This window comes from Kitasatospora sp. NPDC001132 (genome assembly GCF_053598415.1).
Window position 1 is genome coordinate 224591 of sequence record NZ_JBSFKF010000003.1, and the last position, 107225, is coordinate 331815.

A 107225-nucleotide genomic window follows, 5' to 3' on the forward strand; every position below is an offset into this window, starting at 1 on the left:
GCGGGCGGAGAGGCCAGCGGGCTCATCCCGAAGAACCGGCTGAGCAGGTCGGAGAACGGATCGTTCGATCCGAACGGGGGCATGGTCACGGCGATTCACCTCTCCCAAGCGGTTTGCAGCCACACAAACACAGGCCGCACCCGCTCGCCTGTCGAGCCGCCCGGCGCCGTCACCCGGCGTGCCCGGGCCACGCCCGCGCCCGGTCGGCAGGCCGGGGGAGCACGGTCACCCGGCGACCTGCTCCAGCAGCACACCGCCGCTGTACGTCACCGCCATCGCCAACAACCCGCCCATGACGTTGCGCAGGACCGCCCGACCCGGGCCGGCACCCCCCAGCCGGGCGCTCGCCCAGCCCGACAGGGTCAGCGCCACCACCACCGCCGCCACCGTCACCTGCAGCCGCCACGACTCCGGCGGCAGCAGCACCGCCAGCAGCGGCACCAGCGCGCCCAGCGTGAACGCCGCCGCACTGGCCAGCGCCGCCTCCCAGGGGTTGGTCAACACGTCCGGGTCGATGCCGAGTTCGGTCTGCGCGTGGGCGGCCAGCGCATCCCGCTCGGTCAGCGCCATCGCCACCTCCCGGGCCAGCCCGTCCGCCAGCCCGCTCCCCCGGTAGTAGTCGGTCAGCTCGTCGAGCTCCCCCTCCGGATCCTCCGCGAGCTCCCGCCGCTCCTGCGCCAACGCGGCCCGCTCGGTGTCCCGTTGGGTGCTGACCGACACGTACTCGCCGGCCGCCATCGACATCGCCCCCGCCAACAGCCCGGCCACCCCGGCCGCGAGCAGCGCCGTCCGCGAACCCGCCGCCCCCGCCACACCGGTCACCAGACCGGCCGTCGACACCACGCCGTCATTGGCCCCCAGCACGGCCGCCCGCAGCCAGTTCAGGCGCGAGGACAGCTCCGCCCGCGACTCCCCGACCTGCTCAGCCATCCGCCCACCACTCTCATGGGTCCGCCCGGTCCCCCCGATCCTCACCCCCCACCCCGTCCCCCGCACCCGCACGCCGTCCAGCGGTTCGTCCGACAGGCCCGCCAGGATCACGCGGCGCCCGCACCACCCACTTCCCCGACTCCCCCGGCACCCGTCACCTCACCGGACAGGCCCTCCGCCTCAACGGCGGCTCCCCCACCACGCGTTGTCCAGCACCGGCGCCAGGGCCCGCCGCAGGTCCTCCGGCCCTCGGTAGCGCACCCCGGTCATGCCCATCGCCACCGCCGCGTCCACGTTCTCCTGCCGGTCGTCCACGAACAGGCACCGCCCCGGCGCCACGCCCGCCCGCTCGACGGCGATCTCGTAGATCCGCCGGTCCGGCTTGGCGCTGCCCACCCGGGAGCTGTTCACCACCTCGTCCGCCAGGTCCGTCAGCCCCAGCAGCGCCAGGTCCTCGTCCAGCCACACCGTCGCATTGGTCACCAGCACCACCCGGCAGTGCTCCCGCACCCGCCGCAGCAGGCCCACCACCACCTCGTCCGCCCGGAACGGCGAGTCCGCGAACGCCTCCGCCAGCCCACGCGCCCGCGCCCGCGTCACCCGGCCGGACAGCCCCCGCGCGATCGAGTCCACCCACTCCGCCTTCCCGATCCGCCCGAGCAGCAACGGCAGATCGTTCTCCGGCGCGAACCCGACCGCCGCCGTACTCCCCTCCTCCAGCCCCGCCGCCCGCTCCAACGCCGCCACCCGGTCCCCGTCGAAGAACCGGATCACCCCGTCCACGTCGCACAGCACCGCATCGAACGCCCTGGTCACCATCCCCCCTCCCTACCACCGGCCCGTTCCCGGCCCGCGGCCGGGCCCAGTACGACCGACGGGGACCAGCAGGTGCGACGGATCGGCAGGACACCGGGAACGATCAAGGGCCGGTCCGGGAGGTGTACACCTCCCGGGCCGGCCCTCGTGTCGGTGGGCGCGGACGGTTTCGAACCGCCGACATCTGCTTTGTAAGAATAGCGCTCTTAGCGCATCTACCTGCTGTGATGGTTCTTTTGAAGATCCATTAGGGGAGATTTGGGAGATCAACTCGTTTCCCAGACCCGGTCCCACCCGAGCGCCGCCATCCCGCGCTGGTAGATCCGCTGCAGTCCGTCCAGCCGCTCCTGCCGCATCTCGGGAGTCGCGTGCTGGTACGTACCCTTGATACCAGGATACCGATGCCCGGCCTGCTCGTAAGCGAGCACCGGCTTCACCCCGATCTCGGCCTGGTAGGTGTCGTGGGTGTGCCGGAGCGCCCGCATGGTCAGGCCCGGCATGATCGGCTCCCACGCCGGCCGAGGGGCATGCCCCTTCGACGCGGCCAGCGCCGCCCGTCCGTCGGCGGCCGGCCGGACCACCTGCCGACCGAAGTTCGACCTCCGCCAGTGCAGGCCGTCCTTCGTCATGAACGCGAAGGGATGCTTGACCGCGTCGAGGTGGGCAGCCAGGAGCTCGGCAAGGAAAGGTGGCACGTCGATGTCGCGGATGCTGTGCTCGTTCTTCAGTGGCTCGATGTCCAACTGCATGGGCCCCTTCGAGCCGTCAGCCCCGCGGGTCTGGTACTCGGCGATCTCCTGGTGGACTCGCAGGATCGGGCAGCTCCACCATTGCCCGTCGTGCTGCAGCCGGCGCTCCTGCAGGACGTCGTCCCGGTGCAGCCCCAGGCTCTCGCCCCAGCGCAGTCCACTGAACGCCACCGTGAGGATGTGCATGCCGTCGCGCGGGCCTACCCGGCGGGCCATCCGCAGCACAACTTCCGGCGTCGCCCAGAGCTCGGCATCGTCGCGCTTCTGCGTTACGGCCTTGGCGGCGGCCGACCTGCTCCGTCGACGCCCATACAGCGGGTTCACCTGCAGATGGTTGGCGTCGACCGCGCCCGTCAGGATCTGCGACATGAGCGTCAGGCAGTGTGTCGCGGTGACGTCGTGGCACTCCAGCCCGTTCGCCCAGTTCTCAGCGTCGAACCACGTGATCGCGTTCAGCGGCGTGTTCTCCCACCGCGGCAGGATGTGGGCATCCAGGCGGGCCCAACGGGTGGTTCGCGTGTGCCCGCGGGGTTCCTTTGCCGCCATCCACTCGCGGGCCCACTTGCCGAAGGGCTTCCGCGCGAGGTTGGGGTCCACCCATCGGCCGGCACGAATCGCTGCTTCTTGCGCGTCGCCCCATTCCTCGGCCGTGCGCTTCGTTGGGAAACCTGGCTCGCTACCGAGGTTGCCATCGGGCAACTTGTAGCGGCAGCGCCACGTGTACTGCTTGGTCGGCTTGCCGTTCTTGACCTTGAACACTTTTTCGGCGTACGCCAAGTGGCACCCCTCTGGTCCTGGCAGGCGGGGCCTGCCTTCCGCGAGACCCCGCCGTGCCAAGGTGTGCCACTACACGTCGGCGTTGCAGATCGTCCGCAGGAGGTCCGGGTCCTCGCGGAGCCACTGGTCGAGCCTGGCTGCCTGGTCCTCGGTGAGGAGGTTGGCGTTCAGCTCGACCACCAGCGTGCCGGCCTTTCGACGAACGACCACTAGGCCGTCGTGGGGGACGAAGTCCGTCACGCGCTCGATCCGCATCCGCATGGGGCGGTCCCCCTCTACCTGTGTTGGGTGACCCCCCTCACTCAGGTAGCGGAATCTTTGCACACGTTTGGCATATGCGCAGGGGTTTCGCGGCGTTTCGTGTGATTGTCGACTTACTGCGTGTCGTCCTCAGAGAAGATCTCGTGGGCGGCCCGCTGGAGCCGACTCCACTTCTTCTCCAGCTCGCGCCGCTCTTCGGGCGTGAGGTCCCGCGCCTCGCCCTCCTTCCAGATGATCACCACGTCACCGTCGTCAGGCGAGCTGAGCGTGACCGCCGTGGCGTCAGCAACCCGACCGCCGAGCAAGGCTGCCTTCACCCGCCCGGTCAGGCTGTCGAGAAGTTCGTCAACCTCGGCATCTCCAATGTCTGCAGTCGACGCGGCACCGCCGCGCTGACCGCGGACGGTCGGGGTTCCGCCGGCCAGCACGGCCTCAACGCTGTCCTCGGTCCAGCCGAACCGCCGCGCCGCCGCCCGATGCAGCGGGGTGACCTTCGAGTAGTGGTGGCCACTCTCCATCTTCTGGACCGCCGACCGCCCGACGCCCAGCTCCTGCGCAAGCTGCGGCTGTGTTAGCTCGAGGTCGTCCCGCGCGGCGGCGATCGCGCTTGAAAGGCGAGCCCAGTCTCTGTCCATGGGCACATCATGCCGCATCTCCGTGCAACCACAGAGCCCGGATCCGGCCGTTTGACCTGCATTTAAGGCTGGCTTGGGTTGCATGGCGGGCCGCGCGCCCCCAGTGGGGCATGCATTGCATGCTTCAGAGTGCGTCGAAAGTGTGCCGATACTGCTTGCAATGCAGGCGTCGACATGGTTGTCTTCTCTCGTGACGCCGAACGGATCCGCAATCAGAGCCTTCCGAGCTGCTTGCAATGTAAGCCTTAGGGAGCTTGCTTTGCGGACTGGGCGTGACCGCAGTCATCTGTCCCGAGTGGAACGCGGGCTGGCTGGGGCGAGCGAGGAGACGATCCGCGCGATAGCCGCTGCCCTGTCCGTACCCGTGGCCGCTCTTAACCGAGAGGAACAGCCGTGACCACGCAGAAGGTCGCGCACTCCGCCCTCGCCACCGAGTTCACGGCCGAGGAGCGTCTCCGGCTCTACACCGCCGAGCAGGTCATCGAGATGGGGCTCCTGCCCTACACCGTCCGCACGCTCAAGATCGCCGCGAACCAGAAGCGCATCCCGCACATCACGGCGAACCGCAAGATCCGATTCCGGCTGGCCGACATCAAGGCCATCCAGGAGGCCTCGGCTGTCGACCCGGCCACCCGCGGCCGTCGCCGCGCTGCCTGAACCACCCCAAGACATGGGTCGGGCCCCCACCCGGTGGCACCCGGACGAAGGCCCTTGCCCACCAGCAATCGAACCCAAGAACGGAGAGGTGGACTATGTCCATCTTGGCAGAGAACACCGAGCAGGTGTTGACCGAGTCCCGCACGATGCGTGCGGCGACGGTCGAGCGGACGGACGTCCTCACGAAGGTGAAGGCGCTCGCCCTGCTCCCGGACGGCGTGCACGCGACGACGGAGCTGGTCGCCAGCTTCTACGAGGTCGACGTCGAGACCATCAAGAAGCTCGTCCAGCGCAACCGCGACGAGCTGACCGAGAACGGTCTGCGCGTGGTCCGCGGTCCCGAGCTCAGGACCTTCAAGGAGTCCACGGAGGGACAGGGTGTCCCCCTGTCGGAGCGGATCAACGCCCTCGCGCTGTTCACCCGTCGCACGGTCCTGAACGTGGGCCAGTTGCTGACGGGTTCGGACGTCGCGCACCGGGTGCGTGAGTACCTGCTGAACGTCGAGGAGTCCGCCACCATCGCGGCCCGCAGCGAGGCGGTGGACCGGGCGGAGCTCGCGGCCCTGCAGATGCGGGTGCTGGCTGCGGCCGGCGGGATCGTGGACGCGGGGTGGCTGGAGCTGAAGGCTCGCCACGTGGCGGCCCGGGCCCTGGGTGAGGAGCCGGAGGTGGCTCCGGAGGACCGGCCGCTGTACGTACCGGACTTCCTGCGCGGCAAGGGCCTGAAGAAGGCGGAGATTCTCTCCGTGCAGTCGTGGTTCGGTCGGCGCGCGGCGTCCCTGTACGAGGACGTGCACGGTCGGCGTCCGGGGTTGCGTACGGAGGAGACCGCCAGGGGTTCGGTGCGGGAAACGGTGGCGTGGACGTACGCCGCGTTGCCGGTGTTCGAGGAGGTCTGGGAGCGGCACTACGCGGCCCAGTTCCCGCAGGCGCCGGCACAGCTGAGCCTCACCGGCGGTGCGGCATGACGGAGTTGGAGCTGAACGCGCGGCTGGATGCCGCGCTCGCGTCCCTGTCGGCGCCGCCCCAGCAGCCGGCCACGCAGTTGGTCCTTGAGGACTCGTGGCTGGACCGGTTCTTCGTCCTGCTGGGCGACGCCGACGGCAGCCAGGCGGAGAGCCTGCTGCCGGCGTGGTCGCCGCAGACGGTCGCGCTGGTCGCGGAGTTCACGGCGCGGACGGGCGGTGCCCTGTGACCGCGCTGGTGGATGTGTCGGCGGGCCAGCACTCGATGAAGTCGCAGGCGGGCCTGCTCCGGGCGGCATTGATGCTGGCGGAGGCCTTCCCGGAGCTGCCGGCGACGAGCGTGGATGCGCGGTTCGGGTGCCTGGAGGTGCATCTGCACCACGAGGACCTCGCCGCGTTCGACTGGTGGGTGCAGGAGCTTGGCCTGTCGGTGCAGGAGCCGCGGCGGTACGAGTGCCTGGGTCAGGTGCACGAGTCGTGGACGGCTGTGGGTGTGTGGGCCGAGGTGCCGCTGATGGTGAAGGCGTATCCGGCCGAGCCGGTCGAGTCGCCGGCGGGGGTGGCGGCGTGATGGCCGACAAGCTGCCGGTGCGGCGGGAGATGGCCGCCGAGGTCGAGCTGATGGACCGCTTCATGGACGCCTACGGGGACGACCTGTGGGAGTGGCCGGAGGACGTACAGCTCCGGTACGCGGCCGAGGTGGCTCGTCTGCGGGAGCGGTGGCTGCGAGGTGAGGTGCAGTGATGCTCACCGCCCTGATCGCCTTGTCCGTCGGCGCGTTCGCGCTGCTGCTGTGGGTGGACTGGCGGGCTCGCCGCCGGGTCCGCCCGGTCCAGGCCGCTGAGGTGACGCCCGAGCAGATCCGCTACGTGGCCTCGCGGCAGCCCCAGGACGGTGGCCGGTGATCAGCCGCCTCCGCTCCCTGGCCTCCCTGCGCGTCGTGCGCGTCACCTGGCCGTTCGCGGCCCTGGAGCTGGTCCGGCCCGACGGCCGCGGCTGGCTGATCTGCCCCCTGAACTTCACGTTCCACCAGACGGAGAACGACCGTGAGCACTGAGATCGTCCGGACCGGAGGCGCCCTCGCCATCCGGCCCGACCAGACCGAGTGGACGCCCGAGCAGGCGGCCGTCCTCCAGCAGTCCGGCATCGACAACGAGGTCACCGCCGCCGAGCTGTCCGGGTTCCTGCACCTGTGCCAGCGCACCCAGTTGGACCCGTTCTCGCGGCAGATCTACCTGATCGGCCGCTGGGACGGCCGTGCGGGCCGGAAGGTGTTCACCCCGCAGACCGGCATCGACGGCTACCGGGTCGTCGCCCACCGGGTCGTCGCCGCCAGCGCAGAGGTCTTCGGCTACGAGGACACCCTGTGGTGCGACACCTCGGGCCGCTGGCGTGACGTCTGGCTCTCCGACGAGTCGCCCGCCGCCGCAAAGGTGGCCGTCCTCCGCAACGGCCAGCGGTTCTCCGCCGTGGCCCTGTTCCGCGAGTACGTCCAGACCAACCGGGACGACAAGCCGATCGGCTTGTGGGGACGGATGCCCGCTGGCCAGCTCGCGAAGTGTGCTGAGGCCTTGGCCCTGCGGAAGGCGTTCCCGCACGACCTCGCGGGGGTCTACACCTCCGAGGAGATGGCTCAGGCCGACAACCCGGGCGGAGACGAGGGTACGACGCCGATCCGTCGCCTGCGGCAGGTGAAGGCGGAGCCGGACCCGTGGGCGTCGGACGCGTCGCCGCGGGACTGGCTGTCGGAGGCCGACGCCGCCGAGGACACCGACGCGGTGCGCAAGCTGTGGGTCGAGGCCCAGGCCACCGGCATGGCGAAGGACGTGCTAGACCGGATTGCGCAGATCGGCCGGGAGAAGGCCGCCCAGGCTGTCGAGCCGGAGCTGGTTGAGGCGGAGGTCGTCGAGGACGACGAGCGGACGGCGGCAATCGACGCTCTGCGGGGCGCCGCGCTGGCCGCGGGTGTCGCGCCGAGCATCGAACAGGACTTCGCGCAGTCGTACGGCGTGCCGATCGTCGAGGCCTCGGTCGCGCAGCTCGCCGAGATGACCGAGCTGCTGGCAGGTGCGGCATGAGCCTCAAGGAGATCGCGGGCCGGGCGGCTGTGCTGCAGGCCCTGTACGAGGAGATCGGCGCCCAGCTGAAGGCCGCGAAGGCGGACCAGGCTGCGGGCCTGAAGGCCGCTCGTGAGGAGACGGGGGCGACCCGGATCGAGGCGTCGCTGCCGAACGGAACGGTTGTCGCCAAGGTGGCGCTGGTCAGCCCTGGCGCGGCCGCTGTGGTGGTCGACGAGGTCGCGTTCCTGGAGTGGGTGCGTGACAACCGGCCGGACCAGATCAAGCGCGAGTTCGTCACCAGCGTTCGGGAGGCGTTCGTGAAGGCCCTGTTGAAGGAGCTCACGGCGGCGGGTGTGCCGCAGTGGGTGGACCAGGAGACGGGTGTCGTGCACGAGGTGCCTGGTGTGCGGATGCAGCCGCGTGCGTCGTACACCCGCATGACGTGGGAGAAGTCGGGGCCCGACGCCGTGGCGGAGGCCTGGCGTGCGGGCGAACTGGCGGCGTTGGTTCTGCCGGAGCTGACCGCGGGGGGTGCCGAGTGAGCCGTCCCTGGCACTACCGGCCGCTGGTCGGCTTCGACCTGGAGACCACAGGCGTCGACCCGGAGTCGGACCGGATCGTGACCGCCTCGGTGCTGCGGGTGGGCCCGCAGCGGTGGACGTCCCGCGAGGACAACGCCGGCCGCTGGCAGTCGCTCGACCGGTTCGGGTGGATCGCCGACCCGGGGGTGGAGATCCCCGAGGGCGCCACCGCGGTGCACGGCGTCACCACGGAGCGGGCTCGCGCGATGGGCCGCCCGGCCGCGCGGGTGGTGCAGGAGATCGCGATCGTGCTGGCCGAGCACGTCGCTGAGGGCACGCCGATCGTGGCCATGAACGCGTCGTACGACTTCACGATGCTGGACCGCGAGTTGGAGCGGCACGGGTATGCACCGCTCGCGGTGCAGGCCGGCCGGGAACCGGTCGTGGTCGACCCGCTGGTGCTGGACCGGCAGGTGGATCGGTACCGGCGGGGGAAGCGCAACCTCGGGGCCCTGTCTGAGTACTACGGGGTCACGCTCGACGGCGCGCACGAGGCGGCGGCCGATGCGCTTGCCGCGGTGCGGGTGGCGTACGAGATTGCCGAGCGCCACCCCGCGATCGGCGGGGCGTCGCTGGCGGACCTCCACGCGGCTCAGGTCGTGTGGGCGGGCGAGCAGGCGGACGGCCTGCGGCAGTACCTGGTCCGGCAGGGCCGCGACGCCACCAGCGTGCACGGGCACTGGCCTCTGATCCCCCGGCAGGAGGTGGCGTCGTGATTCAGGACCTCGGCCAGGCTGTGCCGTGTGCGTCCGCGCCGGAGCTCTTCTTCCCGCCGGACGGCGAGCGTGTCGGCTCGCCTGAGCAGATGAGCCGGGTGTGGGAGGCCCAGCAGCTGTGCGCGCAGTGCCCGATCACTGAGTGGTGCCGTGAACAGCCGCGGCCGGCCGAGTTCGGCGTGTGGGGCGGCCTTGACGAGCGCACCCGTTCCAAGGCCGCGGGAGTTCGGTTCCGGCACGACCGTCCAATCAAGATCCGGACTCCGGCCCAGTGCGGGACGACGGGCGGGGCAGCCAAGCATCGGCGGCTGAAGCAGAAGGTGTGCGAGGCCTGCCTTCAGGCCGAGCGTGTCGACACGGCGAACCGGCGGGCCAAGCGCGCTGCCGAGGTGGCGGCGTGACGGCCCGGCGGTACACGGACCCGGCGGATCGGGCGGAGGCGTACGGCGCCTCGCTGACGGCCACCGTGGTGCCCGAGGAAGACCGGGAGAGCGCCCGCCGGTACGTGGCCCGCCGGGCCCGGGACGGCGGAGACGAGCAGCTGCTTCTGTCCGCCCTCGGCCTCGACCGCCCGGCGTGACCTGCGGCCAGTGGCTGCCCGCGGTGCGCGAGTACTGCGGGCAGCCGGCCCGGCCCTACATCCCGGGGCCCCGCTGCCCCAAGCACACACCGGCCCGGCAGAACGGGCGCCCCGAACCACCAGACCCGAAGGATCTGCAGTGAACAACGACGAGACCACCGCCCTGATCCAGCAGGCCATTGGCAGCGCCGCCCACGGTGACGCCGACACCGCCGCCCGCGCCCTCGAAACCCTCGGCCAGAACAGCGACAACAACCGCATGTACGGGGTGTGCTGCGCGATCGCCGCCGCCGGAACCCACACGCTCCGGCTGCTGTACGGCTCGAAGGCGCCCACGGCCGACAACGGCGCGATGTGGGCAACCGCTGAACTCGTCCCCGGAGCCTTCGCCGCTGTCCCCGACGAGGCATTCGCGATGCGCTTCCTCGTTGCCTACAGCAACGGCGACACGGACACCTGCCTCGCCCTGTTCGAGACCGCTCTGCAGGCCGGCGGAGAACAGTACGTCGCCTCGGTGACCACACTGCTGGCCACCGTCGCCCGCCTGGTCCGCCTGGCGCTGGACGAGAAGGCCGCCGGACGCCTGCCGACCTGACCCCCCGTCTGCCTGGGGCGGGGTGACCGCCCCCGCCCCAGGCCACCAACCCCTCACCCGACCGTACTGCCGAGAGAAGCCACGATGGCCTGGGTCCGTATCTCCGACGACTTCTACGACCACCCCAAGTTCGACGCCGCGGGGTCCCTCGGTATCGCGCTGTGGGCGGCCGGGCTGGCGTGGAGCAACCGGAACCTGACCGACGGGTTCATCCCGCGGAAGACGGCTCTGCGGTTGCTGGACTTCGAGGACGCCGCAGAGGCGGTAAGTAACGCTGACCGTAACGGCGTTACTAACGGGCCCAGTAACGGCTATGTCACACCGGAAGTCGCGCGTTTCGTCGCCGATCGGCTCGTGAAGGCCGGCCTCTGGGAGGAGACCGAGGGTGGGTTCGCCATCCACGACTACCTCGATTACCAGAAGTCGGCCGCCCAGATCACGGCTGAGCGGGACAAGAACGCTGCACGTCAGAAGGCGTTTCGGGACCGCCGAGGTTCGGCAAAGGGTTCGTCAAGTCGTAACGCTGACCGTAACGGCGTTACTAACGGGCCCGTAACGCATGCTCCCAACCCCAACCCCAACCCAACAGAAGAGAAGAGGACTACGTCCTCTTCGTCCGCGGACGGCGAACCGCCCGCAGACCCGCCGATCCGACACGACGTCGAACGCGTGTGTCGAGCCCTGGCCGACGCGGTGGCCGCCAACGGCAGCCGCAAGCCCACCATCACAAAGGCCTGGCGCGACGCCGCCCGCCTGATGCTCGACAAGGACGGCATCGCCCTTGACGACATTCTCGGCGCGATCCGCTGGTCCCAGGCCGATGAGTTCTGGCGCTCCAACGTCCTCTCCATGCCGACCCTGCGCAAGCAGTACGACCGGCTCCGCCTCGCCGCCCAACGCGGCCGGCCCAGTAACAACCTGCCGGCCCAAACCCAGGGCCACCTGCCTGGCACCGACAGCCGCGTCGCCGAGCACTACGACCTCATGCAGCAACTCCTCGCCGAAGGAGGCAACTAGTGGACGCCATCGAAGCCACCAAGCTCCTCGCCCACGCCGCCGCGTTCGACAACCGCAAGCCGTCCAAGGCCGCCAGCATCGCTTGGGCCGAAGCCCTCAAGGACATCCCTGCGGACTCCGACGCCTTCGCCGCGGTCGCCAAGTTCTACTCCCAGCCCAGCCGCGACGGAGACCTCGACTCGACCCGCTGGATCCAGCCCCACCACGTCCGTACCCTCCGCAAGGAGATCCGCGACGAACGCATCCCCGACGGGGCGTTCACCTACCCTCTGCCGGCCGGCTCCGAGACCGGCGCGGAGTTCGTTGCGCGCCGCCGCCAGCAGATCGCCGCGATCGCTGACGGCCGCCTCGAGGCCGAGCCGATCCGGCAACTGACCGGCGGGCCCCACCCGTCCGTTGCCGACGCCCTCACTGGCGTGGGCCGCATGCCCGAGCACGTCCGCGAGGCCCTCGCCGACGCCCTACCCGGCCGCAAGGCCCGCGAGGAAGCCCGCCTCCGTGGCGACGCCGACGCCCTCGCCGTCCCGTGCCCCTGGTGCCAGGCCGCCGCCGGCGACCCGTGCAAGCGGCGCCGCGGCGCCCGAGGCGACAAGCCCGGCACTTGGTTCCACCGCACCACCGCTCACCCCGGCCGGGTTGACGCCGCGGCCATAGCGGCCCGGGCATGCCCCAGCTGCCAGGCCCCCATGGGAGTGCCGTGCATGCGCCCGGACGGTCGCCCCTACGACGGCGCCCATCCGGGACGCCTGAACGCCCTCCCCGCCGCCTGACCACCCACCAGCACCCGCCCCACCGCCTGAGGAGCCCCGATGACCGCCAGCCCGCTCCTGCTGTTCGTCACCCTCGACGGCACGAACTGGCCCCTCGCGGCCTGTCGCTGGGTTCGGTACGACCCGGACGGATGCGCCACCGGCTCTGACTCCGGCACCGTCGCAACCAGCCCCGAGGCCGCCGCCGCCGAGTTCGAGCCCGTCCGCTGGGACCGTGAGCGCGAGCACCGCCGCGGCGTCCGCTACCGCCTCGTCAGCCCCGACGAGTGGCGCGACACCGTCCGGGCCTGCCTGCTCGGCGAATGCGCCCACCAGACCACCCGTCCCGCCGCCTGAGGAGACCACTGTGACCACCCGACTCCACCGCCCGCCCGTCCGCGGCTGGCGCGCCCCCGAGGGTGCCATCTACGTCGGCCCCGGCAGCCGCTGGGCCAACCCCTGGAGCTGGCGCACCCGCCACGCCCTCGCCCGCGTCCCCGCCCTCGATGGCTCCGAGTGGGAGTTGGAGACCCGCATCAGCTCCGCCGGCCGCACTCACCCGTACTTGCACCCCGACGGCCGGGTCACCCCTCACGCCATCCGGTACCTCACCCGGCAGGAGAGCGTCGACTTGTACCGGGCCGCGCTGACCGCTCCGACCAGCAGCGTCCGCCTGTGGCAGCACTGCAGTCCCCACCTCACCGTCGTCGACGCCCGCCGCGAGTTGGCCGGCCGCGACCTCGTCTGCCGGTGCGCGCTCGGCCAGCCCTGCCACGCCGACGTGCTGCTGCAGCTCGCCAACCAGACCGAGGAGACCACCCAATGAACCAGCCCCAGCCCATCACCTGCCCCGCTCCCGGTTGCACCTGGACCCAGCCGACCACGATCCCGGAGCAGTACAACGGCGACCGCCTCACCGAGCTCCTCCCGCACCTCGACGAGGCCCACGCCGAGCCGGCTGACTGCACCGACGTCGAGCAGCTCCTCGCCCGGGTCCGGCAGCTGGAGGCCGAGCGCGCCCTGTACGTCGGCGTCGAGCCCACCATCGCCGAGGAGATGGCCGAGCTGAGCCGCCGACTCGACGCCGTCGACGCCGTGCTCACCCAGTGGAACGAGCACTGCGTCGGACCGCAGACCCGCTCCCTCCTCGACGACGTCCGCGCCGCCGCCAACGGAGAGACCCCGACCGCCACCTGAGGCCCCGTGCGCGGCCAGGACCGGACCGGGAACGGCCGCGCACGGCCCCAGGCGCCCCGAGTGTCACCCGACAGCCCACAGGCCCACAGGCGGGCCGTCGCAGCCCGCAACCCATACCCCAGGGAGTATTGCCGTGACCCAGCTCCGCACCTTCTCCTTCGGAGGCGGCTGGCAGTCCATGGCCAGCCTCGTCCTCGCCACCCAAGGCGTCATCGACTACCAGGTGTTCCTCTTCGCCAACGTCGGCGACGACTCCGAACACCCCGGCACCCTCCGCTACCTGGAGGAGTACGCCAAGCCCTTCGCCGCCGACCACGGCATCGAACTGACCGTCCTCGACCGCATCCGCCGCGACGGCTCCACCGAGACCCTATGGGGCCGGCTCACTCGGGAGGGATCCCGGTCCCTGCCGATCCCGATCCGCATGAGTAACGGCGCCCCCGGCACCCGCTCCTGCACCGCCGACTTCAAGATCAAGGTCATCGGTAAGGAGCTCAAGCGTCGCGGCGCCACCGAAGGCAACCCGGCAACGGTCGGCATCGGCATCAGCGTCGACGAGATCCACCGCGCCAACAACCGCCGCCACGAGCCACACGAACGCATCGAGTACCCGCTCCTCGACCTCGGCATCCGCCGCTCCGACATCCCGCGCATCATCCGGGGCGCCGGCCTTCCGGTGCCACCCAAGAGCAGCTGCTTCTTCTGCCCGTTCCACCGGCCCGAGACCTGGCATGAGATGCGTCGCACCGAGCCCGAGCTGTTCGAGAAGGCCTGCCAGCTCGAAGACCTCCTGAACCGGCGCCGAGACGACCTGGGCAAGGACCACGTGTGGCTGACGGCCTACAACCAGCCGCTCCGCGAGGCCATCCCGGACGGCGTCGACCCGCTGCCGCTCGTGTTCGACGAAGCCGAAGGGGCCTGCACCTCCGGCTACTGCATGACCTGACCACCCCGGCGGCCGGCACCCGCCGGCCGCCCCCACACCCCGCTACGGAGACCCAGGTGACACCGCCCCGCATTGGCTCGCTGTTCAGCGGCTACGGCGGCCTCGACCTCGCCGTCGAGCAGTTCTTCGGCGCCCGCACCGTCTGGCACTCCCAGTACGAGCCGCCGGACAAGAAGGGCCGGCCGGACGTGCACCAGTACGCCGCCCGGATCCTCGCCCACCACTGGCCCGACACCCCCAACCTCGGCGACATCACCGCCATTGACTGGGACCAGGTCGCCGCCGAGGCACCCGTCGACATCCTCACCGGCGGCTTCCCCTGCACCGACGTTTCCCTCGCCGGACAGCGTGCCGGCCTCAACGACCAAACCCGCTCCGGCCTGTGGGCCCACATGGCCCACGCCATAGCCGCACTCCAACCCCGACTGGTGGTGATCGAGAATGTCCGCGGACTTCTCTCCGCGCCCGCCCACAGCGACGTGGAACCCTGCACGTGGTGCATGGGAGACGGGCCTGACGAGCCTGTTCTGCGAGCACTCGGAGCTGTACTCGCAGACCTGGCCGGCCTCGGGTTCGATGCGGAATGGATCGGCCTACCCGCGTCCGCCGTGGGCGCCCCGCACGAGCGCTGGCGGGAGTTCATCCTCGCCTGGCCAGCTGCTGCCCACGCCGACCAGCTCGGAGCACACCGGACCGGGACACGCCGCGCAGGGGGGGATGAACCTGCGGACCGCGGTCAGCCTGCTGCCGACGCCGACCGCATCGTTCCCGGGTACGACGGCGAACTTCCGACCGGACGGGACACCGTACGGCTCGGGGTACGGGATGACACTCCTCGATGCGGTGCGGCTCCTGCCGACCCCGGTCGCAGCCGACGCGGACCGGCAGAGCCCGACGTACAGCCGGGGGAACCCAACGCTGACTGGGGCACTTACGGCCCCGCCATCCACCGCTGGGAGCACGTCCTCGGCCGCCCTGCTCCCGCTGCCGTGGACGACCAAGGCCGCCTCGCGCCCCAGTTCGTCGAGTGGATGATGGGCCTCCCCGCCGGCTGGATCACCGACATCCCCCTGCCGGACGGCATGACCGCCTCCAAGGCCCGCAACGCCCAGCTGAAAGCGGGCGGCAACGGAGTCGTCCCTCAGCAGGCCTACGCCGCGCTTACCGAACTCTGGCACCGCGCCACCACCCCCGCCGTTCCTGCGGCCGCCTGACCCCCTGACGCCAGCCGCCGCCCGCAACCCGCGGGCGGCCCCAACCCCGAGGAGAACCCGATGAACGACGACACCACCCCCGCCCGCGTGCCCTGCGGCGAGGGCCACTGCATCTGCTACGGCACCGGCGAGGAGCACGCCAACTGCGCCTGCGGCTGCGACTGCCCCCGCACCGTCGAGGGCTGGCTCCTCGACGACGGTGACGACGACTGACCGACACCCGCACCTGGCCTGCCGCCCACCAGCGGCAGGCCCCACCACCCGACCCGAGGAGACCGCCGTGGCCACCGTCTACGCCATCGCGAACAGCAACGGCCCCTACGCCGCCCACATGAGCCTCGCCCTCGCGCAGGCCGCCGCCGAAGCCGAGCGCCGACGCTACGAGCCCAACGCCGAGTACCGCTGGGACGAGGAGCCCGGGGCGCGCGGCACCCGCGCCTGGCAACTCAAGGTCAAGGGCCACTCCGGCCGCTGGGCCAAGGCCTACATCGCCATCCACGAAATGCCGCTCGGCTGACCGCGTGACCGTCAGCCCGTGGCTGGTCCTGGCCGGCGCCCTCCTCGGCGCCGGCCTCGGGACCGTCCTCCTCGCACTCCACCCGCCCACACCCCGGAGGCGCCCGTGACCGCCTACGTCGTCCTCGCCCTCTGCGGCCCGGCAGCCGCCGTCAGCATCCTCTGGATCGCCGCCATCACCCAACACCCCGGCCGCGCCCTGATCTACGTGCCACCGCCCATCACCGACACCTACGTCGACCAGCAGATCGCACTGCTCGAACAGCAATGGGAGCGCCAGAGATGACCCACCTCACCGACCGGCAGCGACAGATCCTCACCCTTGCCGCTGAAGGACTCACCTACGCCGAGATCGGCGAGCGCCTGTTCATCGCCGCCGCCACCGTCAAGGTCCATCTCAACGGGGCCAGCAGCCGCCTCGGCGCCCGCGACCGAGCCCACGCCATCGTCCTGGCCTCCCGCCTTGGCGAGATCGACGTCCTCGGCAACGCCACCCAGGAAGCCGCCGCCCGAGTCCGCGCACTCTGCGCCGCAGCCGAACCAGTCACCATCCAGGCCGGCCGCTCCACAGTCCCCGTGGGCTGGACCCTCGACCCGGCCGCCGTAGAACGAGCCCTCACCCCCCGGAGTGCCGCATGACCAGCGCCTACCAGCAGCAGCTCGTCGAACAGCTTCGCGCCGCCGAGGACGAACTCGGCCGGCTCCGGCAGCGTGTGACCCGCGAGGCCAAGCTTCAGGCCCGTGCCGAGCAGGCCGAGGCCCGCATTGCCGCCGTTCAGGCGCTCCACCGACCCCGCGACCACGCCAGCTGGCAAGTGTGCACCGCCTGCACACGCCCCGGCCGCGTCCCCACCCCGTGGCCCTGCGGCACCATTCGCGCCCTCGACGTGACCGCCGAGGCCCGGCCGTGACCTGCCCCGCCCCACCCACGACGTGATCCGCGACCTCGCCGACTACCAGCTCAGGAGATCAGCATGACCAGCCGCACCGCCCGCTTTGCTGCCGCCTACGCGCTCCTCACCGCATCGCATGAAGTTGCGGATCATTGGGTCCAGACCAACCAGCAGGCCACCACCAAGGGCAAGCCCGGGCCTGCCGGCCGCCGTGCGTGCGCCGCCCACGTCGCCACCTACACCGCCACCCAAGCGCTCGCGCTCCTCGGCGGAGCCCGGCTCCTCGGCCTCCGACTCCGGCCGGCGCCCACCGCCGCAGCGCTCGCCGTGTCCGCCATCACCCACTACGTCGCCGACCGGCAGGGCGGCCACTGGCGCGATGAGCAGCCGCGTGGGGTCGTCCGCCTTGCTCACGTCACCGGCAGCCGTGCCTGGCTCCAGCACGACTCTCAGGCCGGCTACCTGCTCGACCAGTCCTGGCACAAGGGCTGGATCACGATTGCTGCCCTCATCGCTGCCCGCTGACCCGGAGGCCATCATGTCGACTGCCGGAGTGATCATCATTCCTCAGCCCGCCCACCACGGTGCCTCCAGCAACATGCCGACCGGGTACGTCATCGGCTACATCGCCGTCGCGCTCATCGTCTGGGCCGTCGCCACCTACCTGCTCGCCAGGCACGACAAGGACACGGACGCCTTCCTGGCCGTCATCAGCGGCGCGCTCGCGGCCGTCTGCTGGCCCCTGACCATCCTGGCCGCGCCGTTCTGGCTGCTCGCTCGGGCTGCGGCCCGCAAGCCCAAGCGCGACTGACCTCACGCACAACGACGGGGCGCCCACAGCGGCGCCCCACCACCCGACCCACCACCCGCACAGCGCCAGGAGACCCGCCATGCTCCCCGCCCCGCATCTGGACCGCCTCCGTACCCAGCTCGGCCAGCTCCCCGAGCTGATAGTCCTCGCCCACCTCGCGCTCCGGCCTGGCTCCGGCCGGCGTGGGGCCCGTGTCTCCGGCGCCACCCGCACCGCGCCCCTGCCCTGCCGGGTCGACGTGCTGTCCCTCGTTGGCCCCACCGCCCAGGCTGGCGTGCACGACGACCACGGCGACCAGGACCAGACCCCCGGCCTCGACCTCCTCGCCAGCTGGGCCCGTACCGTCATCGAGGACCGGCAGCGAGCCAACGACTGGACCGGCTGGTTCTACCCGGGCAGCGGCATGCTGCACCCGCTCGACTGGCGGGAGTCCGACGTCAGCCTCGCCGTCGGCTACCTGCTGCTGCACCTCGACTGGGCTGCCGGCCGCCCGTACGCCCGGGACATGGCCGACGAGATCGGCCGACTCCACGGTCACCTCAACCGGACCACCGGCCAGCCCATAGCCCCTCCCGCCCGGCGGCAGGTCTGCCCCAGCTGCCAGCACCTCACCATCACCGTGCGGGCCGACGGGATGCGCGAGTGCAGCAACCCCGACTGCCTCTCCGTCCGCACCGCCGACGAGTACGCCGACCGCGCCGAGCAGACCCTCGCCGAACTCGCCGCGGCCTGACCTCTGCCAACCAGCGTCGGGCCAACCACCTGATGCGCCCGGATGCGCCACGGATGCGCCCTTGGTCACAGGCATGAAACGGCCCCGCCCGGACACTTCGGGCGGGGCCGTGATGCGTGGTGATGCGTCAGGCCTGCGGGGGCTTGGGGGTGGCCTTGGCGCTCACGACAGTGCGTTCACGCAGGGGTGGAACGCCGCCAGCTTTGGCGATGCGGCCCACGTGCTGCCGTTCGTAGGGAACTAGGCGGGTCACCTCGGACGGGCCGAGCGCGCGGGCCTTGAGTACATCGACGATGCCGGCGTTGAGCGCCAGTCGCGCTTCTTCGAGCTTAGCTTCGGCCTCGTTGTAGGCAGCACTGAGCTCGGCGAGCCGGGCGCGTGCCGCCTTTTGATCATCAGTGCTGGTCATGCCCCGATGATGCCACGCCCTGTTCCTTCGCTGATAGAGCCGACACCTGCCACCTTGTGATGCATCTTGACGTTGCAACCTCATGATGCAAGTATGGGCGAAGGCAAGCAGCACCGCCACCCCCAAGGGGAGGACTTAGATGACCGCTAGGGCCCGCAAGCTCATCCGCCGCACCATCACCGCGATCCGCACCACTGCCCAGATCGGTGTCGGCGTGGCGTACAAGATCCTCAACGGCCAGTTGAACGGCCACATCCGCACCAGCGACATGCTCAACCGCCTCGGCATTCAGCTGCCCGACGGCCAGCAGTCCTGGTACGGCCGGCACGTCGCCAAGGCCTACCGCGCCGCCCACGGCGGCCAGGACGCCCCGAAGGCATGGGTGCGGCACCGCACAACCAGTCGCTGGATCCACGTTTTTGTTTACGAGGCCAGCGACCCGGCCTTGATCACTGGCCTGTTCACGTACAAGGCCACCAGCAGCCTGGTCTCGCAGGCCGCGTTCACGGAGGCCGCCTGATGGCCGCCCGTTACGCCGCCGCTGACCTGCTCCGCCTCATCGCCGTCGACATCCTGGCCGGCTGCCCGCACGACGAGCCCGACGAGGCCGAGTGCCCGGAGTGCCAGGACCAGCGTGCCGCCGACGCTGCCGAGTACCGCGCCTACGCCTACCACTGACCAGCAGGAGCCCACCATGCGTGCCCACCTCATCGCCGGGGCCGCCACCGGCAACACCGAGGACTTCCTCTCCGCCGCCTTCGGGGCCTTCCAGGCCGGCGACCGCATCCGCTTCCTCACCCGGGACCGCGGCCTCGGCCTGTACTGGCGGACCGGCACCGTCACCCGGGTCACCACCGCGACCATCGCCGTCGACTGCGACCCGAACACGCTCGGCAGCCACGCCATCATCCGCCGCAACCACGCCTACGACCGCAAGCTGAAGCGCGCCGCCACCTACCGCATCGAGATCCGCCGCGACGTGCCGCGGCGACCCAGCGGCACCGAGCGGTGCGACAGGATCCGGGTCATCTGCGACCCCAGCAACACCACGGTCCACCAGAAGGTGCTGCCCCCCAACTCCGGCGGCATCGCGGACGCGATCCAGCACATGGGCTGGGACCTGCTCGGCGCGCTGACGCCCGCCGCCGACGTCGACCTGGTCGGCGACGTCCGTCGCATGCCCGCCACCACCTGAGCCACCACACCTCCCGGCGGCCGTGACCACACCGGCCGCCCACCACCCCGGAGCACCCCACATGACCCCCGACCAGATCCTCGCCGCCGGAATCATCCACATCTGCACCCCCGGCCGCCACGTCGGCTGGGACCACGACATCCAGGCCGACCTGGACGAGCGCGACGCCGCCGACCTTGCCGCCGCCGACGCCGACTTCGGCACCGACGAGTGGCGCCGGGCCTGCATCCGCCGCATCGGCGCCGAGACCCGCATCGGCACCGCCCTCGGCATCGGCCACCGCACCCGCATCGTCCGCTGGTAACCGACCACATCCGCCCCAGCCAGCCCTTCCCCGGAGCACACCACCTTGTCCACCACCCCGCCCGACTGGGCCCGAACGGCGGCCGCCAACATCAGCCGACACGCCGTCATGGGCCTCGTCCGCACCGCCGCCGCGCTCATGGCCGCCTGGTCTCTCTACGCCGTCGCCAGGCACTACGGCGTCCCGAAGGGACTCGCCCTCACCGCCGGCCTCGTCTTCGACGGCATTGCCTACCTGTGCCTCAGGTCCGCCAGCGACGCCATCCGCGCCGGACGCTCCGCCGCCCCCAGCATCCTGGCCACCCTCGGCATGGGCGCCACCTCTGTGTACCTCAACCTGGTCCACGCCGACATCACCAACGGCGGCCACCCCGCCCAGGTCCTCTACGCCTCCCCGGCCGTCGGCCTCCTCATCGTCTCCGCCCTCTCCTGGAACGCCGACCGAGCCACCGCCAGAGCCGCCCGCGGCGAGGACGCGTTCCGCCTCCCCTCCTTCGGCTTCTGGGGATGGGCGCTTGCTACCGAGGAGGCGACCACCGCAGTCCGTGAGCGGGCCATTGCCCACGTGACCAGCGGCGCATCCGCCACGCATCAGCCCGCATCAGCTCTCCCGGCCCTGGCGGCCGAGGACGCCATTGCCGCCGAGTTCGCCGAGATCGGCCCCGCCGCCGCCGTCCAGCGCGTCGCCGCAGCCCACCCCAACGCCACCGCCGACGAGATCGCCGACACCCTCGCTGCCTACCAGGTCACCGTCACCCCGACCCAGGTCGCCCTGCTGCTCGACCGCGCCGCCGTGCCGACCATCCGCCTCGACCGCATCTCGAAGCCCCCAGCCGCCGAGGAACACCCCGCGCTCGACCCCGCCCATGCGATGCGCGGTGATGCGCCCCAGGTCAGCGGCATGACGAAGGGCGACGCCATCACCACCATGGCACGCCACCTCGGTGGCCTCGACGCCGAACCCGCAGCCGTCGTCCAGCTCCTCGCTCTCCAGGGCATGGCGACCGACAACGCCTACGTCCGCACCGCCCTCTCCCGTGCCCGTAGGGCCGAGCAGAAGGCCAACGCGCAGACCGCCCAGCAGCGCGCCGAGTATGAGCGCCGCCACGGCAACGGCGGATACGCCTGAAGGACACCCCCGCGCACGCGAGCCCCGCCGCAGCGGGGCCACACCTCCAGCGCCCTCACACCAACCCTCCTGACCCGGAGACAGCCATGGGCCTCAGGTCCCTCCTCACCAGCGGCAACAAGACCGCAGACCCGACTCCGGCCGGCCGCACCGCCCGAGACCGGGCCCGCCGCGACCGCGAGATCCGCAAGATCGACGCCGGCACCGCCGCCTGGCTCCGCCGCGGCGGCCGCGGCCCCCGGGACGGCCGCTGATGAACATCCCCCCGCCCCCCGACCAGCCGCCCACCGCCGGCATGCCCCAGCCCGAGCCCCATGGCACGTGGTGGAGCAAGAACGGCCCGTGGAGCCAGCCCAAGCCCACCAACCTCCGCAAGACCGAGCCCGTCGGCGAGCATCCGGCCGTCGAAGACGACCACGACGAACCGACAACCGAGACAGCAGGGGAGCCCAACGCCCAGCGCATCTGGGTGTCCGAGTTCGCGGACGCCCTCGCCGATCGGTTGGGCACCCGAATCGGCACGATCCTCACCGAGACCCCAGAGGAACGCGCCGAACGCGAGCACACCGAACACGAGGCCAAGTACGAGGCCAAGGGCGAGACCGACGAACAGCGCGAGGCACGTCACCGGCGCGAGGCCATCGCCCGCCGCCAACGCGCCTCCGTCCTGTGGCGCCAGGACGACGCCGAACGCCGCAAGCGGTTTCGCCGCTGGTGCATCCTTACCGCCGCGTCTGCCGCCGGCGGCTACCTCCTGCACCTGCCCCAGCTCCTCACCGCCGTACCACTGCCCGTGGGCGTCGGCGCCCTCATCCTCGGCTGGGCATTCGACCGCAAGATGCGCGGCGGCGGACACGTCCGCGTCACCCAGGTCCGCGGCCCCGCCGTTCTCTACCTCTGCCTGGTCCGCGTACCCCTCGCGTCTGCGCTCATCGCCGTACTCGGACTCACCCCCCTCTTCGCTCTCACCCACCACTGACCAGGAGCCCCTCCCATGCTCGGCACCTTCGGCACCGGCGGCATCCTCATCGTCGTCATCCTCCTCCTCATCGCCCACGTACGCGGCGGCGGCAAGTTCCAGCCCGTCAAGTCCCACCACGTCTTCTACTGGGGCGCAGTCATCGGACTCACCGCAGCCAGTGCCGGAACCGCAATCCAGAAGGTCGGCCTGGTCGGCACCGAATTCTCCAACGCGCTCACCAAGCAGTCCGAGACGTTCGGCAACGTCGGCCCCGCAGCCGTTGCCGCAGCCATCGTGATCATCGCCTTCTGCTTCAAGCCCAACTTCCCCAAGGACCTGCTGTGCGGGATCGCGGCCCCCGGCATCCTCAGCGCCGCAGCCAACTTCTGGGCCGTCCCCGTGGGCATCTTCACCTCCCTCATGCACACCGTGGCCAGCTGATGCTCGAACAAGCCATCACCACCGCCATGGTGCCCGTGCGAGCCATGCTCGACGGCAGCCCCATCCTGGCGCGCCGACTGCTGGCCCCCGTGGGTAAGCGCCGGGCCACCGCCGCTGAAGAACGCGCCCGCATCCAAACGGCGCTCGCCGAAGGCCGAGCCGAGCAGCTGGCCAAGCTGACCGGGAAGGCCCGGGCCGCCGCCCTCCAAACTCACGCCGAAGAGGACCGAGCCGCCCGCAAGGAACGCCGCGGGCGCAGGTTCGAAGTCGCCGCGATCGGGGTCGTAGTCGCAGCCGTCGGAGGTCCCGTTGTGTGGACCGTTGTCGGACCTTGGGTTCCCACTGCCGTCTCGTCCGGCATCGCCCTGTGGTGGATCGCCGCCATGGCCCATGCCCCCAAGCAGACCGCCACTACTAAGGACGCCCCGGCGGAGACCGCAAGCACAGCCCCCGAACAGGACCCGGACGACGGCGAGTGGATTCAGGAGGACCCGGAGCCTGCGGTCCTCTGGGCCCTTGTTCGACACGTGGCGGCGCAGTCCGATCAGGGCACCGCCGCACACCTCCCTGACCTCCTCGCCGAGGGACAGCGGAGGGGCGAGTTCGACGGCTGGACGAAGACCGACCTGAAGGCTCTCCTGACGGTCCTCGGGGTGCCCGTCATCGAGAAGAAGAAGCTGACCTTCGCGGGCCAGCAACGGACCCGCCAGGCGGTCCTCCTGGCCGACCTCCCCGAGGTCGACCCGGCGCCCGTCCCGGCCATCGTCCAGAGCACCCTGCTGGCCGCCGCCAAGGGCGCTGCGTGAGCCCGCTCCCCGACCGGTCCCGCGCCCCACCCCCGGGGCGGCAAGTAGCCGGTAGGAACCGCAGGTCAGGGCACTTCCTACCGCGCGCCTACCGGCTCCCTACCGACCGCCCTACCGCCACTCCTACCGCCCGGAGACCACCATGCAGGACACCACTCAGCCCATCCTCGCCCGCTACCTCACCGTCGCTGGCAGCGGCACCCACAACGCCTCGCTGACCGTCGACATCATCAACGAGTCCCTCACCCGAGGCGCACTCCGCATCATCTGCTGGGGCTGCACCTGGACGGACCACCACTACACCAACAGCCTCTACTCCGACTCCCAGGACGAGGCCACCCAGCGCATCACCACCACACTGCCGGCCGCCCGCAAGTCCGCCCAGGAGCACGCCGAAACCTGCCGCGCCATGCCGGCCGACGCCTGACCCACTCCCCGCTTCCGCCGCCCCGTCCGAGAGGCGGTAGGCGGTAGGAACCACAGGTCAGCCCGCGCCTACCGCCCTACCAGTCGACCAACCCACCAGAACGGATAAGCACATGACCACCTACCAGTGGCCCAACAAGACCATCCCCGAATTCACGCTGGAGGAGCTGGTCGCGGCCCTCAAGGCTGCCGAGCAGGGCGACCAGAAGATGAACCCCGCCGTGGTCGAGAGCTGCCGCCGCGAGTGGGAGCGCCGCCACGGGCTCACCGAAGACGAGGCCTGACCCCCCACCCCCGACCGCCAACCCGAAAGGTGACCACATGACCACCGCCGAGAAGCTCGCCGCCGCCCACGCCCGTCTCACCGAGCTGCAGCAGCGCTTCATGGAGTACGCGAGCGACGCGGACGAGCGCGGCCGGATTTACGCCCAGATCTGCACGACCCGCCGCGAGATCGACCGCCTCGCCAACATCCAGCCGGCCGCCTGACCCCAACTCACCACCGCACCTGACCAACACCCTGAGAGGACCCACCATGGCCACCACCGACTCGCACGCGTACACGACCAAGCAGGGCAGCGAGATCATCAAGCGGCAGGACCACCTGGGCACCGCGGTTTACCGCTGCACCGGCTGCGACGTCTACTGCGCCGCCACCGACGACCAGGCCCGGCAGCACGCCGAGACCTGCGACAAGTAAGCGCCCCGGGGCGGCCGTCACAGCCTGGCAGCAACGCCGACCGCCCCGGGCCCCTCGCAACCCACCAACGAGCACGAGGAGAGCCCATCATGGCCTACGCCAACGGCACCGAACAGCCCGAGCCGATCATCCTCGAGCGCGGCAGCGGACAGAGCACCATCTGGCCCCAGCCCACCCCGCAGCCCCAGCCCGAGAAGTAGCCACCACCAACCCGCCCGTCCCGGCACTACCCGGGGCGGGCGTCCGCACGAGAGAATGCAGACATGAACCGAACCCGCCCGGATTGGCGTTCCTCCTGGATCGGGCATCTCATCGGGGTCCACTCGCCGTCAGCTCTTTTCACCGGCCGGTGCTGGTGCCAGCGGAGGCGGCGAGGCCTGCCTCCTCAGCGGGCCACTGACTGCGACGCACCACCGCTTGCGCTTGATCGCCGCCCGTCGTAACCTGCGTTGCAGCAGGTAGCCCCTGCCCAGAAACGCCTCGAAGGCCCCGACAGCACACGCTGCGGGGCCTTCGTGCTGCCCGGGGAGGTGCCATGGCCGTCCGCTACCCCAACCCGCCGCTCCACCAGATCCGCCCGGACGACATCGCCGACCGAGCCGACACCGCCGCCGCGTTCGGCGTCTCCGAGTCCACGGTGAAGAAGTGGGTGCTGCTCGGCCTCATCGAAGCCCTCCCGCTCCCCGGCGGACCGCACCTCTACCACCTGCCCACCGCCGCCCGCGCCGAGCTAGCCACCTGGCGCAACGGCGCCGACCGGCCCGCACGCGGCGGACGCCCACCCGGCTGGCGCGTCGGACAAGCCGCACAAGCTGCGTAGGAGGCGACCATGTCCGGACGCCAACTCGGCCCCGTCACCGACGAGGTCCGCGCCGAGATCCTCCGCCTCCACGCCGAGGGCCTGTCCCGCAACGAGATCATGCGGCGCGTCGACCGATCCGCCCGCACGGTCACCGAGACCGTCCACAACGCCGGCCTCGCCTTCGCCCGGTCCGAGCAGGTCATTGCCGCCACTAGGGCCCGTCAGGCCGACAATCGCGACCGCCGTACCCGCGCCGTCCAGCGCATCTACGACCGCGTTGAGCGAATCCAGGATCGCCTCGAAGAGGACGAGTACAGCTACCAGCACGTCACCCACACCGGCATGGTCGTCACCATCACCGACGAGTACCCGCCCGCCGCCGATGAGAAGCACCTCGGCTCTGCGGTCACCGGCTACCTGAACTCCGCAGCCCGACTCGAAGCTGTTGACGCCGGCACCGGCGCCGACGAGGCCCTGTCCATGCTCGGCGCCCTCGCGGCCGGCATCGCGCGTTACGCGGAGGAGGACACCGGCGAGGAGGGCTGATGCTCGACCAGCTCCCGCTCTCCCGAAAGCAACTCCGCTCGATCGCGCAGGCCACGGCCCGCATCAACATCTGGTCGGGTGCGATCCGCTCCGGCAAGACCATCGCCAGCCTGCTGGCGTTCCTGATCGCGATCTCAACCGCACCCACCGCGGGCCTGATCGTGATCGTGGGCAGGAGCCTGCAGACGATCGAGCGCAACGTCCTCGACCCGCTGCAGACGATTGAGCTGTTCGGCCCGCTCGCCCGGCAGGTTCACCACACCCGCGGCGCCACCACCGCCACCATCCTCGGCCGCACGATCCACCTGATCGGCGCCGCTGACGCCCGCGCCGAGGGCCGCCTGCGCGGCCTCACCGCCTCACTCGCCTACGTGGACGAAGCAACCCTGTTGCCCGAGGGGTTCTGGAACCAACTCCTCGGCCGACTGTCAGTGCCGGGCGCCCGGCTGTTCGCCACCACGAACCCGGACAGCCCAGCCCACTGGCTGAAGCGGAAGTTCCTCGACCGGCACGCCCAACTGGACCTGCAGTCGTGGCACTTCACGCTGAACGACAACCCGAGCCTCGCGCCGGCCTACGTTGCAGCGCTCAAGGCGGAGTACGTCGGACTCTGGTACCGGCGCATGATCGACGGGGCTTGGGTCGCCGCCGAGGGCGCCGTCTACGACATGTGGGACCCCGAACAGCACGTCGTGGCAGCCGACCGGGTACCCGCAATGCAACGACTGCTGGCGCTCGGCGTTGACTACGGCACCACCAACCCGTCCACCGGGCTGCTGCTCGGCCTCGGAACGGACCGGCACCTGTACCTGGTGGACGAGTGGCGCCACGACCCGCAGCAGGGCCACCAGCGCCTCACCGACGGGCAGCTGTCCGCGTCGCTGCGGCAGTGGATGGCCGACCAGCGCCACGCACCGGAGTGGGTGGTCGTCGACCCGGCGGCGGCCTCGTTCCGCGTGCAACTCCACCAGGACGGCGTGACAGCACAGGAAGCCGACAACGACGTGAGCCGCGGTATCAGCCTGTTGGCCACGCTGCTGGCCCAGGGCCAGCTGCTGGTGTCCGACCGCTGCACGGGGTTCATCAACGAGGCCCCGGGCTACTCGTGGGACCCGAAGGCCACCGAGGACGGCAAGGACCGGCCAATCAAGGTCGCCGACCACAGCCTGGACGGCGGCCGGTACGCCATCACCACCACCGAGGCGCTGTGGCGCCCCCATCTGATCACCCCGCTGGAGATGGCGGCCTGACCTGCGAGGAGGTGTCCTGGTGCCCCTGCCGGACGAGGACAAGGCGTGGCCGCCGAAACGCCTCACACCTGCCCTGAAGGCCATCGATGAGTGGGACACCTGGTGGGCCGGCGACCCGCAGCGGCTCACCACCCTCTACGGCGGTGGCGGCACCTACGGCATGCCCGACCCCAAGGTGTCGCAGTACCGGGGAGGGATGCTGGGCCGGATCTCCCGCTGGTGGTGGGGCACCCCGCCAGCCCCCGGTGAGCTCCGTTCCCACACCCACATCCCGATCGCCGGCGACATCTGCTCCGCGAGCGCCAACCTCCTGTTCAGCGAGCCGCCGAGGATCAGCGTCGTCGACTCCGACACCACCCAGGCCCGGCTGGACAGCGTGTGTGGCGATCGCTTCCACGCGACGCTCCTGCGCGCCGCCGAACTGGCTGCCGCACTGGGCGGGGTGTACCTGCGGCCGGTCGCTGACACTACGCTCGCCGACGAGCCGTGGCTCGACGTCGTCCACCCCGACCGGGCCTGGCCAGAGTTCACCTGGGGCCGGCTCTCCGCCGTCACGTTCTGGCGGATCGTCGAATGCGAGGATGGCCAGGTCTGGCGCCACCTCGAGCGCCATGAGCCCGGCGCCATCCTCCACGGCCTTTACCAGGGCACCGACGACCGCCTCGGCCACCCGGTACCGCTGGAGGAGCAGGAGGAGACCGCACCGCTCGCCGCCAAGGTCGACAGCGAGGGCCGGATCCTCACCGCCTACCCGCGGCTCGGCGTCGCCTACATCCCCAACCAACCCACCCGCAAGTGGCGGAGCCTGCCACTGCTGTCCAACCTCGGCCGCTCCGACCTCGACGGCGTCGAGAACCTCATGGACGACCTCGACCAGGCCCACGCATCCTGGATGCGTGACCTGCGTCTCGGTGCCGGCCGGGTTGTTGTCCCGCAGTCGATGCTGCAGTCCCTCGGCCCGGGCCGAGGCGGCTACTGGAACCCGGCCCAGGAGATGTACACCGGCCTGGACATGCTGACCAAGCCCGGTGAGAGTCCCCTGACTCTGGTGCAGTTCAACATCCGGGTAAAGGAGCACCAGGACACCTGCGACGACCTCGTCAAGAAGATCGTTCGCTCGGCCGGTTACAGCGAGCAGACGTTCGGTTCGGACGGCGAGGTCGCGGTCACCGCAACCGAAGTTAATGCCAAGGGCCAGCGCTCGGAGACGACCCGCGGCAACAAGATCCTCGCGTGGCGGCCAGGCCTCGGCGACGTCATCCAGGCCCTGCTCGCCATGGACGCCGACCTGTACCGCTCCGGCGCAGACTGGCGCCAGCGCCCCCTCGTCGAGTTCCAGGACGGCATCCAGGAGGACGCCCTCACCCTGGCCAACACCGCCGAGGTTCTGGAGCGGGCCAAGGCCGCGAGCACGGCCACCAAGGTCCGCATGCAGCACCCCGACTGGGACGACGCCCGAGTCGCTGCCGAGGTCGCGGCGATCCACGCCGAGACCGGCCAGGCCGTGCCCGACCCGATGCAGACCGGCCTCGTCCCCTAGGAGGCCCGCATGCCGGTGTCCCCGGACATGGCCGAGGACCTCGCCCGTACTGTCGGCTCCCTCTATGAGCAGGCCGAGCTCGCCCTGCTGGAGCGCCTGCGCGCTGACCTGGCGGCCGGCATCGACAGCCCAATGTGGGTGAACCAGAAGCTGGCCGGTCTCGGCGACTTCCAGCAGGGCATCCGCGCACTGCTCGACGGCCTGCACGCCGATACCGACGGCGCCCTGCGGGAGGCCATCTCGCAGGCGTACGAGCGCGGCCAGCAAGCGGCCGTAGCCGAACTTGGCGCCCTGCCGGTCGGGCAGGCAGCAGCAGCGGCCGAAGCCCTGCCCGGTGCGGCCGTCGTGGACCGCCTTGCCGCGGCGGTCATCGGCGATACGGGGCCGGTGTACCAGAGGGTGCTGCGGGTCAGCGTGGACGTCTACCGGCAGACCGTGGCCGAGGCCGCCGCCTCCGCGCTCACCGGCGCCGAGACACGCCGTCAGGCCGCCGCCCGCGCACTCGCCCGCTTCGCGTCCAAGGGCGTGACCGGGTTCGTCGACAAGGCCGGCCGATCCTGGGACATGGCCTCCTACGCCGAGATGGCGACCCGCTCGGCCGTCGGCAAGGCTGCCGTCCAGGCTCACACCGACCGGCTGCAAGCAGCAGGCCTTGACCTGGTCGTCGTCTCCGACAGCCCGGAGGAGTGCCCGCTCTGCCAGCCGTGGGAGCGCAAGATCCTCTCCATCGGCGGGTCGGGCGCCCGGACCATCGAGATGCAGCACGCGACTGCCGACGACCGCACGGTGACCGTGCACATCGCCGGGTCCCTCGCCGACGCCCGCGCCGCAGGCCTGCAGCACCCCAACTGCCGCCACCGGGTCAGCGCGTACCTGCCCGGCGTCACCCAGCGCCCGCCCGTCCAGGAGGACCGGGCGAGCTACGAGCAGACCCAACAGCAGCGCTACCTCGAGCGGCAGATCCGCACCTGGAAGCGGCGGGCTGCGGCGGCGATGGACGAGGACCAGCGCAAGGCAGCGAACGCCAAGGTCCGCGACTACCAGGCGAAGGTGCGGGACCTCCTGGCCGAGACCGACGGTCTGCCCCGCAAGAGCCACCGCGAGCAGACGGGCACCGCCCGCTGACGGACCTACTCTGCGAGGAGCGTGCCGTCCGGAAGCAGATCGGCCTGCCGCAGATGGGCGGCGAGGTCACGGATGCCCTCGAGGTAGCCCTTGTTGAAGTCGGTGGGGTTCTCCGCGAACTCGCCCTCTTCGAGCCGCTGAGCGTACCCGTCGATCCAGTGGGCGATGGCCAGGTGATTGCGGTACAGGTCAGCCCGCTCCCCGGCGAGGGCCTGTTCGGCATCCGCCTGGTTCCAGTGGGCGAGCCGGTCCTTGTCGAAGTCGAGCAGCTGCTCGTCGTTGGTTGCCATGGCGGAACGGTAGCCCACGGTGCTGACAGCCCACAGTCTTCCGGCCGCCGGGTGCGGCCGGGTGAACCACTGGCCCGCCAGGAGCGGGCCACCCCAGGCCGGCCAGGAGTCGGCCCCGACGCGCCCCAGGAGGGCACGATGCGACGCTCAACCCTGCCCCGTACCGGCTGGGCCCACCCCTACGGCCACGCCCCTTTCTCCCCGGTCTTCTATGCCGACGGAGGGGACGGCGGCGACTCCGGATCCGGCGGCGACGCTGGCAACGGTGAGTCCACCGGTGCCGGCAGCACCGACGACGGCGAAGGCGGGACGGACGACACCGGCAGCACGGACGACGCCGATGGCGCCCCGAAGCCGAAGCCCCCGGCCAAGGGTGCCGACCAGGCGGCGGAGATCGCCCGGCTCACCAAGGAGCTCGCCGACACCCGCAAGGAAGTCGGCAAGGAGCGCACGACCGCCAAGGAGACCGCGGCCCAGGAGGCCCGGACCGCCCTGGTGCAGGAACTCGGCAAGGCGCTCGGCCTGATCAAGGACGAGAAGGCACCGCCGCCCGACCCGGCCAAGCTCACCGCCGAGATCGAGCGCGCGCAGGCCGCGCATCGCGAGACCGCCATCGAGCTCGCGGTGTTCAAGGGGGCTGCGGCCCACGGCGCCGACCCGGGCGCGCTCACCGACAGCCGAGCGTTCATGGCCAGGCTCGGCAAGCTCGACCCCACCGACGACAAGTTCGCGACGAAGGTCGGCGAGGCCATCAAGCAGGCCGTCACCGACAACCCCAAGCTCGCCGCGGCCCCGGCCAAGACCGACTCCGGCGCGGCCGACTTCAACGGCTCCACGGGCGACAAGCCCACCAAGACCAGCAGCGTCGAAGCCCAGCGCGAGGCCTACCGCAAGGGCCGGCGCTAGACCTGACAGGAGGCCCTCGTGGCCAACACCTTCCTCACCCCGAGCATGATCGCCACCCGTGCCCTCGCCACCCTGTACGAGAACACGGTCATGGCCCAGCTCGTCCACCGCGACTACGAGGCCGACTTCCAGGGACGCCAGGGCGACACCATCACCGTCCGCAAGCCCGCGGTGTTCACCGCCAACGAGTTCAACAGGTCGACCGGCATCGTCCCGCAGAACATCACCGAGTCCGGCGTCGCGGTCACCCTCAACCACATGCCCGACGTGTCCGCCGTCGTCACCACCGAGCAGCTCGCCCTGAACATCAACGACTTCGGCGTCCAGATCCTCGACCCGATGATGAAGGCGATCGCGGAGAAGATCGACCGCGACCTGCTCGCCCTGCGCTCCGACATCGTGCAGACCATCGGCAACGCCACCGCGAATGCCGCGGGCGAGGACTACCAGGGCTACAACGGCGCCTACCCGTGGTCGGACTCCCGCGTCCTGATCCAGGCCGGCGAGGTGCTCGACACCAAGCTCGTGCCGATGGACGAGCGGCGCGTCGTCGTCGGGCCGCGCACCAAGGCGCGCTGGATGGCCGAGAAGATCTGGCGGTCCGCGGAGAAGCGCGGCTCCACCGTCGGCCTGGAACAGGCCCAGTTCGGCTCTACGGCCTCCGGGTTCGACCCGTACATGACCCAGAACGTTCAGGGCCCGGCCGGGACGCCCACGACCGGCCAGCCGACCACCGAAGTCGACCTCGCCTTCCACAAGTCGGCGTTCGCCCTCGTCACCCGCACCCTGGAGATCCCCCCGGGTGCTCAGGACGCCGCGATCATGAACTTCGAGGGTTTCGCCCTGCGCGTCGTCTACGCCTACGACATCAAGTACAAGCAGACCACCGTCTCGGTCGACACGCTGTACGGCACCAAGACCCTCGACCCGAACCGCGCCGTCCTCATCCAGGGCCCGCTCGCCCCCTGACCCGAACGGAGCCCCTGGTGACGTACGCGTACTGGAACCAGAACACCGGGCAAATCGCCCGGTCCGACGAGCCGAACGTCCGGCTGGAGCTGCTGGACAACTGGCACCCCATCGACCCGGCCGTGACGGACGAGGACGCCCCAAAGCCGGTCTCCGGCGGGGTGTTCCGGCCGGTCGAGCTGCCGCACATCCCGCCGCCGCCCGATGCCGAGCAGGAGCAGGCGGACGGCGGCGACACGGAGGGCATCCCGCCGCCCGCCGAGTCCGCCCCGGTCGCCGACTGGCGCGCGTGGGTGATCGCCAACGTTGTCGACAACGACCCGGCCGTCCACGCGGAGATCGAGAAGACCCCGAAGTCCGACCTGATCCAGAAGTACGGAGGCTCCCGTGCCGAGGACTGACCTGCCGGCCGCGCAGCAGGTGAGCGCGTCCACGCCGATCGCCGCGCTCAACCTCGCCGCGGTCGACGGTACCAACGGCAACCAGTGGACGTACCGGGGAGACCAGCTTCTCGTGGTCCGCAACGGCGCCGGCGCCAGCATCACCGCCACCATCAGGTCCGCGACCACCGTGGACGGCCTGGCCGTCCCGGACCGAACAGTATCCATCGCGGCGGGTGCGACCGCGGTCGTCCTCGAGGCCCAGGTCGCCCGGCAGCCCTCCAACGGCAAGGTCTACATCGACTGGTCGTCCGGCACGTCCGTGACCGCCGGGCTGATCGACCCCGCGTAGACGGAAGGAGGCGACCGTGGCCCGCGTGTACGCCACCGTCAGCGACTACCAGGCCGTCACCGGGCAGGCCCCCGGAGCCGACACCGAACGGCTGCTGGCCGATGCCTCGGAGATGCTCGACGCCACGGTGCTCCGGACCGCCTGGTACCAGGTCGACAGCGTGGGCATGCCGACTGACCCGGTCGTCATCGAGGCGTTCCGCCGGGCCACCTGCCGTCAGGTCGCCTGGTGGGGCTTGGTCGGGGACTCGACCGGTGCGGCCGGCGCCGGCTGGGGCTCCGCGTCTATCGGGTCGGTGTCCCTCGGTCGCGGGGCGGGCTCCAGCGGCTTGCCGGACGGCTCCGACTCGGCCGCGCGCCAGGTCGCCCCACAGGTCTGGGACGCTCTGCGTTCGCCCGACCTGGCCCCGGAGCGACTGCTTCTCGGGTCGGTGCTCGCCCCGTGAGCGCCCTTCCCGGCTGGCTACTGCAGCACACGGTCACCATCGAGCCGTACGAGGGCACCGGTGCCTACGGGCACGTCTACGGGCCGCCTACGGCGGTGCGGTGCTTCCTGGACGAGCAGACCCGGACCGTCCGTACCCCGGCCGGCGACCAGACGACCAGCAGCGGCACCGCCTACGCCCCGCTGGCCACAGTCGCGCCGCCGCTGTCCCGCGCCACCCTGCCCACCGGCCGCACGACGGTCGTCATCCAGGCCCTGCGACGCGACGGCGGCCAGCTGCCGGTGCCGTCCCACCTGGAGATCCAGCTCGAATAGAGGAGGCTGCCGGTGGCTGGTCGCGTTCGTCTCACCCTCAACCTGGAGCAGGTCACCTCGGAGTTCCGGGCCGCTGCCGCGCAGGGACTCCTGGACGGCATGGAACACGTCCTCGCCCAGTCCACTGCCCTGGTGCCACTGGACGAGGGCCCGCTCCAGCACTCCGGCACGGCCTCGGTCGACCCGTCCTCGCTGCGGGGCGCCGTCGCCTACGACACCCCGTACGCGGTGCGCCAGCACGAGGACATGACCATCCGGCACGCTTCCGGCCGGCAGGCCAAGTTCCTCGAGCAGCCCCTCAACTCCGAGTCGGGGACGGTGTGGGAGCTGGTGGCGGCCCGCATCCGGCGGGGGCTGCGCTCGTGACCGGTCCATCGATCACCACGCTCCTGACCGAGGGCCTCGCCGTGATGCTCGCTGATGCTGGCCTCGGCACGTGGCGGCCCAGCGGCGTCTACACCGCGGCGGAGACCGGCATCACGGTGGCGATGATGCCGCCCGAGCCGGACCGGGCAATCTGCCTCACCCCGTACCCGGTGACCGACGGGCCGATGACCGAGGCCGTGGTCGGCGTGCAGGTCCGCATGCGCGCCGGCCGGGACCCGCGGGCGGTCGTCGGCCTAGCCGACGCGGTGTTCGACCTGCTCCACAACCGCGCGCACGCGGTGGTCGGCGGCATCAAGTGCCCGCTGATCTGGCGCAACTCCCAGGCGTGGATCGGCGCCGACTCGCGGGACCGCATGGAGCTGACCGCGAACTACTACCTGAACGTCTCGCGCCCGGCGGGCGCGAACCTCGACCCCTAGGAGGGGACCGTGGCCACGGACACCATCGCACTCGCCCGCCGCTGGCGGCTGGAACTCAACGCCGGCACGACCGCGACGCCGGACTGGCAGCAGGTCTTCGGCATCTCGGAGTTCACTGCGAAGATGCCCCCGAACATCGAGGACTCCAGCACCTACGACTCCGGTGGGTGGAAGGAGAACACCAAGACCGGACAGGAGTGGTCGATCGAGCTCACGATCAACCGCAAGATCGACGACCAGGCGAAGACCTACGTGCCCACCCACGAGCAGCTGAGGCTGGCCGCGTTCGCCTCCGGGTCCGCCTCCTACATCCAGCTCCGGTACATGGACCGCAACGGCCTGCCCGAGGCCTACCAGGGCCGCGCCCTGGTCACCTGGGAGCCGCAGGGCGGCGCCTACACCGACCTCGACACCGTCAAGGTCACGCTGACCGGCGACGGCCCGCTCGTCCCGATCACGAACCCGCTCGCCTGATGGCCCGCCAGTTCGCCGCGCTGGACGCGGCACTCGACGACGCCATCGAACTGCCCGCCGGTCCGAACGGCGAGCTCTACCGCATCGAGGGCCCGTCCGCCGCGGACGGCCTGCGCATCGAGCGCATCATGACTCTCGCCACCCGCTTTGCTGCCGGCGGTGAAGCGCCCGAGGCCGAGGTGCTCGACGACGACGCCGAGCTTGACCTGTATAAGGCGGCACTCGGCGGCTCCTACGACCGGCTCCGCGAGGAGCTGTCGTGGCCCCGCTTTCGGCACGTCGCGATGACGGTCGTGTTCTGGATCACCGCTGACGCCGCCACCGCCGAACGCTACTGGGCCTCGGGGGGCGACCCTTCTCGCCTCGCCCCGAACCGGGAGACCCGTCGCGCTGGCACCCGGTCCTCGGGTACGGCGGCGGCGAGCAAGACCCCGCGACGGGGCTCTACGAGTGGTACGAGCCGCCGCCCGGCCAAGCCCCGGGCCGCGAAGGCCTGACCTGGGCCGCACTGCTGCAGCAGTGGCCGCTCATCGAAGCCGACCTCCACCAGGTCTACGGCGTGGACATCGGCGCCCCCGGTCTGCTTCGTGAGCGCTCCTGGCGCTGGCTGCAGGTCCGCCTCCTCGGCCTGCTGAGCACCAAGTCTCGTATCCAGCGGCACTTCTTCCCGCCTGACCAGGCTGGCTGACCTGATCCGAGGGGAGGCGCCGCATGGCACTGACCGTTGGAGAACTCACCGGCTTCGCGGACCTTGACTCCAGCCGCTTCGATGCTGGGGTACAGCGCATCGGCCGCGGCATGACTGCCCTGGCCGACGAGGTCGAGCAGGAAGCCGCCCAGGCTGGGCAGGACGGTGGCGAGGCGCTCGGCGAGAACCTCGGCAAGGAGGCCGAGCAGGGCGCCGAGAAGGCCAGTAGCCGCATCGGCACCGCCCTCAAGACCGTTGCGGTCACCGCCGCAGCAGTCGGCCTCGCGGCCGGCGCCGCCCTCATCAAGGGTGTCACCGGCGCGATGGAGCAGGAGCAGGTCGCCGGGAAGTTGGGCGCCCAGCTCGGCGCCACGCCGGAAGTGGCCCGCCAGTACGGGCAGATCGCGGGCCGCATGTACGCGGACGCCGTCACCGAGGACGTCCAGGGCGCCGCCGACGCGATCCGCAGCACCATGTCGGCCGGGCTGCTGCCACCTGGCGCGACGAACACCCAGATCCAGCAGATCGCCACCAAGGTCCACGACCTGGCGGACACCTTCGAGCTCGACCTGGGCCAGAGCGCCAATGCGGCTGGTCAGATGATCAAGACCGGGCTCGCCAAGGACGGCGCCGAGGCGCTCGACGTCATGACCCGCGGCATGCAGGTCATGGGCCCGCGCGCCGACGACCTCGCCGACACGTTCAACGAGTACTCCACGATCTTCCGGCAGATGGGCCTGTCGGCAACCCAGGCCACCGGCCTACTCGCCCAAGGCATGGCCGCCGGCGCCCGCGACACCGACGTCGTCGCGGACTCCCTCAAGGAGCTCGTCCTCATCACCCAGGGTGGCGGCGACGCCGTCAACGAGGCCTTCGCCAAGATCGGCCTGTCCGGATCGGCGATGCAAAAGGCGTTCGTTGAAGGCGGGCCGGCCGCTGCCCAGGGTCTCGACACGCTCCTCGACCGGCTCCGCGCGATGAAAGACCCGGTGGAACGGCAGAGCGTCGCGCTGACCCTCTTCGGCACCAAGTCGGAGGACGTTCAGCGCGCCCTCTACGCCCTCGACCCGTCCTCAGCCGTCGCCGCTCTCGGTGACGTCGGCGGGGCAGCCGACCGCATGGGCACCTCCCTGCGCGACAACGCCAGCACGAGGATCGAGCAGTTCAAGCGCGGCATCGAGCAGGGCTTGACCGAGGTCGTCGGGGGCCGCGTTCTGCCCGTCCTGGAGCGCGTGATCGGCCTGGTGGAGTCCCGGTTCGGACCGGCGTTCAGCGCGGCGGCCAGCTGGATCACCGGCACCGCGGTGCCTGCTGCTGTGTCGTTCGGGCGCACGTTGATCGACACGGTTGTGCCGGCTGTCACCCGGATCGGCGGCGAACTCGCCGACCGGTTCGGCCCGGTGGCCGCGAAAGCCGGCCAGGTACTGCGGGACGACCTTTCCCCTGCGGCGGCCAAGCTCGGCCGCTTCCTGCGGGACGACGTCGTCCCGCCTGTGAAAGATGCGGCGCGGTGGCTCGGCGAGCACCTCGTCCCCGCCGCTGCCACGGTCGCAGGCGTACTTGTCGGCACCGTCATCCCAGCCCTCGCCGACACTGCACGGTGGCTGTCCGACAACCGGACCACCATCGCAGTGGTGGCCGGGGTCATCACTGCGGTGCTGCTGCCGGTCCTGATCACGACCGCCGTGGGCTACGCGCAGGCCGGGATCGCTGCGACCGTCAGCGCGGCACAGCAGGTCGCATCGTGGGTTGCCGCGGGCGGTTCAGCCGTCACCAACGCCGCGCTGTCCGTCGTCGCGGCGTATCAGACCGTGGCCGGATGGGTCGCGGCCGGTGCCTCCGCCGTCGCATCCGGCGCCCAGCAGGTGTGGGCGTGGGTCACCTCGGGGGCCGCGGCCATCGCCAGCGGTGCCCAGCAGGCCGCCGCATGGATCACCATCGGCGCGCGGATCGTGTGGGGCATGGCCCTCCAGGCCGCGGCCGTGGTCGAGATCGTCGCCGGGTGGGTTCTGATGGGCGCCCAGTCGATGCTTCAGGCGGCCCGCATGGCCGCGGCCTGGGTACTTGCCATGGGCCCGCTCGGCTGGGTGATCGCCGCCGTCGTCGGCCTCGTGGCGCTGGTCATCGCGAATTGGGACACGGTACGCAACGCCACTGTGGAGGCCTGGAACTGGGTCTCCAACGCGGCTGTCTCCGCCGGGCGCGCAATCGTCAATTTCTTCACCGGCTGGGGCCTGGCCGGCGTGCTCTCCCAGATCTGGAGCACCGTCTACAACGGAGCGGTGGCCGGTTGGAACGCCACGATCAACTGGATCAAGGGCGTCCCGGGATGGATCCGCGATGGGATCGGCAACCTGGGAAATCTGCTGGTCAGCGCGGGTACCGACGTCATCCGCGGCCTATGGCAGGGCATCAGCAGCATGGGCAGCTGGCTCAAGTCGCAGATGATCAGCCTGGTCGTGAACACGATCCCCGGACCGATCAGGGAAGCACTTGGCATCCACTCACCGTCTCGGGTGATGGCCGACGAGGTCGGGCGGTGGATCCCCGCCGGCATCGTCTCGGGCATCCAGGCCGGGGCTGGCGACCTCGACGCCACGATGCGCTCTCTCGTCCAGCCTCCGCCGGTACCGGCCATGGCCGGGTCTGCTGTTGGCGGCACCGGCTACGGCGCCGCACCGGCGAGTGGCGGGTTCCAGATCACCAACTACTACGAGTCCGACAACGGTTCAGCGGCTGCCACCGCCGAAGAGCTGCTGTGGCTGGCCAAGAGCAGGGGGTGAGGCTCCGTGCCATCGGTGACCTGGCTCGGCTCCCAGCCCGGACACGTGCAGTACGGCGACCTCCTCATCGGCCCCGGCACCGGGTGGAGCATGGTCGCCGACCCGCCGATACAGGGCTGGGAGGAGACCGTCCCGGTCGACTCCGGAACGGTGCTTCGCAGCCAGCAGCACGGCGCCAGGCCGGGGCGCCTCCTGGGCCAGGTCCGCACTGTGACGATCAACCTGATCGGCCGGTGTGAACCTGGCCAGGCCTCGACAGCGGCCCGGGCCCTGGCAGCGAAGACGCCACCGGATGCCACCGACGAGGTGCCGCTGGTCGTCCAGCTCGACGACATGCCCCTGCTGGCCTGGGGGCGCGTCGTCCGCCGGTACGTGCCGCCGAGCACCGCGACCCGCAACGGCCTGATCAAGGGCGCCTCCCTTCAGATCGTGTGCACCGACCCACGGCGCTACCAGCTCACCGAGCAGAGCGTCAGCACCGCACTGCCCGCCGGTGAGGCCGGCCTGTCCTGGGGCAGCCCGACAGAGACGGGCCTCGACTGGGGCAACCCCACGGAAACCGGCCTGGCCTGGGGCACTCCGGGCAGCACGGGCGACATCACCGTCGTCAACGCTGGTGACGCGCCGGTACATCCCGTCATCGAGCTCCGCGGCCCGGTGACCACGCCGAGCATCACCGCAGGCTCCCTGCGGTTGGAGTACGACCTCACGCTCGCCGCCGGCGATGTGCTGGTGGTGGACACCTGGGCAGGGACGGTCGACCTGGCCGGCCAGTCCCGCCTTGGCACCGCCACTCTCCGCAGCGTGCCCGAGGGTGCGTTCCTGCTGCCGCCCAGCAGCACCACCACCCTCTCGTTCCGTGCGAGTCCCGGCAGCACCGATCCCGCCGCGTCCGCCACCGTCCGGTGGCGCTCCGCCTACTGGTAGCCGAGGAGGCACCCGATATGACCGTGCGCTCCACCTGGCTTCTCAACCCGGGCCAGACCAGGTCCGACACCCGACTCAGCCCGGTGGGGACATGGACCCCGACCGGACCGACCACGACCCGCTCCGGCGTCGTGCCCGGCGGCAACCCGCTCACACTGACCATCACCGGCATGACCGCCACCATCGACGTCGGCCGAGCCGTGGTTCAGGGCACCACCGGGCAGGGCGCCTACGGCATGGTTGTCACCGCCCCGGAGACGGTCACCATCGCCAACGGGCATGCTTCCCAGACCCGCTACGACACGATCTGGCTGGTCGCCTACGACAAGTTGTACGACACGAGCGGCCAGATGCTGGCCGCGGTCGTCTACCAGCAGGGCACCCCCGGCAACGGCGCTCCGCCGACCGCCCCGGCCACCGGCACCGCCTACCTGCGGCTGTGGGACATCCAGGTCCCGGCCGGCGCCTCCGCCGGCTCCCCGCCGAACTGGGTTGGTGGCGGCCTGCTGACCGACCGTCGCGTCTACACTGCCGCGGCCGGGGGGATCACCCCGGATGGTTCCACCGTGGGCGCGTTCCCGGGCCAGTACCGTGACGGCGGCTTCCTGGAGCGGTACACCGGCGCCGCGTGGGAGTCCCGGCTGTACCTCGGCACGTCCGGCCGGGTCGTCATCGGCGGGGACGCTGCCCTCTATCGGGGCGCCACAGGCCAGCTCCGGACGGACGGTGACCTGATGGTCGGCGGCAGCATTCTCGGCCCCGCCTGGACCCCGTACACGCCTACCTGGTCCGGACTGACCGCCTTCGGCCAGTCCACGTCCGCTGGCCGGTGGTACCGCGTGGGCCGCATGATCACCGTGCAGGCGTCCCTGACCTGGGGCACCGGCAGCACGCTGGGCAACGGGCCCATCAACCACTCCCTCCCCACGCCGTCGGCGAACGCGGGTCAGGCCGCCCCGGCCGCTGGCTACTACGTCGACCCCGGTGCCGGCGCCTACCGGCCGCTGACCAGCATCATCACGAGCGGTGCCAGCAGCGCCGGCGTGCTCGCCCCCACCGGAACCCAGACGCTCGCCAACCCCGGGCTCTCCTACAACTGGGTGAGCGGAGCCGAGATGCACACCCAGCTGGTCTACGAGGCAGCCTCGTGACCTACGACCTGCTCGTCTGCGACCTGCGGTCGGATCGGCTGCTCGACCGGCTGCCAGTGCAGGGTGTCTCGTACGACCTGTACATCGGCAAGACCGGCAGCCTGTCGGCGACGATTCCGATCTCGGACAGTGCGATGGCGCGCCGCGTGCGGGAGAGCCTGCTGCCGGGTCGCACCATGCTCTACCTCACGCGGGGCGCCACGTTTGCGGCGGAGATCGTGTGGGGCGGCATCCTGTGGACTCGCACGCCGAGCAGGGACGCCCGCGGCTTCTGGAAGGTCGACTTCCAAGCGGCCGGGCTGGAGTCGGTCCTGCGCGCGCACCGGATGTTGACCGACACCATCACCTCGACCGGCGTCGACCAACTCGACATTGCTCGCCAGCTGGTTGCCTACGCCCAGTCCGCACCCGGTGGGAACCTGGGCATTGAGATCGACTACGGGCAGACCAGCAACGTTCCGCGCGACCGGGTGTACTCCCGCTACGACCTGCCATGGATCGGCACCCTCATTGACCAACTCGCCGCAGTCCAGAACGGGTTTGAATGGATCATCCAGTGCTACCGGTCGGATGACGGATCCCGGCACCGGGCCCTGCGGCTCGGCTACCCGCGGCTCACCGTCGGCGGCGGCGACTTCATTCTGAAGAGCCCGGGCGCGATCACCACCTACTCACTGCCTGAGGATGCAACACGGCAGGCCAACGCCTGGCAGTCCAGGGGCGCTACGACGAACAACAACCTCGCCGCTGAGAGCGTGCCGCTGATGTCCGCGTTGTTGACCAGCCCGGGCGACATCGCGGCCGGCTGGCCGAGGCTGGACGGTACGTCGGACTACTCGACCGTCATCAGCCAGGACGTCCTGGATCAGCACGCCCAGGCTGACCTTGCCGCAGCCCGGCGTCCCTCCCTGATTCCGTCCGTCGCCTATGCCAGCGCAGACATCGCCCAGCCTCTCCTCGGCTCGTACGCGCTCCTGTCGATCCGTGACGACTGGTACTACGACGGCCTGACCGCCAGATACCGCGTTGTCGGCCTCAAGGTCACGCCGGAAGAACGTGGCCGGGCCGAGTCGACCGAGCTCTACCTGGAGGCCGCCTGATGCCCGACATCCCCCTCGACCTCCTCGACCGGATCCGGCAGTTGGAGGACCAGGTACGCCAGTTGTCCGGCCGCGCCCAGATGAGACCCGCCATGAACCAGATCCTCGCCGGGTCCGTGGTAGTGGGCGAGGGCGGGACGTTCAAGGTCAACAATCAGAACGGCGGCCCGGCCTTCTACGTCGGCGGCATCTCCCCGCTAAACCCCGACGGAACGCCTCAGCGCGGCCTGCTGGCGTACCGGCAGGACGGCACGATCGCCATCATGATCGCCAACCAGACCACAAGTGCGGGCGACCCGCAGGGTCTGCTCATTCGTGATGCGCGAGCCAACACTTTGCTGGCTGAGGACGTCATTAGCGGAGGCCTTGCGGTCCCGCAGTTCGGCTCCGACGCTTGGTTCGGGGTGACCGAGGCTCCCCAGTACTCCACGACCTCGGCCACGTTTGCCACGTGCATGCGCCTTCCGTGGCGCAAGCACCACCCGTGGGTGGAGGCGCATTACCTGGTGAAGGCGGACGCCGGGGTTGCCGGTGAGATTCGCCTGCTGGATGGTGCTGGGGCGGTCGTGTCCACCGTCTCCGTGGCCGCCGGCGCATTCAGCTACGACCGGACCTGGGGCCCGGTGTCCGGCGCTCACTTGGCCACGCAGTACCTGCAGTGGCAGGCCCGGGTCACGTCCGGCAGCGGCTCTATCGCCGTGCGCGGGCTGTCGACGTTCGGCATCAACAGCTAGTCAGAGCGGCATGGCGGGTGTGCGGGTGCCGCCGGGGCCCTGGGTGGAGTAGGGGCCCTTGTCGACTGTGCCGCTGCCGCCGTTGTCCTTGTTGTCGGGGTCGGCGGGGTTCGTCACGGGCGGCTGGGTGTCGGCGGTCGTGGGTTCGGGGGCGGCCTGCTTCGGCTCCTGCACGGTGGTTCCCTTCGTCGTCTTGCTGCTGGGCTTCGCTGGGGCGGCTGGGCTCGGTGTGGTCTGCGCGGGTGCGGTGGCTGTCGGCGTGGGCAGTGTGCTCGGCACGGCCGTCGGCGAGGCCTCGGCCGGCGCGGTCGGGCTGCTGGTGGTGTCCGTGGCGGTTGGCGTCGGGCTGACCTCGGCGGCCACCTGCTGCGGCGCCGGCGCCGGGCTGTCACCCCCGCGCGCGAGTGCGGCTGCGGTCGCGCTTCCGCCCGCGATCACCGCCACGGTGCCGATGATCGCCCATGTCTGCTTGCTCAACATCCCTACCCCCAGGGCCGTTTCGGTGTGTGCTCCGACGGTACCGGCACCACCCGACACATGACCATCACAACTACGAGAAGGGGGCCGCGTGACCCCACAGTGGAAACGTCTGCTCGACCACGTCCAGTCGATACCCGAGGGCATCTACGAGGGCTGGTCCAGCGAGGGCTACGACAACGACACCCAGTGGGGGCGCCGCTTCGGCGAGAACGGTGTTCCCTGGTGCGTGATCTGGGACTGGTGCATGTACGACGACGTGGGCCTCGCCGGGATTGTGCCGCGGGTCAACAACGTCGGCGCGTTCACCGCCTGGGCCCAGGCGCGGGGCCAGTTCAGCCAGTACCCGTCGATCGGCGCGTGGGTGAACTTCGGCGGGGGATCGCACACCGAGCTCGTCGTCGGCTTCGACAGCGTGAACATCTACACCAAGGGCGGCAACTCCGTTCAGGCCGGGAGCACGGACGCCGGCCAGGGCAACGGGGTCTGGTCGCACGCGACGCCGCGGCGGTCGAGCCGGATCGTCGGCTACTTCGCGCCCCGCTTCCCGGACGGCGCCTGCCCGCCGACCGCCGACCCGGCCGACCCGCGCGGTGGCCGCGCCCAGACCTCGTACCGCTGGACCGGGGCTGACCCGGCACCGGCATCGACCGTCCAGGAGGACGACATGACCCCCGAGCAGATGCTCGCGGCCCGCCTCGGGTCGCAGTACACCACCGCCTCCGGCTTCACGCCGACCGTCGCCGACGCCCTGAACGGCGCTGCCTACGCCACCGCCAAGGCCGAGGAGGCGCTGGCTGCAATTGACCGGCTGCCGGAGGCACTTCTGGCGACCCGGATGCCCGGGTACGCCGCGCTGGACGGCGGCTACGTGCCAACGATCGGGGAGGTGCTCAACGGCAGCAAGGCCGCCGACGCCCGGATCACGGCGCTGACCGCCACGGTGAAGACGCTGGCGGAGGCCCTCGCGGCCGGCGGCCAGGTCGACGCGGACGCCCTGGTGGCCAGGATCGAGCAGGCGATCAGCGGCATCACCGTGCACCTCACCACCACGAAGGAGTCCTGAGCATGCGGAAGTTCATCCTCGACCTGGTCGAGCGGACCGTCGCGACGTACGCGGTGGCGTTCCTGGGTCTGCTGCTGGCAGACCAGTTCGATCTGACGTCGCTGTCCGCGCTGAAGGCGGCGGCGGTGGCGGCGCTGCCGGCCGCGCTGACGGTCCTGAAGGGGGCGATCAGCACGTTCGTGGGTGACCCGACGACGGCTGGCCTGCTGCCTCGGAGCCGCGAGTGAGTCCGGAGGCCGAGTCGGTCACTGTCGGGGTGGAGGTAGCCGTCAAGCTGGAACAGATCCGCGGCACGATGGAGACGGGCTTCGCCACCCTGAACGGCCGGCTCGACGTGGCGCTGACCAGGACCACCCAGGTCGAGGCTGATGTCGCCCAGCTCCGGGCCGAGGTGGAAGCTCTCAAGCGGGGCCGGTGGCCGCTGCCGGCGGTGGGTGCCCTGACCGGCATCGCGGGCCTGATTGCTGGTGTCGCCCCGCTCGTCTCCCGCTGAACCACCGCGCCCCGCTCGGCCATGTGCCGGGCGGGGCGCTTCGTCGTTCAGCAAACGGGCAGCTTACGGCTGGTAGCACACTGCTTGGTCTTTCACGGATCCGCCTGCAGGGTGGGCCGTTGCCGCCTCCCTCCGCGGCCAATCGGCCTGAGCGCTTCCAGCCGCGCCTTGAAAATTGCGTCCCGGGACGCCTTGTAGCGGATGCCGCTACTACGCAGGCCCACCTGCTCAGCTGCGGACTTGATGCTGACGCTGGCATCCTGCAAAAGCTCCAGGAATCGCTCATATTGGGGCTCGGAGGCTCGGGGTGCGTATCCTCTTCGAGGAACCACTGGCCGATGAAGAATCCACTTCCGGAGAGCCTCTTCGGCAGCAGAGAAACTGCTGTCACTGCGCCACCTGGCGAGTGTGCTATTGCCAACGGAAGCTGACTTCAAGGCTGCGGCAACCGATCCATCCTGCTCGATCAGTGCCCTCAGATAGTCAGCTTGCCTGGACGCGGGGGATTCCGGCAGCCTGCTTGAAGGCTCCCATCGGGCGAGTGCCTCGGCAACTGAGGGATGGTCTTTGGCCAAGGCCTGTGCCTGTCGGGCGTTGATTCCCAGGTCACGGGCAGCGTCTGTCGGGTCAGCCCCGGCTTCGATCTCAGCAGCGTACTTGGCGATGATGGCAGGGTCGGGCGCGTTGCGGGCCCGGCGTCGTTGCGCGGTGTCCTCGTTGTGAGCGGCCCGGCAACGCGGGCAACGGCCGCCCTTGCGCCACCCAGTCGGGGTCCCGCAGGACTTCATAGTTGCCTTGCACGGCTCGTTCACTCAGCGCTGCCCTGCAGGTCGGTGCGGGCGCCGCGGCCGGGGCGGTTGTTCATGGCGGCGATGACGTCCCCGGCGTGGAAAACGGACTGGCCGGCGCGGCCGGGCTGTCGGCTGGTGGCTTCGACTCCCCACCTGGAGAGGGTCTTGCGGGCGGATCCGGTGCTGCTGGCGCCGATGCGGTCGGTGACGTCCTCGATGGTCCACTCGGCGTCGGGGTCCCAGCGTTCGACGATCGGGCCGACGTCGATGCTGTCGATGATCTCGCTGATGTCGAGGTCGCCGTCCCAGCTGTGGTCCTTCTCGTAAGCCGGGCCGATGAACTCCTCACCGGTGAGCCAGACGCCCTCGGGCAGGGCGGCCTGGACGGCGTCGCGGTAGTCGCTGGACATGCGGTCAAAGGCGCCGCTGTCCTCGACCCTGCTGCACCAGTCGCTGCCTCCGCCGTTGATGTAGTCGAGGATGACGGATTCGGGTTCAAGGCTGTGCTTGGTGTGGTTGAGCCAGGTGCCGTAGCTGGTGGTCGTGGCCATGGTTTGTCCTTTCGGGCTGTTCAGAGAGCGGTGGCCGCAGCACGGATGCCGGCGGCGGCGGCCGTCCATACCGCGTTTCGGTCGGCGACCCGGGAGTCGGCGTGGCCGAAGTGGCCGTGGAGTTTGCCGTCGGCGGAGTCGAACCAGACCTTGGTGAGGGAGCCGAGGATGAGGCGGGCCTGGGAGTTGGAGATGTGCTCGCCGTGCCAGGTGGCGGAGGAGATGTTGCCGGTGCCGTAGTAGGAGACGTCGAGGCCGGTGAACTCGCTCCAGTTGTTCAGGTAGACGCGGTCCATGCCGTTCTTCTGCCAGCGGCGGCCGCCGAGGGCGACGATCATCTCGGCGGTGAGGGTGATCGGCTTGAGGGTTCGGCGCAGGAGGGCGGGGAGCTTGATGCGGTAGGCGAGGGAGGCGGCGTCAATGGACCAGCGCCCGGCCTTCTTGACGGCGACGACGGCACCGGTGCGGCACCAGGTGCGGATGGTGTTGACCGTGACTCCGGCCTGGGTGGCGGCGTTGGTGGTGGTGAGGGTGGTCATCGGGCTCTCCTCTCGACACCCCCAACTCTGCCTCACGGTGAGGCATAGTTCAAGCGGATTCACCCAACCGGCTTAACTGAAACGGAAATGCCCTGCCCTCCCGGAGGAGGGCAGGGGCTTGTCGGCAGGTAGGACTCGCTGGTCAGGCGCCGATGGCCGCCTTGTAGCTGTCAGCCTGCGCCGGCGTCAGCAGCTTGGAGACGCGGACGAGCACGCTGCCCTGGACGAAGTCGTACTCCATCGCCGCGGGCATCGACTTCACGATCCCCTGGATGTAGTTGGCGCGCCGCTCGGCGTCGGCCGCGCTGGCGAAGACCTCTACTGCTCCGCCACGGGCCACCGAGTGGGCGTCCTCGCCCTGGACGTCGGCCTCTTTAACCCGCGAGTCCGTGAACGTGGTCTTCGAGGTGTACTGGCCGGGACGACCGAGGAGGTGGTTTGGGTCGGTTTCGGCGGTTACCGTCACGCCGACCTTGGCCGTTTTCACGGTGGCGGTGAGCTTCGCAAGGACGGCAGAGGCGTCGGCTGCGCTGGACTGTGCTGGCTGGGTGGCTCCGCCCGTCTGGGCTGCGGCCGTGAGGGTCGGGGTTGGGGCGGCTGGCCTGTCCGTGGTGCTGCTGGAGCAGGCGGCGGTGGCGGTGAGGAGGCCGGCGGTGAGGAGGGCGAGGGTGGTGCGGCGCATGGTCCCCCCTGGGACGTGGTGGTTGTGGCGAGGGGACCGTACCGGCTCGGCCACTTCGCGCGGGTGCGCTTGGCCGACCTGTGACCAACTGCGCTCGCGGGCAGCACAACGCCCCCGCTCTCCTTCGGGAGGGCGGGGGCTTCGTCGTGTTCAGGGCGTGTTGGCGCCGGTCGGCCAGACCGTGATCGACTCCAGCGGCACCGGCCAGTCCTCCGGCGGCACCCGCGGAAGCCCACGGACTTCCCGGACGGACTCGTCTGCCCCGCACGCGCCGCAGATAGTGATCCGCTGCAAGGGGGCGGCACGGGAAAGCGCCCCGACATCGCCGTCGAACTGGGCCAGGGGTCCATCGCAGCGCGGGCAGGCGGGCGTTTCGGCAGAAGTCATACCCTGGACAACGACGTTCAACGTGGGTGGTTACTGGGTGCCGTCGAGGGCCTTCTTCGCGGCATCCAGGCTGGCCTGCCAGAAGCCCTGGTGCTGACCAGCCTGGCGCCGTTCCTCCCAGAACGGGTGGGCGTGGAGAGCCGTGGCGGCGGCCAGGTAGGTCTCGCGCGCCGCGTCGACGTCCCCGCCCTCGAGCCGCGCCGTGGTCATCGCCCGCTCCGCTGCCAGTGCGGCGGTGTGGAGGGGCAGCAGGTCAGCGGGGATCTCAACGTCGGCCATGTCGCCATCGTACGACTGGCATCGGACGACGCCGGTCAGGCGGCGGTCAGGGCGCGCGCTCGCTCGGTGAAGTCGGCGACCAGGCGGTGCTTCCCGAACGGCTCCATGCGCTTCTGCAAGTCGGCCACAGCCTCGACGGCACGGGAGGACTTGACCTTTCCCGCGAGGGAGAGCGTTCGCAGGCCGGCGGCGTGGGCCTGCTCAAGGTCGCGGCGCTGGAGATGGGTGGACGCGAGCGCGGCCTGGGACAGGGCGCCGCGGCGGGCCCGGTTCTGCTGGCGCGCGTGGTCGATGGACCGCTTGGCGTGCTCGGCCGCTCCGGCGTGGTCGCCGATGTCCCGCAGGGTCATGGCGTGCTCGCCGTGCAGGTAGGCCGGGTCAATGAAGAGCGCCCACTCCTGCTCGGAGTCGGGGTGGATATGTTCGGCGGCGGCCTCGGACTGGGTGACGGCGTGGGTGGCGCCAGCCTTGTCGCCCATGGCGGCGAGCGCCCGGCCTTCGAGCGCCCACAGGTCGGCGAGGGCGGCGGCGGAGGCGCCGCGGAGGCCGTGCCGGCCGGATTGGGCGAGCCGCAGGCCTTCCTCGGGGTGTCCGAGGAGAGTGGCCTGGTCGGCCATGCCCGCCAGGACATGTGCCCCGAGTGGGACGTTCGCGGACTCCTGGGCGAGACGGAGGGACTGGATGAGGTAGCGCTGAGCTGTGCCGTGCTCGCCGTTGTCGTAGGCCATCCACCCGAGGAGGTAGGTCTGCTCGGCCGCGGCTTCACACAGGGCCCGGCGGACGTCGTCGTCCTGCGGCCGGCGGAGGAGCGGGTAGACGTGGATGTTCATGTAGGCAGCGAGGATCAGCCTGCCCGAGCCGCCACCCTGAAAGATGTCGATCTTCTGGAACTCGCCGAACATGTTCTTGACCGCGGAGACGTCCTCGAGGCGGACGCGGGGGCCGGGTTCGGACTGCTGGTCGAGGGTGGCGAGGAGCCAGTCCCGGCTCGGGCCGGTGGCGGCTACGGCGGCGAACGGTGCGGCGGCCAAGAACTTCCTGCGGTCCACGTCTGCTCTCCCCAGGTCAGAGACGGTTTCCACCGTAACCTCGTAGCTGCGGGAGTAAAGGAGCGAGCGATCCTCGGCGGGACTCTCCCCGAGCCCGAGTTCGTACGATGTGACCCGATATCCGAGGGCATCCGAGATGACGTCGGCGATGATCCCCGGGAGCGGGCGGCGGGGCTGGTTGCCCTGGCGCCAGCGCCGTACGGCAGTTGCGTCGGGTGCGATCTGCTGATGTCCGGCGTGCTGAGCTGCGGATTTGACGCGCCGGGCCAGTTCGGCGTTGCTCAGGCCTGCGCGGTCCAGCCACTCGGCGAGCTGGGTGTTCGGCGTCTTCGTCGTCATGTCCTCGTCCTACCCTCGTCTGCCACCCGCGCAGAAGTGCCACCCTGTGCCACCCCCCAGGCGCTTACGGTCGGGTGATCACGAGTCGACTCTTGGTGGTGATGGTAGACCCACACCTTGAGGAGGGGGACCGTGGTGACGGCCACCGAACGCCCACCGTTGTCGTTAGCGGCCTGGACGTGGATCGACTCGACGCCCGACGGGCTGGTCAGCTTCATGCTGATCACCCCGGCGCGCGCCGACGCCCCGGGGCTTCGACCCATCGCCGTGCGTGCTGGCCTGGCCACGCCGGACCTGCCACTGCCGTCGCCCGGCATCCGCCTTGTCCTCACCGGTCCGGACGCACTCGTGCTCCTGCCGCAAATGGAGGGCGCCCTTCGGGTCGGCGCTGACGAGGGGTGGGCCGACTTCGCGCGCCGCGGCGGCACCATTGTCGTCCTCATGGGGCAGCGCTACCTCGGCCCGACCGCCCGCCGGATCGAGGTGGAGGAGTACCTGCAGCAGGTCGTGCTGGCACGCCAACTCTGGCTCGGCAAGACGACGCTAGCGGGCAACTACACCGACCAGCAGCGCCGAGGCGAGGCCTGCGTCGTGTGCAGCCGGAGTGAGCCGCCGCTGGCGCCAGCTGGCCACGCGTACACCGCAACGTCCGGCGCCCCGCTCGGCTGGGCCGTCGTCGCGCACCCCACCTGCACCAAGGAGGCCTGATGTACGACTACGACAACGATGATGCCGAAGGCCGGCGCTTCAGCCCGCGGAGTGACGCGTGGCAGGTGGCCGTCGCTGACCTGAAGGAGATGTACGCCCGCACACGGACGAAACACCTGGCCGCCCAGCAGGACGACTCGGTGGAGCCGGAGGCGGAGCGGTGAGCGGTTCTCGCCTCGACCCCGTGTCCGCCCTGTTCCCTCGGCGTGCTCTGCAGCCACCTCACGCCGGCTGTTCCGTGTGTGCCGCTCTGGTCGCAGACCACGCCAAGGCTGAGCGAAGGTTCGACCGCTCAGCCGCGGTCGACGTTCGTGTCCGGATGCGCCGGCACCAGGCCGACGCGCACCGGTGACTGGCAGACGCCGTCCGCCACGGCCCGCAGGCTGGCTACCCGTAGAAGAGCCTCCACGTCTCGACGCCGAGCGCGCGGGCCATGGCGATGATGTCGTCGAGGCCGGGTGGCGTGCGACCGATCTCGTAGTTGCTGATCGACTGCCGGTCGCGGCCGATTATCTGGCCAAGGCGCTCCTGACTGATCCCCTGCTGGCGACGCAGGAACCGGATCCGGTCGCCGACCTCGCGACGTTCCCGCAGCTGGCGGGCGTCTGGTTGTCGCTGGGGCGGGGTCGGCACCCCTTGACGCTCGCCCGATCAAGATCCAAAGTCTGCATACCAAAGTCCCCACTTGTTCGATTTTGCGTTCGCCTATGATTGGTACATGCAACCGGGGGGACCTGAACCGGGAGCACACGCTGAGCACCGCCTATACCCTCACCATCGAGGGGCGCCGCACCGAGCACACCGACCTGCAATCGGCTATCACCGAGCTGTGCAGGAACTTGCGCATAATGGCACTCGACCCGGCCCAACGCGACGCCTACCTCTGGTTTCTCGAGGACGGTAATCGAGTCCGGGACTTCATCCTGGCGGACGGGGAGTACCGCCTGACCGTCGTCGCGGACCGGCGCGAGTACGTCGCTGTCATCCGCCCGCTGGAGTGATCCCCGCGTAGTGCGCCTCGTGCCGGCCGTACCAGTAGGTCAACTGCGGCAACGACTCAACCCCTACCGCCTCACGGAGGGGGTCGAGGTGCGTCGAGACCGTACGACGGCTGACACCGAGAGCCCGGCCAATGACCTCGAGGCCCTCGCCGCGGACTAGGCCCTCAAGGATCGCCTTTTGCATGGGCGTGATCTCGATAAATCCGCCACCGCGCCACGGCATCGCGCTACCCCAGAGCAGGTCCATCATCGCGGCCAGCCACCGCACCACGGCTTCGTCGGAGATGAGGAGGGCGCGCTCGTTCGGCGGAGGCCCCTGTCCTTCCCAGGGGGTCAGGACAGCCGTCACTGCCACCTTCCGATCGATGATGACGGTCCGCGGGAACCTCTGGGTCACCGTCCTGACCTCAGCATGGTGCAGCGAGACAGTCTCGGCCCAGCGCGCCGTGGGCTCGTCACTCCTAGCCGAGTAGTGGTAGATCGTCCTCATCTTCACGCCGCGGGCCAGCACCTCGAGATCCCGCTGGTAGCTCAGGGCGATCTGAGCTGCAGGGCGGGGGCCATTCGGTTGCGCCGTGAACAGTTCCTTCTTACACGCGGCCAGCAGCGGCGTGAGCCGGTCCTGAATGACGTCCAGCCCTGCAAGGTACTCAATGGCGCCCCCAGTGGCCGGCTGAGCCAGCTGGTAGGCGCCAACCAGGTCACTCATCTCCTGGGCCACAGAGGCAGCCTGGGACAAGTAGCGACTGCCAAGGTTCTGCAGGTGGGTCTGCCAGTGCAGCGCCGAGGTTGCAGCGTTGAGGGCGATGTAGTGGCCAGGTCTGTGCGGGTCCGGTGCCGCCAGCCGTAGGGCCAGAAGTTCATCGAGCGGGTTGCCCGGCTGGGGCGCCGCTTGGCCACCGAGAAGTGCACGGTAGAGCTCCTTGGCTTCCCAAGTGAGAAGGTTTTGACCGGAGCTGACGTCCGATGTGTCCACTTTCACCCCCGCGTGAGACTTCCACTGTGGGAAGTTTATCTGCTTACCGGTCAGGGACGCTTGAACTGGCAACTACCCCTGGAACACTGGTCGTGCGCGAGCTACGCGCATTTCCCCGAGCACTGAAAGGGGTGTTCCATGCCCTCTCGCCGAATCGGCCGCCGCGCTGCTGCGGTCCTGGCAGGAGCCGCTCTCATCGCTGGCGCGGTTCTGGTCGGAGGTTCCGCATCGGGCGGCGCGCGGCCGGCCATCGCGGACTCCAGTTGGGGTGGCATCATCGCCCCCGACCCGACGCCCACCCCGACCGTGTCGGCATCGGCCATGACCGTCAACGACTCTTCGTGGGGCGGCTGAGGCGCATCACCCTAGGCCCGGCCGGCGGCTGCTCTCCGCCCGGCCGGGCCCCTGAACACCCCCTCGGAGTGCCCGATGGTGACGGGCGCTACAAGGGGGGAACCGTGAGGTCAAGGGAATCCTACTGACCTCACGGTCGCCGGGTAACCGCCAGATGGCGGGGACGGCGGCGGCCGGGGCAGGCAGACGACCCCCCTCCTCCCCGGCACGAAAGCGCCCCCGCGCTACTTCGGTAGCTTGGGGGCGCTTCCATGTTCAGGGGTGTCTGACCTGCGGGTTCTCCATGATCGTTTGGGGGGAATTTAGGAGGAGTCGCCGTGTATCGAGACTGTAGCGAGACTGTCTGAGACTGTGTCGAGATTGCAGCAACGACTGCGGCCCAGGTCGGGATCATGCTCCTGACCTGGGCCGCAGTGTGCGTTTCAGCTGTTCAAGGCGTGGGCGCGGACGGTTTCGAACCGCCGACATCTGCTTTGTAAGAGCAGCGCTCTACCACTGAGCTACGCGCCCCCCGTCGTGGCCCGACGGGCGCACGACGAGTGCCTAGGGTACCTGGTCCCGGGGGGTGGTGGGGGACGGGTGTCTGGTGGGGCAGCGGGTGAGGGGGCGGGGCGCGGTGGGGTGCACGGGGTGGGAGGGGGTGACGGGCCGGTGGGGGGATCGGGGAGAATGGGGCCGGATCAGCGGTTCGGAGCAGGGAGCGCGCAGTGACGGTGGCCGGCGGGAGCGGGCGGGGGCGGCGTCGGGCGGGGAGTGCGCTGGCCGACGCACTGGTGTTGCCGGTGGTGCTGGCGGGTGCGCTGGGGGCGGTCGGGCTGGCCTCGGCCGGGAGCACCGGCTGGTGGGGCCGGCGCGGCGGCGGTGAGGGCGGACGGGCGCAGGCCCGGGAGGCCCGGGCGGCTGCCCAGGAGGCGTTCTACGAGCTGGAGGAGACCCAGCGCGAGGTGCAGCTCGCGGTGGAGACGGTCCGCGCGGCCGAGGAGGGCCGGACGGCGCAGCACGCGCTGGCCGATCTGGCGGCGATCTCCGGCCGGGTCGAGCAGGTCACCGTGAACTACCTCGCCGCGCTCGACGCCCACAACCTGGACAGCGAGACCCTGGACGCGGGCACGGCCGCGCAGGCCAAGCGCCTCCTGGAGGACGTGAAGGGCCAGCTCGGCTCGGCCCGGGCGGAGCTGAACGACTTCCTGCGCCGCCTGCAGCCGACCATCCAGCACGCCGAGCAGCAGCTGATGCGGGTCACCCCGGCGGTCGAGCAGGCCAAGCGCGCGCTGCTCGCGGCCACCACCGCGCTGGACGAGGCGCGCGGCGCCGGCCTGCGGGCGGACGACCTGGCGGCCCGGCTGGCCGAGCTGGCGCCCGAGCTCGGCCGGCTGAACGAGGGCCCGGCCCGGCACGGGGTCGCGGACACCCTTCGGCGCGCGGACGACGTGAAGCAGCGCGCCGAGGCGATCGCCGCCGACGCCGGGCAGCTGCCGGAGCGGGCGCGGGAGATCGACCGGCGGGTGGCGAGCCTGCGCACCCGGATCCAGGCACTGGAGACCAAGGCCGAGACGGTCGAGCCCGCCCTGAGCGAGCTGCGCCGCCGGTTCAGCACCGCCTGCTGGCAGGACCTCCAGCGGGTCTCGGAGCAGGTCGCGGAGACCGGGCGCGCCGCCGAGCGCAAGCTCGCCGAGGCCGCCCGGGCCCGGGACGAGCAGCGCTGGGCGGACGCCACTGCCGCGATCGGGACGGTCCGCGCGCTGCTGGAGACCGCCGACGGCTCGGTGTCCGCGGTGAACGACCGGCTGCGGCAGCTGAACGAGGTGCAGCACGACCCCAACCGGGAGATCGAGCGCGCCCGCTTCGCGATCCGGGACGCCCAGCGGCTGGCGATGGCCGGGCGCAGCGCGCCGGACCCGCGGCACGCCGCCCCGCTGGACGAGGCGGTGGCCCGGCTGGACCGCGCGGTGGCCGCGCTGGAGGCGGCCGGCCGGCACCCCGACTACTGGCACTTCCTGACCGAGCTCGCGGCGGTGCGGGACACGGCGGCCCGGGTGATCGAACTGATCCGCGGGGACCTCGGCGGCCACCGGTGACGCGCGGCCGGGCGTCTGTCACCAACCACCTCGACCGGGCGACCGGCGGGCGCCCCGCTGGGTACGCTGCCGGTATGCCTCGCTACGACTTCCGCTGCCGCTCCTGCGGCGCCACCTTCGAGCTCCGCCGTCCGATGGCCCAGGCCAACGACCCCGCCGTCTGCCCCCAGGGCCACGAGGACACCGTGAAGCTGCTGTCCACCGTCGCCGTCACCGGCGCGGCCGGTTCCCAGCCGGCCCCCGCCGCCGGGGGCGGGGGCGGCGGGGGTTGCTGCGGCGGCGGCTGCTGCGGCTGACCCGGAAGCCGTTCCGAGCCGGTCAGACCCCGACCGGCAGCGCCGACGCCCCCGCCAGGAACCGCCGGACGATCTCCTCCCCCGCCGTCACCCCCACCTCCGTCAGGGCGGTGACGCCGGGGGCCGTCCAGCCGCTGTCCGCGAGCTCGCCGTGCCCGGGGCGCCAGCCGGCGTCCGCCGCGAGCAACAGGTCCGCGTCGAGCAGCGAGTCCCCGGCCGCCAGCACGGTGTCCGCGCCGGTGCGCCGGACGACCTCGGCCAGCGCGGCGCTCTTGGTGAGCGGCGCGGGCACCGCGTACACCTTGCGGCCCTGCAGGGAGACCGTCCAGCCGCGTTCGGCGCACCAGCCGGTCAGCTCCGCCAGCCAGCCCTCCGGCAGCGCGGCGCGCTCGACCACCAGGTAGGCGAACAGCTCGTCGGCGACCTGCCGCTTGTGCGTCCACTCCGGGTCGGCGCACAGGGCGAGCCGCCGCACGACCTCCTCCAGCGGGGCCGATCCGGCGGCGATCCGCGCGGTGATCTCGGCCCGCCAGTCGCCGTCCGGGACGCCGTCCACCAGCAGTTGCCCGCCGTTGGCGCAGATCGCGTACGCGGGGACCCAGTCCGCCGTCGGCCCCGGCAGGTTGACCCGCCCGTACTGCTCCGGCGTCCGGGTGGTGGCCGGGACGAAGCAGACCTCGCGGGCGAGTTCGGTGAGCAGTCCGGCGGCGCGCTCGGTCATGAAGGACAACGGCCTCCCCTGGTACACCTCGACGCAGAGCAGCCGCGGCGCCGACCGGTCGGGGGCCGCCAGGGCCATGGCCCGCTCGGAGTAGATCAGCGTCCGGTCGAGGTCGCTGGCCACCAGAACACCCATCAGGAATCCCTCCCCGGGACCGAAATCGAAACCGGATCCGAAAGCGAGCCCGAGCCCGACCCCGAACCGGAAAACGCGCCTGGAACCGCGCCCGAACCCGCACCGGGAACCGCCCCCGGAACCGACGCCACGGCGTGCCCGTCGCCCCCGGTCGCCCCGCGGCTGTAGCGGGGGTGGATCAGGCCGACGCAGGTGTACGGCAGGCCGTCCACCTCCTCGACCTCCACGCCGCGCTGGGCGGCGAGCAGCCGGACGTGGTCGAGGTCCGCACCTGCGCCGCGCCGGGCGAGGATCCGCCAGGGGACGCGGCGCAGCAGGACCCGGGTGGTCTCACCGACGCCGGGCTTGACCAGGTTGACGTTGCCGATGCCGTACTCGGCGCTGATCCGCTCGACCGCGGCCCAGCCGGCCCAGTCGGGTGCCCGGTGCGGGTCGTCAGCGAGCCGGTCGGCGCCCGCGACGGCCGCGGCGCGGACCTCGCCGAAGCGGGCGGCCACCGCGTCCAGGAAGGCCGCCGAGACGTCGCTCCCGGCCAGTTCGGCGTAGTGCTTGGCGCCGTGGAAGTCGTCCGGCCCGATCAGCCCGGCCCGCAGCACCGTGCGCGAAACCAGCCCGGAGACGGTGGAGTTGAGGCAGGCGGACGGAATCAGGAAGTCGTCCCGGGTACCGTACGTCCGCACGCAGCGGCCCGGATCGGCGAGCACCGCGAGGTCCGGGTCGAAGCCGGTGCCGGCCAGTGTGCCGGCGAGTTCACGGGTGATCGCGCCCTTGCCGGTCCAGCCGTCCACGAACACCACGTCCTCCGCGCGGTGGTGGTTGGCCAGGTAGCGCAGCGCGACCGGGTCCATGCCACGGCCGCGCACGATCGAGACCGTGTAGTGCGGCACGGACAGGCCGTGCGCGAAGGCCAGCCAGCGGCGGACCAGGATGCCGACGGGCGTGCCGGCCCGGGCCAGCGAGGCGAGCACCAGCCCCGGGCCGCGCTCGCGCAGCAGCGTCTCGGCGACGGTGCCGACGGCGAGCGCGATCCGGCCGGCGGAGTCGCGCAGCGCCTGGTGGAACAGCTCCTGGTACTCGGGGCTGGGCTGGTACTCGACCGGCAACGACTCGGCGTAGTGCGCGCCGCCGTTCTGGACGGCCTCCTCGCGCTCCTCGGTGGGCGCCTCGAGCGCGACCCCGGAGAGGTCCTTGAGCAGCCAGGCCACCTCCTCGGCCGGGTACGAGGAGAACGCCGGCCCGTACAGGGGCGCGGGCAGCGACGCGGCCACGGACTGCGAGGCGGGCGCGGGCAGCGACGCGGCCACGGACGGCGCCTCGGCCACCGACCGCGCCGCGGACGGCGAGGCGCCCGCGGACGCCGAGGCGGCCACGGCCACCGGCCGGTGCGAGGGCAGCACGGCGAGCACCACCTGGTCGGTCACCCGCCGCAGCTGCCCGAGCAGCGCCCGCTCACCCACGTGCAGCGCCGGGGTGTCGGCCACGTCGTCGACCACCAGCACCACGGCGTCGAAGCGCCTCGCCGGGTCGCTGCCGGGGGCGACGTTGTACGCGTAGCGCTCGGGCGAGCCGCCGTCCTGCGGGTCGTCGTGGGCGGGGAAGGCGAGCCGGGTGCGGATGGCGTAGCCGGGGTCGTCCACCGCCAGGACGGGCGAGCGGGTGGTGGTGGAGAACCGGACGCGGTCGCCGCCGAGCCGCTCGGCGAGGGCGTCGGCCAGGCGCAGCGGCGCGTACATCAGCTCCTCGAAGCCGAGCACCAGTACCCGCTGCGCCCCGGCGGGCACGGCCTCGGCCAACTGACCGGCCAGCCGGGGCAGTTCGGCGTCCAGCCGGGCACGGTCGCGGGCGGTGAAGCCGTGCCGGCCGCCGTCCGGGAGGCCGGCGGGCCAGTCCAGCTCGACCCGGGCCAGCGGCGCGACGCCTGCCGCCTCCGGGTGCCCGGCCGCCGTGCGCCCGGCCCCTGGACCCGCAACCCCCGGACCCGCAACCCCCGGATCCCCCGGATCCCCCGGATCCCCCGCCGCCTCCCCCGCCGCCTCGGCGATCAGCCGCTCGGCCCGGCTCGGCAGGTCCTCGGGCAGCTCGACGCCGCCGCTCGCGGTGGCCACCAGGTCCAGCCGGACGCCGAGTTCGGCGGCGGTCAGGTCGAGCCGCCGCCGGTCGGCCGCGGAGCGCAGGTCCACCAGGGCGACCACCACGTAGTGCCCGCGCGGGTGGCGGGCGTGGAGGGCACGGATGGTATTGAGCACCGTCTGCCCGGTCGAGAACTCGTCATCCACCAGCACCAGCGGCCCGTCCCCGGCGAGGAGCCCGGGGTCGGCCGGGAGCAGCAGGTGCGAGGTGGCGTGGGAGTGCTCCTCCTCGAAGCCGCCGACCGGGGCCACGCCGGGCACCGGGCGGCGGGTGGAGTGCAGGTAGGGGGCGTCCAGGCCGTCGGCGACGCTGTGGCCGAGGCCGGTGGCGGTCTCCGCGTAGCCGAGCACGACGGCCTGCCCGGCCGCCCGCGCGCCGAGCAGTTCGCGGACCCGGCGGCCGAGTTCGAGTCCGGTGCCGTGGACCACCGAGGGCCGCTGCGGCACGTGCTTGCCGAGCACGGTGGAGACCAGCAGGTGGGAGCGCTTGGGGTTCCCCGAGCGGAGGGCCAGACCGACGAGTTCGGGGAGGTGCTCGGAGCCGGTCAGCGCGATCCCGGCCCGGTCGGCGACCCAACGGCCGGTCCACGTCTGCGGTGTTGCTGTCACTACTGGTCCTGCCTTCGGTGGTGCGATGGTGCGTTGGTCATATCCGCGCTCACGGATCCGTCCTATCCACCCCGGGGGAACCGGAGGGAACGGCTCGGGCTCGGCCACGGAAACAGTCGGCCCCCGGGTACCGGCCACCCGGGAGCGAGAGCCGTACGGGAGCCAGCCGTACGGGAGCCAGCCGTACGGGCATCAGCCGTACAGGGGTCAGCCATACGGGAGTCGGCCGCTCCGGAACCGGCCGCACGGTCAGCCGCACAGGCAAGCCGACAGCAGTTCCGCGAAGCTCACGTCCTCCCGGGCCACCCCGAACACCTCCGCCCGCAGCAGCACCCGCTCCGCCCAGGCCCGGTGCGGCCGGGCCTCGTTCATCTTGTTGGTGTACGCCGAGCGCAGTACCCCGCCGCCGTCCTGCTCCTGCCGGAGGATGTCGCGGGCGTCGCAGTACTCCTCGTGCGTGACCACGGAGAGGGCGTGCACGGCCGGAACGTGGCTGGGGTGGATGCAGGTCTTGCCGAGCAGGCCGTTGGCCCGGTCGAGTTCGACCTCCCGGATCAGCCCGTCCAGGTCGTGTTCGATGATCCGCCGGCGGACCTCCTCGCCGGAGGCCCGGAGCGCCCCGGAGGCGGCGGAGAGCGAGGCCCCGGCGAACGGGGTCCGGCGCAGCTGCGGCTTGAACATCCGCTCCTGCACCGGGAAGTACTCCCAGACCGGCCCGGTGACGGTGTACCCGGTGCCGTCCGCCCGGCCGAGCACGTTGACCACGTCCCCGATCACCGCCGCGACCAGTGCCACGTCGTACGCGGTGAGGTCGGGCGAGCGCCGCAGGCCGTACGCGGAGCAGAGGTCGGTGACGCCGAGCCGGACGGCGAGCACCCGGTCGCGGTGGCCGGCGAGCAGTTCGGCGATGCCGAAGAGCTGCTCCCGCCTGGTCTCCAGGTGGGCGAGTTCGGGCGACTCCAGGACGGGCATGGCGAACAGCCGCCGCCCGGTCGCGGCCTCGGCGGCGGCCAGCGCCGCCAGGTACTCACCGCCGTTCGCCGGGGTGAACTTCGGCAGCACGAAGCCGCTGAGCAGTTCGACGGCCGGTCCGAGGCGTTCGGCCAGGTCGAGGATCTGGGTGGCGGCACGGACCCTGATGAAGAGCAAGGGGTGGCTCTGTGTACAGTCGGTGAAATCCTTGACCAGGTCATTCAGTTGCTCGACCAGGTTCCGCTCGCCCGCGTCCACCTCGTGGTCGGCGATCGCGTCCTCCAGGCAGAGCACCATCGACACCACGCCCCGACCAGCGAGTTTGCGGATGTCCGCGGCCAGCGCGGGCCTGGTGGCCGGGCTGTAGAGGGTGCCGCCGAGGGCGGTGGCGAGCACCGTCGGCCCGCTCCGCGTGCTGAACGGGCGCGGCTGCTCCAGGAAGAGCCGGCCGCGTACGTCCTCGGCGAGGTGGCCGAAATGGCGCAAGGTGCTCTCCTCCAGGAAGTGGACCGGCCTGCGGCCCGTTGCCGACGACACCCTGGTCAACCGGCCGACCGGGTGCCATGGTTCCCGGGCACGCCTCCGCCGGACGCCCCTGTGCCGACCCCCCGGGGACCTTTCGACCGCCCATCGTACGGACGGGATCCGGCCGGTCCCGGTTCCCCGGCACTGAACTCCCGGAACATCCCGGTCCACTTGGGCGATCATGGATGATCACGGTTGTGGCGGCCATGAACCTCGGAATCGACGGCGGCAAACCTCGGAAAGCGCAAGTCTTGGCAAAGCCCGACGCGGCACGGACTGCTCCGGTCACGTTGTCCGAAGGGGTGGCGAACAGGCAGGATGGTCGGCTATGACGCACGTGATGGCCAAGGGCGCCAACATCGCACTGCCGGCGGCGGCGGTCCGCGCCGTGCTGCGCTGGAGCGCCACGCCCGGTGCGCCGGACGTGGACGCGTCCGCGCTGCTGCTCGGCGCCACCGGCAAGGTCCGCTCGGACGCCGACTTCGTCTTCTACAACCAGCCCCGCCACCCCTCCGGCCTGGTCCGCCACCTGCCCAAGCAGCAGACCTCCGGCGGCGCCGAGATCATCGACACGGTCGAGGTCGAACTGGGCAAGCTGCCCGCCGGGGTGGAGCGCGTGGTGCTGGCCGGCTCCTCCGAGGGCGGGCCGTTCCGTGCGGTGCCGGGGCTGCGCCTGCTGCTCTTCGACGCCACGGCCGGCGAGGGCGCGCCCGCACTCGCCGAGTTCGAGATCGACGACGCCGAGAACGTCACCGCCCTGGTCGCGGGCGAGCTGTACCGCCGCTCCGGCGCCTGGAAGTTCCGGGCGATCGGCCAGGGCTACACCTCCGGGCTGATCGGCCTCGCCACCGACTTCGGCATCACCGTGGACGACGAGGCGGAGGCCGACCAGGCCCAGGCCCAGGCGCCCGGGTCCACCACCACCGCGGCCGGCACGCTCGACCCGCGCAGCACCCCGATGCCGGACCCGCGCTCGACCACCCCCGAGCCGGGCACCTTCACCCTGGCCCCGGCCGTCCCGCAGGCACCGCCCGCCCAAGCTCCGGCCACCGTACCGGCCGCTGGCCCCGCGCCCGCACCGGCGACCCCGCCGCCGCCCGCGGCCCCGCCGACCATGCCCCCGCCGCCCACCGCGCCCCCGGCCCACCAGCCCGGCCAGCCCGGCCAGCCCGGCCAGCCCGGCAACGGTTACGGCTACCCCCAGCCCGGCACCGGCTACGGCTACCCCCACCAGCAGCAGCCCGCCGGCGGCTACGGCTACCCGCAGCCCGGCGGTTACGGCTACCCCCAACCGAACCAGCCCGTCCAGCCGAACCAGCCCGCCCCCCAGCACCAGCCCGTCCCGCAGCAGCAGGGCCCCGCCGGCTACGGCTACCCGCAGCCCGGCACCGGCCAGCAGCCGCCCGTCCCGCCGCAGCCGCCGGCGGCCCAGCCCCCGGCACCCACCGGCGAGGAGTTCGCGCTGCCCCCGCAGGGCCCGCAGTTCCAGCCCCGCTGACGCCCCCGGCGGGGCCGCCCGCCGAACCCGGCCCCGCCGACGACCCCGGCCCCGCCCGCCACAGGACCACCGATCGCCATCGGTCGCCCAACCGCACTCAACGGCTCAGTCACTCAGCCGCTCAACCGCTCAGTCGCTCTTGTACCCGCGCTGCCACTGCATCCCGAACCCGTACAGCCGGTCGATGTCCGCCTGGAACCCGTTGACGTACCGCACCTCGCGGCGCACCCTCAGCTGGTTGTCCCCCGCGTTCTCGATCAGCACCACCGCGCAGGAACGCGCCGCCCGGGCCCGCTCGTCCAGCTTGATCTCGATCCGCGGCCCGGTCTGCGGCACGATCGTGACCACCGCGTTCGACTGCTCGAAGGCCGGCGTGCCGTCGTAGATGTAGACGAAGATCAGCAGCCGCTTGAACTTGTCCTTCTTCTCCAGGTTGACGTACATCGTCTCGCCGGACGGCGCCCCGTACTGGTCGTCGCCGCTGAGCTTGATGTACGGCGCGTTCTGGAGGTCGCCGAAGAGCCCGCCGAGCGGCTGCACCACGCCCGTGCTCCCGTCGGAGAGCTCGTACATGCAGGCCAGGTCGAGGTCGACGTTGGTCGGCTCGGCGTTCTGCGGCGAGTCCGGATCCTGCGGCCGCAGGATCCGCGGGCTGAAGAACCGCCTGACGGACTCCCGCGGGCTCGTCCGGGCGGCGCCCCCGGAGCTCATCGTCCAGTGCAGGTTGACGTAGAGGTAGCCGGTGGTGGCGGCCGACCCGGTGATCGCGTGCTGCGGGGCCGACTTGGTGAGTATGACCTTGTGCTGACCACCGGGGTTGTCGAAGGTGTAGCTCTTGTCCCCGCGCAGGTACTCCCAGATCGAGACCATGCAGTCCTCTCCCCCTGCTCCCGTCAGGCGTTCTGACGGCCCGCCGACCAATGATCGGGCATCGGCCCGGCCGTCGGATACCCCGTTCACCCCCTCCCCTACCCAACCGGGCCCGACCGGCGGGTCGATTGGCCCGCAGAAGCCGCCCTCCCGTAACATGCCGCCCCTTCGGACGCGATATCGTCTAGCCGCACAGGTGTCCCGTCCGCCCCTGCGCGGGCGTGGCGGGCATGCCGTGCGGCGACGAACGAACCGTCAGGCAGTGCCCGCACGGCGGGTCCTGACCGCCTGTGTCGCACTGTGATCCTGTCCCCTGCGGAAACCCGAGGCCCGACCCGCAATGAACCTGACCTCCATACAGCTGGTCTGGACCGTCGTCGGCGGCGCAGCCCTGCTGTTCGTCGCCGTCCTGGTGGCGACGCTGCGCTTCAAGAACTCGAAGAAGGACGAGTCCGGCGACTCCTGGGAGCGCAGCGAGGAGCGCCGCCGTCGCAAGGAGATGATCTACGGCATCTCCTCGTACACGCTGCTCTTCTGCTGTGCCGGTGTCGCCGCCGCGCTGTCCTTCCACGGCCTGGTCGGCTTCGGCAAGGAGAACCTGGGTCTGTCCGGCGGCTGGGAGTACCTCGTCCCGTTCGGCCTGGACGGCGCCGCGATGTTCTGCTCGGTGCTCGCCGTCCGCGAGGCCAGCCACGGTGACGCCGCGCTCGGCTCCCGCCTGCTGGTCTGGGTGTTCGCGATCGCCTCGGCCTGGTTCAACTGGGTGCACGCCCCGCGCGGCGTGTCGCACGACGGTGCCCCGCAGTTCTTCTCCGGCATGTCGATCTCGGCGGCGATCCTGTTCGACCGGGCGCTGAAGCAGACCCGCAAGGCCGCGCTGCGCGAGCAGGGCCTGGTGCCGCGCCCGCTGCCGCAGATCCGCATCGTCCGCTGGCTGCGCGCCCCGCGCGAGACCTACGCGGCCTGGTCGCTGATGCTGCTGGAGAACGTCCGCAGCCTGGACGAGGCGGTCGACGAGGTGCGCGAGGAGCGCCAGGCGAAGCTGGACGCCAAGGCCCGCGCCCGTACCGCCGACCGCCGTGAGCGGGCCGAGCTGAAGGCCATCTCCCGCCAGACCGGCATGCTCGCCCGGGCCCGCGGCGGCCGCCAGGTTCCCGCCCTCACGGCTGCCGGAGACGGCCCGAGCGCTACGGAGCCTGCCCTAGCCGCGGGAACCGACGCCACCACCTCGACCTCGGCCTCCTCGTACTCGGCCTCGAAGCAGTCCACCGACCCGCTCGAGCCGGCCACCCTGGACTCCGGCCGACGGCCGCGCGCCGCCGTCGGCTCCTCGTACACGTCCTCCTCGTACGCGTCCTCCTCCTACACGTCCTCCTCGGTCTCGGGCACCGGGTCGTCCCGCAGCGGCTCGACCGTCGACCTGACGGCCGACGACGACACCCTGTCGATGCCGAAGCTGGACTCGCTGGAGCGCAAGCTGCGCGCGATCGAGCAGCAGCTCGGCTGACGGGCCCCGCACCCCCCAGGAACGACCGGGGACACACGACGAACGGCCGCCCCCGGGAAACCCCGGAGGCGGCCGTTTCGCGTGCCGGTCGTCGGACGGCGGTTACTTGTTGCCGCTGCCGACCAGTTCCGGTTCCTCGTCCGCGCCCTCGCGCCGGTTGCGCAGGATCGACGAGCCGAGTGCCAGCCCGATGAAGGCGACGCCGATCAGGCCGGTGACGATCTCCGGGATGTGGTACTTGATCCCGACCAGCAGGATCGCCGCCAGCGCACCGATCGCGTAGTGCGCGCCGTGCTCCAGGTAGACGTAGTCGTCCAGGGTGCCCTTGCGGACCAGGAAGACGGTCAGCGAGCGGATGTACATCGCGCCGATGCCGAGGCCCAGGGTGATCTGGAAGATGTCGCTGGAGATGGCGAACGCGCCGACCACGCCGTCGAAGGAGAACGAGGCGTCCAGGACCTCCAGGTAGAGGAAGAGGAAGAACGCCGCCTTGCCGCCGACCTGGACGATCGACTTGCCGGCCTTCTCCGCCGCCTCCTCGCGCTCCTCCTCGGCCTCCAGGCCCGACTCGAAGATCGAGGAGAGGCCGTTGACGGCGAGGTAGGTGACCAGGCCGAGGACGCCGGCGAGCAGGACGGTCTCCGCGTGCTCCTCGGCGAAGAAGTTGGAGGCCAGCAGCAGGGCGACCAGGGCGACGACGCTGGAGAAGGCCTCCAGCTTGCCGACCTTCTCCAGCGGCCGCTCGATCCAGGCCAGCCAGTTGTAGTCCTTCTCCTCGAAGATGAAGTCGAGGAAGATCATCAGCAGGAAGACGCCACCGAAGGCCGCGATGGCCGGGTTGGCCGCCTCCAGGTACTGGGCGTAGGTGAGGCCCTCGTGGGTCTTGTCGGAGTGCAGCGCGAGGTCGATGACCGTCGCGGGGCTGAGCTTCGCGGTGAGGCCGACGACCAGCAGCGGGAAGACCAGGCGCATGCCGAAGACCGCGATGAGGACACCGACGGTCAGGAAGATCTTCTGCCAGTACGGGTTCATCCGCTTCAACACCGTGGCGTTGACCACCGCGTTGTCGAACGACAGGGAGATCTCCAGGATGGAGAGGATCAGCACGATGCCGAAGCCTTGGGCTCCCCAGAGCAGTCCGGCCGCGACCAGGCCGATGGCGGTGATCGCGAACGACCAGCCGAATGTGCGGAGGAACACGGGAGTTGGCTACCTTTCGGGTTCTGGCCGTGCCGGGGGCGGCCTCGTCCCGAGACGCCCTGACCGGGCCGGGCCCGGTCAGGTCACCCCCGCACTGCCCTTTGTTCTCATGATCGGGTCGGGTGAGATAAGTCCGATTTTCGCCCTTACTGTACGTTCACGCCGAAGTCGAGCGCGATGCCGCGCAGGCCGGAGGCGTACCCCTGGCCCACCGCGCGGAACTTCCACTCGCCCGCGTAGCGGTACAGCTCGCCGAAGATCATCGCAGTCTCGCTGGACGCGTCCTCGGACAGGTCGTAGCGGGCGATCTCCTGGCCGTCGACCGAGTTGACGACCCGGATGTAGGCGTTGCGCACCTGACCGAAGTTCTGGAGCCGCGCCTCGGCCTCGTAGATCGAGACCGCGAAGATCACCTTGTCGGCCTGGGCCGGGACGAGGTCCAGGTTGACCAGGACCACCTCGTCGTCACCCGTGTCGTCGCCGCCGGTGAGGTTGTCGCCCTGGTGCTCCACCGAGCCCTCGGGGCTCTTGAGGTTGTTGTAGAAGACGAAGTACTCGTCGCCGAGCACCCGCCCGCCACCACAGATCAGGGCGCTCGCGTCGAGGTCGAACGGGGCGCCCGTGGTCGAACGGGCGGACCAGCCGAGGCCGATCTGAACCTGCGTCAGGTTCGGCGCGGCCTTGGTGAGCGAGACGTTGCCACCCTTGGCGAGCGTGACCACCATGACGTTCTTCCTCCCTTGCTTCTCCCGGGGCGCCTTCCAGGTGTAATCCCCCGCGGCCCCGGCCGACCGGCTCCGGTCGGCTGAACTTCCTGAACTCCCATCCTCGCAGCGCGACGGACCACCGCGGCACCGGGGCGGACGGAACCGGGGCGGCCCCGGACCGCGGAGGTCCGGGGCCGCCCCGGCGGAACGGCGCGGGACCCGCGCCGCAGGGTGTGCCCGAAGGCTCAGACGTTGACCCCGAAGTCCTGCGCGATGCCGCGCAGGCCGGAGGCGTAGCCCTGGCCGATGGCACGGAACTTCCACTCGCTGCCGTTGCGGTACAGCTCGCCGAAGACCATCGCGGTCTCGGTGGAGGCGTCCTCGGAGAGGTCGTAGCGGGCCAGCTCCGAGTTGTCGGCCTGGTTCACCACGCGGATGAACGCGTTGCGCACCTGGCCGAAGTTCTGGCCGCGGGTCTCGGCGTCGTAGATCGAGACCGGGAAGACGATCTTCTCCACGTCCACCGGCACGCCGGCCAGGTTGACCTTGATCGCCTCGTCGTCGCCCTCCCCCTCGCCGGTCAGGTTGTCACCGGTGTGCTCGACCGAGCCGTCCGGGCTCTTCAGGTTGTTGAAGAACACGAAGTTGCCGTCCGAGGCGACCTTGCCCTGGGCGTTGCACAGCAGGGCGCTGGCGTCCAGGTCGAAGTCCGCACCGGTGGTGGTCCTGACGTCCCAGCCCAGGCCGACGACCACGGCCGTGAGGCCCGGTGCCTCCTTGGTGAGCGAGACGTTGCCGCCCTTGCTGAGGCTGACTCCCACTAGTCCTCCAAGAATCGGGAGGCACGTCCAGTGGTGCCCCCGGTGGTGCGGTCCGGGGCGTCGGGAGGCTCATCGGCTCCCGCACCCCACCCCGCCAACGGCCCGAGCGTAGTACGGGGTTCCCGTCCGCACCCCTGATCAGGCCGGACACGGCCCGACGACACCCGGCCGGCGGGTGCCGCGGGAGCGAGCGCGGCGCCGTCGGGGCGCTGGGCGGGGGCCTCAGAGCGCCGCGAGGACCTTCAGGTACTCCTGCTCGTCCCGGGCGTCCGGGAGGCCGTTGACGACGCTCCAGCGCACCGTGCCCTCGGTGTCGATCACGAAGGTGCCGCGCAGCGGGCAGCCCCGCTCCTCGTCGAGGACGCCGTACGCGCGGGTGACCTCGCCGTGCGGCCAGAAGTCGGCCAGGAGCGGGAACTCCAGCCCCTCCCGGTCGGCGAAGACCCGCTGGGAGAACTGCGAGTCGCAGGAGACGCCGAGCACCTGCACGGTGTCGTTCTGCAGGCCCGCCAGCTCCCGCTGGATCGCGCCCAGCTCGCCGGTGCAGACGCCGGTGAAGGCGAACGGGTAGAAGACCAGGACGACGTTCTTGCGGCCGCGGAAGTCGGAGAGCCGGACGGTCTCCCCGTGCTGGTTGTTGAGCTGGAAGTCCGGAGCCGGGGTGTCGACCTCGATGGCCATGGACGGGACCTTTCTGACGCGACCGCGCCGCGCGGCGGGCGCGGCAGGCCACATCCTCGCATTCGTTTACGGCGGTTCGACCGAACGGATGAGGCGGCCGGTCGCGGCCCCGGTCCGTTCGCCGTGCGCGAACGGGGCGGCGGGGCCGTCCGGGTGCGTCGGGGAGGCGGCGCCAGGGAACGCCACCCCAGGGGGTGCGGCGCCGGGGAATGCGCCGGGCCCCGCCGGAGGGGTTCCTCCGGCGGGGCCCGGCGCGGGGCTTCAGAGCCCGCTCAGCGCTTGCCGCCCTTCGCCGTGGACTTGGTGGCGAGCCGGGTGGCCGCCCAGTCCTTGACGATGTTGATCGAGCTGGTCTGGGAGAGGCCCGCGGTCTTGGCCGCGTCGTTGATCTCGGAGGCCTCGATGTGGCCGTCCCGCCCGGTCTTGGGCGTCATCAGCCAGATCAGGCCGCCCTCAGCGAGGTACTCCAGCGCGTCGACGAGGGCGTCGGTGAGGTCCCCGTCGTCGTCGCGGTGCCACAGCAGGACGGCGTCGGCGACGTCGTCGTAGTCCTCGTCGACGAGATCCGTACCGGTGAGCTCCTCGATGCCCTCGCGGAGGTCCTGGTCAGTGTCTTCGTCGTACCCCAGCTCCTGGATGATCTGGCCTTCTTCGAAGCCGAGACGGGTCGCCGGGTTGGACTTGTCCGCGGGGTCCGCGGTCGCGCTCACGGGAATAACCTCCAGTATTCGGCTCGGCATCCATGCCGAGGCTGTGGCCGTAGTCCACACGGGCGCGGCGGTTCGCGCAAGTACCCGACCCCCGATCCCCTCCAAAGGTTGACGTGTCGCAGCGGGACACGCCGCGCGGCGTGGCGGGAATCACACCGATTTGCCCTTTTCTGCATGGGCCGAGGATGCTTCGGGTGGTCCTGGCCCACAGGCCGTACGCACGACCGAGATGCGAACGGCATTCGGGTCCGCGCGTGCGCGGGCGTAGAGTCTCCTGTTGGCCCTCACCCCGGCCGCCCGCCATCGGGCGGACGGGACACCAGGTCGGACCACCTCTTTTCGTAACACCCGGGGGTGTGCGGAGCGGACGAAGACGCCCGCACCGCGCACCACCAGACCGGACCGCCCACCGGGCGGAACGGTTACCGATCGGTAGAGATGACGGATCTCCGAGCGCGGTAGCACGATGGAGGCGGCGCGACACACCTCAGTTTCGACCGACAGTGAAGGAACAGCGTGGCTTCCGGATCCGATCGCAACCCGATCATCATTGGCGGCCTTCCGAGTCAGGTCCCGGACTTCGATCCCGAGGAGACCGCGGAATGGCTGGAGTCGCTCGATGCGGCCATCGACGAGCGGGGGCGTGAGCGCGCCCGTTACCTGATGCTGCGGCTGATCGAGCGCGCCCGCGAGAAGCGTGTCGCCGTGCCCGAGATGCGCAGCACGGACTACGTCAACACCATCGCGACCAAGGACGAACCGTTCTTCCCCGGCAACGAGGAGATCGAGCGCAAGATCCTCAACGCGACCCGGTGGAACGCGGCCGTCATGGTCTCCCGGGCCCAGCGCCCGGGCATCGGCGTCGGTGGCCACATCGCCACCTTCGCCTCCTCCGCGTCGCTGTACGACGTCGGCTTCAACTACTTCTTCCGCGGCAAGGACGCCGAGGGCGAGTCCGGCGACCAGGTCTTCTTCCAGGGCCACGCCTCCCCCGGCATCTACGCCCGCGCCTTCCTGCTGGACCGACTGTCCGAGCAGCAGCTCGACGCGTTCCGCCAGGAGAAGTCGAAGGCGCCTTACGGCCTCTCCAGCTACCCGCACCCGCGGCTGATGCCGGACTTCTGGGAGTTCCCGACCGTCTCGATGGGCCTCGGCCCGCTCGGCGCGATCTACCAGGCCCGGATGAACCGCTACCTGGAGCACCGCGGCATCAAGGACACCTCCGACTCGCAGGTCTACGCCTTCCTCGGCGACGGCGAGATGGACGAGCCCGAGTCGCTCGGCCAGCTGTCCCTGGCCGCCCGCGAGGGCCTGGACAACCTGACCTTCGTGGTCAACTGCAACCTGCAGCGCCTGGACGGCCCGGTCCGCGGCAACGGCAAGATCATCCAGGAGCTGGAGTCCCAGTTCCGGGGCGCCGGCTGGAACGTGATCAAGCTCATCTGGGACCGCAGCTGGGACCCGCTGCTCGCGCAGGACCGCGACGGCGTCCTGGTGAACAAGCTGAACACCACGGTGGACGGCCAGTTCCAGACCTACGCCACCGAGTCCGGCGCGTACATCCGCGAGCACTTCTTCGGCGGCGACCTGCGCCTGCGCGCCATGGTCGAGAACATGTCCGACCAGCAGATCCAGCACCTGGGTCGCGGCGGCCATGACCACAAGAAGATCTACGCGGCGTTCAAGGCGGCCCGCGAGCACAAGGGCCAGCCGACGGTCATCCTCGCCCAGACGGTCAAGGGCTGGACGCTGGGCCCCAACTTCGAGGGCCGCAACGCCACCCACCAGATGAAGAAGCTGACGGTCGAGGACCTGAAGCGCTTCCGCGACCGGCTGCACCTGCCGATCACCGACAAGCAGCTCGAGGACGGCCTGCCGCCGTACTACCACCCGGGCCGCGACTCGGAGGAGATCCAGTACATGCACGACCGCCGGGAGGAGCTCGGCGGCTACGTGCCGACCCGCAAGGTCCGCCCGCGGAAGCTGGAGCTGCCCGGCGACGACGCGTACAAGGCGGTCAAGAAGGGTTCCGGCAACCAGACCATCGCCACCACCATGGCGTTCGTCCGGCTGCTCAAGGACCTCATGCGGGACAAGGGCATCGGCAACCGCTTCGTGCCGATCGCGCCGGACGAGTACCGCACCTTCGGCATGGACTCGCTCTTCCCGTCGGCGAAGATCTACAACCCGCTCGGCCAGACCTACGAGTCGGTCGACCGGGACCTCCTCCTCGCCTACAAGGAGTCGCCGACCGGCCAGATGCTCCACGACGGCATCTCCGAGGCGGGCTGCACCGCCTCGCTGATCGCCGCCGGCTCGTCCTACGCCACCCACGGCGAGCCGCTGATCCCGGTGTACGTCTTCTACTCGATGTTCGGGTTCCAGCGCACCGGCGACCAGTTCTGGCAGATGGCCGACCAGCTGGCCCGCGGCTTCGTGCTGGGTGCCACCGCCGGCCGCACCACGCTGACCGGTGAGGGCCTGCAGCACGCCGACGGCCACTCGCACCTGCTGGCCTCGACCAACCCGGGCGTCGTGGCCTACGACCCGGCGTACGGCTTCGAGATCGCGCACATCGTCCAGGACGGTCTGCGCCGGATGTACGGCTCCAGCGCCGAACACCCGCACGGCGAGGACGTGTTCTACTACCTCACCGTCTACAACGAGCCGATCAAGATGCCGGCCGAGCCCGAGAACGTGGACGTCGAGGGCATCCTCAAGGGTCTGCACAAGTACGCGCCGGGCACCGCCGGCCAGATCCCGGCCCAGATCCTCGCCTCCGGCGTGGCCGTGCCGTGGGCCCTGGAGGCCCAGCGCATCCTCGCCGAGGAGTGGAACGTCAAGGCCGACGTCTGGTCCGCGACCTCCTGGAACGAGCTGCGCCGCGACGCGGTGGAGGCCGAGGAGTTCAACCTGCTGCACCCCGAGGAGCAGCAGCGGGTGCCGTACGTCACCCAGAAGCTCCAGGGCTCCGAGGGCCCGGTCGTCGCGGTGTCCGACTGGATGCGCGCGGTGCCGGACCAGATCGCCCGCTGGGTGCCGGGCCAGTACCAGTCGCTGGGCGCCGACGGCTTCGGCTTCGCCGACACCCGTGGCGCGGCCCGTCGCTTCTTCCACATCGACGCGCAGTCGGTCGTCCTGGCGGTGCTCACCGAGCTCGCCAAGCAGGGCAGGATCGACCGCTCGGCGCTGAAGGACGCGATCGACCGCTACCAGCTGCTGGACGTGGCCGCGGCCGACCCGGGTGCCGCCGGCGGCGACGCCTGATCAGCCCGTAGGCACTGAGGGGCCGGACTCCCGCACGGGGTCCGGCCCTTCGGCGTGCGCCGCGGACCCGCCCCGCACCCCGGTGTGGCCCCGGGCCCGCGCGAGCACCACGACGGCCCCGGACTCCGAGGAGTCCGGGGCCGTGGCGTTGCGGCGTCGGGGAGCCCGTCAGATGTGCACGGCCGGGCCCGCGTCGGTGGTGCCGCGGCGGGTGAGCAGGCCGAGCACGGCGGCGCCGAAGGCCACCACGGCGGCCACCGCGAAGGCGAGCGACATGCCGCTCACGAAGGACTCGTGGACGGCGCCGGCCATCGCGTCCACCGCCTGCTGCGGGGTGCCGGCCGGGGCCGGCGGGGCGATGCCGAGCTGGGCGGCCTGCTTGAGGCCCTCGCCCGCCGCGCCCTCGACCGGCGGCAGGCCGGCCTTGGCCCAGTTGCCCGGCAGCACGTCGCCGACCTTCGCGGCCATCAGCGCGCCCAGCACGGCGGTGCCGAGGCTGCCGCCGACCTGCATCGCGGCCTGCTGGAGGCCGCCGGCCACGCCGGAGAGCTCCAGCGGGGCGTTGCCGACGATCACCTCGGTGGCGCCGACCATGACCGGGCTGATGCCGAGGCCCATCAGGACGAACCAGAGCGACATCACGCCGTTGCCGGAGCCGGTGTCCAGGGTGGACATGCCGTACATCGCGGTGGTGGTGATCAGCATGCCGGCCACGATCGGGATGCGCGGGCCCAGCTTGCCGATCGCGATGCCGGCCAGCGGCGAGCCGACGATCATCATGCCGGTCATCGGCAGCAGGTGGACGCCGGCCTCGACCGGCTTCATCCCGTGCACGTTCTGGAGGTAGAAGGTCACGAAGAAGATCGCGCCGAAGAACGCGAAGGCCATCAGCACCATCAGCAGCACGCCCGCCGACAGCGGCACCGAGCGGAACAGGCCGAGCGGGATCAGCGGCTCCTTCGCCCGGCCCTGCCAGAGCGCGAACAGCACCATCAGGACCACCGCGCCGCCCAGGAACAGCAGCGTCCTGGTGTCGCCCCAGCCCCACTCGGGGGCCTTGATGATGCCGAAGACCAGCGCGAACATCCCCACCGAGAGCAGCGCGATGCCGGGCAGGTCGAAGGACTTGGCGGCGTTCTCGGCCCGGACGTCCCTGAGGATCCACAGGCCCAGCGCCAGCGCGATCAGGCCGACCGGGATGTTGATGAAGAACACCGACTCCCAGTTGACGTGCTCGACCAGCAGGCCGCCGACGATCGGGCCGGCCGCGGTGGAGGCGCCGATCACGCCGCCCCAGATGCCGATCGCCATGTTGAGCTTCTCGGCCGGGAAGGCCCCGCGCAGCAGGCCGAGCGCGGCCGGCTGGAGCAGCGCGCCGAACAGGCCCTGGAGCACCCGGAAGGCGATCACGGTCTGGATGTTGCCGGCGAAGCCGATCGCGGCCGAGGTGGCGGCGAAGCCCACCGCGCCGACCAGGAAGGTGGTCTTGTGGCCGAAGCGGTCACCGATCTTGCCGGCGGTGATCAGGAAGACCGCCAGGGCCAGCAGGTAGCCGCTGGTGACCCACTGGATCTCGGAGGGCGCCGCGTGCAGCTTCTCCTGGATCACCGGGTTGGCGATGGCGACGATCGTGCCGTCCAGCGCGACCATCATGACGCCGACCGCGACGGTCAGCAGGGTCAGCCAGGGGTGCCCCTTGAGGCCGCCCCCCGACGGTGGATTCGGCGGCGGCGGTGCGTCCGCCTCGGAGTTCTTCACGACGGACTGGCTCATCTGGGCCCTCCGGGGGCGTGGCTCGGTTCAGGACGTGGTCGTGGCGCCCCGGCCCACCCGTCCCCACAGGTGCCCCGGCCCGACGGGCGCCACCTCGGCAGATTATGTCAGCCTCTGACATACGGCAAACAATGACTTCTGACCAGCACTGACATTTGTCAGAGCGCTAAGGTTGTGCTCCCACCCGCCACACCCCGCGCTCCGGAAGGCCCCCGCCATGGCCGCTCACGCCCCCCGCACCACCGACGCCCCGGAGGGCCCCGCCCGCACACCGGGGCTGCGCGAGCGCAAGAAGCAGCAGACCCGGGACGCCCTGATCCAGGCCGCCCACGTGCTCTTCCTCCGGCAGGGCTTCGCCCACACGACCGTCGACGAGATCGCCTCCGCCGTCGACGTCTCCCAGCGCACCTTCTTCCGCTACTTCGCCAACAAGGACGAGGTCGCGCTCGCCGTGATGGCCGTGGCCGAGGACTACTTCATCGAGTGCCTGCGCCGCCGGCCGGCCGAGGAGACCCCGCTCCAGGCCCTGCGCGCCGCGATCGTCAAGGCCTGGCTCGACCTCGGCAGCGCGGAGGCCTCCGGCCCCGACTCGATCCACAGCGCCCTCGAACTCATGCGGATGATCGAGGAGACGCCCCCGCTGCTCGCCGCCCACCTGCGCCGGGTCACCGAGCAGGAGCAGGTGGTGATCCAGGTGCTCGCCGAACGCGAGGGCCTGGACCCGGCCGAGGACCTGCGCCCGGCCGTGCTCGCCGCCGTCTTCGCCAGCCTGCTGCGCTCGGCCCACCTGGCCTGGAGCGTCGAGCGCGAGCCGGCCGGCCCCGAGGGCATGGTCGCGGTGATCGAGCGCTACTTCGACCAGCTCGGCCCCGCCCTGGCCGGCCACTGGCGCCCGTAGCACCACCCACCCGTGGCAACCACCCACCCGTAGGCACCGCCCGGGCCCCGCCCGTCATACCGGGGTATCACCCGATACCCCGGTACCACCCGGAAGTTCGCGCTCCAGTCCGACGCCCGACACGGGCCCGGCCGCCTAGGGTGGCCCCCGATGAAGACGCCCACCAGAGCCGACGGCCGCGGATTCGCGCTGCGCCAACTGCGCACCCTGCGGCACCACCTGACCACCCCGAGCGAGGACCACACCCCGCTGCTCGGGGACTCCCGCCGGCGCTGGGTGCGCCGGCTCCCGTACATCGCCGTGATCGTCCTGCAGGCCTCGCTGATCCCCACCGGGATCGTCAACCTGGTCGACTTCTACGACCTGGCGGTGCCGGTGGCCGGCGCGCTGACCGTCGCCCAGACCACGCCGCTGTTCCTCGCCGTCACCCGGCCGCTGGCCGCCTGGTGGATCAGCGCCGCCAGCCTGGTCGCCACCGCCGCCATCACCGCCCGCCACCACCAGGCGATGGGCAGCTGGCCGTGGACGGCTCCGATGATCATCGCGTACGTCTTCCTGCTGCTCGCCCTCGCGCTGCGGGAGAGCCGGGCCACCCTGGTCTCGGTCTGGGTCGCCACCGTCCTGCTCACCGTGGTCACCACCACCCTCGGCCTGCCCCGGCCCGGCGACGGCACCACCGTGCTGCTGATCGCGCTCAGCGGCGCCGCGCTGCTGCTCGGCTGGGCCGTCCGGGACCGCGCCGTGGCCCGCAGACTGCTCACCGAGCAGGAGCAGATCAGCGAGGTCGAACGCGAACGCCGCACGCTGCTGGAGGAACGCGCCCGGATCGCACGGGAGTTGCACGACGTGGTGGCCCACCACATGTCGGTCATCGCGGTGCAGGCGGCCAGCGCGCCGTACCGGATCGGCGGCGTACCGGACGAGGCCGCCGAGGAGTTCACCGCGATAGCCGGCACCGCCCGCGAGTCGCTGGCCGAGATGCGCCGGCTGCTCGGCGTGCTGCGCAGCGAGGAGTCCGGCGGGGACAAGGCGCCCCAGCCCGGGGTCGGCCAACTGGCCCAGCTGGTCGAGACGGTGGGCCGGGCCGGGGTGCCGGCCGAACTGACCCTGGAGCCGGACGCGGCGGACCTGGCGGACCTGGTGCCGCAGGCCGTCGGGCTGTCCGCGTACCGGATCGTGCAGGAGGCGCTGGCCAACGTGGTGCGACACGCCCCCGGCGCGCGGACCTGGGTCTCGTTGACCACGGACGGCCCGGCGCTGCTGGTGACGGTGGTCAACGCGCCCCCGCCGCAACACACCGAGTCGCTGGAGGCCTCTGTGGAGGGCACCGGGCAGGGGCTGGTCGGAATGCGCGAACGCGTCCGGCTGGTCGGTGGCAGGCTGGACACCGGTCCGCTGCCGGACGGCGGCTTCAAGGTGGCCGCCGCCCTGCCCCTCGACCGCCCCGACAGCCCCGACACCCCCCGGGAGACCACCGCATGACCATCCGCGTGATCATCGTCGACGACCAGGCCATGGTGCGCGCCGGCTTCGCGGCCCTGCTCAACGCCCAGAGCGACATCGACGTGGTGGGGGACGCGGCGGACGGCGCCCAGGCCCTGGAGGTCAACGGCCGCACCCACCCGGACGTGGTGCTGATGGACGTCCGGATGCCCGTCATGGACGGCCTGGAGGCGGCCCGGCGGCTGCTCGACCCCGAGGTGCCCGGCGCCCACCGGCCCAAGGTGCTGATGCTGACCACCTTCGACGTGGACGACTACGTGTACGAGGCGCTGCGCGCCGGGGCCAGCGGCTTCCTGCTCAAGGACGCCCCGCCGGCCGACCTGATCGCCGCGGTCCGGGTGGTCGCCGCCGGCGAGGCGCTGCTCGCCCCCTCGGTGACCCGCCGGCTGATCGAGGACTTCGCCCGCACCCGCCCGGCGAAGCGCCGCGACCCCAAGGTGCGGCTCAACGGCCTGACCCCGCGCGAGACCGAGGTGCTGGAGCTGATCGCCCGCGGCCTGTCCAACCAGGAGATAGCCGCCGGACTGGTGCTCGCCGAGCAGACCGTCAAGACGCACATCGGGCGGATCCTCGCCAAGCTCGGCCTGCGCGACCGCGCCCAGGCGGTCGTCCTGGCCTACGAGTCGGGCCTGGTGACACCGGGTCAGTAGCCCGCGCCCGCCCGCTCGGGCGGGCCCCCTGATACCCGGGTAGCACCCGGGAGTTGGCCCCGCGGTGTGACGTCCGCGGGGCCGTCGCGTTCCTACCTTCCTCTCCACCGGACGCCGAACCGACTCGGCGGCCGCGCCGACGAGGGGGAGCACGGACATGCGCAGGTTCCGGACCAGACGGGCGATCGCCGCCACCGCACTGGCACTGGCGGTGGCGCTCGGCACGGGCGGCTGGGCCGCCGACACCCAGACCCCCGTCACCGGCCCGCCGCCCGGCAGCGCCGCCTGGACCGCCGACACCTCGCTCGGCGTGCGGCCGCCCGACCCGGCCACCGCCGCCCCGGCCCTGGTCGCCGCGTTCTTCGCCGGGTTGGCCCCGGCCACGCAGGAGGCCCTGGCCGCCCGGCACCCGCTGGTGGTCGGCAACCTGGACGGCGCCCCGATCGCCCTCCGGTACCGGGCCAACGCCCTCGCCCTGGCCGCCGAACGCACCCGCGAACTCGCCCGGGCCGCCGACCCCGCACTCACCCCGCAGGACCACGCGGCCGCCCGCACCCGGGCCGAGCGCTACCGCGCCCTGCTGGACGGCGGCCGCCAGGTCCTCGCCTTCGACCCGCGCGGCCGCGGCCAGGTCGCCGAGGTGTACGGCGACCTCGCCACCGCCCGCCGCACCGCCGTGATCGTCCCCGGCTCGGACATCGACCTGCTCCGCTTCGACCGCGCCTCCGACCCGTACGGCACCCCCGCCGGCATGGCCCGCGCCCTCCTGGACGCCACCGGCGGGCAGACCGCCGTGATCGCCTGGGCCGGCTACACCACCCCGCTCGGCCTCGGCCCGGACGCCGCCACCGAGGACCTGGCCCGGGCCGGCGCCCCGCGCCTCACCCGGCTGCTCGACGGACTCGCCGTCACCACCCGCCCGCAGGCCCCGCCCACCGTGTTCTGCCACAGCTACGGCTCCGTGGTCTGCGGCCTGGCCCGCCCCACGCCCGCGCAGGCCTCCGGCGTGGTGGTGCTCGGCTCGCCCGGCATGGGCGTCGACTCGGCCGCCGACCTCGACCCCGGCGTCCCGCTCTGGGCCACCGCCCGCAACGGCTCCGACTGGATCGGCGAGGTGCCCAACGTCCGGCTGTTCGGCCTCGGCCACGGCGCCGACCCGACCACCCCCGGCTTCGGGGCCCGCCCGCTGCCCGCGACCGGATCCCACGGCCACACCGGCTACTTCGCCCCCGGCACCGCCTCCCTCGCCGCCTACGCCGACCTCGCGCTCGGCCGCGCCTGACCGCCCGCACCGGAAGGAACACCACGCCATGGCCGGCACCACCACCCCCAGCCCGCTCACCGCCCTGCGCCGCGCCGCCGCCCGCGTCGACGCGAAGACCCCGGCCGACCGCGACCGCGCCCTGGACGGGCTGCGCGCCCTGGCCCTGCTCGCCGTACCCGTCGGGCACTGGATGCTCGGCGGCTTCACCCGCACCCCCGACGGCGCCCTGCACAACGCCAGCCCGCTCTCCACCCTCGGCTTCTTCGCCCCGCTCAGCTGGGTGCTCCAGATGCTCGGGGTGTTCTTCCTGGTCGGCGGCCACTCCTCGGTCCGCTCGCTGGAGCGCGCCCGGGCCAAGGGCCTGCGGACCCGCGACTGGCTGTGGGCCCGGACCGTCCGGCTGCTGCGCCCGGTGCTCGGGGTGGCGGCCGTCTGGGCGGCGCTGGTCCCGCTGCTGCCCGCGCTCGGCGTCCCCGCGGACACCCTGCGCACCGGCGCCACCCTGGTGGTGCAGCCGCTCTGGTACATCGCCGTCTACCTGGGGCTGACCGCGCTCACCCCGCTCTGCGTGGCCGCCGGGCGCCGGCTCGGCGGCTGGTCGGCGGGCCTGCCGGTGGTCGTGGTCGCCGCCGTCGACCTGCTGCGGTACGGGCCGTGGGCCGGGGCGGTGCCGTCCTGGGTGGCGCTGCTGAACATCCTGCCGGGCTGGTTGTTCGGCTACCAGCTGGGCGTGCTCTGGGCACAGGGCCGGCTCGGCCGCCCGGCGGCCCGGGTGCTGCTGCTCGGCGGCGGCGCGCTGTTCGCCGCACTGCTGCTGGTCTTCCACTACCCGGCCAGCATGGTCGGTGTGCCCGGGGCCGCGCGGACCAACTCGCACCCGCCGTCCCTGCTGGTGCTCGCCCTGGCCGCGTTCCAGTGCGGCGCCGCGGTGCTGCTGCGGGAGCGGCTGGGCCGGCTGCTGACCCGCCGCCCGCTGCTGTGGCTGCCGGTCGTGGTGGTCAACCTGTCGGCGATGACGGTCTTCTGCTGGCACCAGAGCGCGATGCTCGCGGTCGCGGTGCCGGGCGCGGCCGTCCTGGGCGCCGTCCCGGGCCTGACCACCGCGCCGGACTCGCTCGGCTGGGTGGCCGCCCGGCTGGCGCTGCTGCCGCTGTTCGGCGCCGTACTGGTGGCGGTCGGCTGGTTCACCCGCCGGTTCGACGGCCCGTGGACGGCCTTCTCCCGGGGCGGCAAGGCGGTGGCCGGGGCAGCGGCGGCGCTGTTCGCCGCGTACGCGCTGGGCGTGGTGTGACGGCGCGCCAGGCGTGAGCCGCCCCCGGTGCGCCGTGCCGCGCGCCGGGGGCGCGCTGTCGGTGCCCTGCCCTACCCTGCCGCCATGGTGACGTTCGACGAGTTCCGCGCGATGGCTCTGGCCCTGCCCGAGGCCGTCCAGGAGCCGACCTGGGACATCGAGACGCTGCGGGTCCGCGGCCGGATCTTCGCGATGGGCGCACCCGACGGGGAGCGCGTCAGTGTGAAGGCCTCCCCCGAGGACCAGGCCGAACTGCTCGCCGCCGAGCCCGAGGTGTTCTCCTCCGCCCCGTACGTCGGGCGCCACGGCTGGGTGAGCGTCCGGCTGGACCTGGTGGACCGGGACGAGCTGCACGACCTGGTCACCGAGGCCTGGCGGCGGACGGCGCCGAAGCGCCTGGTGCGCGGGTTCGACGCCTGAGCGCCACCCCGCCGGCCTCTGGGGCACCCGGCCGCACGCACCGTCCGAACCACTGGGAGACGCCGTGAGGACACCCCCGGTTCATGTGATCCATCCCACAGTTTAGGCGTTCCCGCCGCCCCTTCGGGCCCCCTAGGCTTGCGCAGGGAAGTCAGCAGAACCATCGCACCCTCCGGGCACCGCCCGCGAAACGGTGACGGGCCCCAAGGGAGTTGGTGCGGTGCGCAACCGTCGACGCTGGAAGCGGGTACTGATCGGGGCGTTCGCCGGCTGCGCGGTGCTCGCCGACGCCGGAGCCTCCGCCGCCGCGGCCGCGGTCTCCTCCGAACAGCTGGCGATCTCCACGCCTCCGGCCGGCAGCGCCGCCTGGATCCAGGACCACTCCTTCGGCCGCTCCCTGCCCGACCCGGCCACCACCACGCCGGCCGCCGCCGCGGCGTTCTTCGCCTCGCTCGCGCCCACCGAACTGGACCGGCTGATCCAGGACTACCCGCTGGTCGTCGGCAACTACGACGGCGCTCCGCTGGACCTGCGCTACCGCGCCAACCGGATCGCCCTGGCCGCCGAGCGCGACCAGGCCCGGGCCCGCGCCGCGGACCGCAAGCTGGACTCCGACGCCCGCGCGCTGGCCGTCTCCCGCGCCAACGACGTCGAGCACCTGCTCGCCCCGGACCGGCAGGTCCTGGCCTTCGACCCGCGCGGCCGCGGCCTGGTCACCGAGGTGTGGGGCGACCTCGCCGACGCCGAGCGGATCTCCGTGCTCGTCCCCGGCTCGGACGCCGACCTCGGCCACCACGACCAGGCCGCCGATCCGCTGCGCTCCCCGGCCGGGATGGCCCGCGCCCTGTACGCCGAGGAGCGGCACCAGGCGCCGGGCACCCGGACCGCCGTGATCTCCTGGACCGGCTACGTCACCCCCTCCGGCCTCGGCCCGGACGCGGCCACCTCCCGGCTCGCCGACGTCGCCGCCCCCCGATTGGAGCGGCTGCTCGCCGGACTCAAGGAGACCACCCGGCCGGACGCGCCGCCGTCGCTGCTCTGCCACTCGTACGGCTCGGTGGTCTGCGGCACCGCCGCTCCGGACATCCCGCGTGCGGCCGCCTCGCCGTCCGACACCTCCGGCGTCACCGACCTGATGGTCTTCGGCAGCCCGGGCATGGGCGTGCAGAGCACCACCGAGCTGGGCGCCGGCGTGCACGTCTGGGCCACCCGCAACCCCAGCGACTGGATCGGCAACGTGCCGTTCCTGGAGGTCGGCGGGCTCGGCCACGGCGCCGACCCGACGGCGAGCGACTTCGGATCCGAGCAGATCTCCTCGGCCCGCGCGGTCGGCCACAACGGCTACTTCGGCGAGGGCACCGACAGCCTGCACAACTTCGCGGCGATCTCGCTCGGCCACTACCAGGACGTGCTCCGGCCGAACCCCAACCAGTAGGGGCCCGGCGCCTAGGCACCCTGCTCCTGGTACAGCCGCAGGGCGTCCGCCGCCGCCCGGGCCAGCTCCCGCCGGGCGGCCGGCGGGGCCAGCACCTCGACCTCCGCCCCGAAGGCCAGCAGCGACCGGACGGCCGCCGGGGCCGGGAAGGCCATCGCCACCTCGACCCACTCCTCGGCCGGCCCCGCGCCCGGCTCCGGCGGCGGGGCGGTGACGCGGCCGCCGTGGATGCGCAGGAACATGTCCAGCCGTCCGCGCCGGACCCGCACCCGCACCGGCACGTCCTTCGGCAGCCGCTCCACCTGCTCGCGCAGCACCGCCCAGACGTCGCCGAGCCCGACCCCGGCCCGGCGCCGCACCGCCTCCTCGGTGGTCTCGGCGGCCAGCACCCGGTCGGCCCGGAACAGCCGCGGCTCGCCGTGCAGGTCGGCCACCAGGTACCAGACCGCGGCCTTGCTCACCAGCCCGTACGGGTCGACGGTGTACTCCACCGGCGCGGGCGTGCCGCCGTGCCGGTAGCACAGCCGCAGCCGCCGGTCCGCGAAGACGGCGTACTGCAGTTCGCCGAGGTCCGGCCCGGCGGCGGGGCCGGCCGCGCCGGGGGTCTGCATCCAGCGGGCCGGGTCGACCAGGATCCGCTCGCTGATCCGCTCGGCGCCGGGCCGGTGCGGGGCCGGCAGCGCGGCCATCACCTTGCGCAGCGCCGAGCCGAGCGCGCCGTCCAGCCCGAGGTCGCTGTGCGCGCCCTGGGCGGAGAGCACGAACAGCGCCCTGGCCTCGTCCGCGGTCAGGCCGGTGACGTCGGTGCGGTAGCCGGGCAGCAGGCCGATGCCGCCGTGCCGCCCGCGTTCGGTGAACACCGGCACCCCGGCGGCGGAGAGCGACTCGACGTCGCGGTAGATGGTGCGCACGGACACCTCCAGCCGCTCGGCGAGTTCGGTGGCGGACACCTGGCCGCGGGTCTGGAGCAGCAGGAGGATCGAGAGCAGGCGGTCGGCCTTCATGCACCAAGAATCCCAGTAACCCTGACGGCAGTTGTCAGGTTTTACTGGGAGATTGCGTTCCGAGCCCGAAGAACCACCCGACACCAGGGAGTTGAGCGCGGATGACCGCCGTCCAGGATGCCCGACCGCAGTACCGCAGCGCCCTCGACCAGCTGGAGAAGCTGTTCGCCACGATCACCCCGGCCGACCTCGAACGGCCCACGCCCTGCCCCGAGTTCACCCTGCGCGAGCTGCTGAACCACGTGGTCGGCGGCGTCCACCGGTTCGCCTACCTGGGCGAGGGCGGCAACGCCCGGGACGTCGTGGCCGCCATCGAGGACCCCTCGGACGAGGGCTGGCCGGCCGCGCTGGGCCGCGCCCGGGCCCGGGTGACCGCCGCCTGGGCGGACGACGCCAAGCTCGGCCGCCCGACCGTCGTCCCCTGGGGCGAGGTGCCCGGCGCGGCGGCGGTGGGCGGCTACCTGATGGAACTGGTGACCCACTCCTGGGACATCGCCGTCGCCCTGGACAACGGCTTCGCCCTGGACGACGACCTGGCGCGGACCGCGCTGGGCATCGCCGAGTCCGCGCTGCCGGCCGAACGGCGGGTGCCGGGCGTCCCGTTCGCCGCCGTCCGGCCGGTCGCCGAGGACGCCGACGTGCACACCCGGCTGGCCGCCTGGACCGGCCGTACGGTCTGAACCCGACGGGCGGGGCCGGGAGCGCCGAACGGACGCCCCGGCCCCGCCCGGCCGTCGGCGTCCGGCTACTCGCGCGCGGCCGAGGTCGAGCTCATGTCCGCGTAGCGGTTGCCCGCCACCCGGCCGGCCACCGGCTCCAGCAGCGCCAGCTCCTCGGCGGTCAGCCGCAGCGTCGCCGCCGCGGTGTTCTCGGCGAGCCGGCTGCGCTTGCGGGTGCCCGGGATCGGCACCACGGCCAGCCCGTGCACCTCGGCCCGCTGGTGCACCCAGGCCAGCGCGACCTGGGCGAGCGTCACGCCGTGGGCCGCCGCGATCTCCCGCAGCGGGGCGAGCAGTTCGCCGTTGGCAGCGGCGTTGTCGCCGGTGAAGCGCGGGAAGTTCCGCCGGAAGTCGTCCGCCGGGAGCTCCTCGGCGTTCTGGAAGGCGCCGGTCAGGAACCCGCGCCCGAGCGGCGAGTACGGCACGAAGGCGACGCCCAGCTCCGCGGCGGCCGGCACCGCCGTGCGCTCGACGTCGCGGGCGAACACCGACCACTCGGACTGCAGCGCGGCGATCGGGTGGACCGCGTGCGCCTCGCGCAGCTCCGCCCCGGTCACCTCGGACAGGCCGAGGTGGCGCACCTTGCCGGCCTTCACCAGCTCGGCCATGGCGCCGACCGAGTCGGCCAGCGGCACGGCCGGGTCGCGGCGGTGCATGTAGTACAGGTCGATCACGTCGACGCCGAGGCGGCGCAGCGAGGCGTCGACCGCGGTCCGGATGTACTCCGGGTCGTTGCGGATGCCGCGGACGGAGGCGTCCTGCGCGGAGCGCACGATGGAGAACTTGGTGGCGAGCACCACCTTGTCCCGGTTGGCCCGGACGAAGGGGCCGATCAGCTCCTCGTTGCGGCCGGAGCCGTACATGTCGGCGGTGTCGAAGAGGGTGACGCCCGCCTCCAGCGCGGCGTCCAGGGTGGCGAGCGCCTCACCGGTGTCGGTGTGGCCGTAGAACTCGCTCATGCCCATGCAGCCGAGGCCCTGGACGCCCACCAGCGGGCCTCCGGTGCCGAGTTCGACGGTGGGAAGGACGGTCTGAGTCATGCGCTCTGCTCTTCCTCTACACGGATGTTCTGGCATTGGACCGGGGCACCGGTGCCGTCGGCGACCTTCCCGGCATAGAGATCGATCTTGTAGTCGAGGACGGCGAGGGTGGCCTGGAGGTCCACGATCCGCTGCCGGACCTCCTCACGCTGAGCCTCCAGGAGCAGCCGCCGGTCCTCGTAGGTCCGCTCGCCCTGGCGGGCCATGTCCACGTACTTGAGCATGTCCGCCACGGACATGCCGGTCAGCCGCAGCCTGCCCAGGAAGGCCAGCCGGTGCAGGTCGGCGTCGCAGTAGCGGCGCCGGCCCCCCGCGGCCCGGCCGACCGGGTCCAGCAGGCCGATCCGCTCGTACCAGCGCAGGGTGTGGGCGGTCAGTCCGCTGGCCGCGGCGACCTCGCTGATGGTGTGCCGCGGCGAGCGGTCCGGATCGCCGGCGGGGCTGCTGAACACCTCGGAGCAGCTGCGCAGGTCGATCTCGACGCGTTCGGGTGTGGCCATCGCTCGTCCCCCCTGTCCTGTGCGACGTGAACGACGCTACCGAGTTCGAGTGCACTCCAAGCAAGCCGCTACCCGGGTGGCTCCGCCACCACCTTCTCCGGCGGATTTCCCGGCGACTAGAGTCGGGCCCATGGAGAGCTTGCGGATGATCGAGAACTGGCCGGTGCCCCATGCCGCGGCGGCCGTGGTCCGGGGGGCGGACGGCGCGGTGCTGGGCGCGCACGGGCCGCAGCAGCACCTGTTCCCGCTCGCCTCGGTCACCAAGCTGCTCACCTCGTACGCGGCGCTGGTCGCCGTCGAGGAGGGCGTGTTCGAGCTGGACGACCCGGCCGGGCCGCCCGGGGCGACCGTCCGCCACCTGCTCGCGCACACTTCCGGCCTGGGCTTCGACGAGGACCGGGTGTTCGGTGAGCCCGGCAAGCGCCGGCTCTACTCCAACGCGGGCTTCGACGCGCTGGCCCGGGCGCTGTCCGAGGCCGCCGGGATCGAGTTCTCCCGCTACGCCGCCGAGGCGGTGTTCGAGCCGCTGGGCATGACGGACACCCTGATCCACACCGCGCACAAGTCCCCGGCCGGCGCCGGCGGCCTGTCCACCGTCGCCGACCTCGCCCGGTTCGCCGCCGAGCTGCAGGCACCCAAGCTGCTGGACCCGTCCACCGTCCTGCGGGCCACCCGCGAGGTCGCCTTCCCCGGCACCAGCGGCGTGCTGCCCGGCTACGGCCACCAGCGCCCGAACGACTGGGGCCTCGGCTTCGAGATCCGCGACGGCAAGAGCCCGCACTGGACCGGCTCCGCCAACTCCCCCGGGACCTTCGGGCACTTCGGCCAGTCCGGCACCTTCCTGTGGGTGGACCCGCGGGCCGGCGTGGCCTGCGTCGCGCTCACCGACCGGGACTTCGGCCCGTGGGCGGTCGAGGCCTGGCCGGCCTTCTCGGACGCGGTCCTCGGAGAGCTCGCGAAGGGCTGAGCCGAGCCGTACGGCCAGCGCTAGCCGTACGAGACCGGCGAGTGCATCTCCCAGAGCAGGAGTTCGGCGCCGGTCTCGCCCGCCGCCGGGTCGGCGAAGGCCTCGCCGGTGATCCGTACGCTGTCGCCCGGCACCATCGAGCGGCCGGCGCCCTTGGGCCCGGGGACGGTCCGGTAGCCCAGCGAGCCGGCCGTCAGGTGCGCGTACCGCCAGGGCGCCTCGGGCAGCGGCGGCAGCGGCTGCCACGGCCCGGCGGTGGCCAGCCAGAGCGCGGCGTCGCCGCGGCGCAGCCGCAGGGCGTCCGTCCCGGCGTCGCGCTCCAGCCCGGAGGCCAGCAGCGTCAACCCGCCGTCCGCCGGTTCCACCTTGCGCAGACCGTACGCGGGGGGCACGTCGAACTCGTCGGGTTGGAGCCACATCTGGACGAAGCGGACCGGACCGGTGGCGCCGCCGACGTTGCGCTCGGTGTGGGTGACGCCGGAGCCGGCGCTGAGGTGCTGGACCATCCCGGGCCGGACCACCCCGCTGTGGCCCTGCGAGTCGCGGTGGGCCAGCGCGCCCTCCAGCACCCAGGTGAGGATCTCGGTGTCCCGGTGCTTGTGCTCCTCGAACCCGGCCCCGGGGGCGAGGAGTTCCTCGTTGCACGCGAGCAGCGCGCCGAAGTGGGTGTTCTTCGGGTCGTAGTGGCCGGAGAAGGAGAACGCGTGCCTGGTCTCGACGCCCTCGGCCGGGGCGGAACGGTAGCGCTCGGCGGTGCGGCGCAGGTCGGCACGGGGGCGGGCGGCGGCTTCGTTCACGCCCCCACCGTAGTGGGTGGGCGTCGGAGTGTGACTCTTGCCACCGTGCCGCTCCGCCGGGGATTGTGCACGAGCAGTCACTCACGTGAGGCAGTCTTGTCCTTGTGCCAGCCGCCTCCACGAACTCCACGAACGACCCCAGCTCCAGCCCCGCACCCGACCCCACCGGGAAGAGCCCGACCGCCCGGTCGGGCCGCGACCGCCCGGGCCGCGCGGCGCCCCGCCTGACCGCGCAGGAGCGCAGAAACGCCGCCGAGCGCGCCGAGCGCCGGGCGGCGACGCTCAAGCGGCTGGAGAAGTCCTCCGGCAAGCTGGCCACCGCCGCGATCTCGCGGATGGACGACCAGCTCGGCTGGTACCGGCGGATGCCGCCGGAGCACCGGTCCTGGATCGGCCTGGTCGCCCAGGCCGGCATCGCCGCGTTCACCGAGTGGTACCGCCAGCCCGACGCCGCCCAGGCGATCTCCACCGACGTCTTCGGCACCGCCCCGCGCGAGCTGACCAGGGCGATCACCCTGCGCCAGACCGTCGAGCTGATCCGCACCACGATCGAGGTGATGGAGGAGGCCATCGAGGAGGTGGCCGCGCCCGGCGACGAGGCGGACATGCGCGAGTCGGTGCTGGTCTACGCCCGGGAGATCGCCTTCGCGACCGCCCAGGTGTACGCCCAGGCCGCCGAGGCGCGCGGCGCCTGGGACGCCCGCCTGGAGGCGCTGGTGGTCAACTCGTTGCTGTCCGGCGACGCCGACGAGGGCGTGCTCTCGCGGGCCGCGGCGCTCGGCTGGGGCCAGCCCAGCCAGGTCCGGGTGGTGATGGGCAGCGCGCCGGACGGCGACAGCGAACTGGTGGTCGAGGCGATCCGCCGGGCCGCCCGGTACGCCAAGCTGAACGTGCTGACCGGGGTGCTGGGCAAGCGCCTGGTGGTCGTGGTCGGCGGCGACAAGGAGCCGGTGCACGCGGCCCGGGCGCTGATCGGCCAGTTCGCGCCGGGCCCGGTGGTGGTCGGCCCGACCGTGCCCGACCTGCTCTCCGCGACCCGCTCGGCCCACGCCGCCGCGGCAGGCCTGCGCGCCTGCGCCGCCTGGCCGGACGCCCCCCGCCCGGTGCTGGCCGACGACCTGCTGCCCGAGCGGGCGCTGGCCGGCGACCAGGCCGCGCGCCGTCAGCTGGTGGAGGAGATCTACACACCGCTTGACGAGGCCGGCTCCGCCCTGCTGGAGACGCTGAGCGTCTACCTGGAGCAGGCCTCCTCGCTGGAGGGCGCGGCCCGGATGCTCTTTGTGCACCCCAACACGGTGCGCTACCGGCTGCGACGTGTGACTGACGTCACGGGGTACGCCCCCTCCGACGTACGTTCGGCGTTCACGCTGCGGATCGCGCTGGCCCTCGGCCGGCTGGGCGCCGTCGGAGAGCCCGGCTGAGCCGGAGTGTAGGGACCATACAATCCCGGATGGTTTTCTTCGTTACCGTCGCCTACCCGCCCCTGGGCGCCTGGCGAGAGAGGGTTGAACCGTGCTCGTAATCGTCGCCCCTGGACAGGGTGCCCAGTCCCCCGGTTTCCTCAGCCCCTGGCTGGAGCTCGACGGCGTCGCCGACCGCCTGCGCGGCTGGTCGGAGGTCGCCGGGCTCGACCTGGTGCACGCCGGCACCGAGGCGTCCGCCGAGGAGATCAAGGACACCGCCGTAGCCCAGCCGCTGCTGGTCGCCGCCGGTCTGGTGACCGCCCGGGAGCTGTTCCCGGACGAGGACGTCGCCCGCAAGCTGGTCGGTGCCGTGGCCGGCCACAGCGTCGGTGAGATCACCGCCGCCGCCGGCGCCGGGGTGCTCACCGCCCACGACGCGCTGGCCTTCGTGCGCGAGCGCGGTCAGGCCATGGCCGAGGCCGCCGCCGTCACCGAGACCGGCATGCTCGCCGTGCTCGGCGGCGAGCCGGAGGAGGTCGCGGCGAAGCTCGCCGAGCACGGCCTGACCGCGGCCAACAACAACGGCGGCGGCCAGATCGTCGCCGCCGGCACGCTGGCCCAGCTGGAGGCGCTGAAGGCGGACCCGCCGGAGCGCGCCAAGCTGATCACCCTCAAGGTGGCCGGTGCCTTCCACACCGAGCACATGGCCCCGGGCGTCGAGCGGCTGGCCAAGCTGGCCCCGACCCTGACCGCGGCCGACCCGCTGGTCCGCTACGTCTCCAACAAGGACGGCGCGGTCGTGGAGTCCGGCGCCGAGGTGCTCTCGCGCCTGGTGTCGCAGGTCTCCAACCCCGTCCGCTGGGACCTCTGCATGGAGACCCTCGGGCAGCTGGGCGCGACGGCCGTGATCGAGCTGTCCCCCGCGGGCACCCTCACCGGGCTGCTCAAGCGCAACCTCAAGGGTGTGGCCACGCTCGCCCTCAAGACCCCCGCCGATCTCGACAAGGCCCGCGCGCTCGTCGCGGAGCACGGCGGTCAGGAGCAGGAGACCCAGGCATGACCAAGCCCCAGATCCGCCCGGTGAACGGCGCGCAGTACGCGCGCATCCACGGCGTCGGCGGCTACCGTCCGGTCCGGGTCGTCCCCAACTCCGAGGTCCTGGAGTGGATCGACTCCTCGGACGAGTGGATCCGCACCCGCAGCGGGATCGCCGAGCGCCGCTGGGCCGGCCCGGACGAGTCCGTCGCCGAGATGTCGGTCCAGGCGGCCGGCAAGGCCATCGCCCAGGCCGGGATCACCGCCGACCGGATCGGCGGCGTGATCGTCTCGACCGTCTCGCACTTCAAGCAGACCCCCGCGATCGCCACCGAGATCGCCGAGCGGCTCGGCTGCGGCACCGCCCCGGCCTTCGACATCTCGGCCGCCTGCGCCGGCTTCGGCTACGGCCTGGGCCTGGCCGACGGCATGATCCGCGGCGGCAACGCCGAGTACGTGCTGGTCATCGGCGTCGAGCGGCTCAGCGACCTGACCGACAAGTCGGACCGCTCCACCGCCTTCATCTTCGGCGACGGCGCCGGCGCCGCGATCGTCGGCCCGTCCGACACGCCCGGCATCGGCAAGCTGATCTGGGGCTCGGACGGCTCGCAGGCCGAGCTGATCACCCAGACCCAGGCCTGGGACACCGCCTTCGCCAAGTCCGACGCCGTCAACGGCGCGGGCGAGGAGACGAAGTGGCCGGCCCTGAAGATGGACGGCCAGCCGGTCTTCCGCTGGGCCGTGTGGGAGATGGCCAAGGTGGCCCAGCAGGCGCTGGACGCCGCCGGGATCACCGCCGACCAGCTCGGCGCGTTCATCCCCCACCAGGCCAACATGCGGATCACGGATGCCATGATCAAGGCGCTCAAGCTGCCGGATTCGGTGCCCGTCGCCCGCGACATCGCCGAGACCGGCAACACCTCCGCCGCCTCCATCCCGCTGGCGATGGAGCGCATGCTGGAGAGCGGTGAGGCCCACAGCGGGGACCTGGCCCTGATCATCGGGTTCGGGGCGGGTCTCGTCTACGCCGCCGCAGTCGTTACTCTCCCCTAGGCGCGTTCGCGCCGTCCACAAGCCTGTGCCCGGCCGCCGGCCGGACACGTTCAACACCGAAGAGGAGCAGCCAGTATGGCTACCAAGGACGAGGTCCTGGAAGGTCTCGCCGAGATCGTCAACGAGATCGCCGGTATCCCGACCGAGGACGTCCAGCTCGACAAGTCCTTCACCGATGACCTGGACGTCGACTCGCTGTCCATGGTCGAGGTCGTCGTGGCCGCCGAGGAGCGCTTCGACGTCAAGATCCCGGACGACGAGGTCAAGAACCTGAAGACCGTCGGCGACGCGGTGGACTACATCCTCAACGCCTGAGCGACCGACTCGTTCGACTCGGCCAGCCCGTCCGGCGTCCCGTACGCCGGCCCGGGCTGACCGGTCGGCCCGGCTCGTCGAGCCTGGCCGGCCTCTCCGGCCGGGACGCCCTCACCGGGCGCCCGGCCGGGCCCATCCTCGGCACGCCGCCGACCCCCGCACACGTGAGAGAAGAAGAAACCAGTGACCGCTGAAAATCGCACCGTGGTCGTCACGGGTATCGGCGCCTTCACGCCGCTGGGCGCCGACGCCGCCAGCACCTGGGAGAACCTGGTCGCGGGCACGTCCGGCGTGGCGGCCCTGACCGAGGAGTGGGCCGAGGACCTGCCGGTGAAGATCGCGGCGCGGACCGCCGTCGAGCCCGGCGACATCCTTCCCCGCCCGCTGGCCCGCAAGCTGGACCGCTCGGCCCAGTTCGCGCTGATCGCCGCCCGCGAGGCCTGGGCCGACGCCGGCTTCGAGACCCCCGCCACCGACGAGTCCTCCAAGCTCGCCCCCGAGCGCCTGGGCACCGTCATCGCCTCCGGCATCGGCGGCGTGACCACCCTCCTCGACCAGTACGACGTGCTGAAGGAGAAGGGCGCCCGCAAGGTCTCCCCGCACACCGTCCCGATGCTGATGCCCAACTCCCCGGCGGCCAACGTCGGCCTGGAGGTCGGCGCCCGCGCGGGCGTGCACACCCCCGTCTCCGCCTGCGCCTCCGGCGCCGAGGCGATCGGCTACGCGATCGAGATGATCCGCACCGGCCGCGCCGACGTCGTGGTGGCCGGCGGCACCGAGGCGGCGATCCACCCGCTGCCGATCGCCGCGTTCGCCAACATGATGGCGATGTCCAAGAAGAACGACGACCCCCAGCGTGCCTCCCGCCCGTACGACAAGGCCCGCGACGGCTTCGTGCTGGGCGAGGGCGCCGGCGTGGTCGTGCTGGAGTCGGTCGAGCACGCCGAGGCGCGCGGCGCCCGGATCTACTGCGAGGCCGTGGGCCAGGGCCTGTCCTCGGACGCCCACCACATCGCCCAGCCCGAGCCGACCGGCGCCGGCGTGGCCCGCGCGCTGGCCGACCTGTTCGAGCGCAACGAGCTGGACAAGGCCGAGATCGTGCACGTCAACGCGCACGCCACCTCGACCCCGCAGGGCGACACCGCCGAGCTGAAGGCGCTGCGCAAGGAACTGGGCGACGACCTCGACCACATCGCCGTCTCGGCCACCAAGTCGATGACCGGTCACCTGCTGGGCGGCGCCGGCGGCATCGAGACCGTCGCCACCGTGCTGGCGCTGCACCACCGGGTCGCCCCGCCGACCATCAACGTGGACGAGCTGGACGACGACGTGGACGCCGACATCGTCCGCGGCGAGGCCCGCGAGCTGCCCGAGGGCCGGATCGCCGCGCTGAACAACTCGTTCGGCTTCGGCGGCCACAACGTGGTGCTGGCCTTCCGCACCCGCTGACGCCCACGACGAAGGGGCCGGCGCTCTCCGCGAGCGCCGGCCCCTTCGCACGTCCCCGGTACGGCCCCCGGGCGGGTCTCAGACCACCTGGTGCAGCCAGCGCACCGGTGCACCCTCGCCCGCGTACCGGAACGGCTCCAGCTCGTCGTCCCAGGGCTTGCCGAGCAGCCGGGCGACCTCGGCCTCCAGGTCGGCCCCCTCGCTGCGGGCGCGCACCAGGACGGCGCGCAACCGGTCCTCGGGGATCAGGATGTCACCGTGGATGCCGGTGACGGCGTGGAAGATGCCCAGCGAGGGCGTGCTGCTGTACCGCTCCCCCTCCGCCGTGGCGCAGGGCTCGCTGGTCACCTCGTAGCGCATCAACTGCCAGCCGCGCAGCGCGGAGGCGAGCTTCGAGGCCGTACCGGGCTCCCCCTGCCAGGAGAGCTCGGCGCGCCAGTGCCCGGGTGCGGCCGGCTGGCGGATCCAGTCCAGGCTCACCCGCACACCGAGCACCCCCGCGACGGCCCACTCGACGTGCGGGCACAGCGCGCGGGGCGCGGAGTGGACGTACAGGACTCCACGTGTCGTCACCGGGACCTCCAGGCTGTGGACGAGGGTCGCCTTCCCCAGCTGCCTCGTGCCTGCAGTTGATCCGCAGTTACTCACGTTAGCTGACATTAAGCTACTAAATTGAGCAAAACGGACAGGCTTTCGCTCAATGCTAGTCGAATCCTCAACGAGGTCTACCCCTCGGCCGGATCTCTCCCCCGAACGGCCCCATCACCGGCCGAACCACCGTACCGCGCGGCGCCACGGGATGGATGACGCACTTTCGGATCCGGCCGGAATGCGGTAGTCCCCCGACACCCGCGCCCGGCGGCGGTCCGCCCATGACGAACGCCCCGCCACCCGGTCGGGGCGGCGGGGCGATCAGAATGCCTGACGGTTCGTCAGTCACCCAGGCGGACGACCATCTTGCCGGTGTTGACGCCGCGCAGCAGGTCGAGGAAGGCCTCGACGGCGTTCTCCACGCCGTCCACCACGGTCTCCTCGGTGTGCAGTTCACCGGACTTCAACCAGCCGGCCACCTCCGCGACGAACTGCTGCTGGAGCCCCGCGTGGTCGCTCACCAGCATGCCCTCCAGGCGCAGCCGCTTGCCGATGGCGAGCGCGAGGTTGCGCGGGGCGGCGGGTGCGGCGGTGTCGTTGTACTGGGCGATCGCGCCGCAGAGCACCGCGCGGCCGTGCACGTTCAACGCGCCGATCGCGGCCTCCAGGTGGTCGCCGCCGACGTTGTCGAAGTAGAGGTCGATGCCGTCCGGGGCGGCCTGGGCGAGCTGCTCGGCGACCGGGGCGTCCTTGTAGTTGAAGGCCGCGTCGAAGCCGTACTCGTCCACCAGCTTGGCCACCTTCTCCGCCGAGCCGGCCGAACCGACCACCAGCGAGGCGCCCTTGAGCCTGGCGATCTGGCCGACCAGCGAACCGACCGCGCCGGCCGCGCCGGAGACGAAGACCCTGTCGCCCTCCTTGAGGCCGCCGACGGCCAGCAGCCCGGAGTAGGCGGTCAGGCCGGGCATGCCGAGCACGCCGAGGTAGGCGGAGAGCGGGGCGGCGGCCGGGTCGACCTTGACCGCGTGCCGGGCGTCCAGCGTCGCGTACTCGCGCCAGCCGAGCCCGTGCAGCACCGCGTCTCCCGGGGCGAAGCCCTCGGCCCCGGAGGCGACGACGTGACCGACCGCGCCGCCGTCCATGGCCTGGCCCAGCTGGAACGGCGGGACGTACGACTTCACGTCGTTCATCCGGCCGCGCATGTACGGGTCCACCGAGAGGTAGGCGTTGCGGACCAGGATCTCGCCCGGGCCCGGGGTGCGGACCGGGGCCTCGACCAGGGCGAAGTCGGCCGGCACCGGCCAGCCCTGCGGGCGGGCGACGAGGTGCCATTCACGGGCGGTCGCGGGGGCGGCGGCCTGCTCTGCCATGGGTGTGCTCCTTGCGGTTCGGGGGCGGGTCGGGACGCGGGTTCGGATGAGGTTCGAACGCCTGAAAGGTTGAGCAACTGAAGTAACGATGGGCATGAAAGGTTCACATTGTCAACTTTTCAGGTAGACTCTCGACCATGGACACCCAGCCGGTCGAGGACGCCGCGCCGCAGCCCGACGAGATCACCCGCGAGGTCGTCGACCTGATGGCCAACCTGGTCGCGCTGTTCCACCGCGAGTACGAGGACGCCGCCGCCGCCCGCTCGCTCACCGGCGCCCAGGCCAAGGTGCTCGCCCTCCTGCGGCGCGGGCCGATGCCGATGCGCCAGATCGCCCAGACGCTCAGCTGCGAGCCGTCCAACATCACCGGCATCGTCGACCGGCTCGAATCCCGCGGCTTCGTCACCCGCGAGGCCGACCGGCACGACCGCCGGGTCAAGCTCGTCGCCGCCACCGACACCGGCTCGGCCGCCTCCGAGGAGCTCCGCGAGTCGCTGAACTTCGCCCGCGAGCCGCTGGCCGCGCTCGGCCCGGACGAGCGGACCGCGCTGCGCGACCTGCTCCGCAGGATGCTCGCGGGCGCCTCCGGCCCCGGCGCGTGACCAGCATCACAGGACCCGGGGGCTGCTCGTAGGCCCCAGGGGGGTAACCGAACCGCCTCCCGGAACGTCTAACGTTCGAACATCGAACGCGAGAGACCTGAAGACGGGGGGCACGGAGGATGAGCAGCAGCACGCGCCGGCGCCGCTATCTGCGGACCGCCATCGGCCTGGCCGCCGTACTGGTGCTGTCGGTGGTGGGCGCCGGAGCCTGGTTCTACCACCGGCTGGACAACAACATCACCACCTTCGACCCGGGCGGCGTCGCCACGGAACGCCCGCCGGCCCCCGTCCCGGTCAGCCCGGGCGCCTCCGTACCGGTCAACGTGCTGCTGCTCGGCTCGGACACCCGCGACGAGGGCAACGACTCGCTGGGCGGCGGCGACGAGGGCGTCGGCCACTCGGACACCGCGATCCTGGTGCACATCTACGCCGACCACAAGCACGCCGTCGGCGTCTCGATCCCCCGCGACACCCTGGTCACCATCCCGTCCTGCAAGCTGCCGAACGGCACCTGGACGGCGCCGAAGACCGACCAGATGTTCAACTCCGCCTTCACCGTGGGCCTGGCCGAGAAGGGCAACCCGGCCTGCACCCAGAACACCGTGGAGAAGCTCACCGGACTGCGGGTCGACCACACCGTCGTGGTCGACTTCAAGGGCGCGGCCGCGATGTCCGACGCCGTGGGCGGCGTGGACGCCTGCGTCCCCAACGACGTCAACCAGTACGGCATACACCTCAAGAAGGGCCTCCAGAAGCTCTCCGGGCAGTCCGCGGTGGACTACCTGCGGGCCCGCCACGGCATCGGCGACAACTCCGACATAGGCCGGATGAAGCGCCAGCAGGCCTTCCTCTCCTCGATGATCAAGAAGGTGCAGAGCCAGGGCTTCTCGCTGCCCACCCTGCTGCCGCTGGCCGACGCGGCCACCAAGTCGCTCACCGTGGACGAGGGGCTGGGCACCGCGATGAAGCTGGTGGACTTCGCCCACTCGATCCAGGACATCAAACTCTCCGACGTCTCCTTCGTCACCGCCCCCTGGCGCTTCGCCGGCGACCGGGTGCGGCTGGTCCAGCCGGACGCCGACACCCTCTGGAAGCTGCTGCGCGAGGACCGCACCCTGGACGGGCAGAGCACCTCCGGGACGGGCCAGCCGGCCTCCTCCCCCACCGCCGACCCGGGCGCCGCCGCGACGGCCCCCGGCACCCCGCTCACCGCGGAGCAGGCCGCGGCGCCGATCACGGTGGTCAACGGGGTCGGCACGCCCGGCCTGGCCGGCTCCGGCGCCGACACACTCAAGGCGCGCGGGTTCCGCAACGTCACGCTGGGCCACACCTCCGCCGGGCGGCAGACGACCCGGGTCGCCTACGACCCCGCGCTGAAGGCCACCGCCGACCAGGTCGCGGCGCTCTTTCCCGGCGCCACCACGGTCGAGGAGCCCGGCACGGAGGCGATCACCGTCACCCTCGGCGCCGACTACCGCGCGACGGCCACCCGGACCGACTCGGTGGCCGCCCCGAGCCCGGAGCCCGGCCTCCCGGCCGCTGCCACCCCGGGCGCCGCCCCGGGCGCCACCGCCGGCAGCATCCCCGGCACCGCCCCGGGCCTGCCGAGCGGCATCCCCACCGGCATAGCGGAGAACACCCGCAACGCCGACACCGACCCGTGCGCGAACCTGACCTTCGGCTGATCGCGCCCTCCCGCCGGACGGACGGCCCGCCCTCCCCGCCGAACGGCGGGAGCGCGGGCCGTCCGCGTCGGAGCCGGGGCGGCCCTACCGCGGATCCGGCAGCCCGGTGACGACGGCGGTGAGGCGGGTGCCGCGGGGGAAGGCTCCCTCCGCCGTCAGGTCGGCCAGCGCGGCGAGCAGCTTGGCGACGTAGCGGCGCTCCAGCGGGATGCCGTGGCGGCGCTCGAACCGCTCGGCGAAGGCGGCCAGTTCGGCCGGGACCCTGCCGTAGCCGCCGCCGTGGTGCGCGTGGTCGATCCGCCAGTTGTCGAACCCCCGCCCGTAGGCGGCCCGGTGCAGCCGGGTGACCTCCGCCTCCAGGTAGCCCTCGCCGCCGCGCAGCACGGCGACCCCGAGCGCCCGGGCGCCCGCCGGCAGGCCGGCCGCGATGCCGGCCAGGGTGCCGCCGGTGCCGACCGGGCAGCAGACCACGTCCCGCTCGCCGAGACCGGGCAGTTCGGCCGGGATCGCGGCCGAGCCGACGGCGGCCAGGGCGTTGGAGCCTCCCTCCGGGAGCACCAGGCAGGGGCCCCAGCGGCGGAGCAGGGCATCCGTGCCGTGCTCCCCCTCGGCCCGGCCGGTGGCCTCCCGGTACTCGGCCCGGGTCAGGAACTCCAGCCGCATCCCGGCCGCCTCGGCGGCCCGCAGCGACCAGTTGCGCGGCCGGTCGGCCAGCTCCTCGCCGCGGACCAGCCCGACGCTCTCCAGTCCGAGCGCCCCGGCGGCGGCCGCGACGGCCCGCAGGTGGGTCGAGTAGGCGCCGCCGAAGGTCAGCAGCCGGGTGTGGCCCTGCTCCACGGCGGCGGCCAGGTTGGGCGCCAGCTTGCGCCACTTGTTGCCGGGGACGGTCGGGTGCAGCAGGTCGTCCCGCTTCAGCCGCAGCTCCACGCCGGCCCGGGCGTAGGCCTCGTCGGTGCAGTCCACCAGCGGGGTCGGCAGCAGGGCGGGTTCGAGCATCCGGCCAGCTTACGGGCCGGTACGTCCGTACGCCCGGACGGCCGGGAGCCCGGTCACCGGACCGGTGACCGGGCTCCGCGCCCCCCTTGCGCGCCGTCTCCCCCGCGGACGGACCGTCAGCCCAGGGCCGCGCTCTCCGCCGCGTGGCCCGCCATCCGCCAGGCCAGCGCCGTGCCGAGCGCGCGCGGGACCGGGCCGGCCGCCGGGGCCAGCTTCGCGATCCGGCCGCGGTGCTCCCGGCGCTGCCTGCCGTTCAGGACCGAGCCGAGGCGGCCCGCCGCGACGAGGGCGGTCAGCGCCGCGTCGGCCGGGTCGACCCGGCTGAGCGGCCCGGTCAGCGCCCCGGTGACGGAGGCCGCCAGCGCCTCGCGGACCCCCGGATCCGTCAGGGTGACCAGGGTCACCGGGAACAGCCCGGCCGCCCGGTGCGACCGGAGGGTGAGCCGGCCGGAGTCCGCCAGACCGTCCCTGACCCGGCGGACCGGCTGGTCGCGGCCGGTGCTCCTGGCACGGCTGACCCAGGAGTTCCAGCTGTGCGGCCGGCTCTCCCTGATCTGGCCCAGCAGACGGGCGCTGTACGGATCGAGGCCCTCCTCGGCCGCGCCGCCGCGGGCCCGGGCGACGGCCTTGCGGCCCTCCTCGTACAGCAGGCCCCGGCGCAGCAGCTCGGTCAGCGCCGCCGCCTGGAGCAGCAGGTTGAGCGAGGAGTTCCGGGTGGTGCGCTCGCGCCGCGGGTCGTAGGCGAGCAGGTACAGCTTCTCGGGCAGGTTGCCGGGCAGGTCCATCTTTGGTCTCCGAAGGTTCTCCGAGCCCCGGTCCGCGGTCAGTCCTCGCCGGACTCGCCGCTCTCCGGGCTCTCCTTTGGTGGGCGGCCGCGCCGGGGAAGCCGGGCCGCACCGCTGGGCATCCGTCCCGCGTCGGTGAGGGCGCGGCGGAGCAGGAACTCGATCTGGGCGTTGGTGCTGCGCAGTTCGTCCCCGGCCCATCTGGCCAGCGCGTCGTGAACTGAAGGGTCCAGTCGCAACAGGATCTTCTTCCGTTCCGTCGCCAAGGCCTCGCCTTACTGGTAGAGGGAGCCCGTGTTCACGACGGGCTGGGTGCCGCGGTCGCCGCAGAGCACCACCAGGAGGTTGCTCACCATGGCGGCCTTGCGCTCCTCGTCCAGCTCCACGACATCGCGTTCTGCGAGCCGGTCCAGCGCCTCCTCGACCATACCGACGGCGCCCTCGACGATCAGCCTGCGCGCCGCGACCACGGCCCCGGCCTGCTGGCGCTGGAGCATCACCTGGGCGACCTCCGGAGCGTATGCGAGCCTGGTGATCCGGGACTCGATGACCCGCACCCCGGCCGAGGCGACCCGGGCGGAGATCTCGGCGGAGAGCTTGCGGGCGATCTCGTCCGCGCCGTCGCGCAGCGACAACTGGCCCTCGTGGTGGGCGTCGTAGGGGTAGCTGGTGGCGATGTGCCGGACGGCCGTCTCGGTCTGGATGGCGACGAAGTCGGCGTAGTCGTCCACCTCGAACATCGCCATCGCGGTGTCCTCGACCTGCCAGACCACCACGGCGGCCATCTCGATCGGGTTGCCGTCCGCGTCGTTGACCTTGGTGGTCTCGGTCTCGTGGTTGCGGATCCGGGTGGAGATCCGCCGCCGGCTGGTGAACGGGTTCAGCCAGGTCAGGCCCTCGGCGCGGACGGTGCCGCGGTAGCGCCCGAGCAGCTGGACCACCCGGGCCTGGCCGGGCGAGACCACCGTCAGCCCGCACATCAGCAGCACCGAGCCGAGCACCAGCAGCGGTCCGACGACCACCAGGGCGATGCCCAACCTGTTGGTCTTCACGGACAGTTGGGCCGCGCCGACGACGAACGAGCCGACGCCGGCGAGCAGGCCGAGCAGGGTGCCGCCGAGCACCGGCAGTCCAGCCGCCCCGGTGATGGCCCGTTCGGTGAACTTGGGGACCGGAAGGTCCAGGACAGGGCCGTCCTCGACGGCGGAACGCAGTGTGGTCATGGGACCGACTCCCCCAATGGTGATGTCCGCTGCGCGGGTGCCCGCTTCAGCTGTCAAAGTGATATCACTTTTTGCGCGCACGGCGCCAGCGTCCGGCAACGGGGAAAGGGGAGGAGCGCCGCGGGGAGGCGACGGACAGGCGTCAGGGAGAGTCGGGGCCGATGCCCACGGGCGGGTGAATTCCGGCGCGCCACCCGGGAAAGGGGATGGCCGCGGCCTAGACTCTGCGACGTCGCAGGCGGTGAAAGGGCGGCGGGGCTCCGGCCCGGCGGCCCGCCCGCGAGAGACGCGTACGACGCTCGTCGCACATCGAGAAGGTGGGGCGGGTGGGACTCGAACCCACGACCAAGGGATTATGAGTCCCCTGCTCTAACCGGCTGAGCTACCGCCCCGGTTCGCCGCACGCGCCGGTCGTCGGCACGGCAGCAGCAGACGGCCCCAGCGAGGCCGTCCCGGGCAGCATAGCCGGTCGATCACCCGTGGTGCGCGCCGGGGGCGCAGCTGGGTACGCGACGGTGCTCGACTCCCGGTCGGCGCAGCCCGGGTGGCGGCGGGGCGTCCGTCCGGGGCAGCCTGGACGGATGACGACACGTGGGAGGGGAGCGGCGGCCGCGGCACTCGCACTGGTGCTGGCCGCGGCGGGCTGCACCACCGCGGCGGGGCCGGGCGGGAGCGCCCCGACCGTCACCTCGGCGCCGCCCACCGCCGCCTCCGCCGACCGCCACGGCTGGAACCGGCAGCGGCTCAGGAGCGCGGCCGACCGGCACACCGGCGTCACCCGCACCGCCAAGCCCACCGTGCTCAACGGCCTGGTCGGCGCGGTGTTCACGCGCAACGCCGACGGCGACCACTTCTGCACCGCCAGCGTGGTCGACAGCGCCGGGCTCAACCTCGTCGTCACGGCCGCCCACTGCGTCTGGGACCCCCGGCTCGGCCGGCGCAGCGACCTGGTCTTCGTCCCCGGCTACCGCGACGGCGACACCCCCAGCGGCATCTGGCCCCTGCTGGCCGTCACCGTGGACGACGGCTGGAACGACCACGCCGACCCGGACGTGGACGTCGCCTTCGCGATCGTCCAGGCGCAGAACGGGCTGCAGGTCCAACAGGTGCTCGGCGCCAACCGGCTCGGCGTCAACCGGGGCTACCGGCTCCCGGTGAAGGTCACCGGCTACCCGAGCAGCAGCGGCGTCCCGATCACCTGCTCCAACACCACCGCCCCGCAGGGCCCCACCCAGCTGCGGATCGACTGCCCCGACTACACCGGCGGCACCAGCGGCAGCCCCTGGGTCACCGACTTCGACCCGGCCACCAGGACCGGCACCGTGGTCGGCGTGATCGGCGGCTACCAGGAGGGCGGCAGCAGCCCGGACACCTCGTACAGCAGCTACTTCGGCGACCGCGTCCAGGCCCTGTACGACCGCGCCACCGGGTGACCGGCGGCGGGCCCGGCACGCGGCAGTGGCGCCGCCGGGCACGGCCTGGTAGATCTTCCTCACGAACGGCGGAACGCACGGCCCCGGTGCCCGCCCCGAGGAACGAGACGGAGCCCCGATGGCCCCCCGCCCGGCCCGGCCCGCGCGCACGGCTCGAACGGCCGCGCTGGCCGCCCTGCTGCTGGCCGTCGGCACCGCGTGCGGCGGGCAGGAGGGGGCGCCCACCGCCGAGGTGGCGCAGCAGAGCCCGGCCGGGGACCGGGTGGGCACCCTCTCCATCCGCACCGCGCAGGGCCCGCGGGCCTGCACCGCGAGCGTGGTGCACAGCCCCCGGGGCAACCTGCTGGTCACCGCGGCGCACTGCGTGCAGAGCCGGCGGATCGGCCTGCTGGACGGCCTGGTCTTCACCCCCGGCTACCGCAACGGGTACACCCCGTACGGGACTTGGCCGGTGAAGGCGATCACGGTGGACCCGCACTGGGCGGCCGAGGACGACCCCGAGTACGACGTGGCCTTCGTCACGGTGGGCATGCTCGACGGCCGGCAGATCGAGGACACGGTCGGCGGCAACCCGCTCGGCACCGGCCAGGGCTTCGGGCTGTCCGTCTCGGTCACCGGCTACCCGAACGAGAGTGACGAGCCGATCACCTGCGCGGCCCGGACCAGCTCACAGAGCCCCACCCAGGCGCGCTTCGACTGCGGCGGCTACACCGACGGCACCAGCGGCAGCCCGTGGGTGGCCGCGAACGGCGCGGTGGTCGGCGTGATCGGCGGCTACCAGGAGGGCGGGGACACCCCCGGCACCTCGTACAGCGTCGCCTTCGACCAGCGGGTCGCCGACCTCTACCGGAAGGCGACCACCTGACCCAACGACCTGCCGGGGGCGGTGTCGCGCACGTCACTCCGCGAAGCCGGAGGACGGAAACACGAAAGCCCCCCGGTCGACCGAGGGGCCTTCGCTCTGAGCAGTCACCGGGCGGACCCGGTGCAGCTCCCGCAATTGGACTCGAACCAATAACCTGCCGGTTAACAGCCGGCTGCTCTGCCAATTGAGCTATGCGGGATCGCGGCACTCGACTTCCGTACCACGGACGGGAACCGGGCCCCGAAGGGACCTTCTCCCGAGCTCCCCCAATTGGACTCGAACCAATAACCTGCCGATTAACAGTCGGCTGCTCTGCCAATTGAGCTATGGGGGATCGGCTTCCGCTCCGGCCCCCGGTCTCCCGGGCTCCTCGGCGCTCGCTGCGGGACATACATTAGCGCACTCGGGGGGGTGGTCCGCCAATCGCTTTCCCGGCTGCCGCCCGGCTGCCGCCCGGCGCGCCCCGCGCGCGCCCGCCGGCGGGGGCGGGGATGCTGGGGCGCGGACGGTTCGCCGTCCCGACTGACGGGTAGGGCAATGCGGCAGAAGCCGCCAGGAGAGGGTGGATCCGATCATGTGGAAGCTGTCGTTGGCCGCGGGTTTCGCGGCCGGCTACGTCCTGGGCTCGCGGGCCGGGCGCCAGCGCTACGAACAGATCGCCAAGGTCACCCGGCAGATCGCCCGGAACCCCGCGGTCCAGGGTGCGACCGACCGGGCCCGGCAGCAGGCCGGAGCCGTGGCCGGGAAGGCGGCCGGCGCGGTCGCGGACCGGGTCGGCGACCGGCTGCCGAACGCCGTCACCGACCGGGTGCCGTACTTCAACCGCGCCCGGACGGACGACGACGGCTGGGGCACGTTCCGCCCGTGACGGCGCGCCGGGGACGTGTGTCACGTGACACACGCCCCTGGCGGCCTACCTCCCGTCCGTGACGGGACGGTGACCACAGGGCGAAGCGAAGCCCCACCCGGGGTCGCGAAGCGGCAACGGCCCGCCCGGCCCGGACGCGTCCAGGGTCCGGCTGAGGCATGATCTCGGCATGGCCATCGTCGCGGGGATAGACAGCTCGACCAACCGCACCCGGATCGTGGCGTGCGACGCCGACACCGGTGCCCTCCTGCGCTCCGGCAAGGCGCCCCATCCCGTCCCCGAGGACCAGGACCTGCGCCCGGGCGAGGCCGACCCCCAGGTCTGGCTGCACTCGCTCGGCGACGCCGCGACCGGCGGCCTGCTGGAGGGCGTCCGGGCGATCGGGGTCAGCGCCCAGCAGCACGGGATGATCGGCCTGGACGCCGGCGGGGTGCAGGTCCGGCCGGCGATCCTGTGGAACGACCCGCGCTCCAGCGGCGCCGCCGCCAAGCTGCTGGACGCCTTCGGCGGCGCGGCCGCCTGGACCGCCGCGATCGGCGCCGTGCCCGCCCCCACGTACACCATCGCCAAGCTGCGCTGGCTGGCCGAGTTCGAGCCGGCCAACGCCCGCCGGGTCGCCGAGGTGCTGCTGCCGCACGACTGGCTGGTCTGGCAGCTGCTCGGCCACCCCAAGCGCCGCACCACCGACCGCGGCGACGCCTCCGGCACCGGCTACTGGTCGCCGATCACCGGCGAGTACCGGCAGGACCTGGTGGAACTGGCGCTCGGCCACGAACTCCGGCTGCCCGACGTCCTGCCCCCGGCGGAGCCCGCCGGGCACACCCCCGAGGGCCTGCTGATCTCGGCCGGCACCGGGGACAACATGGCCGCCGCGCTGGGCCTGGGCCTCGGCCCGGGCGACGCGGTGGTCTCGCTCGGCAGCGCCGGGACGATCTTCGCGGTGCACGAGGAGGCCGTGGTGGACGCCTCCGGCCTGGTCTCCTCCTTCGCCGACGCCAGCGGCCGGCACCTGCCGATGGTCGCCACCCTCAACGCCGCCCAGGTGCTGCGCTCCACCGCCGCCCTGCTCGGCCGGGACCTGGAGGGCCTCAGCGACCTCGCCCTGCACTCCACCCCCGGCGCCTACGGCCTGGTGCTGCTGCCGTACCTGGACGGCGAGCGCACCCCCGCGCTGCCGCACGCGGCCGGCACCCTGACCGGCCTTCGGGCGGAGGCGATGACCCCTCAGCACCTGGCCCGGGCCGCCGTCGAGGGCATGCTGTGCAACATCGCCGACGCCCTCGACGTACTGCGCGCCCGGGGCGTCGCGGTGAAGCGGGTGTTCCTGCTCGGCACCGCGGGGCGGCTGCCCGCCGTGCGGCACATCGCCCCGATGCTGTTCGGCGTCCCGGTCGTGGTGCCGCCGCCGGGCGCCCACGCCGCCCGCGGGGCCGCCCGGCAGGCCGCCTGGGCGCTGGCGGGCACCCCGGAGCCGCCGGCCTGGGAGCTGCCGGACGCGGAGACCGTCGAGCCCGACGGGGAGCAGGACCTGGCGATCGGCTCGGCGGTGCGTCAGCAGTACCGGGCCGCCCGCGACCAGATCCACCCGGAGGTCGCGGGCTGACCCCGGACGGGGCCGGCCCGCCCCTGGCTCGAAGCAGCCGGTGAAGATGCGTCACCCGGTGGCCGGTGGCAGCGTGGGACGGGACACGGCCACCGAACGCGAAGGACGGCAGGACGCCATGGCGCTGCACAGGGGAGCCGGCGGCGACCGCCGGCTGAGCATGGGCCCGTACCCGACGATCGCCGACCCGCTGGGCTCGATGGAGCTGGCCCCGCCGCTGCACCGACTCGGCGAGGGACCGGTCACGGCCGACACCGCGTACCAGCTGGTCCACGACGAGCTGATGCTGGACGGCAACGCCAAGCTCAACCTGGCGACCTTCGTCACCACCTCGATGGAGGCCCAGGCCGCCCGTCTGATGGCCGAGTGCCTCGACAAGAACATGATCGACAAGGACGAGTACCCGCAGACCGCCGAGCTGGAGCGGCGCTGCGTGGCGATCCTCGCCGACCTCTGGCACGCCCCCGACCCGGACGCCGTGGTCGGCTGCTCCACCACCGGCTCCAGCGAGGCCTGCATGCTGGCCGGCATGGCGCTCAAGCGCCGGTGGATGCGCCGCAACGCCGACCGCTACGCCGCCGGGGCCCGGCCCAACCTGGTGATGGGCGCCAACGTGCAGGTCTGCTGGGAGAAGTTCTGCAACTTCTGGGAGATCGAGGCACGCCAGGCGCCGATGGAGGGCACCCGCTTCCACCTGGACGCCGAGCAGGCGGTCGCACTGTGCGACGAGAACACCATCGGTGTGGTCGGCGTGCTCGGATCCACCTTCGACGGCTCGTACGAGCCGGTCGCGGAGATCTGCGCGGCCCTGGACGCCTACCAGGAGCGCACCGGCATCGACATCCCGGTGCACGTGGACGGCGCCTCCGGCGGCATGGTGGCGCCCTTCCTCGACCCGGAGCTGATCTGGGACTTCCGGCTGCCCCGGGTGGCCTCGATCAACACCTCCGGCCACAAGTACGGCCTGGTCTACCCGGGCGTGGGCTGGGCGCTCTGGCGCGACAAGGCGGCGCTGCCGGAGGAACTGGTCTTCCGGGTCAACTACCTGGGCGGCGAGATGCCGACCTTCGCCCTCAACTTCTCCCGCCCCGGCGCCGAGGTGGTCGCCCAGTACTACGTCTTCCTGCGGCTCGGCCGGGAGGGCTTCCAGGCCGTCCAGGGCGCCTGCCGCGAGGTCGCCACCTACCTGGCCGGGCAGATCGAGAAACTGGGCGGCTTCCGGCTGCTGACCCGGGGCGACCAGCTGCCGGTGTTCGCCTTCACCACCGAGGAGGGCCTCCCGTTCGACGTGTTCGACGTCTCCCGGCGGCTGCGCGAGCGCGGCTGGCAGGTGCCCGCGTACACCTTCCCGGCGAACCGGGAGGACCTGTCGGTGCTCCGGGTGGTCTGCCGCAACGGCTTCTCCCGGGACCTCGCCGACCTGCTGCTGGCCGACCTCGGCCGGCTGCTGCCGGAGCTGCGGCGCCAGCCCGTCCCGCTCCAGGAACTCGGGGTACCGCCCCGGCCGGGCTTCCACCACTGACCGCTCGCCCACGCCGTCCGCACACCCGGTCCGCACTCCCGGTCCGCGCTCCTGGGGAGAGGTCACGGCGGGGAGGGGCGGTGAAGCGCCCTCCCCGCCGGAGCGTCCCGGTCGGGCCGGGGCAGCCTCCCCCCGCGAGGCTGCCCCGGCCCGGTGGGGGACCGGGACCGGATGCGGACCGACGACGTGTCGTCGATCGGTGTCCGAACCGTTCGCTGACGGGCGAACCGCATCGGCCAGAGAACTCTGCACGACGATCACGTGAATGTTCGAGCACCTCCGGGGGTTGTGAGACACTTCCGTCCGTCTCAGCGCCATGACCTGGGGTTTGGGACGGCAGGCCGGTCAGGTTTGAGAAGCGCAGACGCCGGACGGCCCGGGCCCGGACCCCGTCGCTCACCCGTTCCCCGCCCCCGTTTCTCGAGTTTGGAGCGCCGCAGTGGGTTCCGCCTGGAAGCAGCTGCCCGAGGAGCTGACCGAGCCCGCCCGACGCCTGGCGGAGGAGCTCCGGACGATCAAGGACGCCGCCGGGCTTTCGCTGTCCGAGCTGGCCACCCGGACGCACTACAGCCGGGCCTCCTGGGAGCGCTGGCTCAACGGCAAACGGATCGTCACCGAGCAGGCGCTGGAGGCGCTGGTCGGGACGGTCGACTGCGACGGGGCCGCGCTGCGGGCGCTGTGGCGCAGGGCGATGGCGGAGCCGTCGACGGCGGCCCCGGCGGTGGCCACGGGCACGGACGCGGGCACGGACGCGGCCGCGGGCAGGGCCGAAGGCGAGAGCGAGGGCGGCGGCCTGGAGCGGCCGGCCGTCGCCGAGGAGCCCCCGGGCGCCGGGGAAGCCCCCGCGGAGGAACCCGCCGACGAGGCAGCGGTGTCCGGGCAGGAGCCGGGACCCGCCACCCTCGCCTGGTGGCGGCGCCCGGCGGCGCTGCTCGCCGGCGCGGCCGGGCTGGCGCTGCTGCTGGTCCTGGTGGGCCTGCGGTTCGACCGGCACGACGGGCAGGCCTCGGCGGCCGCCGAACCGGCAGTGTCGCCCGCCGCCACCGCTGCCACCGCCAAGAGCGATCCGGCCTGCCAGGGCGTCGGCTGCGCCCACAAGGACCCGAAGACCACCGGCTGCGGCAAGGACGCCCGGACCCTGCAGACCCAGGTGATCGGCAAGGTGGTCGTCTACCTCCGGTACAGCCAGACCTGCCGGGCCGCCTGGGCGGCCATCACCGAGGGCCAGCCGAAGGACTACGCGACGATCACCGACGGAAACGGCGACAGCGAGACGGCACTCATCCACTGGGGCTACGACAACTACTCGCCGATGCTGAACGCGGCGGACCCGGCCGTCACCTTCCAGGTCTGCGGGTACCAGCCGGCCGGGCACGACTGCACCGCGGTGGTCTCCGACCTGGCCGCGGTGGTGGCCTCCACCCCGATCCCGATCGGAGCGGCCTCTCCCCCGCCGGGCGCCGGTGCTGGAGCCCCGACGACCCCGGCCCCGGCCACGCCGGCCGCCCCGGCGCCCACCGAACCGGCGGCGCCCACCGAACCGGTGACTCCCACCGAGCCGGCGGGCCCGTCCCAGTCGGCGGGCCCCTCCCAGCCCGCCTCCTAGTCGAGGTAGCCGCGCAGCTGCTCGGCGTAGGCGTGGTCGCGGAGCTTGACCAGGGTCTTCGACTCGATCTGGCGGATCCGCTCCCGCGTCACGCCGAACACCGCGCCGATCTCCTCCAGCGTGCGCGGGCGGCCGTCGTCCAGCCCGTAGCGGAGCTGGACGACCTGGCGCTCCCGCTCCCCCAGGGTGGCCAGGACGGCCTCCAGGTGCTGGCGCAGCAGCAGGAAGGTCGCGGACTCGGCGGGCGAGGCGGCGTCGGCGTCCTCGATCAGGTCCCCGAACGCGACGTCGTCCTCCTCGCCGACCGGGGTGTGCAGCGAGATCGGCTCCTGGGCCAGCCGGAGCAGCTCGCGCACCCGCTCCTCGGTCAGCTCCAGGGTGGCGGCGATCTCGGCCGCCGTCGGTTCCCGGCCGCGCTCCTGGAGCAGGGCGCGCTTCGCCCGGACCACCCGGTTGATCAGCTCGACCACGTGCACCGGCACCCGGATCGTCCGGGCCTGGTCGGCCAGCGCCCGGCTCATCGCCTGCCGGATCCACCAGGTCGCGTACGTGGAGAACTTGAAACCGCGGGTGTAGTCGAACTTCTCCACCGCCCGGATCAGGCCCAGGTTGCCCTCCTGGACGAGGTCCAACAGGGTCAGTCCGCGGCCGACGTAGCGCTTGGCGACGGAGACCACCAGCCGCAGGTTCGCCTCGATCAGCCGGCGCTTGGCGATCCGGCCCCGCACCACCAGGGCGTCCAGCTCGCCGGCCAGCGGGTCGGGCGGCGGCGGGTCGCCGTCCAGCCGCTCCTCGGCGAAGACGCCGGCCTCCACCCGGCGGGCCAGCTCGACCTCCTCCTCGGCGGTGAGCAGCCGGATCCGGCCGATCTCGCGCAGGTACTGGCGCAGCAGGTCGGCGGCCGGCCCGGTGTCGTCGACGGGCCCGCGGCGCTCGTCCTGGTCCTCGGCCCCGGCCCGCGCGTCGAAGCCCGGCTCGGCCCCGAGTTCGGATCCTGGCCCGGGGTCCGGGCCGTCCGGGCCGTCCGGGCCGTCCGGGCCGTCCGGGCCGTCCGGGTGGCCTTCCGGCAGGCCCTGGGCGGGGACCCGGGCACCGTCCGGGGGTGGCGCCCCGGCCCGGCCGTGGTGGGTCTCCTGTTCCCCGGCCCCCTGCCGCCCGGCCGGGTTCGCTCTCGTACTGGTGGTGGTCGCTGCGACGACGCCTTGCTCCACGGGCATCCCCTCGGGGCGGGCGCGACTCTGGCGGACCCGCGCTGTACGGAGGTGGGACGCCCTCCAGTGTGCGGTACGCCACACTCCGTGGCCGAGACTCGTGCGCCGACTTTCTGCGTGCGGTTCCCGTGGTGGTCCGCGGGAGGCGCTACAGCGCCGCCGCACCCCGGCTGCGCAGCTGCTGCCCGTACTGCTGGAGCTGCCACAGCTCGGTCTGCACCGCGTGCAGCTGCTCGGCCTCGGCCCGGGGGCCGAGCCGCTGGAGGTAGCCGCGGACCTCGGTGATCCGCCGGTCCACCGCCAGCAGGCGCAGCTTGACGAGGAACTCCCCCGCGTAGATCGCGTCCGCCTTGCGGCGCGAGCGCACCGGCTCGACGGTCAGCTCGGTGACCAGCGAGCGCACCCGGTCGTCCGGGGACGCCTCGCGCACCGCGCTGGTGAAGTCGGGCAGGGTCGCCCCGTACGCGGCGCCGCCGGCCTTGGCGATGGCCTGCCGGACGGCGGTGTACGGCGGGGTCGGGAACTCGTCGTCGCCGTAGTGGTCGAAGGCCGGGCTGACCAGGTCCGGGTGCTGGAGCGCC

General features: G+C 72.1%; 134 protein-coding genes and 4 tRNA genes (2 of these 138 running past the window's edge). 96 read left to right on the forward strand and 42 right to left on the reverse strand.

Annotation, left to right across the window (positions count from 1 at the left end; all coding sequences use genetic code 11):
* The 6 genes from ACWDBE_RS05420 to ACWDBE_RS05445 all read right to left on the reverse strand — a co-directional run.
* Positions 1-83, reverse strand: partial view of an ATP-dependent Clp protease ATP-binding subunit gene (locus tag ACWDBE_RS05420; RefSeq protein WP_449807418.1) — the start only. It extends 2482 nt beyond the left edge of the window; only the first 83 of its 2565 coding nucleotides appear in the window; its start codon is at positions 81-83; its stop codon lies off the left edge, out of view.
* 142 nt (positions 84-225) lie between these two features.
* Complete coding sequence (locus ACWDBE_RS05425) at positions 226-930, reverse strand: VIT1/CCC1 transporter family protein (RefSeq protein ID WP_449789175.1); 705 nt, start codon at positions 928-930, stop codon at positions 226-228.
* A 180-nt stretch (positions 931-1110) separates the two neighbouring features.
* Positions 1111-1749 (reverse strand): HAD family hydrolase, encoded by a 639-nt coding sequence (locus ACWDBE_RS05430; RefSeq protein WP_449807274.1) that lies wholly within the window; start codon positions 1747-1749, stop codon positions 1111-1113.
* A 263-nt stretch (positions 1750-2012) separates the two neighbouring features.
* On the reverse strand, positions 2013-3272 hold the full coding sequence (locus ACWDBE_RS05435; RefSeq protein ID WP_449807275.1) for a hypothetical protein: 1260 nt from the start codon (positions 3270-3272) through the stop codon (positions 2013-2015).
* Between the two features lie 69 nt (positions 3273-3341).
* Positions 3342-3533, reverse strand: coding sequence for a hypothetical protein (locus tag ACWDBE_RS05440; RefSeq protein WP_449807276.1), 192 nt, complete (start codon positions 3531-3533; stop codon positions 3342-3344).
* 113 nt (positions 3534-3646) lie between these two features.
* Positions 3647-4168, reverse strand: a complete 522-nt coding sequence (locus tag ACWDBE_RS05445; RefSeq protein ID WP_449807277.1) for a helix-turn-helix transcriptional regulator — start codon at positions 4166-4168, stop codon at positions 3647-3649.
* Between the two features lie 160 nt (positions 4169-4328).
* Between ACWDBE_RS05445 and ACWDBE_RS05450 the strand changes: the two genes are divergently transcribed.
* From ACWDBE_RS05450 to ACWDBE_RS05590, 29 genes are all read left to right on the forward strand, one after another.
* Complete coding sequence (locus ACWDBE_RS05450) at positions 4329-4565, forward strand: helix-turn-helix domain-containing protein (protein ID WP_449807278.1); 237 nt, start codon at positions 4329-4331, stop codon at positions 4563-4565.
* Complete coding sequence (locus tag ACWDBE_RS05455) at positions 4562-4825, forward strand: hypothetical protein (RefSeq protein ID WP_449807279.1); 264 nt, start codon at positions 4562-4564, stop codon at positions 4823-4825. Before ACWDBE_RS05450 ends, ACWDBE_RS05455 begins: the two co-directional genes overlap by 4 nt.
* A 95-nt stretch (positions 4826-4920) precedes the next feature.
* Complete coding sequence (locus tag ACWDBE_RS05460; protein ID WP_449807280.1) at positions 4921-5793, forward strand: hypothetical protein; 873 nt, start codon at positions 4921-4923, stop codon at positions 5791-5793.
* Positions 5790-6020 carry a hypothetical protein gene (locus ACWDBE_RS05465; protein WP_449807281.1) on the forward strand — a complete coding sequence of 77 codons (231 nt, stop codon included), beginning with the start codon at positions 5790-5792 and terminating at the stop codon, positions 6018-6020. The genes ACWDBE_RS05460 and ACWDBE_RS05465 overlap by 4 nt, the downstream gene beginning before the upstream one ends.
* Positions 6017-6361 carry a hypothetical protein gene (locus ACWDBE_RS05470; RefSeq protein WP_449807282.1) on the forward strand — a complete coding sequence of 115 codons (345 nt, stop codon included), beginning with the start codon at positions 6017-6019 and terminating at the stop codon, positions 6359-6361. Before ACWDBE_RS05465 ends, ACWDBE_RS05470 begins: the two co-directional genes overlap by 4 nt.
* Complete coding sequence (locus ACWDBE_RS05475; protein ID WP_449807283.1) at positions 6361-6534, forward strand: hypothetical protein; 174 nt, start codon at positions 6361-6363, stop codon at positions 6532-6534. The genes ACWDBE_RS05470 and ACWDBE_RS05475 overlap by 1 nt, the downstream gene beginning before the upstream one ends.
* Positions 6534-6695 (forward strand): hypothetical protein, encoded by a 162-nt coding sequence (locus ACWDBE_RS05480; protein WP_449807284.1) that lies wholly within the window; start codon positions 6534-6536, stop codon positions 6693-6695. The genes ACWDBE_RS05475 and ACWDBE_RS05480 overlap by 1 nt, the downstream gene beginning before the upstream one ends.
* Complete coding sequence (locus ACWDBE_RS05485) at positions 6692-6847, forward strand: hypothetical protein (RefSeq protein ID WP_449807285.1); 156 nt, start codon at positions 6692-6694, stop codon at positions 6845-6847. Before ACWDBE_RS05480 ends, ACWDBE_RS05485 begins: the two co-directional genes overlap by 4 nt.
* Positions 6837-7868 carry a phage recombination protein Bet gene (gene bet, locus ACWDBE_RS05490; protein WP_449807286.1) on the forward strand — a complete coding sequence of 344 codons (1032 nt, stop codon included), beginning with the start codon at positions 6837-6839 and terminating at the stop codon, positions 7866-7868. The genes ACWDBE_RS05485 and bet overlap by 11 nt, the downstream gene beginning before the upstream one ends.
* Positions 7865-8392 carry a hypothetical protein gene (locus ACWDBE_RS05495; protein WP_449807287.1) on the forward strand — a complete coding sequence of 176 codons (528 nt, stop codon included), beginning with the start codon at positions 7865-7867 and terminating at the stop codon, positions 8390-8392. Before bet ends, ACWDBE_RS05495 begins: the two co-directional genes overlap by 4 nt.
* The gene (locus ACWDBE_RS05500) at positions 8389-9147 is read left to right on the forward strand and encodes an exonuclease domain-containing protein (RefSeq protein WP_449807288.1); all 759 of its coding nucleotides are present in this window, start codon (positions 8389-8391) and stop codon (positions 9145-9147) included. The genes ACWDBE_RS05495 and ACWDBE_RS05500 overlap by 4 nt, the downstream gene beginning before the upstream one ends.
* Positions 9144-9548 (forward strand): WhiB family transcriptional regulator, encoded by a 405-nt coding sequence (locus ACWDBE_RS05505; protein WP_449807289.1) that lies wholly within the window; start codon positions 9144-9146, stop codon positions 9546-9548. Before ACWDBE_RS05500 ends, ACWDBE_RS05505 begins: the two co-directional genes overlap by 4 nt.
* Complete coding sequence (locus ACWDBE_RS05510) at positions 9545-9727, forward strand: hypothetical protein (RefSeq protein ID WP_449807290.1); 183 nt, start codon at positions 9545-9547, stop codon at positions 9725-9727. Before ACWDBE_RS05505 ends, ACWDBE_RS05510 begins: the two co-directional genes overlap by 4 nt.
* A gap of 139 nt (positions 9728-9866) precedes the next feature.
* Entirely contained in the window at positions 9867-10322 is a 456-nt protein-coding gene (locus ACWDBE_RS05515; RefSeq protein WP_449807291.1) for a hypothetical protein, read from the forward strand.
* Positions 10323-10406: 84 nt separating this feature from the next.
* On the forward strand, positions 10407-11339 hold the full coding sequence (locus tag ACWDBE_RS05520) for a hypothetical protein (RefSeq protein ID WP_449807292.1): 933 nt from the start codon (positions 10407-10409) through the stop codon (positions 11337-11339).
* Complete coding sequence (locus ACWDBE_RS05525) at positions 11339-12109, forward strand: zinc finger domain-containing protein (protein ID WP_449807293.1); 771 nt, start codon at positions 11339-11341, stop codon at positions 12107-12109. Before ACWDBE_RS05520 ends, ACWDBE_RS05525 begins: the two co-directional genes overlap by 1 nt.
* A 39-nt stretch (positions 12110-12148) precedes the next feature.
* Entirely contained in the window at positions 12149-12445 is a 297-nt protein-coding gene (locus ACWDBE_RS05530; RefSeq protein ID WP_449807294.1) for a hypothetical protein, read from the forward strand.
* Between the two features lie 10 nt (positions 12446-12455).
* Positions 12456-12914, forward strand: coding sequence for a DUF4326 domain-containing protein (locus ACWDBE_RS05535; protein ID WP_449807295.1), 459 nt, complete (start codon positions 12456-12458; stop codon positions 12912-12914).
* Positions 12911-13285: a hypothetical protein gene (locus ACWDBE_RS05540; RefSeq protein WP_449807296.1), complete on the forward strand. Its 375-nt coding sequence runs from the start codon at positions 12911-12913 to the stop codon at positions 13283-13285. The genes ACWDBE_RS05535 and ACWDBE_RS05540 overlap by 4 nt, the downstream gene beginning before the upstream one ends.
* Positions 13286-13418: 133 nt before the next feature.
* Positions 13419-14231, forward strand: a complete 813-nt coding sequence (locus ACWDBE_RS05545; protein ID WP_449807297.1) for a phosphoadenosine phosphosulfate reductase — start codon at positions 13419-13421, stop codon at positions 14229-14231.
* Positions 14232-14287: 56 nt separating this feature from the next.
* Positions 14288-15445: a DNA cytosine methyltransferase gene (locus ACWDBE_RS05550; protein ID WP_449807298.1), complete on the forward strand. Its 1158-nt coding sequence runs from the start codon at positions 14288-14290 to the stop codon at positions 15443-15445.
* 60 nt (positions 15446-15505) lie between these two features.
* Complete coding sequence (locus ACWDBE_RS05555; RefSeq protein WP_449807299.1) at positions 15506-15658, forward strand: hypothetical protein; 153 nt, start codon at positions 15506-15508, stop codon at positions 15656-15658.
* A 67-nt stretch (positions 15659-15725) separates the two neighbouring features.
* Positions 15726-15962 carry a hypothetical protein gene (locus ACWDBE_RS05560; protein ID WP_449807300.1) on the forward strand — a complete coding sequence of 79 codons (237 nt, stop codon included), beginning with the start codon at positions 15726-15728 and terminating at the stop codon, positions 15960-15962.
* A gap of 105 nt (positions 15963-16067) precedes the next feature.
* Positions 16068-16247, forward strand: coding sequence for a hypothetical protein (locus ACWDBE_RS05565; protein WP_449807301.1), 180 nt, complete (start codon positions 16068-16070; stop codon positions 16245-16247).
* Positions 16244-16600, forward strand: a complete 357-nt coding sequence (locus ACWDBE_RS05570) for a response regulator transcription factor (RefSeq protein WP_449807302.1) — start codon at positions 16244-16246, stop codon at positions 16598-16600. Before ACWDBE_RS05565 ends, ACWDBE_RS05570 begins: the two co-directional genes overlap by 4 nt.
* A complete protein-coding gene (locus tag ACWDBE_RS05575; protein ID WP_449807303.1) occupies positions 16597-16872 on the forward strand; it encodes a hypothetical protein in 276 nt (91 codons plus the stop codon). Before ACWDBE_RS05570 ends, ACWDBE_RS05575 begins: the two co-directional genes overlap by 4 nt.
* A 63-nt stretch (positions 16873-16935) precedes the next feature.
* Positions 16936-17379, forward strand: coding sequence for a hypothetical protein (locus ACWDBE_RS05580; RefSeq protein WP_449807304.1), 444 nt, complete (start codon positions 16936-16938; stop codon positions 17377-17379).
* Positions 17380-17392: 13 nt separating this feature from the next.
* Complete coding sequence (locus ACWDBE_RS05585; RefSeq protein WP_449807305.1) at positions 17393-17665, forward strand: hypothetical protein; 273 nt, start codon at positions 17393-17395, stop codon at positions 17663-17665.
* A 79-nt stretch (positions 17666-17744) separates the two neighbouring features.
* Entirely contained in the window at positions 17745-18398 is a 654-nt protein-coding gene (locus tag ACWDBE_RS05590) for a hypothetical protein (RefSeq protein ID WP_449807306.1), read from the forward strand.
* A gap of 127 nt (positions 18399-18525) precedes the next feature.
* On the opposite strand, the gene ACWDBE_RS05595 is transcribed toward ACWDBE_RS05590, so the two are convergent.
* On the reverse strand, positions 18526-18807 hold the full coding sequence (locus ACWDBE_RS05595) for a hypothetical protein (protein WP_449807307.1): 282 nt from the start codon (positions 18805-18807) through the stop codon (positions 18526-18528).
* Between the two features lie 139 nt (positions 18808-18946).
* On the opposite strand from ACWDBE_RS05595, the gene ACWDBE_RS05600 reads away from it, so the two are divergent.
* The 18 genes from ACWDBE_RS05600 to ACWDBE_RS05685 all read left to right on the forward strand — a co-directional run bounded on the left by ACWDBE_RS05600 (position 18947) and on the right by ACWDBE_RS05685 (position 30031).
* The gene (locus tag ACWDBE_RS05600; RefSeq protein WP_449807308.1) at positions 18947-19327 is read left to right on the forward strand and encodes a hypothetical protein; all 381 of its coding nucleotides are present in this window, start codon (positions 18947-18949) and stop codon (positions 19325-19327) included.
* Positions 19327-19485: a hypothetical protein gene (locus tag ACWDBE_RS05605; RefSeq protein WP_449807309.1), complete on the forward strand. Its 159-nt coding sequence runs from the start codon at positions 19327-19329 to the stop codon at positions 19483-19485. The genes ACWDBE_RS05600 and ACWDBE_RS05605 overlap by 1 nt, the downstream gene beginning before the upstream one ends.
* Positions 19486-19501: 16 nt before the next feature.
* Positions 19502-20002, forward strand: a complete 501-nt coding sequence (locus ACWDBE_RS05610; protein ID WP_449807310.1) for a hypothetical protein — start codon at positions 19502-19504, stop codon at positions 20000-20002.
* A 61-nt stretch (positions 20003-20063) separates the two neighbouring features.
* A complete protein-coding gene (locus tag ACWDBE_RS05615; RefSeq protein ID WP_449807311.1) occupies positions 20064-20306 on the forward strand; it encodes a hypothetical protein in 243 nt (80 codons plus the stop codon).
* A gap of 45 nt (positions 20307-20351) precedes the next feature.
* Entirely contained in the window at positions 20352-21434 is a 1083-nt protein-coding gene (locus ACWDBE_RS05620) for a hypothetical protein (RefSeq protein WP_449807312.1), read from the forward strand.
* An 86-nt stretch (positions 21435-21520) separates the two neighbouring features.
* Entirely contained in the window at positions 21521-21688 is a 168-nt protein-coding gene (locus ACWDBE_RS05625) for a hypothetical protein (protein ID WP_449807313.1), read from the forward strand.
* Positions 21688-22413 (forward strand): hypothetical protein, encoded by a 726-nt coding sequence (locus tag ACWDBE_RS05630; protein ID WP_449807314.1) that lies wholly within the window; start codon positions 21688-21690, stop codon positions 22411-22413. Before ACWDBE_RS05625 ends, ACWDBE_RS05630 begins: the two co-directional genes overlap by 1 nt.
* Positions 22414-22428: 15 nt before the next feature.
* A complete protein-coding gene (locus ACWDBE_RS05635; RefSeq protein ID WP_449807315.1) occupies positions 22429-22836 on the forward strand; it encodes a hypothetical protein in 408 nt (135 codons plus the stop codon).
* Positions 22836-23642, forward strand: a complete 807-nt coding sequence (locus ACWDBE_RS05640; RefSeq protein ID WP_449807316.1) for a hypothetical protein — start codon at positions 22836-22838, stop codon at positions 23640-23642. The genes ACWDBE_RS05635 and ACWDBE_RS05640 overlap by 1 nt, the downstream gene beginning before the upstream one ends.
* Positions 23643-23784: 142 nt before the next feature.
* Positions 23785-24069 carry a hypothetical protein gene (locus tag ACWDBE_RS05645; RefSeq protein WP_449807317.1) on the forward strand — a complete coding sequence of 95 codons (285 nt, stop codon included), beginning with the start codon at positions 23785-23787 and terminating at the stop codon, positions 24067-24069.
* 112 nt (positions 24070-24181) lie between these two features.
* The gene (locus tag ACWDBE_RS05650) at positions 24182-24352 is read left to right on the forward strand and encodes a hypothetical protein (RefSeq protein WP_449807318.1); all 171 of its coding nucleotides are present in this window, start codon (positions 24182-24184) and stop codon (positions 24350-24352) included.
* Positions 24353-24389: 37 nt separating this feature from the next.
* A complete protein-coding gene (locus tag ACWDBE_RS05655; RefSeq protein WP_449807319.1) occupies positions 24390-24557 on the forward strand; it encodes a hypothetical protein in 168 nt (55 codons plus the stop codon).
* Between the two features lie 46 nt (positions 24558-24603).
* A complete protein-coding gene (locus ACWDBE_RS05660; RefSeq protein ID WP_449807320.1) occupies positions 24604-24768 on the forward strand; it encodes a hypothetical protein in 165 nt (54 codons plus the stop codon).
* Positions 24769-25303: 535 nt separating this feature from the next.
* A complete protein-coding gene (locus ACWDBE_RS05665; protein ID WP_449807321.1) occupies positions 25304-25588 on the forward strand; it encodes a hypothetical protein in 285 nt (94 codons plus the stop codon).
* A gap of 9 nt (positions 25589-25597) precedes the next feature.
* Positions 25598-26116 carry a helix-turn-helix domain-containing protein gene (locus ACWDBE_RS05670; protein ID WP_449807322.1) on the forward strand — a complete coding sequence of 173 codons (519 nt, stop codon included), beginning with the start codon at positions 25598-25600 and terminating at the stop codon, positions 26114-26116.
* A complete protein-coding gene (locus tag ACWDBE_RS05675) occupies positions 26116-27366 on the forward strand; it encodes a PBSX family phage terminase large subunit (protein ID WP_449807323.1) in 1251 nt (416 codons plus the stop codon). Before ACWDBE_RS05670 ends, ACWDBE_RS05675 begins: the two co-directional genes overlap by 1 nt.
* Before the next feature lie 19 nt (positions 27367-27385).
* Complete coding sequence (locus ACWDBE_RS05680; RefSeq protein WP_449807324.1) at positions 27386-28906, forward strand: phage portal protein; 1521 nt, start codon at positions 27386-27388, stop codon at positions 28904-28906.
* Positions 28907-28915: 9 nt separating this feature from the next.
* Entirely contained in the window at positions 28916-30031 is a 1116-nt protein-coding gene (locus tag ACWDBE_RS05685; RefSeq protein ID WP_449807325.1) for a phage minor capsid protein, read from the forward strand.
* 5 nt (positions 30032-30036) lie between these two features.
* Here the strand turns inward: ACWDBE_RS05685 and ACWDBE_RS05690 are convergent, their stop codons facing one another.
* A complete protein-coding gene (locus ACWDBE_RS05690) occupies positions 30037-30321 on the reverse strand; it encodes a hypothetical protein (protein WP_449807326.1) in 285 nt (94 codons plus the stop codon).
* A gap of 138 nt (positions 30322-30459) precedes the next feature.
* Here ACWDBE_RS05690 and ACWDBE_RS05695 point away from each other — a divergent pair, with 138 nt between their 5' ends.
* From ACWDBE_RS05695 to ACWDBE_RS05770, 16 genes are all read left to right on the forward strand, one after another.
* On the forward strand, positions 30460-31227 hold the full coding sequence (locus ACWDBE_RS05695; RefSeq protein ID WP_449807327.1) for a hypothetical protein: 768 nt from the start codon (positions 30460-30462) through the stop codon (positions 31225-31227).
* A gap of 18 nt (positions 31228-31245) precedes the next feature.
* Entirely contained in the window at positions 31246-32196 is a 951-nt protein-coding gene (locus ACWDBE_RS05700) for a P22 phage major capsid protein family protein (protein ID WP_449807328.1), read from the forward strand.
* Positions 32197-32213: 17 nt separating this feature from the next.
* Positions 32214-32597: a hypothetical protein gene (locus ACWDBE_RS05705; protein WP_449807329.1), complete on the forward strand. Its 384-nt coding sequence runs from the start codon at positions 32214-32216 to the stop codon at positions 32595-32597.
* Complete coding sequence (locus ACWDBE_RS05710) at positions 32584-32928, forward strand: hypothetical protein (RefSeq protein WP_449807330.1); 345 nt, start codon at positions 32584-32586, stop codon at positions 32926-32928. The genes ACWDBE_RS05705 and ACWDBE_RS05710 overlap by 14 nt, the downstream gene beginning before the upstream one ends.
* A gap of 16 nt (positions 32929-32944) precedes the next feature.
* Positions 32945-33373, forward strand: a complete 429-nt coding sequence (locus ACWDBE_RS05715; RefSeq protein ID WP_449807331.1) for a hypothetical protein — start codon at positions 32945-32947, stop codon at positions 33371-33373.
* On the forward strand, positions 33370-33687 hold the full coding sequence (locus tag ACWDBE_RS05720) for a hypothetical protein (protein WP_449807332.1): 318 nt from the start codon (positions 33370-33372) through the stop codon (positions 33685-33687). Before ACWDBE_RS05715 ends, ACWDBE_RS05720 begins: the two co-directional genes overlap by 4 nt.
* 12 nt (positions 33688-33699) lie before the next feature.
* Positions 33700-34053 carry a hypothetical protein gene (locus ACWDBE_RS05725; RefSeq protein ID WP_449807333.1) on the forward strand — a complete coding sequence of 118 codons (354 nt, stop codon included), beginning with the start codon at positions 33700-33702 and terminating at the stop codon, positions 34051-34053.
* Positions 34050-34493 (forward strand): minor capsid protein, encoded by a 444-nt coding sequence (locus ACWDBE_RS05730; protein WP_449807334.1) that lies wholly within the window; start codon positions 34050-34052, stop codon positions 34491-34493. Before ACWDBE_RS05725 ends, ACWDBE_RS05730 begins: the two co-directional genes overlap by 4 nt.
* A 9-nt stretch (positions 34494-34502) precedes the next feature.
* Positions 34503-34967, forward strand: a complete 465-nt coding sequence (locus ACWDBE_RS05735; protein ID WP_449807335.1) for a phage tail tube protein — start codon at positions 34503-34505, stop codon at positions 34965-34967.
* Positions 34967-35464: a DUF7426 family protein gene (locus tag ACWDBE_RS05740; protein WP_449807336.1), complete on the forward strand. Its 498-nt coding sequence runs from the start codon at positions 34967-34969 to the stop codon at positions 35462-35464. The genes ACWDBE_RS05735 and ACWDBE_RS05740 overlap by 1 nt, the downstream gene beginning before the upstream one ends.
* A gap of 62 nt (positions 35465-35526) precedes the next feature.
* A complete protein-coding gene (locus ACWDBE_RS05745; RefSeq protein ID WP_449807337.1) occupies positions 35527-35655 on the forward strand; it encodes a hypothetical protein in 129 nt (42 codons plus the stop codon).
* 23 nt (positions 35656-35678) lie between these two features.
* A complete protein-coding gene (locus ACWDBE_RS05750) occupies positions 35679-38438 on the forward strand; it encodes a phage tail tape measure protein (protein WP_449807338.1) in 2760 nt (919 codons plus the stop codon).
* Between the two features lie 6 nt (positions 38439-38444).
* Entirely contained in the window at positions 38445-39365 is a 921-nt protein-coding gene (locus ACWDBE_RS05755; protein ID WP_449807339.1) for a phage distal tail protein, read from the forward strand.
* Positions 39366-39382: 17 nt separating this feature from the next.
* Positions 39383-40516: a hypothetical protein gene (locus ACWDBE_RS05760; protein ID WP_449807340.1), complete on the forward strand. Its 1134-nt coding sequence runs from the start codon at positions 39383-39385 to the stop codon at positions 40514-40516.
* Positions 40513-41616, forward strand: a complete 1104-nt coding sequence (locus ACWDBE_RS05765; RefSeq protein WP_449807341.1) for a hypothetical protein — start codon at positions 40513-40515, stop codon at positions 41614-41616. The genes ACWDBE_RS05760 and ACWDBE_RS05765 overlap by 4 nt, the downstream gene beginning before the upstream one ends.
* Entirely contained in the window at positions 41616-42350 is a 735-nt protein-coding gene (locus ACWDBE_RS05770; RefSeq protein WP_449807342.1) for a hypothetical protein, read from the forward strand. The genes ACWDBE_RS05765 and ACWDBE_RS05770 overlap by 1 nt, the downstream gene beginning before the upstream one ends.
* Here the strand turns inward: ACWDBE_RS05770 and ACWDBE_RS05775 are convergent, their stop codons facing one another.
* Positions 42351-42827, reverse strand: a complete 477-nt coding sequence (locus ACWDBE_RS05775) for a hypothetical protein (RefSeq protein ID WP_449807343.1) — start codon at positions 42825-42827, stop codon at positions 42351-42353. It lies immediately after the preceding gene.
* A 91-nt stretch (positions 42828-42918) separates the two neighbouring features.
* Between ACWDBE_RS05775 and ACWDBE_RS05780 the strand changes: the two genes are divergently transcribed.
* From ACWDBE_RS05780 to ACWDBE_RS05790, 3 genes are read left to right on the forward strand one after another with little or no spacing between them, the layout of a single operon-like run.
* A complete protein-coding gene (locus ACWDBE_RS05780; RefSeq protein WP_449807344.1) occupies positions 42919-43893 on the forward strand; it encodes a hypothetical protein in 975 nt (324 codons plus the stop codon).
* A gap of 2 nt (positions 43894-43895) precedes the next feature.
* On the forward strand, positions 43896-44120 hold the full coding sequence (locus tag ACWDBE_RS05785) for a holin (RefSeq protein WP_449807345.1): 225 nt from the start codon (positions 43896-43898) through the stop codon (positions 44118-44120).
* Positions 44117-44386, forward strand: a complete 270-nt coding sequence (locus ACWDBE_RS05790; protein ID WP_449807346.1) for a hypothetical protein — start codon at positions 44117-44119, stop codon at positions 44384-44386. Before ACWDBE_RS05785 ends, ACWDBE_RS05790 begins: the two co-directional genes overlap by 4 nt.
* Positions 44387-45194: 808 nt before the next feature.
* Here the strand turns inward: ACWDBE_RS05790 and ACWDBE_RS05795 are convergent.
* The 5 genes from ACWDBE_RS05795 to ACWDBE_RS05815 all read right to left on the reverse strand — a co-directional run bounded on the left by ACWDBE_RS05795 (position 45195) and on the right by ACWDBE_RS05815 (position 49003).
* Positions 45195-45728: a hypothetical protein gene (locus tag ACWDBE_RS05795; protein ID WP_449807347.1), complete on the reverse strand. Its 534-nt coding sequence runs from the start codon at positions 45726-45728 to the stop codon at positions 45195-45197.
* A 20-nt stretch (positions 45729-45748) separates the two neighbouring features.
* Positions 45749-46267, reverse strand: a complete 519-nt coding sequence (locus tag ACWDBE_RS05800) for a hypothetical protein (RefSeq protein ID WP_449807348.1) — start codon at positions 46265-46267, stop codon at positions 45749-45751.
* 142 nt (positions 46268-46409) lie between these two features.
* Positions 46410-46949 (reverse strand): hypothetical protein, encoded by a 540-nt coding sequence (locus ACWDBE_RS05805; RefSeq protein ID WP_449807349.1) that lies wholly within the window; start codon positions 46947-46949, stop codon positions 46410-46412.
* 417 nt (positions 46950-47366) lie between these two features.
* On the reverse strand, positions 47367-47615 hold the full coding sequence (locus ACWDBE_RS05810) for a hypothetical protein (protein ID WP_449807350.1): 249 nt from the start codon (positions 47613-47615) through the stop codon (positions 47367-47369).
* Between the two features lie 35 nt (positions 47616-47650).
* On the reverse strand, positions 47651-49003 hold the full coding sequence (locus tag ACWDBE_RS05815; RefSeq protein ID WP_449807351.1) for a transcriptional regulator: 1353 nt from the start codon (positions 49001-49003) through the stop codon (positions 47651-47653).
* Between the two features lie 132 nt (positions 49004-49135).
* On the opposite strand from ACWDBE_RS05815, the gene ACWDBE_RS05820 reads away from it, so the two are divergent.
* Together ACWDBE_RS05820 and ACWDBE_RS05825 are read left to right on the forward strand one after the other, a co-directional pair.
* On the forward strand, positions 49136-49711 hold the full coding sequence (locus ACWDBE_RS05820) for a hypothetical protein (protein WP_449807352.1): 576 nt from the start codon (positions 49136-49138) through the stop codon (positions 49709-49711).
* A complete protein-coding gene (locus ACWDBE_RS05825) occupies positions 49711-49875 on the forward strand; it encodes a hypothetical protein (protein WP_449807353.1) in 165 nt (54 codons plus the stop codon). The genes ACWDBE_RS05820 and ACWDBE_RS05825 overlap by 1 nt, the downstream gene beginning before the upstream one ends.
* 223 nt (positions 49876-50098) lie before the next feature.
* Here ACWDBE_RS05825 and ACWDBE_RS05830 read toward each other — a convergent pair whose 3' ends face one another.
* The gene (locus ACWDBE_RS05830) at positions 50099-50344 is read right to left on the reverse strand and encodes a helix-turn-helix domain-containing protein (protein ID WP_449807354.1); all 246 of its coding nucleotides are present in this window, start codon (positions 50342-50344) and stop codon (positions 50099-50101) included.
* A gap of 74 nt (positions 50345-50418) precedes the next feature.
* Here ACWDBE_RS05830 and ACWDBE_RS05835 point away from each other — a divergent pair, with 74 nt between their 5' ends.
* On the forward strand, positions 50419-50712 hold the full coding sequence (locus ACWDBE_RS05835; RefSeq protein ID WP_449807355.1) for a hypothetical protein: 294 nt from the start codon (positions 50419-50421) through the stop codon (positions 50710-50712).
* Here ACWDBE_RS05835 and ACWDBE_RS05840 read toward each other — a convergent pair.
* The gene (locus tag ACWDBE_RS05840; protein WP_449807356.1) at positions 50693-51688 is read right to left on the reverse strand and encodes a LuxR C-terminal-related transcriptional regulator; all 996 of its coding nucleotides are present in this window, start codon (positions 51686-51688) and stop codon (positions 50693-50695) included. The genes ACWDBE_RS05835 and ACWDBE_RS05840 overlap by 20 nt on opposite strands.
* A gap of 792 nt (positions 51689-52480) precedes the next feature.
* Positions 52481-52552: transfer RNA gene (locus ACWDBE_RS05845), tRNA-Val, on the reverse strand.
* A 197-nt stretch (positions 52553-52749) separates the two neighbouring features.
* On the opposite strand from ACWDBE_RS05845, the gene ACWDBE_RS05850 reads away from it, so the two are divergent.
* Positions 52750-54120 (forward strand): hypothetical protein, encoded by a 1371-nt coding sequence (locus tag ACWDBE_RS05850; protein ID WP_449789173.1) that lies wholly within the window; start codon positions 52750-52752, stop codon positions 54118-54120.
* 74 nt (positions 54121-54194) lie between these two features.
* Positions 54195-54416: an FmdB family zinc ribbon protein gene (locus tag ACWDBE_RS05855; RefSeq protein ID WP_449807357.1), complete on the forward strand. Its 222-nt coding sequence runs from the start codon at positions 54195-54197 to the stop codon at positions 54414-54416.
* Positions 54417-54438: 22 nt separating this feature from the next.
* Here ACWDBE_RS05855 and ACWDBE_RS05860 read toward each other — a convergent pair whose 3' ends face one another.
* From ACWDBE_RS05860 to ACWDBE_RS05870, 3 genes are all read right to left on the reverse strand, one after another.
* Positions 54439-55272: an HAD family hydrolase gene (locus tag ACWDBE_RS05860; RefSeq protein WP_449789171.1), complete on the reverse strand. Its 834-nt coding sequence runs from the start codon at positions 55270-55272 to the stop codon at positions 54439-54441.
* Positions 55272-58010 (reverse strand): phosphoribosyltransferase, encoded by a 2739-nt coding sequence (locus tag ACWDBE_RS05865; protein WP_449807358.1) that lies wholly within the window; start codon positions 58008-58010, stop codon positions 55272-55274. The genes ACWDBE_RS05860 and ACWDBE_RS05865 overlap by 1 nt, the downstream gene beginning before the upstream one ends.
* Positions 58011-58259: 249 nt before the next feature.
* Positions 58260-59468 carry an HpcH/HpaI aldolase/citrate lyase family protein gene (locus tag ACWDBE_RS05870; RefSeq protein WP_449807359.1) on the reverse strand — a complete coding sequence of 403 codons (1209 nt, stop codon included), beginning with the start codon at positions 59466-59468 and terminating at the stop codon, positions 58260-58262.
* 367 nt (positions 59469-59835) lie between these two features.
* Between ACWDBE_RS05870 and ACWDBE_RS05875 the strand changes: the two genes are divergently transcribed.
* Positions 59836-61005, forward strand: a complete 1170-nt coding sequence (locus ACWDBE_RS05875) for a TerD family protein (protein ID WP_449807360.1) — start codon at positions 59836-59838, stop codon at positions 61003-61005.
* Between the two features lie 129 nt (positions 61006-61134).
* Here ACWDBE_RS05875 and ACWDBE_RS05880 read toward each other — a convergent pair whose 3' ends face one another.
* Positions 61135-61875: a Tellurium resistance gene (locus ACWDBE_RS05880; protein ID WP_449789167.1), complete on the reverse strand. Its 741-nt coding sequence runs from the start codon at positions 61873-61875 to the stop codon at positions 61135-61137.
* A 340-nt stretch (positions 61876-62215) separates the two neighbouring features.
* Here ACWDBE_RS05880 and ACWDBE_RS05885 point away from each other — a divergent pair, with 340 nt between their 5' ends.
* Positions 62216-63382: a DUF2637 domain-containing protein gene (locus ACWDBE_RS05885; RefSeq protein WP_449789166.1), complete on the forward strand. Its 1167-nt coding sequence runs from the start codon at positions 62216-62218 to the stop codon at positions 63380-63382.
* Positions 63383-63484: 102 nt separating this feature from the next.
* Here the strand turns inward: ACWDBE_RS05885 and ACWDBE_RS05890 are convergent, their stop codons facing one another.
* From ACWDBE_RS05890 to ACWDBE_RS05910, 5 genes are all read right to left on the reverse strand, one after another.
* Positions 63485-64582, reverse strand: coding sequence for a DUF475 domain-containing protein (locus ACWDBE_RS05890; protein WP_449789165.1), 1098 nt, complete (start codon positions 64580-64582; stop codon positions 63485-63487).
* Positions 64583-64728: 146 nt separating this feature from the next.
* Positions 64729-65307 (reverse strand): TerD family protein, encoded by a 579-nt coding sequence (locus ACWDBE_RS05895; RefSeq protein WP_403059902.1) that lies wholly within the window; start codon positions 65305-65307, stop codon positions 64729-64731.
* Positions 65308-65534: 227 nt separating this feature from the next.
* Positions 65535-66110: a TerD family protein gene (locus ACWDBE_RS05900; RefSeq protein ID WP_392869701.1), complete on the reverse strand. Its 576-nt coding sequence runs from the start codon at positions 66108-66110 to the stop codon at positions 65535-65537.
* Positions 66111-66332: 222 nt separating this feature from the next.
* Complete coding sequence (locus ACWDBE_RS05905) at positions 66333-66791, reverse strand: peroxiredoxin (RefSeq protein WP_449789164.1); 459 nt, start codon at positions 66789-66791, stop codon at positions 66333-66335.
* Positions 66792-67063: 272 nt separating this feature from the next.
* A complete protein-coding gene (locus tag ACWDBE_RS05910; RefSeq protein WP_402409620.1) occupies positions 67064-67501 on the reverse strand; it encodes a DUF3052 domain-containing protein in 438 nt (145 codons plus the stop codon).
* Between the two features lie 516 nt (positions 67502-68017).
* Between ACWDBE_RS05910 and aceE the strand changes: the two genes are divergently transcribed.
* Positions 68018-70768 carry a pyruvate dehydrogenase (acetyl-transferring), homodimeric type gene (gene aceE, locus ACWDBE_RS05915; protein WP_449789163.1) on the forward strand — a complete coding sequence of 917 codons (2751 nt, stop codon included), beginning with the start codon at positions 68018-68020 and terminating at the stop codon, positions 70766-70768.
* A 168-nt stretch (positions 70769-70936) separates the two neighbouring features.
* Here the strand turns inward: aceE and ACWDBE_RS05920 are convergent, their stop codons facing one another.
* Complete coding sequence (locus tag ACWDBE_RS05920; protein WP_449789264.1) at positions 70937-72526, reverse strand: MFS transporter; 1590 nt, start codon at positions 72524-72526, stop codon at positions 70937-70939.
* A 232-nt stretch (positions 72527-72758) separates the two neighbouring features.
* Here ACWDBE_RS05920 and ACWDBE_RS05925 point away from each other — a divergent pair, with 232 nt between their 5' ends.
* The 7 genes from ACWDBE_RS05925 (at position 72759) to ACWDBE_RS05955 (ending at position 80002) form a co-directional block, all read left to right on the forward strand.
* A complete protein-coding gene (locus ACWDBE_RS05925; RefSeq protein ID WP_449789162.1) occupies positions 72759-73439 on the forward strand; it encodes a TetR family transcriptional regulator in 681 nt (226 codons plus the stop codon).
* Between the two features lie 150 nt (positions 73440-73589).
* Positions 73590-74921 (forward strand): sensor histidine kinase, encoded by a 1332-nt coding sequence (locus ACWDBE_RS05930; RefSeq protein WP_449807361.1) that lies wholly within the window; start codon positions 73590-73592, stop codon positions 74919-74921.
* On the forward strand, positions 74918-75592 hold the full coding sequence (locus ACWDBE_RS05935) for a response regulator (protein WP_402409630.1): 675 nt from the start codon (positions 74918-74920) through the stop codon (positions 75590-75592). The genes ACWDBE_RS05930 and ACWDBE_RS05935 overlap by 4 nt, the downstream gene beginning before the upstream one ends.
* 157 nt (positions 75593-75749) lie before the next feature.
* On the forward strand, positions 75750-76874 hold the full coding sequence (locus ACWDBE_RS05940) for an alpha/beta hydrolase (RefSeq protein ID WP_449789160.1): 1125 nt from the start codon (positions 75750-75752) through the stop codon (positions 76872-76874).
* Between the two features lie 28 nt (positions 76875-76902).
* Positions 76903-78147 carry an acyltransferase family protein gene (locus ACWDBE_RS05945; protein WP_449807362.1) on the forward strand — a complete coding sequence of 415 codons (1245 nt, stop codon included), beginning with the start codon at positions 76903-76905 and terminating at the stop codon, positions 78145-78147.
* An 84-nt stretch (positions 78148-78231) separates the two neighbouring features.
* Positions 78232-78567: an MmcQ/YjbR family DNA-binding protein gene (locus ACWDBE_RS05950; RefSeq protein WP_449789158.1), complete on the forward strand. Its 336-nt coding sequence runs from the start codon at positions 78232-78234 to the stop codon at positions 78565-78567.
* A 220-nt stretch (positions 78568-78787) separates the two neighbouring features.
* A complete protein-coding gene (locus tag ACWDBE_RS05955) occupies positions 78788-80002 on the forward strand; it encodes an alpha/beta hydrolase (protein ID WP_449789157.1) in 1215 nt (404 codons plus the stop codon).
* Between the two features lie 11 nt (positions 80003-80013).
* Here ACWDBE_RS05955 and ACWDBE_RS05960 read toward each other — a convergent pair whose 3' ends face one another.
* The gene (locus ACWDBE_RS05960) at positions 80014-81006 is read right to left on the reverse strand and encodes a helix-turn-helix transcriptional regulator (protein ID WP_449807363.1); all 993 of its coding nucleotides are present in this window, start codon (positions 81004-81006) and stop codon (positions 80014-80016) included.
* Between the two features lie 101 nt (positions 81007-81107).
* Here ACWDBE_RS05960 and ACWDBE_RS05965 point away from each other — a divergent pair, with 101 nt between their 5' ends.
* A complete protein-coding gene (locus ACWDBE_RS05965; protein WP_449789155.1) occupies positions 81108-81686 on the forward strand; it encodes a TIGR03086 family metal-binding protein in 579 nt (192 codons plus the stop codon).
* A gap of 65 nt (positions 81687-81751) precedes the next feature.
* On the opposite strand, the gene ACWDBE_RS05970 is transcribed toward ACWDBE_RS05965, so the two are convergent.
* Together ACWDBE_RS05970 and ACWDBE_RS05975 are read right to left on the reverse strand one after the other, a co-directional pair.
* A complete protein-coding gene (locus tag ACWDBE_RS05970; protein WP_449807364.1) occupies positions 81752-82765 on the reverse strand; it encodes an aldo/keto reductase in 1014 nt (337 codons plus the stop codon).
* Entirely contained in the window at positions 82762-83265 is a 504-nt protein-coding gene (locus ACWDBE_RS05975; RefSeq protein ID WP_449789153.1) for a MerR family transcriptional regulator, read from the reverse strand. The genes ACWDBE_RS05970 and ACWDBE_RS05975 overlap by 4 nt, the downstream gene beginning before the upstream one ends.
* Positions 83266-83395: 130 nt before the next feature.
* Between ACWDBE_RS05975 and ACWDBE_RS05980 the strand changes: the two genes are divergently transcribed.
* Complete coding sequence (locus ACWDBE_RS05980; protein WP_449789152.1) at positions 83396-84232, forward strand: serine hydrolase domain-containing protein; 837 nt, start codon at positions 83396-83398, stop codon at positions 84230-84232.
* A 20-nt stretch (positions 84233-84252) separates the two neighbouring features.
* Here the strand turns inward: ACWDBE_RS05980 and ACWDBE_RS05985 are convergent, their stop codons facing one another.
* Positions 84253-85029 (reverse strand): pirin family protein, encoded by a 777-nt coding sequence (locus ACWDBE_RS05985; RefSeq protein ID WP_449789151.1) that lies wholly within the window; start codon positions 85027-85029, stop codon positions 84253-84255.
* Positions 85030-85253: 224 nt separating this feature from the next.
* On the opposite strand from ACWDBE_RS05985, the gene ACWDBE_RS05990 reads away from it, so the two are divergent.
* The 5 genes from ACWDBE_RS05990 to fabF all read left to right on the forward strand — a co-directional run bounded on the left by ACWDBE_RS05990 (position 85254) and on the right by fabF (position 90284).
* Positions 85254-86450: a PucR family transcriptional regulator gene (locus tag ACWDBE_RS05990; RefSeq protein ID WP_449789263.1), complete on the forward strand. Its 1197-nt coding sequence runs from the start codon at positions 85254-85256 to the stop codon at positions 86448-86450.
* 91 nt (positions 86451-86541) lie between these two features.
* A complete protein-coding gene (locus tag ACWDBE_RS05995) occupies positions 86542-87492 on the forward strand; it encodes an ACP S-malonyltransferase (RefSeq protein WP_449789150.1) in 951 nt (316 codons plus the stop codon).
* Positions 87489-88520 (forward strand): beta-ketoacyl-ACP synthase III, encoded by a 1032-nt coding sequence (locus tag ACWDBE_RS06000; protein WP_449789149.1) that lies wholly within the window; start codon positions 87489-87491, stop codon positions 88518-88520. Before ACWDBE_RS05995 ends, ACWDBE_RS06000 begins: the two co-directional genes overlap by 4 nt.
* 75 nt (positions 88521-88595) lie before the next feature.
* A complete protein-coding gene (locus ACWDBE_RS06005; RefSeq protein WP_355251392.1) occupies positions 88596-88835 on the forward strand; it encodes an acyl carrier protein in 240 nt (79 codons plus the stop codon).
* A gap of 183 nt (positions 88836-89018) precedes the next feature.
* On the forward strand, positions 89019-90284 hold the full coding sequence (gene fabF / locus ACWDBE_RS06010) for a beta-ketoacyl-ACP synthase II (protein WP_449789148.1): 1266 nt from the start codon (positions 89019-89021) through the stop codon (positions 90282-90284).
* 78 nt (positions 90285-90362) lie between these two features.
* On the opposite strand, the gene ACWDBE_RS06015 is transcribed toward fabF, so the two are convergent.
* A complete protein-coding gene (locus tag ACWDBE_RS06015; protein WP_392869740.1) occupies positions 90363-90857 on the reverse strand; it encodes a DUF3145 domain-containing protein in 495 nt (164 codons plus the stop codon).
* 359 nt (positions 90858-91216) lie between these two features.
* On the reverse strand, positions 91217-92245 hold the full coding sequence (locus tag ACWDBE_RS06020; protein WP_449789147.1) for an NADP-dependent oxidoreductase: 1029 nt from the start codon (positions 92243-92245) through the stop codon (positions 91217-91219).
* A gap of 137 nt (positions 92246-92382) precedes the next feature.
* Between ACWDBE_RS06020 and ACWDBE_RS06025 the strand changes: the two genes are divergently transcribed.
* A complete protein-coding gene (locus ACWDBE_RS06025) occupies positions 92383-92847 on the forward strand; it encodes a MarR family winged helix-turn-helix transcriptional regulator (protein WP_449789146.1) in 465 nt (154 codons plus the stop codon).
* Positions 92848-92966: 119 nt separating this feature from the next.
* Complete coding sequence (locus ACWDBE_RS06030; protein WP_449789145.1) at positions 92967-94532, forward strand: LCP family protein; 1566 nt, start codon at positions 92967-92969, stop codon at positions 94530-94532.
* Between the two features lie 84 nt (positions 94533-94616).
* On the opposite strand, the gene ACWDBE_RS06035 is transcribed toward ACWDBE_RS06030, so the two are convergent.
* The 5 genes from ACWDBE_RS06035 to ACWDBE_RS06055 form a co-directional block, all read right to left on the reverse strand.
* Complete coding sequence (locus tag ACWDBE_RS06035; RefSeq protein ID WP_449807365.1) at positions 94617-95528, reverse strand: 1-aminocyclopropane-1-carboxylate deaminase/D-cysteine desulfhydrase; 912 nt, start codon at positions 95526-95528, stop codon at positions 94617-94619.
* A 116-nt stretch (positions 95529-95644) separates the two neighbouring features.
* Positions 95645-96313, reverse strand: a complete 669-nt coding sequence (locus tag ACWDBE_RS06040; RefSeq protein ID WP_449789143.1) for a GOLPH3/VPS74 family protein — start codon at positions 96311-96313, stop codon at positions 95645-95647.
* 38 nt (positions 96314-96351) lie between these two features.
* On the reverse strand, positions 96352-96579 hold the full coding sequence (locus ACWDBE_RS06045) for a hypothetical protein (RefSeq protein WP_392869752.1): 228 nt from the start codon (positions 96577-96579) through the stop codon (positions 96352-96354).
* Positions 96580-96588: 9 nt separating this feature from the next.
* Positions 96589-97536, reverse strand: a complete 948-nt coding sequence (locus ACWDBE_RS06050) for an SPFH domain-containing protein (protein WP_449807366.1) — start codon at positions 97534-97536, stop codon at positions 96589-96591.
* Positions 97537-97854: 318 nt separating this feature from the next.
* Positions 97855-97928: transfer RNA gene (locus ACWDBE_RS06055), tRNA-Ile, on the reverse strand.
* A 189-nt stretch (positions 97929-98117) separates the two neighbouring features.
* Between ACWDBE_RS06055 and ACWDBE_RS06060 the strand changes: the two genes are divergently transcribed.
* Both ACWDBE_RS06060 and ACWDBE_RS06065 read left to right on the forward strand, forming a co-directional pair.
* Positions 98118-98969 carry a trypsin-like serine peptidase gene (locus ACWDBE_RS06060; protein WP_449789141.1) on the forward strand — a complete coding sequence of 284 codons (852 nt, stop codon included), beginning with the start codon at positions 98118-98120 and terminating at the stop codon, positions 98967-98969.
* 118 nt (positions 98970-99087) lie between these two features.
* Positions 99088-99834 carry a trypsin-like serine peptidase gene (locus ACWDBE_RS06065; protein ID WP_449807367.1) on the forward strand — a complete coding sequence of 249 codons (747 nt, stop codon included), beginning with the start codon at positions 99088-99090 and terminating at the stop codon, positions 99832-99834.
* Positions 99835-99960: 126 nt separating this feature from the next.
* Here ACWDBE_RS06065 and ACWDBE_RS06070 read toward each other — a convergent pair.
* Together ACWDBE_RS06070 and ACWDBE_RS06075 are read right to left on the reverse strand one after the other, a co-directional pair.
* A tRNA-Asn gene (locus ACWDBE_RS06070) sits at positions 99961-100033 on the reverse strand.
* 62 nt (positions 100034-100095) lie between these two features.
* Positions 100096-100168, reverse strand: a tRNA-Asn gene (locus tag ACWDBE_RS06075).
* A gap of 228 nt (positions 100169-100396) precedes the next feature.
* Here ACWDBE_RS06075 and ACWDBE_RS06080 point away from each other — a divergent pair.
* From ACWDBE_RS06080 to ACWDBE_RS06095, 4 genes are all read left to right on the forward strand, one after another.
* On the forward strand, positions 100397-100702 hold the full coding sequence (locus ACWDBE_RS06080) for a hypothetical protein (protein WP_449789139.1): 306 nt from the start codon (positions 100397-100399) through the stop codon (positions 100700-100702).
* A gap of 169 nt (positions 100703-100871) precedes the next feature.
* Positions 100872-102305, forward strand: a complete 1434-nt coding sequence (locus ACWDBE_RS06085; RefSeq protein WP_449789138.1) for an FGGY family carbohydrate kinase — start codon at positions 100872-100874, stop codon at positions 102303-102305.
* 118 nt (positions 102306-102423) lie between these two features.
* The gene (locus ACWDBE_RS06090; RefSeq protein ID WP_449789137.1) at positions 102424-103827 is read left to right on the forward strand and encodes a glutamate decarboxylase; all 1404 of its coding nucleotides are present in this window, start codon (positions 102424-102426) and stop codon (positions 103825-103827) included.
* Between the two features lie 439 nt (positions 103828-104266).
* Positions 104267-105433 (forward strand): DUF2690 domain-containing protein, encoded by a 1167-nt coding sequence (locus ACWDBE_RS06095; protein ID WP_449807368.1) that lies wholly within the window; start codon positions 104267-104269, stop codon positions 105431-105433.
* On the opposite strand, the gene ACWDBE_RS06100 is transcribed toward ACWDBE_RS06095, so the two are convergent.
* Positions 105430-106503, reverse strand: coding sequence for an RNA polymerase sigma factor (locus ACWDBE_RS06100; RefSeq protein ID WP_449789262.1), 1074 nt, complete (start codon positions 106501-106503; stop codon positions 105430-105432). The two genes, ACWDBE_RS06095 and ACWDBE_RS06100, sit on opposite strands and share 4 nt — an antisense overlap.
* A gap of 289 nt (positions 106504-106792) precedes the next feature.
* On the reverse strand, positions 106793-107225 hold the end of the coding sequence (gene dnaG, locus ACWDBE_RS06105; protein ID WP_449789135.1) for a DNA primase. It continues 1490 nt past the right edge of the window; 433 of the gene's 1923 nt are visible here — the last part of the coding sequence; its start codon lies off the right edge, out of view; it ends in the stop codon at positions 106793-106795.

Bases quoted from the DNA above. Each gene is read 5' to 3' on its own strand.
- ACWDBE_RS05805 (WP_449807349.1), bottom strand. From the start codon at position 46,949: ATGCGCCGCACCACCCTCGCCCTCCTCACCGCCGGCCTCCTCACCGCC.
- ACWDBE_RS05540 (WP_449807296.1), top strand. From the start codon at position 12,911: ATGAACCAGCCCCAGCCCATCACCTGCCCCGCTCCCGGTTGCACCTGG.
- ACWDBE_RS05810 (WP_449807350.1), bottom strand. From the start codon at position 47,615: ATGGCCGACGTTGAGATCCCCGCTGACCTGCTGCCCCTCCACACCGCC.
- ACWDBE_RS05760 (WP_449807340.1), top strand. From the start codon at position 39,383: ATGACCGTGCGCTCCACCTGGCTTCTCAACCCGGGCCAGACCAGGTCC.
- ACWDBE_RS05895 (WP_403059902.1), bottom strand. From the start codon at position 65,307: ATGGTGGTCACGCTCGCCAAGGGTGGCAACGTCTCGCTCACCAAGGCC.
- ACWDBE_RS05795 (WP_449807347.1), bottom strand. From the start codon at position 45,728: ATGGCCACGACCACCAGCTACGGCACCTGGCTCAACCACACCAAGCAC.
- ACWDBE_RS05670 (WP_449807322.1), top strand. From the start codon at position 25,598: ATGTCCGGACGCCAACTCGGCCCCGTCACCGACGAGGTCCGCGCCGAG.
- ACWDBE_RS05800 (WP_449807348.1), bottom strand. From the start codon at position 46,267: ATGACCACCCTCACCACCACCAACGCCGCCACCCAGGCCGGAGTCACG.
- ACWDBE_RS05980 (WP_449789152.1), top strand. From the start codon at position 83,396: ATGGAGAGCTTGCGGATGATCGAGAACTGGCCGGTGCCCCATGCCGCG.
- ACWDBE_RS06000 (WP_449789149.1), top strand. From the start codon at position 87,489: ATGACCAAGCCCCAGATCCGCCCGGTGAACGGCGCGCAGTACGCGCGC.
- ACWDBE_RS06020 (WP_449789147.1), bottom strand. From the start codon at position 92,245: ATGGCAGAGCAGGCCGCCGCCCCCGCGACCGCCCGTGAATGGCACCTC.
- ACWDBE_RS05430 (WP_449807274.1), bottom strand. From the start codon at position 1,749: ATGGTGACCAGGGCGTTCGATGCGGTGCTGTGCGACGTGGACGGGGTG.
- ACWDBE_RS05475 (WP_449807283.1), top strand. From the start codon at position 6,361: ATGGCCGACAAGCTGCCGGTGCGGCGGGAGATGGCCGCCGAGGTCGAG.
- ACWDBE_RS06030 (WP_449789145.1), top strand. From the start codon at position 92,967: ATGAGCAGCAGCACGCGCCGGCGCCGCTATCTGCGGACCGCCATCGGC.
- ACWDBE_RS05925 (WP_449789162.1), top strand. From the start codon at position 72,759: ATGGCCGCTCACGCCCCCCGCACCACCGACGCCCCGGAGGGCCCCGCC.
- ACWDBE_RS05740 (WP_449807336.1), top strand. From the start codon at position 34,967: ATGGCCCGCCAGTTCGCCGCGCTGGACGCGGCACTCGACGACGCCATC.
- ACWDBE_RS05660 (WP_449807320.1), top strand. From the start codon at position 24,604: ATGGCCACCACCGACTCGCACGCGTACACGACCAAGCAGGGCAGCGAG.
- ACWDBE_RS05665 (WP_449807321.1), top strand. From the start codon at position 25,304: ATGGCCGTCCGCTACCCCAACCCGCCGCTCCACCAGATCCGCCCGGAC.
- ACWDBE_RS05615 (WP_449807311.1), top strand. From the start codon at position 20,064: ATGACCCCCGACCAGATCCTCGCCGCCGGAATCATCCACATCTGCACC.
- ACWDBE_RS05855 (WP_449807357.1), top strand. From the start codon at position 54,195: ATGCCTCGCTACGACTTCCGCTGCCGCTCCTGCGGCGCCACCTTCGAG.
- ACWDBE_RS05520 (WP_449807292.1), top strand. From the start codon at position 10,407: ATGGCCTGGGTCCGTATCTCCGACGACTTCTACGACCACCCCAAGTTC.
- ACWDBE_RS05750 (WP_449807338.1), top strand. From the start codon at position 35,679: ATGGCACTGACCGTTGGAGAACTCACCGGCTTCGCGGACCTTGACTCC.
- ACWDBE_RS05770 (WP_449807342.1), top strand. From the start codon at position 41,616: ATGCCCGACATCCCCCTCGACCTCCTCGACCGGATCCGGCAGTTGGAG.
- ACWDBE_RS05480 (WP_449807284.1), top strand. From the start codon at position 6,534: ATGCTCACCGCCCTGATCGCCTTGTCCGTCGGCGCGTTCGCGCTGCTG.
- ACWDBE_RS05940 (WP_449789160.1), top strand. From the start codon at position 75,750: ATGCGCAGGTTCCGGACCAGACGGGCGATCGCCGCCACCGCACTGGCA.
- ACWDBE_RS05960 (WP_449807363.1), bottom strand. From the start codon at position 81,006: ATGAAGGCCGACCGCCTGCTCTCGATCCTCCTGCTGCTCCAGACCCGC.
- ACWDBE_RS06035 (WP_449807365.1), bottom strand. From the start codon at position 95,528: ATGCTCGAACCCGCCCTGCTGCCGACCCCGCTGGTGGACTGCACCGAC.
- ACWDBE_RS05975 (WP_449789153.1), bottom strand. From the start codon at position 83,265: ATGGCCACACCCGAACGCGTCGAGATCGACCTGCGCAGCTGCTCCGAG.
- ACWDBE_RS05450 (WP_449807278.1), top strand. From the start codon at position 4,329: ATGCAGGCGTCGACATGGTTGTCTTCTCTCGTGACGCCGAACGGATCC.
- ACWDBE_RS05630 (WP_449807314.1), top strand. From the start codon at position 21,688: ATGAACATCCCCCCGCCCCCCGACCAGCCGCCCACCGCCGGCATGCCC.
- ACWDBE_RS06065 (WP_449807367.1), top strand. From the start codon at position 99,088: ATGGCCCCCCGCCCGGCCCGGCCCGCGCGCACGGCTCGAACGGCCGCG.
- ACWDBE_RS05585 (WP_449807305.1), top strand. From the start codon at position 17,393: ATGTCGACTGCCGGAGTGATCATCATTCCTCAGCCCGCCCACCACGGT.
- ACWDBE_RS05970 (WP_449807364.1), bottom strand. From the start codon at position 82,765: ATGACTCAGACCGTCCTTCCCACCGTCGAACTCGGCACCGGAGGCCCG.
- ACWDBE_RS05885 (WP_449789166.1), top strand. From the start codon at position 62,216: ATGAACCTGACCTCCATACAGCTGGTCTGGACCGTCGTCGGCGGCGCA.
- ACWDBE_RS06025 (WP_449789146.1), top strand. From the start codon at position 92,383: ATGGACACCCAGCCGGTCGAGGACGCCGCGCCGCAGCCCGACGAGATC.
- ACWDBE_RS05945 (WP_449807362.1), top strand. From the start codon at position 76,903: ATGGCCGGCACCACCACCCCCAGCCCGCTCACCGCCCTGCGCCGCGCC.
- ACWDBE_RS05950 (WP_449789158.1), top strand. From the start codon at position 78,232: ATGGTGACGTTCGACGAGTTCCGCGCGATGGCTCTGGCCCTGCCCGAG.
- ACWDBE_RS05445 (WP_449807277.1), bottom strand. From the start codon at position 4,168: ATGGACAGAGACTGGGCTCGCCTTTCAAGCGCGATCGCCGCCGCGCGG.
- ACWDBE_RS05440 (WP_449807276.1), bottom strand. From the start codon at position 3,533: ATGCGGATGCGGATCGAGCGCGTGACGGACTTCGTCCCCCACGACGGC.
- ACWDBE_RS05825 (WP_449807353.1), top strand. From the start codon at position 49,711: ATGTACGACTACGACAACGATGATGCCGAAGGCCGGCGCTTCAGCCCG.
- ACWDBE_RS05650 (WP_449807318.1), top strand. From the start codon at position 24,182: ATGACCACCTACCAGTGGCCCAACAAGACCATCCCCGAATTCACGCTG.
- ACWDBE_RS05935 (WP_402409630.1), top strand. From the start codon at position 74,918: ATGACCATCCGCGTGATCATCGTCGACGACCAGGCCATGGTGCGCGCC.
- ACWDBE_RS05635 (WP_449807315.1), top strand. From the start codon at position 22,429: ATGCTCGGCACCTTCGGCACCGGCGGCATCCTCATCGTCGTCATCCTC.
- ACWDBE_RS05465 (WP_449807281.1), top strand. From the start codon at position 5,790: ATGACGGAGTTGGAGCTGAACGCGCGGCTGGATGCCGCGCTCGCGTCC.
- ACWDBE_RS05685 (WP_449807325.1), top strand. From the start codon at position 28,916: ATGCCGGTGTCCCCGGACATGGCCGAGGACCTCGCCCGTACTGTCGGC.
- ACWDBE_RS05905 (WP_449789164.1), bottom strand. From the start codon at position 66,791: ATGGCCATCGAGGTCGACACCCCGGCTCCGGACTTCCAGCTCAACAAC.
- ACWDBE_RS05875 (WP_449807360.1), top strand. From the start codon at position 59,836: ATGACGCACGTGATGGCCAAGGGCGCCAACATCGCACTGCCGGCGGCG.
- ACWDBE_RS05860 (WP_449789171.1), bottom strand. From the start codon at position 55,272: ATGGGTGTTCTGGTGGCCAGCGACCTCGACCGGACGCTGATCTACTCC.
- ACWDBE_RS06090 (WP_449789137.1), top strand. From the start codon at position 102,424: ATGGCGCTGCACAGGGGAGCCGGCGGCGACCGCCGGCTGAGCATGGGC.
- ACWDBE_RS05645 (WP_449807317.1), top strand. From the start codon at position 23,785: ATGCAGGACACCACTCAGCCCATCCTCGCCCGCTACCTCACCGTCGCT.
- ACWDBE_RS05675 (WP_449807323.1), top strand. From the start codon at position 26,116: ATGCTCGACCAGCTCCCGCTCTCCCGAAAGCAACTCCGCTCGATCGCG.
- ACWDBE_RS06040 (WP_449789143.1), bottom strand. From the start codon at position 96,313: ATGGACCTGCCCGGCAACCTGCCCGAGAAGCTGTACCTGCTCGCCTAC.
- ACWDBE_RS05965 (WP_449789155.1), top strand. From the start codon at position 81,108: ATGACCGCCGTCCAGGATGCCCGACCGCAGTACCGCAGCGCCCTCGAC.
- ACWDBE_RS05495 (WP_449807287.1), top strand. From the start codon at position 7,865: ATGAGCCTCAAGGAGATCGCGGGCCGGGCGGCTGTGCTGCAGGCCCTG.
- ACWDBE_RS05785 (WP_449807345.1), top strand. From the start codon at position 43,896: ATGCGGAAGTTCATCCTCGACCTGGTCGAGCGGACCGTCGCGACGTAC.
- ACWDBE_RS05570 (WP_449807302.1), top strand. From the start codon at position 16,244: ATGACCCACCTCACCGACCGGCAGCGACAGATCCTCACCCTTGCCGCT.
- ACWDBE_RS05605 (WP_449807309.1), top strand. From the start codon at position 19,327: ATGGCCGCCCGTTACGCCGCCGCTGACCTGCTCCGCCTCATCGCCGTC.
- ACWDBE_RS06005 (WP_355251392.1), top strand. From the start codon at position 88,596: ATGGCTACCAAGGACGAGGTCCTGGAAGGTCTCGCCGAGATCGTCAAC.
- ACWDBE_RS05595 (WP_449807307.1), bottom strand. From the start codon at position 18,807: ATGACCAGCACTGATGATCAAAAGGCGGCACGCGCCCGGCTCGCCGAG.
- ACWDBE_RS06060 (WP_449789141.1), top strand. From the start codon at position 98,118: ATGACGACACGTGGGAGGGGAGCGGCGGCCGCGGCACTCGCACTGGTG.
- ACWDBE_RS05695 (WP_449807327.1), top strand. From the start codon at position 30,460: ATGCGACGCTCAACCCTGCCCCGTACCGGCTGGGCCCACCCCTACGGC.
- ACWDBE_RS05590 (WP_449807306.1), top strand. From the start codon at position 17,745: ATGCTCCCCGCCCCGCATCTGGACCGCCTCCGTACCCAGCTCGGCCAG.
- ACWDBE_RS05655 (WP_449807319.1), top strand. From the start codon at position 24,390: ATGACCACCGCCGAGAAGCTCGCCGCCGCCCACGCCCGTCTCACCGAG.
- ACWDBE_RS05815 (WP_449807351.1), bottom strand. From the start codon at position 49,003: ATGACGACGAAGACGCCGAACACCCAGCTCGCCGAGTGGCTGGACCGC.
- ACWDBE_RS05640 (WP_449807316.1), top strand. From the start codon at position 22,836: ATGCTCGAACAAGCCATCACCACCGCCATGGTGCCCGTGCGAGCCATG.
- ACWDBE_RS05575 (WP_449807303.1), top strand. From the start codon at position 16,597: ATGACCAGCGCCTACCAGCAGCAGCTCGTCGAACAGCTTCGCGCCGCC.
- ACWDBE_RS05610 (WP_449807310.1), top strand. From the start codon at position 19,502: ATGCGTGCCCACCTCATCGCCGGGGCCGCCACCGGCAACACCGAGGAC.
- ACWDBE_RS05580 (WP_449807304.1), top strand. From the start codon at position 16,936: ATGACCAGCCGCACCGCCCGCTTTGCTGCCGCCTACGCGCTCCTCACC.
- ACWDBE_RS05425 (WP_449789175.1), bottom strand. From the start codon at position 930: ATGGCTGAGCAGGTCGGGGAGTCGCGGGCGGAGCTGTCCTCGCGCCTG.
- ACWDBE_RS05880 (WP_449789167.1), bottom strand. From the start codon at position 61,875: ATGGTCTCGATCTGGGAGTACCTGCGCGGGGACAAGAGCTACACCTTC.
- ACWDBE_RS05530 (WP_449807294.1), top strand. From the start codon at position 12,149: ATGACCGCCAGCCCGCTCCTGCTGTTCGTCACCCTCGACGGCACGAAC.
- ACWDBE_RS05600 (WP_449807308.1), top strand. From the start codon at position 18,947: ATGACCGCTAGGGCCCGCAAGCTCATCCGCCGCACCATCACCGCGATC.
- ACWDBE_RS05690 (WP_449807326.1), bottom strand. From the start codon at position 30,321: ATGGCAACCAACGACGAGCAGCTGCTCGACTTCGACAAGGACCGGCTC.
- ACWDBE_RS05460 (WP_449807280.1), top strand. From the start codon at position 4,921: ATGTCCATCTTGGCAGAGAACACCGAGCAGGTGTTGACCGAGTCCCGC.
- ACWDBE_RS05555 (WP_449807299.1), top strand. From the start codon at position 15,506: ATGAACGACGACACCACCCCCGCCCGCGTGCCCTGCGGCGAGGGCCAC.
- ACWDBE_RS05625 (WP_449807313.1), top strand. From the start codon at position 21,521: ATGGGCCTCAGGTCCCTCCTCACCAGCGGCAACAAGACCGCAGACCCG.
- ACWDBE_RS05930 (WP_449807361.1), top strand. From the start codon at position 73,590: ATGAAGACGCCCACCAGAGCCGACGGCCGCGGATTCGCGCTGCGCCAA.
- ACWDBE_RS06085 (WP_449789138.1), top strand. From the start codon at position 100,872: ATGGCCATCGTCGCGGGGATAGACAGCTCGACCAACCGCACCCGGATC.
- ACWDBE_RS05835 (WP_449807355.1), top strand. From the start codon at position 50,419: ATGATTGGTACATGCAACCGGGGGGACCTGAACCGGGAGCACACGCTG.
- ACWDBE_RS06050 (WP_449807366.1), bottom strand. From the start codon at position 97,536: ATGACCACACTGCGTTCCGCCGTCGAGGACGGCCCTGTCCTGGACCTT.